The following is a 110781-nucleotide window of genomic DNA, read 5'->3' as shown; positions in this document are numbered from 1 at the left end:
TGCGTGCGCACGTTGCGCCAGAAGCGGTCCAGGCCCTCGCCGGTCGCGGTGGAGCGGGCACCGGTGACCTCGAAGATGCGGTTCGAGACCTCCAGGGCGACATCGGTGGCGCGGGCCTTGACCGCCGCCACCCGCACCTCGAAGTCGCCGCGGGCCTGCGCGGTCACCGCGTCGGGGTCGTCGTGCAGCGTCTGCCCCTCCGCGGCGACCGCGTCGGCGAGGGCCTCCACGGCCCAGAGCTTGGCGGTGAGGTCGCCGTAGACGTCGATGACGTACGGCTCGTCGACCGCCCGTTCGTGGCCGCCGTGCAGCCAGGAACGGGACTTGGTGCGGGTGTAGGCGGCCGCCGTCTCCAGCGCTCCGGCCGCGATGCCCAGGTAGAAGTTGACGAAGACGAGCTGGATGGTCGGGACGTTGAGGGTGTTGTAGACGCGCGGCTGGAACACCTTGTCGACGTAGCCGGCCGCGGAGGACCACGGGGTGCGGACGCCGTCGAGGGTGACGCCGCCGCTCTCGGTCAGCCGCTGGCCGATGTTGTCCCAGTCGTCGTGGAAGGTCAGGCCCTCGCTGTCGGAGGGGACGATCGCGAACACGTGCTGTTCGGTGCCCTCCAGCACGCCTTCGAGGACGGTGACGTCGGAGACCTTGCTGCCGGTGGAGAAGGATTTGCGTCCGGTGAAGACGAGGTCGTCGCCGTCCTCGGTGACCACGACGTCCCTGTCCCGCGGGTTGACGGCGCCGCCGAAGAACCAGCGGCCCCGGGCGGCCTCGGCCTCGACGTGCTCCCACTGCTCACGGGTGCCGACGAGCCGGGCGGCCCAGTTCCACAGGTAGTGGTAGCCGAGGAGCTGGCCGATGGACCCGTCGGCCTTGGCGATCTCACGGACGACGCGGTAGGCGGTGGGCCACGGCTGGCCCCCGCCGCCGTGCTCGACCGGGCCGAGCAGGGTGACCAGGCCGGCGTCCTTCAGCAACTGGACCTCGGCGTACGGGGTGGCGCCGGCGCGGTCGCGTGCGGCGGCGTCGGTGGCGAGGACGGCGGCGACCTCGGCGGCGCGGCCGATCCATTCCTCGGGGGTCTGCGGGGCGGGCTGGGTCTGCCAGTCGGGGTGCGTGGCGGTGCTCATACTCGTCGACCTCTTTCGCGGTGCGGTGCGGAAGGTGGGGGGCGGTCAGGCGCGGACCGGGACGGCGGCGGACCCGGCCTCGGCGTCGGTCTCGGTGGTTTCGTTCTCGTTGTTCGTCTCGTTCCCGTTGTCCGTTTCGCTCTCGTTCTCGGTATCGGGGAGTTGTGCCTCCAGCTCGCGGACGAGGGGCAGCACGCGTCGGCCGAAGTACTCGACCTCCTCGTGGTAGTGGAGGAAGCCGAGGAGGAAGAGGTCGACGCCGAGCTTCTTGTAGGCGACGATCCGCTCGGCGATCTGCTCCGGAGTGCCGATGAGGCCGGTACGGAAGCCGTCGTTGTACTGGACGAGGTCCTCGAAGGTGGAGTCCTGCCACATGCCCTTGCCGTCGGCGGTGGACCGTCCCGCCTGCTTCACGGCGGCGCCGAAGCCCTCGACGGCCTCGCTGTCCGCCTTCGCGACGATCTCCCGGAGGGTCTCGCGCGCCTCGCCCTCGGTGTCCCGGGCGATGAGGAAACCGTTGAGGCCGAACTTCGGTGCCGTACGGCCGGCTTCGGCCGCGGACCGGCGTACGTCGGCGATCTGCTCGGTCACGCCGTCGAAGTCCTTGCCGTTGGAGAAGTACCAGTCGGAGACCCGGCCGGCCATCTGCCGCGCGGCGGTGGAGTTGCCGCCCTGGAAGATCTCCGGGTGCGGGCGTTCGGGGGTGTTGAGGGGCTTGGGCTTGAGGGAGAAGTCGCGCAGCCGGTAGAAGTCACCGGCGAGTTCGGCGTGGTCCTCGGTCCAGATCGAGCGCAGCGCGCGGATGAACTCCTCGGACCGGCGGTAGCGCTCGTCGTGCTCCAGCCAGGGTTCGCCGAGGGCGGTGAACTCGCCCTTGAACCAGCCGGAGACGACGTTGACGGCGAAGCGGCCGCCCGAGAGGTGGTCCGCGGTGGCGCCGAGCTTGGCGAGGACGCCGGGGTGCCACAGACCCGGATGGACGGCGGCGATGACCTTCAGCCGCTGGGTGGCGAGGAGCAGGGCGAGGCTGAAGCTGGTCGACTCGTGCTGGTACTCGGCGCCGTAGCTGGCCATGTAGCGGACCTGGCTGAGGGCGTAGTCGAAGCCGTTGTTCTCGGCGAGGACGGCGAGTTCCCGGTTGTAGTCGTATCCCCAGTCGGTGCGCTGCTCGATCGTGCTGGTGACGAGTCCCCCGCTGACGTTGGGGACCCAGTAGGCGAATTTGACGGGCGCTGCGGGCATGCGGAACTCCTGGCGCGAAACGGTGTCGGGCACGCCGAATTCAGGTGCGGAAACACGCTGTGAATCCATGTGCTGGATTCATGCGGTGCATCCCGAGCGGTGCATCCGTACGGTCTGTCCATGCGGTGCGTCGGGCGGTGAATTCAGGCGGTGAGGGGAGCCCGCACGGCACACGACCGCACGACCGGCGACGCGCCTGCGCGTGCGGGTACGGGGTACGGGGTGCGGGTACGGGTGCGGTGCGGGAGAGGGGCGGCGGATCGGGAAGGCGATCAGGCCGCGGCGCAACAGGAGGCGCTGGAGACGCGCGCGAGGTCGACGTGGCGTCGCCGCGTGAGGTCCAGTCGCATCTTCATGCCGTCGATCGTGGCAGCCGCCGACCGCAACGGTCAAGGCAAACCCGACCGGTCTCGTATCGCGGACCATTGAATTTCACGAAGGCGTGACAGGGAAACCCTTGAACGGGTGGTGAATGCGGCCGCATTCTTCCGGCGTGCGGACAGAACAGCTGGAATACATAGCGGCGGTCACCCGGCTCGGCTCGCTGCGCCGGGCCGCCGAGGAACTGCGCCTGTCGCAGCCCGCGTTGAGCGAGACCGTGCGCAACCTGGAGCGCGAGCTGGGCGTGGACCTGCTGGAGCGCAAGCGTTCCGGCGCCACGATGAGCACGTCGGGGCGTGAGCTGCTGCCCCACATCATCGGGGTGCTGGACGCGGTGGACCGGCTGCGCGCGGCGGCGGGCGAGCAGCACCGCATCAGCCGTATGGTGCGCGTCGGCACCGTGAACGCGGCGACCGTGCCGCTGCTCATCCCGGTGGTGCGGGAGTTCCGCGCCGCGCACCCCGTCACCCAGGTCGAGGTGGTGGCGGCCCAGCAGACCGACATCCACCGGACGCTGCTGGAGGGGGGCTTCGACCTGGGCCTGGTGAACCACTTGGAGGGCGACGACATGCCCGCGGAGTTCGAGTCGACCGAGCTGCTGCGGGGGCGGCCGGTGGTGTGCGTGCGGCCCGACAGCCCGCTGGCGGCCGGGCCGTCGGTGTCGGTGGACGACCTGCTCGGCGTGCCCCTGATCGGGATGCGCTCCGGCTATGTGATGCACCGTTATGTGCACCGGCTCCTCGACGGCCGCGCGCCCTCGTTCGCGTACTCCACCGACGGGGCGGAGATGGGCAAACTCATGGTGGCCGAGGGGCTGGGGGCGACGGTCCTGCCCGACTTCAGCGTCGCCGGCGACCCGCTGGAGCGGCGGGGCGCCCTCACCTACCGGCCGATCAGCGGGGAGACGCCCCGGGTGCTGCTGATGCTGCGCCGACGCCGCGCGGACTCCGTGCCGCAGGCCGCGCAGGACCTGCACGAGGTGTTCGTGCGGACGGCACGGGAACTGGGCACGGGCGGCCGCTGAGGGCACCGGCCCCACCACGGTCCGCACTCGGGCAGCACTGCCGGGCCGATGCCCCGGAGCCGGTAGGCGTCGTGCGCCGGCCGCAGCGCCACGCGGCCGGCCACGGCGCCCTCCACCTCGATCGTCGCGCCGGAGGACGTCAACCGGCGGGCGTTCTGGGCGTCATGTGTCGCTCGACGTGGATCTGGGTGAAGACCGCGACCTTGGCCCGCAGGGCCCAGGGGTCGAAGGGCTTGGTGATGTAGTCCACACCACCGACGAGGTACCCCTGACTGGCGTGGACCGGATCCGCGCCCATGGCGGTGAGGAAGATGATGGGGACGTCACGGTTGCGGTGGCGGCGTTTGATCTGGGCGGCCGTCTCGTAGCCGTCCATGTCGGGCATCTGTACGTCCATGATGATGACAGCGAAGTCGTCGTTGTCCAGGAGGGCTTTGAGCGCCTCCCGTCCGGACGAGACCGTGACGAGGTCCTGGTCCAGCGTGCCGAGGACAGCGGTGATGGCCAGCAGGTTGTCGGGCTGGTCGTCCACGACGAGGATCTTGGGCAGGCCGGCGTCCGGCACGGTCGGGAGCACCGTGGGACGTTCGAGAGCGTCGAGCTGACGCTCCAGCAGCCGGCAGCGCTCTTCGGCGGCGGCCCTCTCCTCCCGCGCGTTCTTCAGTTCCTCACCGAGCCTGGTGACCTGCTGTTGCAGCACGTCACGTTCCTCGAGCAGCTGGGTGACATCGGGGTGGGCGGCCGCCAGTTCGTCCGCACGGCCCCGCTCGGCCTTCCAGTCCGCCTCCAACTGCGAGAGCCGCACCTCCAGGTCGTGGATACGGTTCGTCCGCTCCAGCAGGGCGTCGCCCAGGACATCTCCCTGAACGCTGGAACGCCGGGACCGGCGGTCGGCGTCGGCCAGCTGCTCCTCGAGGACCTCCATCGCATGGTGCTGCGAGGAGCCGGCGTCGATCGCGGCCCGGTACAACTCCCGGACGAGCTCGACGGCCTCGGGCGTCACGGCCGTTCCCCGGTGCTCACCGAGGTCGGCCAGCAGCTCCCTCACGATCTTCCACGGAGGCAGCCGGGTTCCGTTGAGGTACCGGGACAGCGTGCCGGGGTCCCACTGCCGGCGCGTCGCGTACCGGCGTACCGAGACTCCCAGCCCCTCGAACAACTCCCTGAGGGCCTGGGCCAGAGCACGCGTCGCTTCGGGAAGGTCACTGCCGAGCGGCCTCAGCTCACCCACGTCCCTCTCCTTCCGACTCGTGGGACGCGCCGCCACGGGCCCCGTCGTTCACGATCAACCGGTCGAAGAACGAGGCGGCCAGTCCGGCCGCGGCAAGACCGGCGAGCACACTGCGGGAAGGTCCCTCACCCCCCGTCCAGGACAGTGCTGCCGCGACACCCCCGCTGAGCACCGCGAGCAGCAGGACGAGTGCTCCTCTGGTCGTCAACAACGGCTGTTCCATACGGTGTCCATCCACTCGGCCCCTGGCCGGGTGGCGAGGGGAGCCCATCACCCGCGCGGCGGATTGCCTTCGGGGTGACACACAGAATGGAGTGCCGGGAACCTGTTGCGTACCGCAATCGGCGATGCAACACCCGTACTGAGGTGTCGTACGGCGCCGGCATGACCGGGAGGCGCGACGTTTCCCGAGGTCACCTGATTCCTCTTGGACGGAGCGTTGCCAGTGTGTTGCGCGCAACGTGGGCTTCCGCGGGGACCGCCCGGAGGGCTCGCCGGCCCGGTGTTCACCGAGGCGTCGGGGACCGGTACCGATCACCGGGGGCGGGCACCGGGCCCGGCCGGGGCGGCCGGTGGATCGGACCCGTCGTCCGGGACAGGGGCAGGCCCGTGGCGTCGTTCGCGCGGGCGATGATCTCCGCCGTGATGGACACGGCGGTCTCCTGCGGCGTGCGGGCGCCCAGGTCCAGGCCGATGGGGGAGTGCAGCCGGGCCAGTTGTCCCCCGGACACTCCCGCCTCCCGGAGGAGGCGCAGGCGCTCCTCGTGCGTGCGTCGTGATCCCATGGCGCCGATGTAGCCGACGGGCAGGTCCAGCGCCAGACGCAGCAGGGGAACGTCGAACTTGGCGTCGTGCGTGAGGACACAGACGGCCGTGCGCTCGTCGACCTCCGTCCGCCGCAGGTAGCGGTGGGGCCAGTCGATCACGATCTCGTCCGCGTGGGGGAAGCGTGCCGGGGTGGCGAAGACGGGGCGGGCGTCGCAGACGGTGACCCGGTACCCGAGGAAGCGGCTCGTCTCGCTGAGGGCGGCGGCGAAGTCGACGGCGCCGAAGATCAGCATGCGGGGGCGGGGCGCGTGGACGTGGACGAAGACGGTGAGCGGCTCGGGGCAGCTCTCCGCGTCCCCTCCGACCGTGGCGCGTCCGCCGCGCCCCGCACGCAGCAGGGCCCGGGCCTCTTCCGCCACCGCTCGGCCCGCCGGCCCGTCGGCCAGGCCCGCGGAGGAGGCGTGGCCGTCACCGAGAACGCTCAGTGTCGAGCCGAGGAGGTGACCGGGCCCTTCCACGAGCTGTGCCACGGCGGCCGGCCGGCCCCCCGCCACCCCGGTGAGGGCGGCCGCCAGGTGGGCGTGGGCGGTGGGGTCGACGTACTGGACGAAGACGTCGAGCTCACCGCCGCAGGTCAGGCCGACGGCGAAGGCGTCATCGCCGGAGGGGCCGAACCGGGCCCGCCGCGGGAGGCCGGCTTCTCGCAGGACATGTCGGCACAGTTCGTACACGGCGCCCTCGACACAGCCGCCGGAGATGCTGCCGGCCGCGTTGCCGTCGTGGTCCACCGCGACCGACGTACCGACCGGCAGGGGTGTGCTTCCGGTGACGTCGACGACCGTGGCCAGGGCGAAGGGCCGTGCGGCCCGGCACCAGCGGGCCAGCGTGTCCGCGATGTTCAGCATGGGTCTTCCTCCAGGGGACGCCGTCCACGCCGCGGTGCCCGGCCCACCGCCGGCCGCGGCCTCCACCGCGGCCCGACCGGCGGGGACCCGGCCTCGGCGGCGGCCTTCACATCTGCTGGGCGCCGGCTCTGATCGCTTCACGGATACGGGGATAGGTGCCGCAGCGGCAGATGTTGCGGATGCCGTCCAGATCGGCGTCGGTGATCTCGCGTCCCTCGGCCGCCACGCGGCGGACGAGTGCGACGGCGGCCATGATCTGGCCGGGCTGGCAGTAGCCGCACTGGGCCACGTCCCGGTCGATCCAGGCCTGCTGCATCGGGTGCAGATCGGCCCCCACGGTGGCGGGGAGTCCTTCGACCGTGGTGATCTCGTCGGTCGGCCGGAGCGCTCCGACGGGCACCGTGCAGGGAGTGACGGCTCTGCCGTTGAGGTGGCTGGTGCACGCCTTGCAGACGCTGATGCCGCATCCGTATTTCGGCCCGGTGACGCCGAGGATGTCGCGCAAGACCCACAGGAGGCGCACGTCATCGGCGACGTCCACGGTCACCTGTTCGCCGTTGAGGCGGAATGTGTGCTCGGGCATGGGTGCTCCAGGTTCTCAGCGGACGTGGTCCAGGCCGTCGGTGGGCGACGCGGGGACGGGCGGCACGGTGGGCTTGGGCTCGAAGGAGAGCGTGCCGTGGTTGATCGGGAAGCTGGTCGGCATGGTTCCCGTGGCGCGGCCGTACGCGCAGGCGACGGCGGCCATCGAGGCGGCGACGCCCAGTTCGCCGGCCCCGCCGGGTTCCCCCGTGGTGGCCGGCATGACGACGATGTCCAGTTCGGGCGGTGTGTTCCACTGCCGGGTGTAGAAGTAGTTGTCCCAGCTGGCTTCCAGGAAGTACCCGTCGCGCAGGTGCAGGCTGGAGGTCAGGGCCAGGGCGATGCCGTCCATGACGCAGCCCATCATCTGCGCCTCCAGACCGCGTGGGTTGACGGCGAGGCCCACGTCCACGGCGAGGACCGCCTTGGTGACGCGGGGGCCGGTCACGCCGTCGCGGATCGGGCGGTCGACGGTCTCCGGGCGGCAGTCGATCTCGACGAGTACGGCGCTGGTGGAGTGGTACTCGGAGTGGAACGCGATCCCCTGCGCCATGCCGGCCGGCAGCGACCGCCCCCAGCGTCCGACCTCCGCGACCTTGTCCAGCACGGCCCGGGACCGCTCGTCCCGCAGGAAGTCGTGCCGGAACCGGAAGGGGTCCTTGCCCATCTTCCGCGCCAGCCGGTCGACGAGGAGTTCGCGGGCGCAGGTGGCGTCGGGGGAGTAGACGTTGCGCATGCTGCCCGTGTTGAAGCTCTTGTCGGTTTCGCTCAGAAGGCGGCTGTTGAGACCGAAGTCGTAGGGCATCGACTGGGAGAGCTGGAAGAACGTCTCCGAGAACCCGATGTCGCCGACGGGCAGCTGCGCGGCCAGGGCGGTGAGGATCTCGCCCAGTCCGTGACCGAGGTCGGTGGCCACGCTGGTGTGCCGCTGCTGGTAGCCGAGGACGGTGTCGCCGAGATACGCGATGCGTACGCGGGAGGTGGCCATGGGGTGGGTGCGGCCCTGCCGTGAGTCGTCGGCGCGGTGCCACAGCAGCTTGACCGGCTTGCCGAGCGTCCGGGAGATCTCCACGGCTTCGAGCGCGGCGTCGAAGAAGAGCTTCCGGCCGAAGGAGCCGCCGCCTTCGGTGACGTGCACCGTGACCGCGTCGAGCGGCAGCCCGAGCTTGGTGGCGATCGCCTCCTGCGCGACGATCGGTGCCTTCAGGCTCGACCAGACCTCGGCGCGGTCGGGCCGTACGTCGGCTGTCGCGCAGTTCGGTTCCAGCGCGCTGTTGCTGCGGAAGGCGAACGTGAACCTGCCCTCCACGCTCGGTGTCAGGGGTGGCGGGCCGAGGGGGATCTCAGCCGCCTCCAGCTCTTCGAGCACGGACGCGTCGGACTTGCCTTCCGCGCTGCCCGGCTTCCAGGACACGCGCAGGGCACGGACGGCGTCGATGCACTGGCCGAAGGTCTCGCCGCGTACCGCCACGCCGGTGGAGACGGTGGCGACGTCCGTGATGCCGGGCATGCCGCGGACCTCGGCCAGGTTGGCCACCGAGCCCACCGTGCCGTTGATGGTCGGCGGGCGGCACACCATGGTCGGCAGGGCGTCCGGCACGGCCAGGTCCAGGGTGAACCGCTTGCGTCCGGTGACGGCGGCGAGGGCGTCGACGCGGGTGCGCGGTGTGCCGATGACGGTGAAGCGGTCCCGCGGTTTGAGGTCGACGGCCACCTGCCGCGTCCGTACGCTCGCGGCCTTCTCGGACAGGGCGCCGATGCCGATGCTCTCGCCGGCCGGGCCGGTGACCACTCCGGCCTTCAGGGTGAGGTCGGTGACGGCCGTGCCGAGCTCGTCCGCCGCGGCCAGCAGCAGCCGGCCGCGGGCGACGGCGGCGGCGACCCGCACCGGGGTGAAGGTGGAGACGGTCGTGTTCGAGGCACCGGTGAGCTGGTTGAACAGCAACTCCGGTCGCGCGTCGGCAAGGGTGACCCGCACCCGTTCCAGGGGGACGTCCATCTCCTCGGCGATCAGCATGGCCGTCGACGTGGTGATGCCCTGGCCCACCTCGGCGCGCGGCAGCGCGAAGGACACGATGCCGTCCGTGCCGACCTCGACCGTGATCAGGCCGGAGGTCGGCAGGGCGGCCGCGGTCATCACGTCGTTGAGATCGACCAGTTCCGTGATCTCGGGGGAGGGGATGCCGGCTCGGGCCGTCGGCGCGGCAGCCAGTTCGGCGGCGGCCACGAGGGTCGGAGCCGCCAGCACGAACCCGAGGAACCGGCGCCTGCCCAGTCCGGCCGTACCGGGCTCCGGCCGGGGTTCACGGTCGGTGTCGCTCATCGACGGTCCCTCCTCGTGTTCGTCGTTCCGTACTGTTCGGTCTCTTCGACGTCGACGATCCGTGCGCCGGACCGCGGGGTTCCGCCAGGGGGCGCGGATCCCCGCGGTGCGGCGTCGGGGTGCGTCAGGACGGGCGGTTCACGTCCGGGATCTCGAGCTCGATGCCCTTGCCCTCGGCCAGGAAGAGCAGGACGAACTTGCGGATGGCCTCCTCCACGGTCCAGGCGGCTGCCGGAACCAGCGGCAGGGGGATCAGGCCCTCGCGGAAGGCGACGAGCAGCGGCCAGGCGGCGCTGATCAGCGGCTGCCAGAACGGCTCCTCGTCCAGTCCGATCAGGTCCCCGGTCCGGTCGCCGACCGTGTACCTGGAGAAGGCGTTGATCAGGGGGCGGGTCAGGCCGGCGTCGAGTTCGGCGACGATGTCGAGGAGCACGTCGGTCAGCTCGTTGCCCTCGGGGGTGGCAGCCAGGATGGGGTCGAGGACCTGCCGGGACTGGGCGTCGGCCTCGTCCCAGGAGGCGGGGATGTACTCGTCCAGGATGCCCATCATGTGCGCGGTCACCTGCCACACGTGCAGGAAGCCGTCCGATTCGGCGGCGGAGATCGGCACCCTCCAGTCCTTCAGCTTGTGCATGACGAACGTGGGCAGGCTGTGCCAGGTGACCATCATGTCCGCCTGGCTGATGGGGATGGTCTGGCCGCCGCTGGTACGGGACCAGCCCGGGGACTGCGGCAGCAGGTGCCGCACAGCCGCGTGCACCAGCCGGGTCTTCACCGCGGTGACGATCATCGTGCCCTGCGGCTGGTAGGCGTCCAGGTCCCCGACGTCGTACCCGAGCTTGGCGGTCTTGGCGATGCGGTCCTTCATGTCCGCCCCGCCCTTGGAGTAGTAGACGGCGCGCGCCTCCCGCGGGATGGCGGTGCTCATCAGGCCGCTGCCCAGCCCGTACAGGGCACCGGTGTAGATGCCCTTGTTCTTGGTGAACCGGACCGCGGCCTCGAGTTTGCCCGAGTCGGCCCAGGACGGCATCCGGCGTGCCTTCTCCATGAAGTCCCGCAGGTCCGCGGGCAGTCCGTCCGGCAGCGGCTGGTCGTTGCGGGTCCACTGGCGCAGCAGCTCGTTGACCTGGGGCACGTCACCCCGGTCGATCACCGCGGCGAGCACGGGATCGGCCTCGTCGTCCCACACCCACTCCGGGTCGAGTCCGGCGCCCGTTCCCGCCACCGAACCGCTCGGCGCCCACGTCCACGGGGGACGCGCCTGGGCGGGCGTGGCCGCGCCGAGCGCGCCCAGCGCTCCCAACGCCCCGCCGGCGATGAGCATTCTCCGCCTGCTGAGTCCGTCCATGCTCTGAACTCCTCCTCGAGTTCTGTCGGTGAGTACCGCGATGCGAGGGGATGAGGTCCGCCCCTCGGTGCCCTGTGACGCCGGGCTTCGCACGTGTGCGGACGGGCCCCGTTGCCGGTGCGGCCCTCCCGCGTTCCGGTACGGCCCCCGTGCGGGGCCCGCATGACGAGGCCACGGCAAGGGGGGGGCGACCGCTCGGCCGGGCACCACGCGGTGGCCGTCTCCCGTCCGGATGGTGAGGGGGGAGCGTCGCGCCACCGCGGGCGCCGATGTGCTTCAGGCCGGGCGGTTGGTGTCGGGGATCTCGATGCGCGTGCCCTGACCCTTGGTCAGGTGGAACAGGATGTACTGCCGGGCCGCCTCGTCGATCGTCCAGGCCAGCGGCGGTACGAGCGGCAGCGGGATCAGCTTCTCGCGGAAGGCCACCAGCTTCGGCCAGGCGGTCGCGATCGCCTTCTCCCAGAACGGCTCGTGGGGGATGCCGTCCCAGTCGGCGACCTGATCGCCGACCAGGTACCGGGCGAGCGCGTTGACGAGCGGACGGTCGATGCCGCCGGGGCTGGTCTGCTCGGCGAGCTGGCCCAGCAGGATGTCGGTCAGTTCGACGCCTTCGGGTGTGGGGGCCAGGATGGGGTCGAGGACCTGCTGGGACTGGGCGTCGGCCTCGTCCCAGGTGGCGGGGATGTACTCGTCCCGGATGCCGAGCATGTGCGCGGTCACCTGCCACACGTGCAGATAGCCCGCCGACTCGGCCGGTGTGACGGGCACCTTCCACTCGCGCAGCTTCCGCATCGTGTAGGTGGGCAGGCTGTGCCAGGTGACCAGCATGTCCGCCTGGCTGATGGGGATGGTCTGGCCGCCGCTGGTGCGCGACCAGCCCGGGGACTGCGGCAGCAGGTGCCGCACGGCGGCGTGCACCAGCCGGGTCTTGACGGCTTCCACGATGACCTTGCCGTCGGGCCGGTAGGCGTTCAGGTCCCCGACGGCGAAGCCCAGCAGGCTCGTCTTGGCGACCCGGTCCTCCATGTCGGCGCCGCCCTTGGAGTAGTACACGGAGCGCGCCTCCCGGGGGATGGCGGTGCTCAGCATCCCGCCGCCCACGCCGTTGAGCAGATTGAGGTAGATGCCCCGGGACTCGTTGAACTCGGCCGCCGTCTCCAGCTTGGCCCGATCCGCCCACGAAGGCAGCTGACGTGCGCTTTCCATGAACTCGCGCAGGTCCGCGGGCAGTCCGTCCGGCAGCGGCTGGTCGTTGCGGGTCCACTGGCGCAGCAGCTCGTTGACCCGAGGCACGTCGCCCCGGTCGATCACGGTGGCGACGAGCCGGTCGACCTCCTCGTCCCACACCCAGTCCGGGTCGAGTCCGGCGCCCGCTCCCGCGACCGAACCGCTCGGCGACCACGTCCACAGGGACCGCGCGCGGGCCGGCGACGCCATGCTCAGCGCGCCGAAGGCTCCCAACGTCCCACCTGTGATCAACATCTTGCGCCTGCTGAGTCCGTCCATTGCTGCGAACTCCTCCTGGAATCCGATGTGTTGCGCGGACCTGTGGTCCCGCGGCTCCCGTTTGATACGGTGAAACAGATGCAGACTCTCTGTATCTTCAGGGGAGCACAACCGAGGCGGGAACGCCAGAGGCTGCACAGGATCAGGGAGGAACCCGTGGAACCCGCGCACGCACCCCCCAGGGGCCCTGCCGACCTCGCGGCGCTGCTCGACATCGCGTTCGCCGATGCCGTCGGAGGCGCCGGCCAGGGCGACGAGACGGACACGCGTCTGCTCGATGCCGCGTACGAGCAGTTCTGTCGTATGGGGATCAAGCGGTCCGCCATCTCGGACGTGGCACGACGCGCGGGAGTCTCCCGGATCACCGTCTACCGGCGGTTCGCCACCAAGGACCTGCTCGTCGAGCACGTCGTACGGCGTGAGTTCCGGCGCTACTTCGATCAGTTCATCGTCGACATCCGGGACGCCGGGACCGTGGCCGACCGGGTCGTCGTGGGCTTCGTGAGCTCCATGCGGGCCATCCGCGACAACCCCCTGATCGGAGGACTGATGATCGCCGAACCGGAATCCGTCGTACCGTCCATGACCAACGACGGGGGCCGCACGCTGAGCACGGTCCAGCGGTTCCTGGCGGGGAGGCTCCGCGAGGAGCAGCGCACGGGTCACGTCTCCGCCGAGGTGGAGGTGGGTCTCGTGGCGGAGATGATGGTCCGCATCTCCGCGTCGCTGCTCGTCATCCCCAGCCACGTCATCGACCTCGGCGACGAGGCGCAGTTGAGGAAGGTGGCCCTGGAATTCCTCGTCCCGATGCTGGAACCGCCACCGCCACCGCCACCGCCACCGCCACCGCCTCGCCCGTAGTGTTCCGCCTCTCACCGCCGGCGGGCGCCTTGAACCCGAGGGGCCGGACCGGCCACACCTGTTGACAGTCAGTCAGCAGAACTTCACTGTGAGGTCCGCTCATGGACCTCACGCACGGCTCGCGATGGAGGGAGCCCGCCGTGGCCACGGCACAGCAACTGCACGAGTCCGTCGAAGGACAGACCATCACCGGGCTGCTGCGCCGCAACGCCCGGCGGTTCGCCGACCTTCCCGCCCTCACCACCGGCGTCGGACCGGACGCGGCGACACTGTCCTGGTCGCAGCTGCGTGCGGAGGTCGCCGCCCTTGCGCGCGGTCTCGTCGCGCTCGGCCTGGAACAGGGCGACCGGATGCTCGTCGCCCTGTCCGGGCGGGCGCAGCACTGGATCGCCGACCTCGCCGCAGTGCACGTCGGCGCCCTGCCCTGCGGCATCCACGACACACTGAGCACGGAGCGGATCATCGCCACGGCCCGGCACAGCGCCGCCACCGTCCTCGTCCTGGAGGGCGAGGAACAGCTACGGCAGTGGCGGCCGGCCCTGGCGGAACTGCCGCACCTGCGCGCTGTCGTCGTCCTCGACCGGTACGCCGCTCCGGCGGACGACCCGCGCGTCGTCAGCTACCCGGCCGTACGCAACGCCGTACCGCCCGACGACGCCGCGTTCGAGGCGCTCACGGACGCTGTCACGGCAGATCGGCCGTTGGCCCTTGTGTACACCTCGGGCACCACCGGAGACCCCGAGGGCGTGGTCCTCACCCACCGCAATGTCGTCCACGCGTCCCTGATGTTCCACCGACTCGCCTGCGCCCCCGAGCATCCGCGGTCGGTGCTCTGCACATGGACGGCGCACGTCACGGAGCGGGTCCTGGGCATCTACGGGCCGATCTGCGACGCCGGCCACACCACGCTCTGTCCCGCCCCTGAGCAGCTCGTGCCCACCCTGCGCACGGTGCGCCCGCACGGGTTCTTCGGGACCCCCAGGGTGTGGGGCGAGCTCATCGCCGTCCTGCGGGCGGAACTCGACACCTTCACCGAGGACCGGACGGCGGTCGTGACACAGGCCAGGAGAACGGCCCTCGAAGCGTTCCGCCTGCGGACCGCGGGCAAGGAGCTGCCGGCGGACGTCGTCGAGCCGCTGGAGCTGCTCGACGCGCAGGTGCTGCGGCCCGTCCGCGCCGCCGTCGGGTTCGACGACTGCCGCCGGGCCTTCTGCGGGGCGGCACCGCTCACCGTCGCCGACCTGGAATTCCTGGCCGGCGTGGGCCTTCCGGTCCACGAGGTGTGGGGTTCGAGCGAGACCACCGGGGCGGCGGCGGTCGGCACCCCCGAGGCCTTCGCCCTCGGCTCGGTCGGACGCCCGGGGCCGGGCGTCGAGGTCAAGGAGGCCCACGACGGCGAGCTGCTCGTCCGCGGTGCGGTGGTGGCCGCCGGTCACCTGCGCACCGACGGCCGTATCGAACCCGCGACCGATGCGGAGGGCTGGCTGCCCACCGGTGACGTCGGGACCGTGGACTCCCGGGGCATCGTCACCGTCACCGGCCGCAAGAAGGAGATCATCGTCACCGACGACGGCACCCACATCGCTCCGACCAGGATCGAGTCACTGCTGAGAACACACCCTCTGGTCGCCCACGGCGTCGCCGTCGGCGACCGGCGCCGGTCCGTCACGGCCTTGCTGGTCCTGGACGAGGTGGCAGCCCCGCTCTGGGCCCGCACCAACGGAATCGACACCGCCGACCTCGAGGAGCTGTCCCGTCACCCCGCGGTGCTCGCGGCCCTGGAGACGGCCGTCGCGGCGGCGAATACGGTCCTCTCGACCGAGGAGCGGGTGACGAGGCACCGCGTCCTGCCGGGCCCCTGGACCGTGGAGACGGGCGAGCTGACACCGACGCTGGGCCTGCGGCGCCGTGCCATCGACGCACTGCACGCCCACACGATCGAGTCGATGTACTCATAGCACCCGGCACACCAGGGAGCGTCACGAAGGAGCCGACCACATGGGCGTTCAGCGTCAGGTCCCACGACGCAGATTGGCGCCGGATGCCCGGCGTGCCGAGATCCTCGCCGTCGCGCGCGGGCTCTTCGGGGCCCACGGCTACACCAAGGTGTCCCTCTCGGACATCGCCGCCGAAGCAGGCGTGGCCCGCGCGCTGATCAACCATTACTTCGGCGGCAAACGTCAGCTCTACCTCGCGGTGGTACGGCAGACCATGGTCGTCCCGGCCTCCGTCCTGGAGATGCTGCCCCCGAGCGGCCCTGAGGAACGCCTGTCGATATGCGTCGACCGGTGGCTCGACGTCGTGGCGCGCAACCGGGAGATGTGGTTGTCCGCGATCAGTCTGGAAGCCCTCGGCAACGACCCTGAGATCGACCAGATCATGCTCGAAGCGGACGAGATCGCCACCGACTGCATCCTGGAGGCCGCGATGCTGTCCGACGTCACCGACGGACAGCCGAAGCTGCGGGCGATGATCCGCGCCCACAGCGGCATGCTCAAGGCCGCCTCCCGCGAATGGCTGGTACGCGGCACGCTCAGCCACAGGGATCTGCACGTGATGCTGACACGCACGGTGCTCCACCTGATCGACACGGTCTTCCCCACCGTACGGCACGACTGACGGCCCGTCCCCCGACGGCCCCCTGGGGACGCGCAGTCGTGACCGCGCCCCCTGCGGCGCCCATGACACCGCTACCCCCGATCTGGCCGGTCTCCGGCCGCACGTGCGGAACACTCCGCCCGAACGGGGCCGGCCCACCGCACCACCCGGCGGCCGGCCCAGGCCCGTCCATCCCGGCCACGCGCCACCCGCCGTGTTCTGCCACCGGTGCACCACCCGCCCGACGGGTCACAGCGGTACGGCACCCGATGCGGCCGGCACGGTGGTGATCAGCCGAGGAACGTCCGCAGGTGGGCCAGGAGGGCGTCGGGACGTTCCTCGGGGATGAAGTGGCCGCATTCGGGGATCTCGGCGGCGGTGACGTCGTCGGCGTACTGACGCCAGATGTCCAGGCTGGGCAGCCGGGCGGGCAGGCCGGCCGAGCCCCACAGGGCCAGAACGGGCATGGTCAGACGGCGGCCCGCGGTGGCGTCCTCGTCGTCGAGGGCGAGGTCGCGCTCCTGGGCGCGGTAGTCGTCGAAGCCGGCGCGCAGCGCGCCGGGGCGGGACGCGGCGCGGACGTAGGCGTCGACGGCGTCCGGTGCCAGACCGTGGCGGTTGTAGGTCCAGCGTTCGAAGAAGTACTCCAGGTAGGCGCGGACGTTGCTCCCGACCAGCAGCTCGGGGAGATCGGGCTGAAGGTGGAACAGCCAGTGCCAGTAGCCGGCGGCCACCGAGGCGTCGAGGCGGCGGAACATCTCGCGGGTGGGGACCACGTCGAGCACGGTGAGCCGTTCGACCTGGTCGGGACGGTCCAGGGCCCAGCGGTGCGCGACCCGGGCACCGCGGTCGTGGCCGACCACTGCCGCCCGCTCGAACCCGAGGTGCCGTACCAGTTCGGCGATGTCCGAGGCCATCTGCCGCTTGTCGTACCCGGTGGCGGGCTTGTCGCTGAGGCCGTAACCGCGCAGGTCGGGGGCGACGACGGTGTGGGTGGCGGCGAGTTCGCCGAGCACCGGGCGCCAGCACAGGCTGGTCTGCGGCCACCCGTGCAGCAGCACCAGCAGCGGCCCCGAGCCCGCGCGTGTGTAGTGCAGGCGGATCCCGTTGACCTGGGCCACACCCGTGGTCACCGTTGCCGTGGCCATGATCGTTCCCTCCCTGCCTTCGGTAACTAACCGTCTCAGGAGGTTAGTCGCAGGCGGGTCCGTGGACAATGGGCTCATGGCGGCGGACGACGAGTGGCTCCGGTACGGCGGGCGGGTGTGCCTGGACTTCGTCAACACCCTGCGCGATCGGTGGAAGGAGCCCCGGGAGACACTCTGCGAGCCGGACGACGTGGTGCGCTGGCTGCGCGAGGCCGCCCTGCTCCCGGACCGGCCCCGCACCGGTGACGTGCCCGAGTCCGCGCTGCGTTGCGCGGTCGCGCTGCGGAAGGCGATCGACCACGCGGTGCTGCGCGTGGCCGGCGGTGAACTGCCGGCGCCCGCCGACATCGCCGTGATCAACGAGGCGTCGGCGGCAGCTCCCCGCCCCGCACCCCGTCTGGTGCTCAGGGGCGGCCGGTTGGAGTCGAGCAGCACGCCGCGGGTCGCCGGGGACGCGAGCGCCGGCCTCGGCCTCGTGGCCCAGGACGCGATCGAACTGCTCCTCTCCCCGGAGATCCGGCGCGTCCGTATCTGCGCCGCTGAGCAGTGCGCCCTGCGCTTCGTGGACCGCTCGCCGGCCCGCAACCGCCGCTGGTGCTCGATGACCCGCTGCGGAAACCGCACCAAGGTCCGGCTCCACCAGGCCCGCTCCCGCACGAGCGGCTGATCGGGCAGGGGTTTTCTGCCCGTGCCGGGGAGCCGGGCGCGGCCGACCGGTCGTCCAGGGCGAGGGCGCTGGGAGGCACTCCGGCCCTGACGCACCCGGCCCGGGCCGTTACCGGACGAGGTGGCTCTCGATGTGGTCGATGACTGCTGACACGGCCTGCCGGTAGGCGGTGCTCGACCGGCGGACCTGGGACAGCAGCATGCCGCCCTGGATGGCGGCCAGCAGAGCGGTGGCGAGCGCGGCCGTGTCGGCGCTCTCGCTCAGCTCGCCGCGCTCCTGCATGCGCGCGAGTCCCGACCTGATGGGCGCTTCCCACCGGTCGAAGGCGGCGACGAGGCCGGTCCGCGCCGACTGATCACTGTCGGCGAGTTCGCTGGCGAGCGAGCCGATCTCGCAGCCGCCTTCACATCCCATGGCGTCCTGCCGGTCCCCTGCCTCGTCGCACCACTCGCGCAGGGCCTCGATGCTGTCCAGGCTGTCCAGCAGCGGACGCTGCCGGGCGAGCTTGGCGTCCGTCTGGTGGTCGATGACCGCCAGGACCAGGCCCTGCTTGTCGCCGAAGTAGTGGTAGATCTGCGACGCGCTGACCCCGGCGGCCGCCTGGATGTCCGGGATGCTCGTGCCGGCCGCGCCGCGGTGGAACATCAGCTCCGCGGCGGTCTCGACGATGCGCGCCCGGGTCCTGCGGCCGGCCTCGGTGAGCCGACGCTTCTCCGGCTCTTCGGTCTTCCCTGGTGTGCTCACACGCCCACGCTACCAAAGGTTGGAATTGACATTCCAGCGATGCGCCTCGGATATTGGAGAAGTCATTCCAGCCCGGGGTGGCCGTCTCTCCAGACAGGTGTGCATCATGTCCCTCGACCCCGAGATCGAGATCCTGCTCAAGCAGTTGGCCGTGGAAGGCGGACCGGCCCCCGAGAGCCGGACGGTGGCGGAGAACCGTGCCGCCGGACGCGCCTTCGCCGCCCTGGCCGGCGATCCCGAACCGGTCGCCGACGTCCGGGACACCACTGCCCCTGCCGACGACCGCGACATCCCCGTCCGTATCTACCGGCCCGTCACCGGGACGGACGCCGGGCCGCTGCCCGTGACCCTCTTCTTCCACGGCGGAGGGTGGGTCTTCGGCGACCTGGACACCCAGGACCACATCGCCCGCACCGTGGCCGGCCGCTCCGGCACGATCGTGGTCTCCGTCGACTACCGGCTGGCCCCCGAACACCGCTTCCCGGCCGCGATCGACGACGCCTACGCCGCGCTGACCTGGGTCGCGGACAACGCCGCCGCCTTCGGGGGCGACGCAGGGCGCATCGCCGTGTTCGGCGAGAGCGCCGGCGGCAACCTGGCCGCGGCGCTCGCCCAGGAGTCCCTGCGCCGCGGGGGCCCTCGCATCACGCTCCAGGTACTCGCCTACCCGCCGGTCGACCGGTTCGACGACAGCCCCTCGATGTACGAGAACGCGACGGGACCGGTCCTCTCCCGTTCCTACCTGGAGTGGTTCTGGGGCGCCTACCTCAGCACCCCCGACCAGGGCGCCGACCCGCGGGTCTCACCGGGGCGCTCCGAGGAACTGGCCGGACTCCCTCCCGCCGTCATCGCCACCGCCGAGCACGACCCCCTGCGCGACCAGGGGGACCGCTATGCCCGCGAGCTGGCCGACGCCGGCGTGCCGGTCCAGCACCTCCCGGTCGAGGGCGCCGTCCACGGGTTCCTCTCGTTCACCGGCTCGGTACGACTCTCCCGCGATGTCCTCAACCAGCTCGCGGACGCCGTGGCAACGGCCTTCGCCTCCTGACGTGGCCCGCGCAGCACCACCACTCGCCGGACCCCTGCCGCGCGCAAGCAGGACCAGGGCCTCGGGTCCTGGGGCGTGACAGGTGCTCCGGAGTGATGGCTCATGCCGCCACCGTAGGGCGGGGCGCGCCGACGATCCGGCGTCCTTCTCGGACGGGTGGCCACGCCGGCCCGTCTCGCAGCGCGGTGAACGAACTCGCCGTAGTGCCGATCAGCCCCGGGAACCGTCCGCCCGGGGCGACGCGGGCTCCAGACGGACCACGATCTCCTTGTACGTCGGCTGGTTGCTCTTCTCCGCCACGCTCTCCAGGGGCACCAGCAGGTTGGTCTCGGGGTAGTACGCGGCGGCGCACCCCCGTGCCGTCGGGTACGGGACCACGCGGAAGTCTTCGACGCGGCGCTGGACATCGTCGGTCCATACGCTGACCAGGTCGACGTTCTGTCCGGCGGTCAGGCCGAGTTCGGCCACGTCGTCCGGGTGGACGAGCACCACCCGGCGGCTTCCGAGGATGCCCCGGTAGCGGTCGTCGGACGTGTAGGGGACGGTGTTCCACTGGTCGTGGGAGCGCAGGGTCTGCAACAGCAGGTGCCCCTCGGGCGCGCGCAGCACCTCCGCGGCGTTGCGGGTGAACAGCGCCCTGCCGACGGCGTTGGAGTACACGCCCTCGTTGACCGGGTTCGCCAGCTGGATACCACCGGGGCGGGCCACACGCCGGTTGTAGTCGTGCAGCCCGGGGACGACGCGGGCGATGCGGTCGCGGATCGTTCCGTAGTCGGCCTCGAACCGCTCCCAGGGGATGTCGGCCGTTCCGTCGAGGGTGCGGCGGGCCAGCCGGCTCAGGATGGCGACCTCGCTGAGCAGCAGCGCGGAGGCCGGCCGCAGCCGCCCGCGGGAGGTGTGCACCTCGCTCATCGAGTTCTCCACGGTCACGAACTGCTCCCCGCTCGCCTGCACGTCCCGCTCGGTACGGCCCAGGGTGGGCAGGATGAGCGCGGTCTCGCCGCACACGGTGTGGGACCGGTTGAGCTTGGTGGAGATGTGGGCGGTCAGCCGGCAGGTGCGCACCGCCTCCTCGGTGACCGTGCTGTCCGGAGCGGCCCGGACGAAATTGCCGGCCAGGCCGAGGAAGAACCTGACGCGGCCCTCGCGCATCGCCTTGATCGCGTTCACCGAGTCCAGCCCGTGGGCGCGCGGCGGGTCGAAGCCGAACTCCTGCCGCAGGGCGTCGAGGAAGGAGTCCGGCATCTGCTCCCAGATGCCCATCGTGCGGTCGCCCTGCACATTGCTGTGCCCGCGCACCGGGCAGGCTCCGGTGCCCGCCCTGCCGACGTTCCCGCGCAGCAGCAGGAAGTTGACGATCTCCCGGATGGTGGGGACGGCGTGCTTGTGCTGGGTGATCCCCATGGCCCAGCAGACGACGACGCGTTCGCTGCGCAGCACCTCGTCACGGACGTGCTCGATCTCCTCGCGGGTCAGGCCGGTCGCGGCGAGGATGTCGCTCCAGCCGACGCCGCGGACGTGCTCGGCGAACTCTTCGAAGCCCGTGGTGTCGGTGCGGATGAAGTCATGGTCCAGCACCTCGCCCGGCCGGGCGTCCTCGGCCTCCAGCAGCAGCCGGTTGATCCCCTGGAACAGGGCCAGGTCGCCACCGTTCCGGATGTGCAGGAACCGGTCGGCGATCTGGATGCCCTGCCCGATCACACCACGGGGCTTCTGCGGGTTCTTGAAGCGCCGCAGCCCGGCCTCCGGCAGCGGGTTGACGGCGATGATGCGGGCGCCGTTCAGCTTGGCCTGCTCCAGCGCGGACAGCTGCCGCGGGTGGTTGGACCCGGGGTTCTGCCCCACCAGGAAGATCAGGTCGGCGTGGTGCAGGTCGTGGAGGCTGACCGTCCCCTTGCCCGTGCCCAGCGTCTCGTGCAGGGCGTAGCCGCTGGACTCGTGACACATGTTGCTGCAGTCGGGCAGGTTGTTGGTGCCCAGCGCCCGGGCGAACAGTTGCAGTACGAACGCGGCCTCGTTGCCGGCCCTGCCCGAGGTGTAGAAGACGGCCTCGTCGGGGGAGTCGAGCGAGGTCAGCTCCTCGGCCATCAGGCCGAAGGCGTCGTTCCAGCTGATCGGCTCGTAGAAGTCCGAGCCCGGCCGCTTGACCATCGGCTCGGTCAGCCGGCCCTGCTGGTTCAGCCACCCGTCGGACCGCCGGGCCAGGTCGGAGACCGGGTGCGTGCGGAAGAAGTCGGCGGTGACGCGCCGCGACGTGGCCTCGTCGTTGATGTGCTTGGCGCCGTTCTCGCAGTACTCGTTGCGGTGCCGGCGGCCCGGGGCGGGATCCGCCCACGCACAGCCGGGGCAGTCGATGCCGTCCACCTGGTTCATGGTCAGCAGCGTCTCCCCTGCCCGCCGGGCGGACGTCTCGTCCAGGGAGTACTCCAGCGCGTGCACCACTGCGGGCACGCCCGCGGCCCACTCCTTGGGCGGAGTCACGGTCAGAGCCTCGTTCGGCTCCTCGCCGGGCGCCTTCTTCATCGGATCGCCTCTCGCTCACGCTGTTCCCGGGGACTCAGCCGACGGGCCAGCAGGGAACTCCGCTCACCTGCCGCTCCGCTGCCGTACGCCGCAGGCGGCCGTTGCGGATGGTGCCCCTCCAGGCCCCGCTCTCTTCCCCCAGCCCCTCGATGTACTCCTTGAAGTGCCGCAGCTCTCCGCGTACGACCCGACCGGCCAGCTTCGGGGCGCCGGCCAGCAGGCCGGTGGCGCCGCGCGGTGCGATGTCCATCCGTACGGTGACCGCCGTGCGGCCTTCCGCCGTGGGCGCGAACGACACCTCACCCCGGTGGGCGGGGCGCTGACCGAGACTGCGCCAGACCAGGTGGGAGTCGGGCACCTGCTCCACGATCTCGGCCTCGAACTCGCCCCGCAACGGTCCGACGGCGATGGTCCACGAGGTGAGGGTCGGTTTGATCTGGTCGACCTTCTTCACCGTGGTCATGAACCGGGGGAAGCTCTTGAACTGCGTCCACTGGTTGTACGCGGTGCGCACCGGGAGCGCGACCTCGATCGTTTCCTCAACGCTGTGCATGACCCACCCGTCATCAGGTGCCGCTCGCTCCAGTCTCGCCGCACGTCCGGCGACCCGCCACACGTCCGACAACCCGCCACACGGGACGGCGTGCGCCGCATGGCCGGCCCCCGGCAAGGGATACCGACTACCCCTCATCCAACGCCTCAACCCGGGCATGCTTCGCTGCGGTATGATTGATCTTGAGCTGGTCGACGCGACTTCCGTCGACTGGTGCTGCGTTGGTGGTCCAAGGAAAGACGTCCCGCTTCCTGCGGGGAGATGCAGGTGCAAGGCCTGCCCGGCGCTCGATCATGGAGCCCGGCCGTGGAGTGCACGGCCGGGCTCTTATGTGTGCAGCCCCGGTGGCCCTGACGCGATCGCCCGGCGACTGCGGGAGGGGCCGTCCCCGAGCAGGGGGAGAGCACGGGCCGACGGCGGCGGGGGCGAGCCCGGCTGCCGAGACGAGGTTCAGCACGTGACGTCGCCGTGACCGTTCAGCTGCCGGGGCCTGCTGCCGCGCCGTCTGCCTGCTGTGACTCCACCGCCCTTCCCGGTACCAGGACGGCAAGGGTGCTGCGCGCTTCGTGGCGCAGCGTGCGGCGCGAAGCGAAGGTCGCGGTGAGAGCGAGGATCGAGACCGTACCCCCGTAGAACACGGCGGCGATCGTGGAGAGGAGCCCGACCGTCATCGGGCACGCACCTTTCTTCCCCCGTTCGGCCCGCCCGGCTCACAGCCCGGGGCGGGCGTTGATGCGTTTCGCCTTCACCATACGCGCGCCGTCAACTCCCTTGCGCAGCATGGCCGCATCCGTGGGCTCGCTCTATTGCTGAGCATGCTCGGGCTCGGTGAATGCCTGCCGGCTGTGCGCGAGCAACCGGCGCACGGACGGGTTGGGCGTGCTCTTCCAGATCAGGGCGAGCGATGCCGGTGTGTCGACGTCGTCGATGGTGCGGGCGGTGAGCCGGTCCCGGTGGTTCGCGGCCATCGAGGTGCTCAGGACGGCGACGCCGAGCCCGCGGGCGGCAAGGTCGGCAATGGCGTCCGCGGCACTGGCTTGCAGTGTCATCGAGGGCTGGACGCCCTGTGCGGTGCAGGCGCGGTCGAATACCGTGCGGAGGCCCGTGCCGGGCGGCATGCACACGATGGGGTAGGGGATCAGGTCCCGCAGCGTGACCCGCCGCTGTTCCGCCAAGGGGTGTCCGGCCGGAACCGCCGCGACGAGTCGCTCGCTGATGATCGTCAGGGCGTCCAGCCCGTCGGGGGCGGCGGTTGCGGTCCCGACGAGAGCCAGGTCGACGGCGCCGGCGCGTACCCCCTCGACGAGCCGGTCGGAGGTGTCCTCCAGCAGGGAGATCTCCACACCGGGATGTGCCCGGTGGAACGCCGCGAGGGCGTCGAAGAGGGGGGTGAGGGTGCAGCCGATGACCATGCCGACCGTGAGCCGGCCCCGGATCAGGTCGGTCACCTCGTCCACTGCCTGGCCGACCGCCTCGGCTGCGGCGAGTGCGGCGCGCGCGTGTTCGAGCGCGGCTTCTCCGGCGACGGTGAGGGTGGCGGTGCGCGCCGACCGGTCGAACAGCTCGGTACCGAGTTCCCGTTCCAGCTGGCGGATCTGCGCGCTGACGCCGGACTGGCTGATGCGCACTCGTTCGGCCGCCCGGGTGAAGTTCCGCTCCTCGGCGACCGCGACGAAGTATGCGAGCTGCCTGAGTTCCATGACTGTTGATTCTAGCTTTCAGAACATCCATCTGTTGGACTTCTGATCGGCGGGAGCACAGGCTGGGAAGCCCCGAAGCACGACGTCAGGAGGAATCCCATGCCGGAGTACGAGAAGGCCATGCGGCCCGAGGACATCACTCGTCTGTTCGTCGAGCGGTCCAACGCCGGTGACGCGGCCGGCGTCGCCGCGCTCTACGAGGAGGAGGCGGTGGTGGCCTATCCTCCCGGCGCGCTGACGGCAGGGCGGGAGGCGATCCGTGCGCTCTGGGAGAAGGTGCTGGCCAACCGTCCCCGCTTCGAGCCGGAACAGCCGCTGCCGACGCTGATCAGCGGCGACATCGCCCTGACCTCGACCCCGCCGAAGGACGGGGCCGGCGCCCGCGCGCAGGTCGTCCGGCGCCAGCCCGACGGGAGCTGGCTGCGGCTGCTCGACCAGCCCGAGTTCGTCCCGCCCACCCGCTGACCTCCCCGGCTCCCGCGCGTCCGTGACGAGCGGGAGCTGCCGGGCGGGCCTCGCCGCCGTGCCGCTCATGGAAACTCGGCGTTCGCCGCGCTCGCCGTGGTCAGCGCCGGGTGGTGCCTGCTGTGGCTGTACGTCGGGTGCGACGGGCCCTTCGACGTCGAGTCCGTTCCCCCCGCTGGACGCCGGACGGCACCCCCGGGATGAGGTCCCTACTGCTCAACGGGACGGTCGCGGGCGGCATGTGCGCCGCCTTCGGCTCGCTGCTCCTGCTGGTGCCCTCCCCGGTCGACCTGTCGAGGGCCCGCGGAGTGTCGGGCCACCGGGCGGGCGGCGTACCGCAAGGGGGTCGCCGTGCTCGTGGCCGGCGCGGCGATGGCGCTCATCCCTTCGCGCCCTCGCGACCCCTCCATGTCGCCCTGGCCGTGGTGGCGTTCGGCGTGCACGCCGTCGCGCTGCCGCTGCACTACGTGACGACCGCCGAAGTGGTCCCCGCCGACCGCCGGCGCGCCGTGTTCGGGGTCGTGGCCGCGACGGGCACCCTGCCGGGCCTGTTCGTGCCGTACTTGGCCGGCCGGCTGATCGACGGGCCGTCCGGCGAGACGGCCGGGTACACGGCCGTCTTCCCGCTGACCGCGCTGGTGATGGCGGCCTCGGCCTGCGGGCTGTACGCGGCCCCGGCCGTCCGCCCCGAGGCCGACGCGGCCCGCCTGGGCACGGCCGCGGTGAAGGACGAGGCTCAGACGGGGGAGTCGAAGCCGGTGGCCCAGTAGCGGCCGCGCAGCGCGAGATCGAGCAGCATGCGGACGACGTCCTCCGCGGGCGTCGGGGCGGTGCCCTGCTCGACCCACCACTGCAGCACGGCGATCTGCTCGCCCACCCAGACCCGGGCCAGCAGGGCCGGGTCGATGCGCGGCTTGACGTCGTTGCGCTCGGTGCGGCTGCGGAACTCCTCCCGCGCCACCTCCGTGCAGGCCTCCGCGAACATGCGGAGCGGCTTGCCGTCGCCCTCCCCGCGCAGCACGATCCGGTAGAGGTCGCGCTCCTCGCGGGCGTGCCGCAGCATCTCCAGCACCGGCCTGCCGGTGAAACCGACGGCGTTCTCCTCCATCGCCGGGCGCAGCCGGGTGCCGAGGTCGGCCAGCATATCGGCGGTGACCCGGGCGAACAGCTCGTCCTTGTCGCGGAAGTGGCTGTAGAAGGTCACCCGCGCCACGTCCGCGCGCTGGATGATGTCCCCCACGCTCAGCGCCGTGAACCCGCGTTCCAGGACGAGCGCGACCAGCGCGTCGCGCAGCGCCGCGCGTGTCTTGCGGATCCGTCGGTCCTCGGCCATCGCTGCCCTCGCCCCGCCGCCCGTCCACGCGCACGGCAACCCCTGGCCGCACGACGAGCCGGGTCGGAGGCGTGCGTGGCGTGGTGGACCAGGCCGACGTCACCGTCGGACGCGTCCCCGTGATCGCCCCCGCCGGCTTCCTCGCACACGCGGCCGACGAGAACGTCATGACGGGCCCCGCGATGGCCCGCCGCTCCAGCCACATGTACGGTGCCGTCCTGCCCAAGGGACCCGCGGGCCGGATCGGCTGGGGCCTCGGCCAGACCACCTCCCTCGGCACGGTCGGACTGATCGCGCCCACCGTCGACGTCACCGGAACCGGCCAGACGCTCACCGTCGACGGCATCCGTCGCGTCTTCCAGCTGACACCGGGAACCGAGGCCCCGGAGGAGATGAACGTCTGCCTGCCCGACCGGCGCGTGCTGTGCGTCGCGGAGAACGCCTGCGTCGCCGCGCAGCGGGGTGAGTGCCCTGTTGGACAGCAGGAGGGGCCAGGTCTCGTCCGGCTCGGAGAACTCCCAGCGCAGGAGGAGCCGGCCCGCTCGGGCCGCCCGAGGTCCATTGATCCGTACGGCCATGGAGCGGAAGACCTGTTCGAGGGTGAGGGCGGCCTGGAGGTCCTCGGCGCGGCGGTTGGGGGAGACGCGGACTCCTCCCCGCAGACGCTGCGTCTGACGCGTGCGGCACTCGACGCCGTCCTCACGGGCACCGCGACGTTCGCCGGCCAGATCCACGCCGGGCGCACGCGCTGACCGGTGATCCGCACATCCTGCGGACCTTCGCGGACCTCACGGACCGGCCCGATCCGGCTTTCGCCATCGTCACGCCGTAGCGCCGGGCCTAGGCCAGCGGCGGCTCGCCGGCCGCTGATCCCCACGTCCGCTGCTGCCGCCGCCGACACGCCCCACCGGCCCCGCTCCCCTGGTGGGGCCCTCTCCCCTGGTGGGGGCGGATCGTGCGGGTGGCGGACGATGCCCCCTCCTTCCACCAATAGGTGTTTTCCTTATTGCAAGGGAATGGGAAGTCCCCAGTAAATGACGTTGGCCAAAACAGTTTCACCCAGGCGGGTAGGAGTTACGGTGGACTCGTGGCCCCAGATTCGGCCGGGCCGGCCGACTCGACCGGCACCGCCATCGACTCCGTCAGCGTCCTGAGTGACGATTCGCGGCGGCGCATGTTCGCCTTCATCCGGCGTACCCGCCGCCCCGTCACCCGTGAGGAGGCCGCCGCCAGCGTCGGCATCTCACGCAAACTCGCAGCCTTCCACCTCGACAAACTCGTCGATGCGGGGTTGCTGCAGACGCATTACGAGACGCCCGGCGGGATCCGCAAGGTCGGCCGGCGGCCGAAAGTGTACGAAGCCGCCGATGTGCAGATCACGGTCCGCATCCCCGACCGGCGTCACGAACTGCTGGCGGACATCCTGCTGGATGCCGTGCTGACCGAAAGCGCCGGCGAGAACGCCGCGCAAGCAGCGGTGCGCTCCGCCGGGCAGCGGGGCCGCCGGCTGGGCGAGGCCGCGCGGGCAGAGACCCGGCCGGGGCGGCTGGGCCCCGAGCGCGGGCTGACCGCATGCGAGCAACTGCTGGACCGCTACGGCTACGAGCCCGTCCGGGAGACGCCCACTTCGCTCCGACTGCGCAACTGTCCCTTTCATCCGCTGGCTGCGAAGGCCCCCGACCTGGTGTGCGGCATGAACCAGGCGTTCCTGAGCGGCTACCTGGGCGGCCTGCGGGTCAGCGGGGTCCGAGCCGTCCTGGCACCGGAACCCGGGGAATGCTGTGTGCGGCTGAGCCCGAGCGACACCGATCGTGATGACCAGATGGTGCGGGACCGCTGACGCGACGCCGGTCGCCCGCCCCCGCGCGCCACCGTCCGGACGCACGACGCTGCCCGCGGCGAAAGCATCGTCTGAGCCGGCGCACTGACGGCAACGCTGCGGGCTTTCCCGCCACTGGTGCTCGGCATCTGCACCTGCATCTCGCCGAGTCGGGGGAAACACCCGTTCTGACATTTCAACCGGATCATTGCCATGTCGACCAAGCGCATATTGAACCGTCCTGGTGGTTCTGGTTCCACACAAGCGGCAGCGCATCCGGCCACTGCTTACGCGGTGACCGCTGCCGACTGCGGTTTGCTGCTCATCAGGCTGACCTTCGGCCTGCTGATGGCCGCCCACGGCGCCCAGAAAGTCTTCGGGCTCTTCGGGGGCCCCGGCCTGACAGCGACCGGCGAGGGCTTTGCGGCCCTGGGCTATCACCCCGGCAAACTCTTCGCCACGATCGGGGGCCTGTCCGAGCTGCTCGGCGGCATCGGTCTGGCCATCGGGCTGCTGACACCGCTCGCGGCCGCTGCCCTGATCGGCGTCATGATCAATGCGATGGCGACGGTCACGGGAGCCCACGGCCTGTGGGCGACGGACGGCGGCGTGGAATACACCGTCTGCATCTCCGTCGTCGCCCTGGCCGTCGCTGCCATCGGGCCGGGCCGACTGGCGGTCGACCGCTTGTTCCCCTGGGGTGCCGGCGGCTGGAAAGAGGCTGCCTTCGCCCTCGGTCTCGGCGGCGTCGCCGCCGCGATCACGCTCAGTCTCTGAACGAAACACCCACACGCTCCGCTCTCCCGAGGCCGTGCCGTGCGACGCAGCGGGCTCCCATGGCCTCGGGAGCGCGGCAGACACCGAGAACGCTCGGAGCCCACGACGGGGAGGGCGCTGGTGATCGAGCCTCCCGGGGCGGCACCGGCCTCACCGCCGAGGAGAGGCCAGGGGGCCCAGGCGGGAGAAATACGTTGTCGTGCCGGCACTGCGGTCGGCATGCTCCCTTCCGTGTCCACTGAAGACGATTCCACCGACGCCACCCTCATCGTGCCCGTCAGCGTGCGGGATCTACTGCCCCGGGATCTGCCGGCGTGCACCTGGTCAGGATCGGCCACCCACCTGCGCCACGTGGAGCGAGAGCTGACGCGCGCCGAGGCGGGCGAGGTGGACTACCTCGCCGTATGCACTCCGGCGGATCTGCCGGTGGCGATCGGCGGCATCGACTACCAGGCCTCCGCGCAAGCCGGGACCCTGTGGCAGCTCGCCGTGTTCCCCGCGTTGCGGTCCCGCGGTCTGGGAACGCTGCTCGTCCGAGCCGCCGAACAACGGATCAGGAACCGCGGGCTGCGCAGGGCCGAACTCGCTGTGGAGGAGAACAACCCCCGGGCTCGCGACCTGTACGAGCGCCTGGGCTATGCCGCGTACGGCCGTGAACCGGACGCCTGGGACGAGGAAGGACCCGACGGGGCGATCCGTCGCCACGAGACGATGTGCGTTCTGATGCGAAGGGACCTCTGAGCTCCGCCCAGTGGCACGTGGCACATGCCCCACGGGGACCGCCGGGCGGCCGCTCCTGCCCGGCTGAGGCCGTGATCCGGACGGGCCGCGCCCAAGACGCACACCGCACTCAAGGCGCGGCAGTAGGTTGTTCCGATGACCGATTCCATGCCGCCCGGTGGTGCTGTCCTCGACGCCGACGAACTGGCTGCCCGGTGGGCGGATTCCTGGCGGCCGGAACAGGTCGCGGAGCGGTTGGGCGGGATCGGTGCGCCCTGGTGCGTCGTGGCAGGGTGGGCGCTGGATCTGTTCCGTGGAGGTCCGTCGCGGCCCCATGGCGATCTGGAGATCGCGGTGCCCGCGGCAGGCTTCGCGGAGATCCGGGAGCGCTTCCCCGAGTACGTGTTCGACGCGGTGGGCTCGGGACGGGTCTGGGCGAGTGCGGGAACCGAGGCGCTCGCGGCCACCTATCAGACCTGGCTGCGGGATCCGGCGAGCGGTCGGTTCCTGTTCGATGTCTTCCGCGAGCCGCACGAGGGCGGGATGTGGATCTGCCGGCGGGACGAGGGACTCCGGCTGCCGTACGACGCGATCATCGAGCGGACGTCGGACGGCATTCCCTATCTGGTGCCGGAGCTGGTGCTGCTGTTCAAGGCGAAGGCGGCACGGCCCAAGGACCACGCGGACTTCGACGGGGTGCTGCCGCTGCTGAGCCAGGCGCGACGCGACGTTCTTGTCGGGTGGCTGACGCGCGTGCATCCCGGACATCCCTGGCTGGCGAAACTGGCGAGCGACGACGTCGGCCCGGTCCGCTGAACGCCACGGACGAACCGGCGGTGTGCCCATGACAGCGCGTGCAGCGGGAGCCAAGCCGGCGCGCAAGGGGAGCGAAACCGGCGCGCGAAGCGGTCAAGGGCTCCGGCTCCTCCTCGTCGTCGGTATGCTCGGCACGCTGCTCGGCGGGGCCGTGACCGCCACCCACGCCGACGCCCAGGCCGTGAATGCCCACATCGTCAACATCAAGACCGGCGGAAGTCTGCTGCCGCACAACTGGGGCGACGGTTTCCAGGACGGCTGGGTGCACTACATCTACGACCGCAGCGCGACCTTCGGGGCCGACCAGTGGGAGTTCGAGCGTGTCTCCGGCTTCGTCTACATCATCCGCAACACCAAGACCGGCATGTGCCTCAAGCCCGGCGCTCCCTGGGCGAACAAGCCGCGGGCGACCGAAGGAACCTGCGGAACCGGCCTGGAATTCCAGTGGGAGCTGATCCAACGCCCCCTCGACGGCGCGTACAAGATCTTCAGCCGTTCCGCGCGCCAGATCTTGACGCCGTACTACGGCAACGCCCTGGGGGAAGTCGTCGTCCTCGAACCGAACAGCAACGTCGAGAAGGTCTGGTGGTCCATCGACGACCTGTGACCCAGCGGCCCCGCCGCCGCAGCGTCCGGAATGCTGATCGTCAACGGCCGGACGTATATCCCAGAAAGGAATCCGTCACCATGACCCGCGTGCTCGTCACCGGATTCGATCCGTTCCAGCAGGACACCTACAACCCCTCCTGGGCCGCGGCCCAACTGCTCGAGGAAAAGCCCCCGGAAGAGCTGGACGTCACCGCGGTCCGGCTCCCCTGTGTCTTCGGCAAGTCCATCCAGGTGCTGCGCGCGGCCGTACTGGAAACCGACGCCGACCTCGTACTGTGCCTGGGGCTGTCTCCCCGACGCGGCATCTCCATCGAGCGCGTCGCCGTCAACGTCGACGACAGCCCCGGACTCGACAACGACGGCCGGCAACCTGTCGACGAGCCCATCGTGCCCGACGGACCCGCCGCATACTTCTCCACCCTCCCCGTCAAGCGCTGCGCCGCAGCCGTCCAGCAAGCCGGGATCTACTCCGAGGTCTCCCTGACCGCCGGCACCTTCGTGTGCAACCACGTCTTCTACGGGCTGATGCACCTGCTCGCGACTGAGGGCAAACAGCGGCGCGGGGGCTTCATCCACGTCCCCCACACCCCCGAGATGCCCGCAGTCTCGGCGTACGGCGTGCCGTCCATGACCGTGGACACCGTGACCGAAGGCCTCCGTGTCGTGCTGACCACAGCCGCCGCACACGACACCGACATCAAGGTTCCCTGGGGCACCACCAGCTGACACCGCTGTCGCGACCGGATGCCGAGCGCGAAGGTGGCGCCGTCCCACGCGGCGGGTGAGATCAACTGCCGCGTGGGACGCGGGCGGCGTGCGAGACCGACGCCGACATCGTGGCTTGTGTCACAGCAGCCCTGACAGCGGCAGGACGCGCTCGGTGAGCCGTCCGCGCAGCCTTCCTCGGGCGGTGTCGGTTTCCGTGAGCCAGTCGGCGGCGACCAGCAGTCCGGTGTGCTCGGCGACCTGTTCAGGGGTCAGGGTGCAGAACGCGGCCACCTGGTCCAGGGGCAGCCCGTCGTCCTCAAGGCGTCCGAGGTGCCCGTCGGGGCGGGTGTGGGCGGCGGTGTACAGGGCCAGCAGCCGGGTTGCGGCACCCGCCTTCTTCTTGCGGATCTTCCGGTCGCCCACGACTTTCTGGGCCCAGCCGGAGATCCTCGCGCGGGTGGTCTTGCCGAAGTCGAACGGGCGGGGCTGTTCGGGCAGCAGCGCGGGGACGGTGATGGCGGCGGGGTCTTCGGGCCGGGACGCCAGCACCTCGGCCACGGTGGTGGGCAGGCGCAGCCAGTCGGACGCGAGCAGATGCTGAAGCACCCGCTCGGCATCGTCCTGGAGCCAGCCGGTGAGGTCCTGGCCGGTGACGTTCGCGATGCCGGCGCGCGCGGCCCGCAGGGTGAGCATGAACACCGCCAGGCGCACCTCGGCGTCGGGGTGCGGGGCGTGGGCGGCGGCGTGGTCCAGCACGGTACGGGCGTGCTCGGCCTGGTGCCGGGTCAGCAGCCGTTCCACCACCGGATGGTCGCCGCCCGCCGTGTCCCCGACGGGCAGGCCACCACGGTTGGCGTGCATCTCCAGGGTGGTCTGTACGGCGGCCTCCGCGCGCTGTGCCTCGTGGTGCAGGGAGCCGTCGCCGCTCACGTCGGCCCACAGGCGGAAGGCGCGGGCCTTGCGCTCGTGGAGCTCGGCCAGAAGGACGAGGTCGGGCTCGGCGCGCTGCTGGTAGGCGCGGAACGCGTCCCCGAGTTCGATGAGCTCGACCCGCAGGACGTCGGGCTCCAGGTCGTGCGGCACGAGCCGCTGCGCGATCTTCCCCGACCGCTTCGCCGCCCGCGACGTCCTGGCCGGTGAGGCGGCGCGGGCACGAGGAACCGACGCCGGTGTGGCGGCCGCGGAAGACGAGACGCCGGCCGTGGGGGAGGGGCCGTGGTCGGAGAACACCGCCGCCACGCCATCCGCCGCCACGCCGTCCGTGGCCACGCCGCCCGCCGGCTCCCGCTCCGCGGCAGCCGACTTCGCCGCCGCCTGGCCCGCCTCGGCCGGGGCGGTGTCCAGGACACGGCAGTCCGGAGTGGCGGCCGCGCACCGTGCGCACGTCTCCGCGATCCGCCACAGCCTTCCGGCACGGTCCGCGTACACCGTCAGGACCACCGGACCGCCGCACCGCACCGCCCCCGGCAACGGCCGCGCCCCGCCGCGCGGTCCGGCGACGGCGGCGGGGGTGTGCCACACGCAGTCGGCGGCTCGGCACGCGCACCACGCCTCGCCGCGCGGCCCGCCGCCCGCACGGATGCGCGCCAGGTGCAGGTTGATGTGTTCGACCGCGGCTCTGCGTCCCGCGCCGGCGCCGCCGGGAAAGCGCTGATCGGCGCAGACCGCGCGGGAGCAGGAGAGCCGCACCGATCCGGCGGAGGGGCGGCCCTGGGGATCCAGGCGCACTGTCCACACCCGCCCCGCGACGCGCTCCTGCTGCGTACCGGCTTTCACCACCATGTTGCGTCCTCACCACGTTGCTTGACCCGTTGCCCCGGGCGGTTCCCATCATGGGGGATGATGGCCGATCAATCCGGAAAACAGCACTACAGCCCGGCTTGCCCGTGTCGACCGCGCGCAGTTCGACGGCGGTGGCGCTACGGCGGCGGCGCCCCGTACTCGGGATGGGTGCCGAAGCCCTCGGGCTTCCGAGCGGCACGGCGGCCGGGCAGCGACTGTCCGTCAGCGCCTACCCGGCGGCCGACCGGGTGGCCGTACTCACGGTGCACGGACGTTCCGGAACCGTGGCAGCGCGGTCCGCTGCGCAAGGAGACGGGCCCGCTGCGCAGCTTCGCCGAGCGGCCCGGGACCCCTCTGGCGCCTTGTTTCCTCGACGGCGAGGGCCATTTCCTGCTGGCCGCCAACGGCACTGTGCAGACGTACGACGGCCCGACCGGTCTGCCCGGCCGCTGAGGACTTCCTCTCCCTACGTCGGGCGCACAGGCGGCCTCCGTCAGGCCAGGAGCGCGGTGGCGAGGGCGCCGGCGAGGTAGGCGGTGCCCAGCCCGGCGACGAGGCTGACGACCGCGTTGGCCGCGGCGAAGTACTTCGCGCCGGTCTCGGCCAGGTGCAGGCTCTCGAAGGAGAAGGTGGAGTAGGTGCTGAGCGTCGCGCACAGGCCGGGTCCGACCAGGTGCTGGAGCGCCTGGGGGACGGTGGCGGCGGTCGCGGCGCCGGTGAGGAAGCCGAGGCCGGCGCAGGCGGCGATGTTGACGCTGAAGGTGCCCCAGGGGAAGACGGTGTCATGGCGCGCCTGGACGGCTCGGTCGGTGAGGTAGCGCAGCGGGGCGCCGACGAGCGCCCCGGCGATCACCATCAGCCAGTTCACGACCGCCCCCGCTCCGCGGTCGCGTGCGGGCGGACGGCGAGCCGGGTGAGGGCGGCGGTGGCCCAGACCGCGGCGAAGGCGGCCAGCAGCGTGGCGGCCGCGTACAGCAGCCCGGTACCGGGACGGCCTGCGTCGAGGAGACGCTGGGTGTCGAGGGTGGCGGTGGAGAAGGTGGTGTAGCCGCCCAGGACTCCGGTGCCCAGGAAGGGACGGGTCAGGGGGTGGGCGGTGAAGCGTTCGGTGATCAGGACCATCAGGATGCCCATGGCGGCGCAGCCGGTGACGTTGATCCAGAACGTCGTCCAGGGGAAGGCCGTGGGGGCGGTCGGCCAGATCAGGCTGGCGCCGTAGCGGGCGCAGGCGCCGATGACGCCGCCGGCCGCGATGGCGGCGAGGACCTCGGCCTGGCGGCGCTTCGGGCCGGGTGCCTTCTCGGGCGGCCACGAGTCGACGGCGGTGTCCGGATCGGCGGGTTCGGCCTGCCGGTCGGTGGCGCGGGCGGTGTGTTCGGGGTGATCGGGCTGATCGGGGTGCACGCGTTCAGGCTCCTACCTGATCGTATCGGTCCGTGCGCGGGCGCGCGGAAGGGTCAGGTAGGGACCGTTGACGACCGGCGTGGTCGCGGTTGGGTACGGCGGGCCCCACCGCCGTGCAGCCGCCCGCACGGGTGGACACAGGGCCAGGCTACCGGTCGAGGTCGCGCGCCTGGTGGGTGAGGTGGCCGGGGATCGCCCCGGCCGGCGATCCCCGGGCCATTGCGGCCCGGCTGCCCGCCCGTGACCATGACCACGCCGAGGACGACGGCGGGCCGCAACCACGGCGGCGGGATCGCGGGTGCAGGCCCGCTCGGCGCGGGCGCTGCCGGGAACGCGAAGCTCCGCGACGGCGGTACCCATCACCAGTGCGGCCGCGGTCACGGCCGAAGGGTCAGGTGCGGGGCAGCGACGTATGGGGTGTGGCGTCTGGCGACGGCCGCCCGTCCGGTCCGCACGCCGTTGAAGGACGCGCGGGAGGATGGCCGGGGGCGGGCGAGGCGGCCGGGCTCGGCTGGGCTTTCCGAGCCTCACCGGAGGGGCGTGGTCAGGCGTCTTCGAGACGGGCGATCCTCGTGATGATGGCGTCGGCGATGCTTTCCTCGGGCCAGGGGAAAACGCGACTGACGGCCTGCTGCTGCGCGAGTCCGTGCAGGCAGAGCCAGAGGGTGACGGCGTCGAGCTGAGGGCTGGTGACCGATGACTGGCCTGCGGCGGCGCAGTCCGCGAGGGCGTCTGTGAGGATCTGCAGGGCCGTTGTGCCGAGACGGGTGAGGTCGTCCTCGGTCAGGGAGTTGTCACCCAGGGTCGGCATCCAGAGACCGCCGAACATCGTGCGGTAGCGCTCGGGATGGCTTTGCGCGTAGCCGAGGTAGGCGCGGCAGACGGCGTACAGCCTGTCCCGTGGGTCGTCCCCTGCTTCCTGGGCGACGGCGCGCAGGTGGGCTCCCAGTGCCGCGAACTCCCGCTGGACGACGGCCAGCATGATGGCCGGCTGGTCGGGGAAGTGCGGATAGATCGAAGGGGCCGCGATCCCGACCCTGCGGGCGACCGACCGCAGGGTGATCGCGCGCTCGTCGCCGGTCTCGTCCAGCAGTGCCGCGGCGGCGGAGACGATGTCCTCCCGCAGGCGGCCGCCTTCGCCGCGCCGGTTGCGCACGCGTGCCCGTGTCGGTGCGGCCGAGCTCGTTCCGTCGGTTTCGTTCATATACGTAACCTTACACAAGCAAGTTTATGAGCGTATCCCCGTGGCGCCCTTGCCGAACCGGAGCCAACACGCTTAACCTTACGGCTGTAAGTAGACGTCCGTAAGCATCGAGAGTTTCGTCAGGGGCACGCCATGACCAGCACTGCCAGCACCTCCGTCACCGAGATCGTCCTGCCCGGCAAGGTCGAGCCGGAGGGCCTGGAGCTGCGGATCCGCGATCTGCCGGCCCCCGCCGAGGACCAGGTCGTCCTGCGGATGGAGGCGACCGGTGTGTCGTTCGCCGAGCAGCAGATGCGCCGCGGTAAGTACTACGACCAGCCGCCGTTCCCCTTCGTGCTCGGCTACGACGTGGTCGGCACCGTGACGGCGGTCGGCCCGGCGGTGGACGCCGCACTCGTCGGACGCCGGTTCGCCTCGGTGACCAAGACCGGCGCGTGGGCCAGCCATCTCGTCGTCGACGCCGAGGACCTGATGCCCGTACCGGACGGAGTGGACGCGGCCGCCGCGGAGACCGTGGTCGTCAACGGCATCACCGCATGGCAGATGCTGCACCGCGTCGCCAGGGTCCCTACCGGCGGGACGATCGTGGTGCTGGGCGCCAACGGCGGTGTCGGCTCCACCCTCGTCCAACTGGCCCGCCACGCAGGGATCACCGTGATCGGCACCGCGTCACCGCGCCACCACGGCACCGTGCGCGAACTGGGCGCGGCCCCGGTCGACTACCGGGACCCGGACATGTACGACCGCGTCCGTGAACTCGCGCCGGACGGTGTGGACGCGGTGTTCGACCACGTCGGCGGCGAAGCGGTGGAGCAGTCGTGGCAGCTGCTGCGCCGGGGCGGAACGCTGGTCTCCTACGGCACGGCGGCCACCAAGGACGAGGAAGGCAGCTCACAGCTGCCGGTGCTGAAGCTGTTCGCGCGGCTCGCCGCCTGGAACGCCCTGCCCAACGGCAGGAGCGCGCACTTCTACAACTTCTGGGCCGGCAGGCGCCGTTGCCGGACCTCCTGGCAGCGGCGGATGACCGAGGACCTCACCCAGGTACTGCGCCTGGTGGCCGACGGCGTTCTCAGTCCGCAGATCGCCGCGAGGTTCCCGCTGACCGAAGCCGCCTCGGCCCTGGAACTCGCCGAGTCCCGCACCGTCGCCGGCAAGGTCGTCATCGTCCCGGAAGTGTGACACCGCGGGCGCGACCACGGACCGCCGCCACTACGACCGGCGAGTACGGGTACGGCCCGCCGGACACCGCCTCGCTCGCGCCGGCCCGGGTCCGGTTCTGCCCGGGCCGAGCAGTTCGCTGGGACGGCCGCCGAACTCGCATTGATCCGCCCGGGGGCATGAGCAGCACCCCGGCCGAGGCAGTGGACGCCACGTTCCTGATGTGCCACCGCCCGCGCGGCAACGTCAGGTGGCCAGGCCGTGGCGGTAGGCGTAGACGACGGCCTGGACGCGGTCTCGGAGCTGGAGCTTGGTGAGGATGCGGGAGACGAAGGTCTTGACGGTCTCCTGGCTGATGACGAGGGCCGCGGCGATCTCGCTGTTGGAGAGGCCGTCCGCGATGAGGCGGAGGACCTCCAGTTCGCGGGGGGTCAGCGGGATGTCGCGGGAGGTCTTCTCGGTGGGGCGGATACGGGCGGCGTAGCGGCCGACGAGCCGGCGTGTCACGTCGGGGTCGAGGAGGGCCGCGCCGGTGGCCACGGTCCGGATGCCGTGGAGCAGCCGGTCCGGGGGTGCGTCCTTGAGGAGGAAGCCGCTGGCACCGGCGCGCAGCGCCTCGTAGACGTATTCGTCCAGGTTGAACGTGGTCACCACGAGGACTTTGACGGGGTGCGGCACTCCGGCGCCGGCCAGCAGGCGGGTCGCTTCGAGGCCGTCGAGGACCGGCATACGGATGTCCATCACGACGACGTCCGGCTGTACCTTGTGGGCGAGTTCGACCCCGGTCTGCCCGTCTCCGCATTCGCCCGCCACCTCCATGTCGGGCTGGGCGTCGATGATGGTGACCAGGCCGGTGCGGACCAGCATCTGGTCGTCGCAGACCAGGACCCGGATCGGTGCGCTCACGAGGTGCTGCCGGCGGGGATGCGTGCCCGTACGGTGAAGCCGCCGTCCGTGCTGCTGCCGGCGCTGAAGTCGCCGCCCAGGACGTCGACACGTTCGCGCAGGCCGGCCAGGCCCCGCCCGCTGCCGACGGCAGCGGCGGTGCGTGAGCCGGTTCCGTCCGTACTGACCTCCACGGTGATCTCCCCTTCGCCGTGCCGTACCTCGACGGAAGTCCGGCTGCCGTGAGCGTACTTGAGGGCGTTGGTCAGTGCTTCCTGCACCACCCGGTAGGCGACGAGGTCGGCGCTGCCGGTCGATGCCGGTGGTGTGCCCTGCTCGGTGAAGTCCACCGGCTGTCCGGCCCGGCGGGTCTGCTCGACGAGGGTGAGGACCCGGCCGACGGCCGGTGTCCTGAGCTCCTTGGCCTCCGCCGTGCCGGTGCCGGTGCTCGTGCTGGTGCCGTGGTCGGGGTTGAGAAGGTCGAGCAGGTGGCGCAGGTCGGTGATGGCGCGGCGGCCGGTGTCGCTGACCGCGGTCAGGGACTGCTCGAGCCGCTCGGGTGCTGCGGTCAGGTAGCGGGCGGCTTCGGCCTGTACGACCATCGCGGTCACGTGGTGGGTCACCACGTCGTGCAGTTCCCGGGCGATCCGGGTGCGTTCGGCGGTACGGGTCTCCGCCGCGACGCGCTCGCGCCGTTCGGCCTCCGCGATACGGGTGGAACGCAGCCACGCCCCGGCTCCCCAGGCCAGGGCCAGCACCAGGTAGAACGTCACGAACTCCGCCGGTGTCTCGTCCCCCGAACCGAGCAGGGAGAGCGCGATCGCCAGCGGCACGTACGCCACGGAGAGAAGGACCACGATGGTGCGCCGGCGGTGTTCCAGATGGGACCCCGCGCTGATCAGCACGATGGGCAGTGCGGTGCCGGCGGCCGAGTGGTAGCCGCGCAGCTGGTCGAGGGCGAAGCCGCACGTCACCAGGGCGAGACTGACGACCGGCCACCGCCGGCGCACCGCGAGCGGAAGGCTTTCGAGCGCGAGGGCCACGACGGCCAGCGCGTCGAAGGGGCGGGTCGGCAGGTCCCCGACCTCCGTCCCGTGGCCGCGCAGTCCCGGCAGGAACGACGCGGCCAGGAACAGGATCCCGAGCGGAAGGTCGCGGACGGTGACGTCGAGCCGGCGCCACACCTGGCCCGCCCTCTGAAGGCTCATCACCGGGTGAGTGTAGCGAGGGCGTTGACCCGCTCGGCACGCCGCCGGGGAACGATGGTGCCGCGCCGGCGGGCCAGCCACAGGAAGGCGACCGTCAGCAGCGCACCGAACAGCATCGAGTACACACTGGCCTCCGGGCCGAACTCGCCGCCCGTGATCAGCTTGGCGCCCGACGTCGAGGCGTCCAGCAGTCCGTGCGTGTCGCCGTTGCCCGAGACCTCGGTGCCGAAGATGCCGGACTCCGCGAAGTTCCAGCCGAAGTGCAGGCCGATCGGCAGCCACAGGGAGCGGGTGGCGGCGTACGCGGCGGCGAGCATGCCGCCGGCCTCGATCGCGATGGCGACGGCACCCAGCAGGGTGGCGTCCTTGTTGAACAGATGGGCCGCGCCGAACACCACACCGGACAGCGCCAGCGCGATGTACGTGCCCAGACCTCGCTCCACGAGCCGGAAGAGCAGGCCACGGAACATCAGTTCCTCCGTGACGGCGGCGCCGGCCATGAAGCCGACCAGCCCGATCGCTCCGGTCAGCGAGCCGAAGCCGTGGACCTCGTAGTCCCCGAGGAAGTAGAGGTTCGCGATGACGCACCCGAACATCGCGACACCGATGACCAGGCCTCGGAAGAGCGACTCCTGCGCTCCCTCCCGGGCCAGCTCCGTGACCGGACGCCGCTCGGTGCGCCCCACGACCCACCGGTAGACGAACACCGAGAGCACGACCGTCAGGCCGCCCAGGAGGAGCGAGAGCCACGGGTTGCCCTGCACCGCGGTGACGCTCTGCCCGCCGACCGCGGCGACCGCGACCACGGCCAGGATCTGCCACACGATTTTCATGACGACTCTTTTCTTCGGTTCCGTTTCCGGTTCCTCGTCCGGTCCGCGGCAGGGGCGCCGCGGCTGAACCGAACGCTATGGAAACGGCGATCAGGAATCGTCACCTCACAGTGGACACCTGCACGTAGCTCTCACGGGGGACAGGCCCCCGCGCCCCCGGCCCCAGGACCAGAAGCCACCCCGCTTCGAGATGCCGAGTACCGAAGTGCGGGAGTTACCGTCATGGGGGATCGAGTTCGGGTCCGCGCAACCCACTTCGATACCCCGACGTCCAACTCCATGACGGACGGCAGCTGATCACCGGGAAAGCACATGCTGAAGAGAAACCAGACGACGGACGCGGCGAGGGAGAAGGACCGCGAGAAGTGGATGGCGCGTTTCCAGGTACGGCTGGCGATGCAGCCGGGTGTGGACCGGGCAGTCGTGCTCCAGGCGGTCAAGGAGGTCACGGCGCACTGCGCGGATACGGGAGAGCACCCGCAGACCGCCTTCGGCGACCCGGACGGCTACGCCGTGCAGGCCGCCGCGCGGCTGGTCCCGACGGACCGGGCGGAGCGCGCGAGGCGGCACAACGCCGTGGTGGACGCGCTCGACTCCGTACTGAAGAAGGCCGGGGACGTAGCCGGCCTGTGACCGGTCGAAGCGACTTCCGTCACGGCCTGGCACACGGGCCGTGACATGGCTTCTGTCTCCGCCGGCATTGCTGGACAGCTCAGCGACTGGCGGACCGACGGAGCCGGTGACACCGATCCTCCTTTGCTCGCTGCTGGTGACAGACAGCGCGCCGCCCCGGTGACGGCGATCGGGCCACCATGGTCGTCTGCCTCCTTCGTGGAGCTGCTCCAGCCGACTGCGGGAAAGCTCCTGCCGGAAGGATGGAGGGTTGACCCGGCGTCAAGGTCAAGCCCGCTCCGACTACGGCATCCAGAGCGCTGGCGTCGGCGCCGCGATGTCTTCGGTGCGATGGGTGGTTGCGGGGCTGAACCGGGCCTCGCGTGCGAGGTTCTCCTGGGTGAGGGCGCCGTCGGAATGCAGGCGTTCGCCGACCGGCAGGCGGGCCATGGTTCACGGGGCTTGGTGGCCGTCTTGGCGGTCTTGGTGCCGGGCCCGACAGCGACCTTTTCGTCGGTGCGGCGGGCTTGGAGAAGGGCGACGAGCCGCAGGGTTGCATCGACGAAAACCGGCCTGTGCGTGGCGGTTGGAAGACCCATTGCTGGACCGGTTGATGGCCCGGCCGGCCAGACATCTGGTCAACCTTGCCCGCCGTCCCCCGCGGTGGGCATACCCGAGGCGGCTCCTGGGCAGCCGCATGCCTCCCGTGGGGAGCCGGGAGGCGCGGCGGGCCCTGCCGTCCGGGGGAAGACGGCAGGGCCCGGCAACGGGCGCCGCCTGGGGGGGAGAGGGGCGGCCCGTGCGCACCACCATGCACCACAATCCAGCCACAGGAAAGATCACGGCCGGAATTGGCTGCTGTCAGTGCCGCCGTGGACTGAGGCTGGGCGCGGCGGCTGGAGTGTGGTTCTAGGTGTCCTTCGCCTCAGCCGTCTCACGGAAAGCGACGATCTCCGCGCCGTTGGATCTCGCCCACTCGGTCAGCCTCGTGATGGGCTCCTCGAGGGTGCGCCCGAGCTCGGTCAGGCTGTATTCCACGCGTGGTGGCGCTTCGGCGTAAACGCGCCGTTCGACGAGGCCGTTGTCCTGGAGGGCGCGCAACGTCTGCGTCAGCACTTTGCGCGAGACGCCTCCGATCAGCTCGACCAGCTCGCCGTGCCGCAAGGGACCGTCGCTCAGCGCGAAGAGCGTGACCACGGCCCACTTGCCGGAAATGATGTCGATGGCCAGGCGGGCGGGGCAGTCGGCGAGGAAGACGGTTCCGGGACGGAGGCTCACGCGCCGAAGGGTACCTTCAGGTACCTGTCGGCTGCCTAATGTTGAAGACATGCAGCGCACCGTCCCGACGGCCGCCGAGACCGAACTCGGCGTCCTCTCCCTCAGCGTCACAGTCCCGGGTGGCACCGGCTCGCGACGAGTCCTGGAGACGTACGTGTCCGACGTCGCACCCGCCCTGTGGAGCGAGTCCGGCTGAGCCGTCGGCCCGGCCGTCACCGTATTCGGGTGGTTCGTCCACCGTCCGTCCCGCACTCGCGTGCAGGCTCGGACGTGCGTCCGCGTGCCTGCCCCTTTCCCTTACCGCAGATCCACTCTCACCAAGAGGAAGCATCCATGTCCCACCCGACCACGTACGTCCTCGTCCACGGCGCCTGGCACGACGGGCAGTGCTGGAACCGCGTCGCCCCGCTGCTCACCGCTCGGGGCCACCGTGTCCTCGCGCCGTCCCTCACCGGCCACGGCGACAAGGCCCACCTGCTCGGCCCCGAGGTCGGACTCACCACCCACGTCGACGACATCGTCGGCCTCGTCCTCGACAATGGCCTGAGGGACGTCGTCCTCGTCGGCCACAGCTATGCCGGGATGGTCATCTCCAGCGTGGCGAACCGCATTCCCGAGCGCATCTCGCGCCTGGTGTACCTCGACGCCATGGTGCCGACGCACGGCGAGAACGCCATCGATGTCGTGCCGCTCACCCAGGCCCTGATCGACGGTGCCGCCGACACCGCCGAGCCGTGGCGCATTCCGCCGCTGCCGGAGCTCCCCGCGCCACTCGGCCTGTTCGGCGTCACCGACCCCCAGGACATCGCCTGGCTCCGGACCACGCTCGGGGATGAGTCGGCCCTCTGCTTCCAGCAGCCGGCCGAGATGGACAACCCCGCCCAGGCCGCGATCCCCCGGGTCCACATTCTCTGCGTCGGCAGCGAGCCGGAAGGTGTCACCCGGCGGCCCCTGCCGAAGACTCAGCCCAACGGCGAACCGTCCCGTGTCCACGAGCTGAAGACCGGCCACGACTCCATGATCACCATGCCCGTGGAGCTCAGCGCCCTGCTGCTCGACCTCGCCTGACCCGAGCCGCGCGGCACACGACCATCTTGCAAGCGCACAGGTGAAGGCCGACGGGCGCACACCCGGCAGCCGTCCTCGCGACGGTCGTCCTGCTGCCGTCGGCCCGGGTCAGGCCGGCGGGTAGCCGACGATGCTGTGGGTGGTGGCCGCGCTGTCGTCGGTCGTGTAGTAGTGGCTCGCCCGGCCGTCGAAACGGGCGCTGTCCCCGGCGCGCAGATCGTACGGCACCTCGTCGACGACGAGCGTCACCCGGCCGGCGACCACCATGACGTGCTCGACGGAGCCCGTGCCGTGCGAGCTGACCTGGCTCTGGGCGTGCGGGTGGAGCCGGGAGCGGTACACCTCGAAGCGGCTGTGGCCGTGCCCCTCGAAGAGCAGGTTGACGGCGGTCTCCCCGTCGGGTTCGACGAGTTCGTCGGCGCGCAGGATCTCGGGCTCCCGCAGCGAGCGGCGCAGCAGGTCGACAGGGTCGGTGTCGAGCACGGCGGCGATGCGCGACACGACGTCCAGGGTCGGGTTGGCCTCGCCGCGTTCGATCTGCGACAGCAGGGCCTTGCTGACGCCGGTCGCGGCGGACAGGTCGCGCAGGCTCCAACTACGCAGGAGCCGACGGCGGTTGATGTTCACCGACAGGGCGTCCCGCACCGGGTCGCCGACCGGTGCGGGACGGGTGGCGTCGCCCGCGGCCCGCCGCAGCGGCCGCGGGGCCGGCTGTGACGAGGCGGGTGTTGTCTCGTCCGGCTGGGTGGGAACGGCGGGGGTGAGCGGCACCTGTCCTCCTCGGCGGCTCCTGGTGGATCTGCGTCAGTCTAGGTGGTCGGGGCAGGGGTGTCGGGTGTGATGGGCAGGACCGGTCCGTCCGCCACGGGGGTGGCCGCGGCCCGCGTCGGATCGGGGAGCGAGTCCAGCATGCGACGGGTCCACGCGTGGCCGGGCCGGTCCAGCACGCGGGACACGGAGCCCTGTTCCACCAGCTCGCCGCGGTACATCACCGCGACCTCGTCGGCGATCTGCCGTACCACGCCCAGGTCGTGGGTGATGAAGAGCACCGCGAAGCCCTCGGCCCGCTGAAGTTCGGTGAGCAGGTTGAGCAGTTGGGCCTGCACCGACACGTCCAGCGCGGCCACGGCCTCGTCGCAGACCAGCAGCCGGGGCCGTACGGCCAACGCCCTGGCGATGGCGACGCGCTGGCGTTCGCCGCCGGACAGGCCCGCGGGCCGCCGGCGGGCGTGGGCGGTGGGCAGGCCGACCTGCGTCAGCAGTTCCTCGACCCGTGCGCGCAGACGCAGGCGGCGTTCCCGGCGCCTGCCGTCCGGGAGGCGGCCGGCCGCGGTGAGCGCCTCGGCGAGCGTGGCGCCCACGGTGCGCAGGGGATCGAGCGAGGAGAAGGGGTCCTGGAAGACGATCTGCGCGCGGGAGGCGAGCCGGGTGCGCCGTGCGCCGGCGGGCAGGCGGCCCGCGCTCAGGGACACGTCGCCGACGTCGACCTGCCCGGCGTCGAAGCTCTCCAGGCCCACGGCGATGCGGGCCAGCGTCGTCTTGCCCGACCCCGACTCCCCGACCAGCGCGGTGATCCTGCCGTCCGGCACGGTCAAGGTGACGTCGCGGACCGCCGGGTGCGGTTCACCGCTGCCTTGGAAGGTGCGGTGCACCCCGGTCATGCGCAGGGCGGGCGGGGCCTCGGGGGACGCCGTGGGTGGCGCGGGCGGGGTGTCGTGTGGCTCGGTTCGCAGAGCGTCGGGCTGGTCGGCGGCCGTCGCTGCGGCGGCCGCCTCCGCGCGGGCCCTCCCGGGCGTGCCGGTGGCGGCCGGCAGCAGGTGCTCGCCGAGCGCGGCGAGGCGCACGCAGGCGGACAGGCGCTGTTCCCCCTCGGCCTCACGGTCCGGCCGCGCGCGGGGCGGAACCCGCAGGCGCAGCGGTTCGGTACGGCACTCCGGTGCCGCGTGCGGGCAGCGGTCGGCGAACGGACAGCCCGCGCCGCGGCTGCCCGGCGGGGGTACGGAGCCGGGGAGCGCGGGCAGTCGTTCGTGGCGGGTGTGCACGGACGGCTCGGCGGCCAGGAGAGCCGCCGTGTACGGGTGCCGGGGCGCGCGCCGCAGGTCGGCCGCCGCTCCCTGTTCCAGTACCGATCCGGCGTACAGCACGTAGACGCGGTCGCAGGTGGAGAAGGCGACCGAGAGGTCGTGGGTGATGAGCAGCAGTCCCATGCCGCGCCGCCGCTGCAAGCCGCGCAGCAGGTCCAGCAGGGCCCGCTGGTTGGCCGCGTCGAGCGCGGTGGTCGGCTCGTCGGCGACCAGCAGGTCCGGGTCGCCCGCCAGGGCCGCTGCGGCGGCGACGCGCTGCCGCATGCCGCCCGACAGTTCGTGCGGATACCGGTCGGCGACCGCCGGTTCCAGTCCTACTTCGGCGAGCCGGCGTACCACTTCGGCGCGCCGGGTGGCCTGCCGAGCGCGGCGGCCGCGGGCGGCGGTGAGGGCGGGGTGGTCGTCGCGCAGTCCGTCGGCGATCTGGCGGCCGCAGGTCAACTGCGGGTGAAGCATGGTGAACGGGTCCTGAAGGAGCAGGGTGAGCCGACGGCCGCGCAGCGCGTGCCGTTCGCCGTCCGCCAGACCCAGGGCTTCCCGGCCGGCCAGCCGGACGCTGCCGCCGGTGACGGCGACGCCCTCGGGCAGCAGGCCGGCGACGGCGCGTACCAGGAGGGACTTGCCGCTGCCCGACTCTCCCACCACGCCGACACATTCACCCGGCGCCACGCGCAGGCCGACACCGTCGACGACCGTCGCGGACGCGGCGGCCCCGGTCGCGGTGATCCGCAGCCCGGTGACCTCCAGCAGGGGCAGCATGTCCGCGGCGGTGCCGGGGGCGGGGGCGGGAGTCGCGGTGCCGGAGGCGGTGCGGGGTGTGTCGGTCATCGGGACCTCCGGTCGGAGAAGACCTCGAACAGCCGGTCGCCGAGCAGGTTCAGCACCACCGCGGACACGATGACCGCGAGGGCGGGGGCGAGGGCGGCCGACGGGTTGTCGTAGAGCAGCGTGCGGTTCTCGGCGAGCATCCGCCCCCAGTCGGGGGCGCCGGGCGGCACGCCCAGGCCGAGGAAGGACAGCGAGGACAGCGCGACGATGGCGCCGGCGAAGTTGAGCATGGTGTTGGCCACGACGACCGGCAGCACGTTGGGCCAGACGTGCCGCACCATGACGGTCGCCGGCCGCAGGCCCAGACCGCGGGCGGCCTCGACGTAGCCGCGGTGGCGCTGTTCGAGGACAGCCGAGCGGACCAGCCGGATGTCACCCGGCGAGGTGAGGACCACGAGCACGCCGACGGCGAGGGCGTACCCGCCGCCGCCGATGCCCGCCACCACGATGGTCACCAGCAGGGCCGGCAGGGCGAGCAGCAGGTCGGCCAGGCGGCGGACCACGGTGTCGGTGAGGCCGCCGAGATAGCCGGCTGCCACTCCCAGGACGTTGCCGATCAGCATGGACCCGAGGGCGACGAGAGCGGCGCCGGCCAGGGTGCTGCGCGCGCCGGCCACCAGCATCCGCAGGACGTCCCGCCCGAGTTCGTCGGTGCCGAGCGGATGGCCGGCCCCGGGCATCGCGGCGGTCGACAGCAGGTCCTGCCGGTCCCAGTCGGGGAACACCCACTGGCCCGCGACGGCCGCTACCAGCAGCAGCGCACCGATCGCCGCGCAGACCGCGTTCAGGACGCCGGCGCCGCGCCGCCTCCGGGTTCCGCGCGGCGGTACGGGCGTCCGGGATGTGTCGGTGGTCATGCCTGCCCCTTCGCTGTGCCGGCCGGAGCCGCGGAGGCGCGGGCACGCCGGGGGAGGGCCGTGCGCAGCCTGGGGTCGGTCAGGGGGTGCGTGAGGTCGGTGACCAGGCCGGCCAGACAGATCAGCCCCGCGATCAGCAGCGCCTCCGCCTGCACGACGGGGACGTCCTTGAAGGTGACCGACTGCACGAGGAGCTGCCCCAGCCCGGGCAGGGCGAAGACCTGCTCGACCATCACGGTGCCGGCCAGCAGGTAGGCCAGGACCAGGCCGATGCCGGTGGTGACCGGCACGGCGGTGCCCCGCAACACGTACCGGCGCAGCACGGTGCGCCGGGGAACACCTCGGGCCAGGGCGAAGGTGACGTGCTCGCGGGCGAGTTCGCGCACCACGGCGGCACGCGTCAGTTTGATCAGCACCGCGGTCACGGCCAGGCCGAGGGTGAGGCCGGGCAGCACCAGGTGCAGCAGCCGGTCGCCGCCGCCGGTGCCGGGCCCGTAGGCGGGAAGCCAGCCCAGCATCAGGGAGAAGACGTAGATGAGCAGCAGGCCGCCGGCGAAGGCGGGGGTGGACAGGGCCAGTACGCCGAGGCTCTGGACGGCGCGGTCGAGCGCGCCGCGTGCCCGCAGTCCGGCCAGGACGCCCAGCGGGACCCCGAGGAGCAGCGCCACCGCGAAGCCGGTCAGGACGAGTTGGCAGGTGAGCGCCAGCCGGCCGCCCAGGGCCGCGGAGACCGCCTCGCCGGTCCGGATGGAGGTGCCGAGGTCGCCTCGGCAGGCGTCGGCCAGCCACCGGACGTACTGCAGGGCGAGGGGATCGTCGAGGTGGTGGGCGGCGCGTACCGAGGCCAGGGCGTCGGGTGTGGCGCCGCGGGTGCCGAGGAGGGTGCGTGCGGGGTCTCCGGGGGCGAGCCGCAGCAGCGCGAACACGGCGACGGAGAGCACGAGCAGCAGCCCGGCGGTGCCGGCCAGGCGGCGCAGTACGTAGCGGGCGGGCAGGGCGGTGCGCAGTCGGGTGTGCCACGCCGGCGGTGGCGGCACGGCGCCCTGATGCGGGCTCGGGTCGGTCACGGTGCTTCCTTCGGGGTGGAGGCGCCCGGCTGCGGGGGATCGGTGTGGGGGTGGTCGTCCGGTTCTTCGGTTGGGGTGGAGGCGCCCGGCTGCGGGGGACCGGTGTGGGGGTGGTCGTCCGGTTCTTCGGTTGGGGTGGAGGCGCCCGGCTGCGGGGGACCGGTGAGGGGGCGGTCGTCCGGTTCTTCGGTTGGGGTGGAGGCGCCCGGTCGCGGGGGATCGGTGGGCGGGCGGTCGTCCGGTTCTTCGGTGGCGTACGTCCGCGCCGCCTCGGGGGTGACGTGCCGGGTGAGCCATGCCGCGGCGCGGGTGGCGGCGTCCAGCAGGTGGTCCGGACGGGTGAACTCGTGGCCCTCGCCCGGGTACAGGTGCAGCTCCACCGGCGCCGTCGCGCGCCGGGCCAGGGCCCGGTACAGCTCCTGCGCCTGGCCGGCCGGGGTGACGCGGTCCTGCTCGCCGTGCAGGACGAGGGTGGGGGTGCCGGTGCCGCCGTCGGCGAAGACGGGGGAGCGCGCGAGCAGGGCGGCGCGGCCCTCGGCGGTGGCGGCGTCGCCGATGCCGTAGGTCCGCTCGTAGCCGCCTCCGATCACGGAGGTGTGGGTGAAGCTGAGCCAGTCGGTGGGCGCGGAGACCACGACCGCGGCACGGAAGGCGTCGGTGCGGGCGGCGGCGAGAGCGGCGAGGAAGCCGCCGTAGCTGTGGCCGAGGACCGCGGCACGGCCGGGCAGGGCCGCGCCGTGCGCGGTGAGGTGGGCGACGCCGGTGAGGACGTCGTCGAGGTCGCCCCCTCCTACGTCGCCGACCACGGCGCGGGCGTGGTCCAGGCCGTAGCCGCTGCTGCCGCGGGGGTTGGGCAGCAGGACGAGCCATCCGGCGGCGGCCAGCGCGGGACCCAGCCCGAGCACGTCGGCGGGCGCGTGGGCGGCGGACCACTGCCAGGAGGGGCCGCCGTGCAGCACCACGGCCAACGGGCGTGGACGCGGTGGGAGTGGCGGTGGCGGTGGCGGTGGCGGTGGCGGTGGCGGTGGCGTCGGAGCCTCGCGGTCCTCGGAGCGCGGGCCGCAGGGGGAGGGCACATCGGGTGCGGGTACGGCGGGTGCGGGTACGGCGGGTGCGGGCACGGTGGGGGCGTCGAGCAGCAGGCCGTGGACGGTGCGGCCGTCGGACGCGGTCCACGAGGTGGGGCGGGTGCGGACGCCCGCGAGGTCGAGGTGGCCGCCGTGTGCGCGGGGCGCGGCGGCCGGGTCGGGGGCGGTGACCGGGCGCCAGGCCCAGGCGTGCGGCCCGTGGGTGGGCGCGACCACGGCCTGCGGTGGCTCCCCGGGCGCCTCCCGGACGGTCGCGGCGGTCCGGCCGTCCGCGCTCAGGGTGAGAGCCGGCTGGAACCCGGCGCCGGTGAGGACCGCCTGCTCCTCGCGGAGTACGGTGACCTCGGCGCCGCCGGGTGCGGTCCGGTCGAGGCGGACGGCGGCGAGCCGGCTCCCGGTGCCGCTCCAGCCGGCGGTGAGCAGCCGGGCCGGATCCCGTGGGTCGGGCAGCAGCCAGGTGACGTCCTCGACCGCGCTCGTGGTGGTCACGGTGCCGTCCGCGAGGTCCACGGCGACCGGACGGCCGGCCACGATGGAGATGCCCTCGGCGACGACGGCCCTGCGCCCGTCCGGGGCGAGCGCCGGTGCGGCGAGCTGCCCTTCTGGCCGGTGGAGCACCCTGGTGCTCCCGTCGGTGAGGTCGACGCGGGCCAGCCACGCGGTGTAGTAACCAGCGGGTAGCGGATCCTCGGAGACGGTGGCCACGGCGGTCCGGCCGCCGCGCCAGGCCGCGTTCCAGACCGTCAGGTTCGGCGGTCCGGCGTCGCGCAGGGCGACCGGTCCGGCGGGCCGGGGCCCGGCCGGTGTCCCGGCAGGCGGGAGCAGCGCGTGCAGCAGGCGGCGCCGGCCGGTGCCGGGGCGGTGGGAGTCGGGGTCGGGCGCCGCGCCCAGCCGGACGGGCAGCCCCAGGTTCATGCCGTCGCGTTCGGCCCCGTCGTCCGCCACCAGCAGCAGGATCTCCGAGCCGTCGGCGGCGACGAGCACGTCCTCCACGGCGCCCGGGACGGACGCCAGGTCGCGGCGGACACCGGTGCGCGTGTCCCAGGCGGTCAGCACCGGGAGGCCGGCGCCGTCCGGTTCCCCCGCGTCCCTCATCTCCTCCGTCTCCCTTATGAGCAGGAGCGTTCGGGAGTCCGGCAGCCAGCGCGGCGTGTGGCAGGCGCCGGTGACGGCGGGTATGGCCACCGCCGGGCCGTGCGCCGGGGCGAGGACGACGTCGGTGCCGTGCGGTCCGGTCACGGTGACCGCCACCTGGCGTCCGTCGGGGCTGATCCGGGCCTCCAGCGGCGCCGTCAGGTCGGACATGGCCCGCCTGACCCGGCGGACCGCCGCGACCGGATCCCGGCCGGGGCCGGGCGACGGGGTGGGACTGGGCATGCTGATTCCGTTCGTGCTGAGGCCGGGCCCGGCCCGGGCCGGCGCGCGTGGGCTGTGGGCCGGCGAGGTGGGGCTGACCGGGACCGGTCGGGGCCGGCCGTCGGGGCGGAGGCTGCCGGGGCCGGGACTGTCGGTGGGGGGGCGTGCCGGGGGCGGGACTGCGGGTGGGGGCGTGCTGGGGCGGGGACTGCGGGTGGGGAGTGCGTGCCGGGCGATCGGGGGAAGTACGCCCGGCACGCGGTCCTGAGGTGGCGGCCGTCGCGCTTCAGGCCGGGGCCTGATCGGTCGTGACCACGGCCGGCCCGCTCGAGACGGCGGCGGCCTTCCCGATCCTGGTCACGCTCTTCCCGATCCTGGTCACGGCCTACTCGATCCTGGCCACGGCCTGCCGGCTTCAGCCGGTGGCGGCCTTCTTGATCCTGGCCGCCCAGGGGCCGATCAGGGCGAAGGGGCCGGGTTCCTCCAGTACGAGGTCCTTCGACAGGGCGGTCGCGGTCTGCGCCCACCACAGCGGCAGGTAGGGCAGGTCGGCGGCGGCCGTCTCGACGGCGGTCATCAGGTGCCTGCCCCGCTCCGCCCGGTCGGTGGTCCGGCGGGCGGCGGCCAGGGCGGTGTTCACCGTGGTGTCGTCGTAACGCGGCAGGTTGGTCGCGGTGGCGGAGGCGTCCAGGTAGGCGTTGGTGAGCTCCGCGGGATCGCCGGTGACGGGGAAGTACCACAGGAACTGCAAGGGCTTCCGGCCGGGTACGAGGTCGGCGATCCACTGCTCCAGCGTGACCTCCTTGACGTCGAGCGTGATGCCGAGCTTCTTCAGCGAGGAGGCCAGGGCCAGCGCGGCCTTGCCCAGTTGGGGGCCGCTGCTCGGGTAGCTGAGGTCGAGGGTGAAGCCGTCGCCGTGGGCGGACTTCGCCAGCTCGGCCTTGGCCCGGTCGAGGTCGAAGTCCCAGGCGGGCAGGGCCTTGTAGGCGTCGGCCACCTCGTCGGCGGTGAGCAGGTCCCCCCACATGTCGGGCGAGACCAGGGTGGCGGCCACCTCCGCCTTGCCGTGCAGGATGCCGCTGGTCATGCCGGCCCGGTCGGCGGCGTGGGCGAACGCCTTGCGGACGTGGACGTCGTCGAAGGGCGCCCGGGAGGTGTCGAACGCGAGGGCGACCACGGAGCGGTCTCCGGTGTAGGTGACCGAGGCGGTCGACTCCCAGGTGCGTGCCTCGTCGGAGGGCAGGTCCAACGCGCCGTCGACGGAGCCGGACTTCATGGCCACGAGGCGTGTGCCGGCGTCGGGGATGAAGGACAGCTTCAACGTCTTCAGCGACGGCTTGCCGCCCCACCAGGCGTCGTTGCGCTCCAGGCCGACGTGGTCGTCGGCGGCGAAGGACGTCACCTTGTAGGGTCCGGACCCCAGCAGCAGGGTCTTGGGCGTGCCCACGCTGCCCTTGTTCCGGGTGAGGAACGCCCTGCTGCTGATGAGCAGGGTGCCGGGGGTCGGCGTCCAGGCGAAGGCGGCGTCGGGTTCGGCGAGGCGGATGGTGATCTCCCGCGCGCCCGTGGCCTTGACCGAGGTGACACCGGCCCAGGCGTAGGCGAGAGCGCTGGAGTCGTCCCGGGCGGCCTGGATGGACGCGAGCACGTCGTCGGTGGTGACCGTGGTGCCGTCGGAGAACCGGGCGTCGCGGCGCAGGGTGTACACGTACGTCTTGGCGTCGGGCTGCTTCCAGGACTCGGCCAGGCCGGGCTTCAGTTCGCCGGCGGGGCCGACCGAGAGCAGGGACTCCTGCACCAGGGCCGCGACGACGTAGTTGAGGATGCCCGACTCGCGGCTGACGTCCAGGGTCGAGATGGAGGAGGGCAGGGCCAGCGTCAGTGTGTCGATGGGCGTGTCCGTGCCCCGCGTGGCCGTCCCGTCCTCGGAGCCGGCGTCCGCTTCCCGGCGCGGGGGCGAACACGCCGAGAGGATCGCCGAGGCGGCGAGCACGCCGATGCCCGCTCCCGCCGTGCGCAGCATGACGCGCCGCCCGATCTGTCCGTCCGGCTCCGAAAGCACGGGAACCACCTATCTGTTCACCAGGGCGTCCACCAGGAATGCCCAACTGGGCACGGACGGTATACGTATGTGTTTGAGAGTGTCAAAGGATTCCTGTGGGGCGAGGCCGACCGGACGGGGTGGCGGAGGGTGGTGGGGGCGCGGGCGATCCGGCCCCCGGGCGTTCCCGCGGCCGGCTCGGGGCATCCACTTCCCGCGGTCCCGCCCCTGCCGCATGTGCTCCGCACACGCCGCGAGCCCGCTGCGCGGACGCCTTCGCGCTGTCTCTAGTCCTGCTTGAGGAAAGGAAGCGGCTCTCCTGCATCGGATTCGTCGGAGAGTTCGGAGAGTTCGGAGAGTTCGGATAGTCCGGAGAGTTCGGAGGGCCCGGAACTGCCGGTGGATGTGCCGCTGCGAGCCCGCGAATCCACCGCCACTCGTGCGGAAGCGCGACCGCGAGGTATCGGTGCCAGGCACATGGCGATCATTCCGGCGAGGATCAGCGCGCAGCCGGCCCACGCCGAGGGCGAGAGGTGTTCGTGGAGGAGGAGCACGCCGATCAAGGCCGCAGCCACGGGCTCGGCGAGGCTGAGCGTCCCGGCCGTGGTCGCCCGCACTCGGCTGAGCCCCAGGGTGAACAGCCAGTACGCGGCGGCGGTGGTGACGATGCCCAGCCAGCCGATCAGGGCGAGGGTGGTGGCGTCACCCACAGGGGCGGCATCCTTGATCATCCAGGGCAACAGCGGGAGGGAGCCCACCAGCAGGGAGAGGGCGGAGAGCGCGGGTAGGTGGGCGGAGGGAGTGACGGCGGCCAGTTTCTTGGCGAAGACGGTGTACAGGCCGTAGCAGGTACCGGCGGCCACGGCCAGGAGCAGACCGAACGGATCCACGCCGGTGCTTCCAGGCGCCAGCAGGAGGGCGCAGCCGGCGACGGCAGCGCCCGTGCTGACCATCCAGGCGGTTCCCATCCGTTCACCGATCACCCACCGGGCACACAGACCGGTCGCGGCGGGGGCGGTGCCCAGGGCGATCACCGTGGCCAGAGCCGCGCCGGTCCGCGCCACCGAGGACAGAAAGGCCGCCTGGTAGATGCCCGTCGAGAAGGCGCAGATCAGCAGTGGGTGCATGACGTCGCGCGCAGCCAGCGCCCGGACTGCTCGCGCACGAAGGGTGAACGCACCGAGGATCAGGCCGCCCGCGAGCAGTCGCCAGCCGCCCAGGGCCGCGGACGTCATGGGGCCGGCCGCCAGCACCTGGGCCGGGCCGACAGTGCCCCACAGCACTGCCGCCGACAGCACCAGGACCGCGCCGGCCGCCGTGCTGTTCTTTCGTATGTCCATGGCCGGCGAGACTAGGCAGACGTGCGACCGGAGTATCTGCCCTCCGCATCTCATTCGGCATATAGTCGTTTCTGTGGAACTTGATGCGCTGGATCGGGCCCTGCTGCGAGAGTTGCAGAACGATGCACGGCAGACCAACCGCGACCTCGCCGGCAAGGCCGGGGTCTCGCCTTCCACGTCGCTGGAGCGGGTGAGACTGCTTCGCGAGCGCGGTGTGATCACCGGGTACCACGCTGCCCTGGACCTCGATGCGGCCGGCCGCCCCGTCCAAGCGCTCATCTCGGTGCGCATCCGGCCTCCGGCACGCGCCGTCATCGAGGGGTTCCGGGAATGGGCGGCGCGGCTGCCCGAGGTGATCGGCTTGTTCGTCACCTCGGGCACGCACGACTTCCTCATCCACGTGGCCGTCCCCGATGTGGACGGCGTGTACGCCTTCGTCATCGACCGCCTCACCGAACGCCGTGAAGTCGTCGACGTGCAGACCACGATGGTGTACGAGCACGTCCAGCTCCGCTGTGTCGAGCCCGCCGGCCCGGATCGGCCCCGCTCCGCACGCACCGTCCGCTGACCGACCTCCACGCGGCGACCACCGGAAGTCACCCAAGGCCACCGGAGGCGGTGTCCAGGATGCCGACGAGCAGTGATGGCGATGCCCCGCCGGTAGGTGTTCCGGCGACGTGCCAATGGACGTCGCCCGACTGGAATTTGCTCTGCTGTCCGACCTGTCGGCAGCGCCTCCTGGCCCGGATGCTCAGGGTATGGAATTCGCCGTCTTCATGACCTTGCCCGGACTGGTCATCCTGCTGACCGCCGTGGCCTTCGTGGATCAGTTGCTTCTCCGTGCCGGGCGGGCCGGACTGCTGCCATGGCGGAACAGCGTCCGGCAGGGCCAGATATCGGCGACCGGGTGCGAGCAGCTCCATGCGAGCTTTTCGGCGTCGCTTTCTTCCGCGTCTCAGTCCCGCGGCGGGCCGAGTACGCGGTGCAGGCCCGGCGCGATGTCCGGGGCGCTGATCGCGCCGTAGCCGAAGACGAAGCCCGGGCGTGCGGAGCGGTTGGCGGCGACCTCCGACAGGGTGTACACCGCCACGCCGGCTGCCCGGGCCCGGCCGGCCCGGTCCGCGAGGGCGTCGGGGTCGGCGAGACGGCCTCGGGTGAAGGTGGTCACGTGCAGGCCCGCGGCGGACGGCACCAGCTCGGCGAGGCCCGCGAACCGGTCGGTGAGCACGCGGGTGAGGGCCCGGTGCCGGGCCGCGTACGTGTGCTGCATCCGGCGGATGTGCCGGGCGAGCAGCCCGTCGTCGACGAAGTGGGCGAGCGCCGCCTGGGTGGGGACCGCTGTGTGCCAGTCGGCGGTGTACTTGGCGGTGCGCAGGGCTGTGCGCAGCGGGGCGGGCGCCACCAGGAAGCCGACGCGCAGGGAGGGCAGCATCACCTTGGAGAACGACCCCACGTAGATGACGTGTCCGTCCCGGTCCAGACTCCGCAGCGTCTCGACCGGCCGCCCGCCGAACCGGAATTCGCTGTCGTAGTCGTCCTCGATCACCGCCGCGCCGTGCCGCCGCGCCCACCGCAGCAGCGCCGTCCTGCGCCGCAGGGACATCGGCATGCCGAGCGGGAACTGGTGGGCTGGGGTGACGTAGACGGCGCGGGTGTCCGGCGGGAGGGCGTCCACCAGCAGGCCCTCGGCGTCCACCGGTACGCCCGTGACCTCGGCGCCCTGCGCCAGGAACGCCAGCCGGGCCGGTGGGTATCCGGGTTCTTCGACGGCCACCCGGTCGCCCGGTTCGAGCAGCACCCGTCCGATGAGGTCCAGGGCCTGCTGCGTGCAGGTGGTGACCAGTACGTCGTCCGGCCCGGTCCGCACACCGCGGGAGAGTCCGAGGTGCCGGGCGAGTGCGGTCCGCAGCCCGGTGTGGCCGGCCGGATCGCCGTATCCGACCGCCCCGGCCGCCGAGAGGCGCAGTTCCCGGGCGATCAGGGGACGCCAGGCGTGGTACGGGAAGAGCCGGGCGTCCGGCAGGCCGACCCGGAAGTCGTGGGCCGCCGCGGTCGGTCCCGTGTTCTCCGGTGCCGCCCACGGGGACAGACCCACCCACAGGGCGCGCGGGCGCAGTCCGGAGCCGGCGGTGCCGGCGGCGGTCTCGGCCCCCTGCGTGGGCAGGCCCGTCGAACGCACGTAGGTCCCGGAGCCGACTCTGCTGTCCGCGTAGCCCTCGGCGACGAGCCGTTCGTAGGCCACACCGACGGTGTTGCGGGCCACCGAGAGGCGGCGGCTCAGCTCCCGTGTCGGGGGCAGCGGATCGCCGGGCCGCAGCAGTCCCTCGTGGATCGCGGTGCGCAGCCGGCGGTAGATCTGGCCGGACAGGTCGCGCCGCCCGTCGAGCCTGACGTACACGTCCATCTCGGCCTTCCGCTTCCAGCTCGGCAGTCGCTCGCTTGGAGTCCGGCAATTGGCTCAACCAAGTGGGAGCTTATTGGCTCTGTAACCGAACCACTGCGTGATTTTACGCTCCGGCCATGGACATACGACGACTGGACCGCCAGGCGCTGCTGCTGACCGGGGAGGTGGTCTCCCAGGTGAAGACCGACCAGTTGAGAGGGGCGACGCCGTGCGCGGACTGGACCCTGCACGGCCTGCTCCGGCATCTGATCAGCCAGAACCAGGGGTTCGCCGCCTCCGCCCGCGGCGCGGGTGAGCCGTGGGCCGTATGGCGCGCCGGCGACCTCGGCGACGACCCGGCCGGAGCGTACGAGGCGTCGGTGGGCGAGGTCACCGCCGCGTTCGCGGAAGACGAGGTGCTGGAGCGGCCGTTCGCGCTGCCGGAGGTGGGGGAGGGATTCGCTGTCCCCGGACGGACGGCGATCGGCTTCCACCTGCTCGACTACGTGGTGCACGCCTGGGACGTCGCGGTGACGATCGGCGCCCCGTGGGAGCCCGCCGCCGAACTCACCGCTGCCGCGCTGCGCGTCGCCGCCCTGGTCCCGGACGAGGGCCGCGGGGCCGGTGCCGCGTTCCGCCGACGGATCGCGGTCCCCGACGACGCCCCGCCGGGCGACCGGTTGCTCGCCCTGCTCGGCCGCGACCCGTCCTGGACACCGGGACCATGCTGAGGAGCTGCCGGTACCGGGGCCCGGCCGGGCACTTCCCCTGGCGACCGCGCCGCGGCGAACGGCGGCCGGCAGCGGCGTGCGCGGTCGCCCGCGCGGCCCGCTGATCGCCGGCGTCACCGACTGCACCGGCGAACTCGACCTGTGGTGCGGCGTGTTCTGTCGTCCGGACCAGCCGGTCAGTGGGATGCGGGCCTGCTCGGGTCCCGTTCGCCGGCCCGTGCCGTCGGTGCGGGCCGGCCGTTGCCGAAGGCGGACTCCACGAAGCACTGGCGGTAGGCCGCTTGTGCGCCCTGGTCCAGGGCACGTCGCAGTGCCGCGGGGACCGGCGGAACCCGCCGGGACCATCCGTCGTGGAGGAGGGACACGACGAACCCGGCGAGGAAGGCGTCTCCGCAGCCCATCGTGTCGGACATGGCGCCGGGGTCCGCGGCGCGGGTCGGTGCGGCGGCGGTGACACGGCCGTCGTGCGCGATCGCCCCGTCGAGGCCACGGGTGGCCAGCGCCATGCCCGCGCCCCGCCGAATCGCCTCGGCGAGCAGCGCGCCCGTGGCGGCCTCGTCCAGGTGGGAGCAGGAGAACAGGGCCAGGTCCACATGGGGGCAGACGCGGTCGAGGTACGCGGGTGTGCGGTACTCCTCCTCGTCGGAGAAGTCGAAACTGACGAGCGGTCCGGCCGTGGCGAGCCGGGGGAGTTCGGCCTCGGTGCCGGAGTAGACGCTGGAGTGCACGAGCGTGAACGACGCCGCGTAGGCCAGCAGGCCGGGGTCGAGGACGAGTGGTTCGCGGACGGCGTCGCCGCCGGGGTCGTAGCCGAGGAAGACCCGGTCGCCGTCCTGCACGTGCAGGGTGGAGACCGAGGTCGCGCCGCGGCGCACGACGCAGCGGTCCACGGCGACGCCCTGCGCGGCCACGGCCGCGCGCAGGAAGGCGGCGAGGCCGTCGTCGCCGAACACCCCCAGATAGGCGGCGTCCAGGCCGAGCCGGCGGGCGTAGACGGCGACGTTGACACAGTTGCCGCCCGGGTAGTCGGTGCCGCGGTCCACGAAGCGGTCGATGGTGTTGTCGCCGAAGCCGAGGACGTTCATCAGGGTCTCCCGAGGCGCGGACGCGGCGCGCGGGGGAGCGCGGCGCCCGCCATGGGCGCGCCGGTGCCGGGGCACCGGCGCGCGGGGTGGATGGACGAGGGGAACCGGCCGGGCGGGTCAGTAGTCCATGACGCGGTAGTAGCGGCGCAGGTCGAGGGAGTGGTCACGGACCCGCTCCAGGTGCTTGCTGACCCGGTCCATCACGGTGTCCAGCACCAGCGGGGCGAGGAGCCCGCGGAACTGGGGGCTGATGCCCTCCAGGGGGTAGTCGCGGGTGTCGAAGACGGTGACGTTCTTGGAGACGCGCTGGGCGAAGGCCTCTGCCCGGTCGGTCAGGGCCCGGGTCTCGTCCTCCCCCTGGAAGACGATCACGCTGGTGTCCTCCTCCAGGAGTTCCAGCGAGCCGTGGAAGAACTCCGCGCTGTGCACCCGGGTGGTGCGCAGCCACTGCATCTCCTCCAGGATGCACATGGAGTACAGGTAGGTGAATCCCCACAGGTTTCCGCCGCCGATGAGGAAGTGGTAGTCGTCGTCCTTGTGGGCCTCCGCGAAGGCCGCCGCCACCGGCTCGGCCTGCCGGGCGACGTCCACCAGGACGCGGGGCAGGCCCGCGAGTTCGTCGGCGAGGCGCTCGTAGCCCTCGAACTCACCCCGCCGGGAGAGCAGTCGGCCCATGAACAGGAGCATCTGGACGTCGAACGGCCAGGCCTTGGGCTCGGAGATCAGCGCGGTGTCGACGGCCTGGGCGACGGGGGAGTCGGGGATGCCGGTGAAGCCGATCGTGTGGGCGCCGAGGGACTTGCAGTATTCGATGGCGCGGAGACTGTCCTCGGTGGTGCCGGAGACGGAGGTGAAGACGGCGGCGGTGCGCTCGCCGAGGCGGGCGTCGCCGGAGACGACCAGCTCGGCGGCGACGGCGGCCCGCACCGGCAGCAGCGAGGTGCGGCGGGCGAGGTGCTCGTAGGGCCACATCTGCGCGTACGTCCCGCCCGCGCCGACGAGGAGGACGTTGTCGTACCCGTCGTCGATCAAGCGGTCGACGAGCTCTTCGATCCGGGGGCGCAGCGTTACGAGGCTTTTCGTCTGGGAGACGAACTCGGCTTCGTTGAACTTGAGCACGGTGATCTTTCCTTTGGAGGTTGTTCCGTACCGGCCGGCGGGCGCCGGTGAGCCGGTGTCCGAGAGGCGCGGTGGACCGGACCGGTCAGACCGCGCGGCGCCGGGAGAACAGGACGTTCGCTCCGGCGATGATCAGGCCGCCGACGAAGATCAGCGTCCCCATGACGTTGACCTGCGGGGGCACGCCGGTACGGCTGGCGCTGTAGACCCACAGCGGGAAGGTGACCGTACGGCCGGCGTTGAAGCTCGTGATGACGTAGTCGTCGATCGACAGGGCGAAGCACAGCAGGGCGCCGGAGGCCACGCCGGGCAGCAGGACCGGCAGGGTGACCAGCCGGAACGCCGTCCAGGGACCCGCCCCCAGATCGCGGGCGGCCTCCTCCAGCGTCGGGTCGTGGCCCGCCATGCGCGCCCGGACGGTGATCGCGACGTACGGGATGCAGAACGCCACGTGCGCGACGACGACCGTCCAGTAGCCGCGGGGCACGCCCGTGACGATGAACAGCGACAGCAGGGCGGCGCCGAGCGCGATCTCCGGTGCCGCGATGGCGGCGAACATCAGCAGGTCCACCGATCCCCGGCCGCGGAAGCGGTAGCGGCCGAGCGCCAGCCCGATCGGGGTGCCCAGGAGGGTGGCGACCACGGCGACGACCAGGGCGATGGTGAGGCTGTTGACCAGCGCGGCGGTCAGGTTGGGGATGGCGAACAGATGCCGGTACCAGTCCAGGGTGAAGCCCTGCCAGGTGAAGTTCACCTTGCTGCCGGTGTCGTTGAAACCGAACAGGACCATCACGGCGATCGGCAGCATCAGCCAGCCCAGCACCAGCCCGGTGTACACGGCCAGCGTGGGGCGGCGGCGCACCCGCAGGCCGGGACGTGACCGCGGCGCGGCGGGCGTGCCGGCCGCGGGGGCGGCGGTGTGCGTGGTCATCGCGCGGCCACCTCCAGGACCTCGTCGGTGCCCAGGGCGCGGGCGTAGGTGAACACGGCGAGCAGCAGCGCGCCCATGAGGACGAAGGACAGAGCGGCGGCGCCGGGGTAGTCGAGGTTGGTGAAGTACTCCGTCTGGATGATGTTGCCGATCATCGTCGTGGAGGGGCCGCCGAGGATGCCGGCGTTGACGTAGTCGGCGCAGGCGGGCACGAAGGTCAGCAGCACTCCGGCGAAGACGCCGGGCAGCGACAGCGGCAGCACCACGCGCAGGAAGGTCGCCGCCCGGGAGGCGTACAGGTCGGTCGAGGCCTCGATCACCTTGGGGTCCACCCGTTCCAGGGCCACGTAGACGGGCAGCACCATGAACGGCAGGAAGTTGTAGGTCAGTCCGCCGATCACCGCGTAGGGCGTGGCCAGCAGGTGGAAGTCGTCGGAGAGCAGGCCGACGTCCTTCAGCGGTCCGAGCAGGACGCCGTGGTCGGCGAGCACCACGTTCCATGACTGGGTGCGGATGACGAAGGAGACGAAGAACGGCAGCAGGAGCAGGAAGAGGAACGCCGACTTGTGCCGGCCGGCCCGGAAGGCGATCCAGTAGGCGACCGGGTAGCCGATGAGGGCGCAGGAGACGGTGGCCGCGGCGCCGTAGACCAGGGACCGCACCAGCTGCACATGGTAGGTGCGCACCACGTCGGCGTAGGTCTGGAAGTGGAAGGTCTGGCGGAAGCCGTCGATGAAGTCGCCGGTCTGCAAGGACAGGGACACCATCACGATCACGGGGGTGACGAAGAAGGCCGCCAGCCACAGCCAGCCCGGCAGGATCATCCAGTAGGGGGCCAGCGCGGCCGCGGGACGCCCGCGGCGGCGCCGGGTCAGGCCTGGTAGATCGGTTCGAACAGCGCGTTCCACTGCTTCTCCTCCTCTTCGTCGAGCACCCGCAGGTGGCGCAGCCTGGCTTCGTCGGCCTCGGTCGGGAAGACCAGGGGGCTGGTGCTCAGGGCCTCGAGCACGGTGCGCCGCTCGCCGGTGGCGGCGGCCGCGTCGCGGGCGACGACCGCTTGCGCGTCGGGGACGGGGCAGACGAACTGCACGGTCTCGCTGATCCGCGCGGCGACCTCGGGCCGGTAGGCGTAGTCCATGTAGGTCAGGGCGTCGACGGGGTGCGCGGCCGTCGACGGGATGCAGAGGTTGTCGGTCCACAGCAGACCGCCTTCCTCCGGGATGACGAACTCCAGCGCCGAGCCGCTCTGGTTGGCCTGGAAGACGTCGCCCGAGTAGACGAGCGAGGCAGCCAGGTCGCCGCGCTGGAGCGAGGACTGGTAGGTGGCGGTGCTGTAGGAGCGGACCATGCCGGCGTCGCGCTGCCCGCGCAGCCAGGCCGCCGCCTTGCGCCAGTCGGCGGGGGTGGAGGTCTCCGGGTCGACACCGACGGCCAGCAGGGCGATGTTGCCCATCTGCACCGCGTCGTTCCACATGCCGACCCTGCCGCGCAGTTTGGGGTCGAGCAGGTCCTGCCAGCTGGTGATCTCCCGGCCGACCTGGGCCGGGTCGTAGCCGATGCCGGTCATGCCGGACTGCCAGGGGACGGTGTAGACGTTGCCGGGGTCGAAGGAGCTGTTCTTGAACGCGGCCCCGCCGTACTCGGCGAAGTGCGGCAGCCGGCTGTGGTCGAGGGGGGCGAGGTAGCCGAGCTGGATGTACTTGGTGAGGTAGCTGTCGCCGCCGACGACCATCAGGTCGTAGCCGATGCCCTGGCCGGAGGCGAACTCGGGCTGGATCCTGCCGAACCAGGAGGCGCTGTCGTCGATCAGCTCGCTGTAGGCGACCTCGATGCCGCTGGCGCGGGTGAAGGCGTCGAGGGTGGGATGTCTGCTCTGGTCGGCGGGGTCGACGTCGATGTACTGCGTGTAGTTGACGAAGTCCAGCTTTCCGGACTCCTTCTTCCCGGTCCAGAAGTCGCTGACGGCCGCGGCGATCTCCGCCTCGCCGGTGGGGACGTGGACGCGGGCGCCGGGAACGCTGCACGCGGTGAGCGGGGCCAGCGCGGCGGCGCCGAGCGCGGCGCGCAGCAGACCGCGCCGGGTACAGCCGTGCGGGGCCGGTCCGCGCCGCCGGGGCGCGAAGGGTGTGGAGTGCTCGGGCATGGTGGTCTGCCTGTCGTCAGCGCGAGGTGAGGGAAGCCGGGTCCGCGGCGGTCGCGGCGGGTGCGGGTGCGGTGGTGAGCAGGTAGGAGTGGTCGACGGCCCAGGAGAGCCAGACGGTGTCGCCGCGGGCGGGGCTGACGGAGGCGGTGCCGTCGTTGGGCTGGAAGACCGTCATCTCCGCGCCCGCGGCGGTGTCCACCGTGTAGCTGGTGGAGGTACCGAGGTAGACCACCTCCCGGACGGTGCCGCGGACACGGCTGGCGGTGTCGGCCGGCCCGGCGGTCAGCGTGATCTTCTCCGGCCGCACCGTGAGCTCGACGGCCGATCCGGTGGCGTGGGAGCCGCGCAAGGGGACGGTGACGCGCTGGCCGTCGCCGAGGTCGAGCACCCCGGTCTCCGCTTCCACGGAGGTCAGCCGTCCGCCGATCAGGTTGGACGTGCCGATGAAACCGGCGACGAACGCGGTGGCGGGCCGTTCGTACATCTCCCGGGGAGGGGCTACCTGCTCGACCAGGCCGTGGTTCATCACCGCGATCCGGTCGGACATGGTCAGGGCCTCGGCCTGGTCGTGCGTGACGTAGATGAAGGTGATGCCGACCTCGCGCTGGATCCGCTTGAGTTCCAGCTGCATGGACTGGCGGAGCTTCAGGTCGAGGGCGCCGAGGGGCTCGTCCAGCAGCAGCGCGCGGGGGCGGTTGACCAGGGCGCGGGCGAGTGCGACGCGTTGCTGCTGGCCGCCGGAGAGCCGGCTGGGGCGGCGGTCGGCCTTGTCGGCGAGTTCGACGGTACGCAGGATCTTCTGGACCCGGTCGCGGACCTCGTCCTTGGGCACGCGCTTGCGGCGCAGCCCGAACGCCACGTTGTCGGCGACGCTGAGGTGCGGGAAGAGGGCGTAGGACTGGAAGACCATGTTGACGTCGCGCTTGTCGGCCGGCACACCGACCATGTCGTGGCCATGCAGCAGGATCTGTCCGCGGGTCGGTTCCTCGAAGCCGGCGATCATCCTCAGCGTGGTGGTCTTGCCGCAGCCGGAGGGGCCCAGCAGCGAGAAGAACTCCCCTTCGCCGATGGAGAGGTCGGCGCCGCGGACGGCCGCCGCGTTCCGGGTGCCGCCGAAGTCCTTGGCCACGTCGATGAGCGCGATGGCCGGTCCTGCGGCCGGTGGCGGCGAAAGGGTGTCGGTTGCCATCCGTGAGACCTCCGGTGTTCGGGGCGTGGAATCGGAGCCGCCAGGGGCAGGGGGGTGCTGTGGTCGGCCCAGGGGGAAAAAGCGGGCGAACGGGTGCCGGTGAGGGTTGATAACGTTACCAACGGACCCGTACCTTACCCACCGGCAGCCGCCGTCCGTCAATGGTTGAATGGCGCCGGATTTCACCGACCCGTTCCTCAGCGTCCACCGAGCCGCCCCTCACGAAGAGACCGCCCATGCCGAACACTCCACGGCCGCCGCGCCGCGTCACCATCCCCGACGTCGCCCGGCACGCCGGCGTCGGACAGGCCACCGCCGCACGCGTCCTGGGCGGGTACGGCTCGGCGAGCCCGGCCACCAGGGAACGGGTGCTCGCCGCCGCCGCCGAACTGGGCTACAGCACCAACGCGGTGGCCCGGAGCATGATCAGCGGACGCACCCACACGCTGGGCGTGGTCGTCGCCGACATCGAGAACGCCTACTTCGCCCGTGCCGTGCGCGGGGTCACCGACGTCGCGGCCAAGGCCGGCCTTCAGGTCGTCCTCGCCAACAGCGACGAGAACGGCGAGACGGAGAAGGCCGCGGTGCAGATGTTCATCGAGCGGCGCGTGGACGGCCTGGTCGTGGCACCCGCGGCCGCCGATCACGACCACCTCGACAAGGCCGTCGCCTCGGGCGTCCCGGTGGTCCTTCTGGACCGTGTGGTCAGCGGCGCCGCGCTCGACACGGTGGTGGTGGACAACCGCGGTGCCGCCCAGGCCGCGGTGGCCAGGTTCACGGATGCCGGGCACACCCGCATCGCGGTGATCACCTCGGCGTCTCCCGACGAGAACGCCGCGCTGCTCGCGCCGGGCGCGGACATCTGGACCACGACCGAACGACTCACCGGCTACCGGAGAGCGCTCCGTGCCGCCGGTATCCCGCGCGGGGCGGAGCTCATCAGGCACACCGGATACGACCGGACCTGGGCATGCTCCGCCGTGCTGGAGCTGATGAGTTCACCCGACCGGCCCACCGCGCTGTTCACCACCGACAACGTGGCCACCCTCGGGACCCTCGACGCCCTGCTCGACCTCGGCGCCCGCATCCCCGACGACGTCTCCGTCATCGGCTTCGACGACGCCGAGTGGGCCACCCTCGTCCGGCCCCGGCTGAGCGTGGTCAGCCAACCGGTCCAGGACTTGGGCGGACTCGCGGCCGACATCCTGGTCCGCCGCATCAACGGCTCCACGGCCCGGCCCCGCCGCCACACCCTCCACACCACCTATGTCCCGCGCGAGTCGACCGGCCCCGCTCCCGCCCGGGTACGGAGGTTCCGGATGCCGGGGGAGTGACGCCGAGCGGCGCACTCCGCCGTCCCCGCGGGCCCCGCCCGCGGCCCGGAGCGCGCCCGGTCGGCTTTGCTCCCGCCCCGTCCGCGTGGCGGCTCGGCCGACGCCCGGCCGGTCTGCTTCCACCCCGTCCGTGTGGCGGCCCGGAGTGCGTCCGGTCGGTCTGCTTCCACCCCGTCCGTGTGGCGGCTCGGCCGACGCCCGGCCGGTCTGCTTCCACCCCGTCCGTGTGGCGGCCCGGAGTGCGTCCGGCCGGTCTGCTTCCACCCCGTCCGTGTGGCGGCCCGGAGCGCGTCCGGCCGGTCTGCTCCCGCCCCGTCCGCGTGGCGGCTCGGCCCATGCCCGGCCGGTCTGCTCCCGCCCCGTCCGCGTGATGGCCGCGACGGCGTCGGCGTCGGGCTGAACGGGACTGCGTCCTGCCTCGCCGAAGTCTGCCTCACCGAGGCCTGCCTCACCGGAGCCCGCTTCGCCGAGGCCTGCCCTGCCGGAGTCCGCCTTGCCGGAGTCCGCCTCACCGGAGCCCGCCTTGCCGGAGCCCGCCTCACCGGAGCCTGCCTCACCGGAGCCCGCCTTGCCGGAGCCCGCCTCACCGGAGCCCGCCCCACCGAAGCCCGCCTCGTCCGCCGCCACGGCGTACCCCGCCCGATGCGAGCCCGACCGAGCCCTACGAGGGTGCTCCCGTCCGCAGGCCGGCCATGACGAGGTCCAGGAGGCGGGTGACCCGCGGCTGCCACTCGCCGCCCGGATCGATCATCCAGAGGCCGGCGATGAGCAGGAGGAAGTCCTCGCCGGTCACTCCCGGGCGGATGGTGCCGGCTTCCTCGCCGGCCCGCAGCAGGGCCTCGGCCGCGTCGGCCACGGGGGTCGGGGACGGTTTCTCCGGGCTCCCCGGGGTGCTGGTGACCTGGCGGATGGCGTCCGCGAGGCCGGCCTTGGCCATGGCGAACCGGGCGAGGTGGTCCATCCACTCCCGCAGGGCGCGGTCCGGCTCCCGGGTCTGGAGCAGCTGGGCCGCGGAGTCGGCGACCTGCTGCATCTCGTGGCGGTAGATCTCCAGGACCAGGGCCTCGCGGTTGGGGAAGTTGCGGTAGAACGTGCCCTGTCCGACGCCCGCCTTCTTGGCTATCAGGCTCAACGGGGCGTCCGCGCAACGCGTCAGTTCGGCCAGGGCCACTTCCAGGATGCGCTCGCGGTTGCGCTGCGCATCCGAGCGCAGAGGCGCGTCCTTGTTCTGCCGCACTCGTCCTCCTCGTCGGCCCGGTTCCGGGAACCGGCCTTGCTGAGCGGACAGTTGTCCGCTACGTTTCTCATTAACGGACAACTGTCCGCTTGAGTCCAGTCCAGGGGCGGACACGATCCGGGCCGGACGGCCGCCCCGGGGTTCCTTCCCCGTGTCCGCATGATGACAAGCCGGCACCGCCCCGTACAGCGCCACCCCGCCCGGATCCACGCCCGCCGGACCGTCCCGCCGACGCGCTCCGGACATGCGAAAGAAGGCTGATCATGGCCCCGCCCACCACATCGACGTACAGCGCCGTCACCCTGAACGTCAACGGCGAGAAGCACGCGCTCTCCGTCGACCACCGCACCACCCTGCTCGACGCGCTGCGCGAGCGCCTCGACCTGACCGGCACCAAGAAGGGCTGCGACCAGGGACAGTGCGGCGCCTGCACCGTACTGATCGACGGCCGCCGGGCCGTCTCCTGTTTACAGCTCGCGGTGGCGGCCGAGGGCCGGGAGATCACCACCATCGAAGGGGTCGTCGACGGCGACCGGCTGCACCCCGTGCAGCAGACGTTCCTCGACCTGGACGGCTACCAGTGCGGCTACTGCACACCGGGCCAGATCTGTTCGGCCATCGCCGTGATCGAGGAGCACGCCGCGGGCTGGCCGAGCGCCGCCACCGACGACGTCCGCCCCGAGGCCGGGCCGCCACCGCTGACCGACGACGAGATCCGCGAGCGGATGAGCGGCAACCTGTGCCGCTGCGGCGCGTACGTGTCGATCGTCCGGGCGGTCGCCCGGGCGGCCGCGGCCGACGAGCGCGTCACGGCTGACGAGCGCGTCGCGGCCGGTGAGGAGAGCGCGGCATGAGGGAGTTCGGCTACCAGCGCGCGTACGACGTCGCCGGCGCGGTGGCGCTGCTCGACGCCGATCCGGACGCGCGGTACGTCGGCGGCGGCACCAACCTCGTCGACCTGATGAAGACCGGCGTGGAGCGGCCCGGCCGCCTCGTCGACATCCGCGAACTGCCGCTGGACGACATCGAGCCGGCGCGGGACGGCGGGCTGCGCATCGGCGCGACCGTCACCAACAGCGACCTCGCCGCCCACCCCGAGGTCCGGCGCCGCTACCCGGCGCTGGCGCAGGCCGTGCTCGCCGGTGCCTCCGGGCAGCTGCGCAACATGGCCACGGTCGGCGGGAACCTGCTCCAGCGCACCCGCTGCGGCTACTTCACCGACACCACCAAGCCGTGCAACAAGCGCGTCCCCGGCAGCGGCTGCCCCGCCGTCAGGGGTGAGCACCACAACCACGCCGTCCTGGGCGCCTCCGAGCACTGCGTGGCCGTGCACCCCTCGGACCTGGGCGTGGCACTGACCGCCTTCGACGCCGTCGTCTCCTACGAGACCGTCGACGGGCCCGGCGAGACGCCGATCGGCGCGTTCTACCTGCCCGTGGGCGACACCCCGCACCGGGAGACCGCCCTGCCGCCGGGGGCGCTGATCACCGGCGTGACGCTGCCGCCCGCCCCCGTGGCCGCGCACTCGCGCTACCGCAAGGTGCGCGAGCGCGCCAGTTACGCGTTCGCCATCGGCTCGGTCGCCGCCGCGCTCGACGTCCGGGACGGCGTCGTACGGGAGGCGCGCCTGGCCCTCGGGGCGGTCGCGTCCCGGCCCTGGCGCGCCACGGCCGCCGAGCGCGTGCTCACCGGCGCACCGGCCGACGCCGCGACCTTCGCCGCCGCCGCGGACGCCGAACTGGCCGCCGCCCGGCCGCTGCCCCACAACGCGTACAAGGTGACCCTGATGCGCAACCTCGTGGTCGCCGTGCTCAGCGAACTCACCGAGGAGGCCGCCCGATGACCACCACCACCGCGGCCACGACCGCGCACCCTGCCGTCGGCACCGCGCACACCCGGGTGGAGGGCCGGGACAAGGTCACCGGAGCCGCCCGCTACGCGGGCGAGATCCCCTTCGCCGGGCTCGCCCACGGCTGGCTGGTGCTCTCCACCGTCGCCCGCGGCCGGATCCGCTCCGTGGAGGACGGACCCGTCCTGCGCATGCCCGGGGTCCTCACCGTCCTGCACCACGGCAACGCCCCCCGCGTCGACATCGACTTCGTCAGCATGCTGGGGACCCGGCCGGACCCCACCGCCGCCCTCTTCCAGCACGACCGCGTGCCGCACGCGGGCTGGCCGGTGGCCCTGGTCGTCGCGGAGACGCCCGAACAGGCCAGGGAGGCGGCGGAGACGCTGGTCGTGCACTACGAACAGCAGCCGCACGACGTCGCCTTCACCGGGGATCACCCGGACGCCTACCCGGTGGACGGTCACATGCCGGCGGTGACGGAGAAGGGGGACCTGGCGGCCCGGCTCGCCGCGTCCGCCGTCGTCCTGGACGCCGAGTACACCACGCCGGAGGAACACCACAACCCGATGGAGCCGCACGGGGCGACCGCCCTGTGGGACGGCGGCCGGCTCGAGGTCGTCGACTCCAACCAGGGCACCACCTGGGTCCAGAGCGAGCTGGCTCAGATGTTCTCGCTCGACCCCTCCTCGGTGCGGGTGCGCTCCGAGCACGTCGGCGGCGGCTTCGGCAGCAAGGGCGTGCGCGCGCACCAGGTGGGCGCGGTGATGGCCGCGACCGTCCTGCGGCGCCCGGTCCGGCTCGTCATGACGCGCCGCCAGATGTTCTCCCTGGCCGGCTACCGCAGCCCCACCGTGCAGCGGGTCAGGCTGGGCGCCGACGCGGACGGACGGCTGCGCGCCCTGGAGCACACCTCGCTCAGCGTCACCTCCACGGTGCACGAGTTCGTCGAGCCGAGCGCCGGGGTGGCCCGGGTGATGTACGACGCCGACGCCCACCACACCGCCAACCGGGTCGTACGCCTCGACGTGCCGACCCCCACGTGGATGCGCGCGCCGGGCGAGGCGCCGGGTTCGTACGCGCTGGAGGCCGCGCTCGACGAACTCGCCGAGAAGTGCGGCGTCGACCCGATCGAACTGCGCCTGCGCAACGAGCCCGACAAGGGCCCCGTCTCCGGACTGCCGTTCGGCAGCCGCAACCTGGTCGCCTGCTTCCGGGAGGGCGCCCGCCGCTTCGGCTGGGCGGGCCGGGACCCGCGCCCCGGCCTGCGCCGGGACGGACGCTGGCTGCTCGGCACCGGTACCGCGGCGGCCTCCTTCGGCGCGGGGGCCGCACCCTCCACGGCGGCCGTGACCGCCGAGGCCGACGGCACCTTCACCGTGCGGATCGCCGCCGCGGACATCGGCACCGGCGCGCGCACCGCGCTCACCCTGGTCGCGGCCGATGCCCTGGCCACCACACGGGACCGCGTCCGGGTGCGGATCGGCGACAGCGACTTCGGCCCGGCGATGATCGCGGGCGGCTCCATGGGCACCCGCTCCTGGGCCTGGGCGGTCGACGCCGCCGCACGCGACCTGCGGGAGCGGCTCGCCCCGGGCGGCACCATACCGCCCGAGGGCATCACGGCGCGCTCGGACACCTCCGCCGCCGTCGGCGCGCTGCCGCCCGTGGAGCGGCACTCCTACGGGGCGCAGTTCGCCGAGGTCGCCGTGGACGTCACGACCGGCGAGGTGCGCGTACGGCGCATGCTCGGCATCTTCGCGGCCGGACGCATCGTCAACCCGCTCACGGCACGCAACCAGCTCGTCGGCGGCATGATCTGGGGCATCTCCATGGCCCTGCACGAGGAGGCCGTCCGCGACCGCGACCTGGGTGCCCACGTCGGCGCCGACCTCGCCGGCTACCACTTCGCCGCGCACGCCGACGTGACCCGCGTCGAGGCCGACTGGGTGGACGACGTCGACCCGGACGACCCGGTCGGCATCAAGGGCGTCGGCGAGATCGGCGTCGTGGGCGCCGCGGCCGCCGTCGCCAACGCCGTCTGGCACGCGACCGGCATCCGCCACCGGAACCTGCCCATCCGGCCCGACCGCGTCCTGCGGCCCGACCGCGTCCTGCGGGCCGCCGGCGGAGCGCCGGATGCTTGACCTCGCCGAGGAACTGGAACGCTGGGTCGCTCAGGGCAGGGACTTCGCGGTGGCCACCGTCGTCACCGTCGACGGCAGCGCGCCGCGCGGCCCCGGCGCCGCCCTCGCCGTCGACGGCGACGGCACGGTGATCGGCTCGGTCTCCGGCGGCTGCGTGGAGGGAGCGGTGTACGACCTCTGCCGCCAGGCGCTGGAGGACGGCCGCACGGTGACCGAACGGTTCGGCTACAGCGACGAGGACGCCTTCGCGGTCGGGCTGACCTGCGGCGGGACCGTCGAGGTGATGGTCACCCCGGTTGCCGCGCAGGCACCCGTCAGAGCGGTGTTCGCCGCGGCGCTGGCGTCCGCCGCCCGAGGCCGGCCGGCGGCCCTGGCCCGGGTGGTCCGGGGCCCGGCCGGCCTCCTGGGCCGCGCCCTGCTCGTGCGCCCCGACGGCTCGTACGAGGGCGCGCTGGGCGGCCACCCGCACCTGGACCGCACCGCGGCGGCCGAGGCGCACGCCCTGCTGGAGGCGGGCCGCACCGGCACGGTCGGCCTCTCGGAGGACGGATCGCACTGCCCCGGCGGTGTCACCCTGTTCGTCGAGTCGAGCGTGCCGCCGCCGCGCATGATCGTGTTCGGCGCGGTGGACTTCGCCGCGGCGCTCGTCCGCGCGGGGAAGTTCCTGGGATACCGGGTGACCGTGTGCGACGCCCGGCCGGTCTTCGCCACCCCGGCCCGCTTCCCCGAGGCGGACGACGTCGTGGTCGACTGGCCGCACCGCTACCTGCGGAGCACGCCGACCGACGCGCGCACCGTGCTGTGCGTGCTCACCCACGACGCCAAGTTCGACGTGCCCCTGCTGGAGACGGCCCTGCGGCTGCCGGTGGCGTTCGTCGGCGCGATGGGTTCGCGCCGCACGCACGCGGACCGCGACCGGCGGCTGCGCGAAGTGGGCCTGACCGAGACGGAGCTGGCCCGACTGCACTCGCCGATCGGGCTCGACCTCGGCGCCCGCACGCCGGAGGAGACGGCCCTGTCCATCGCGGCGGAGATCGTCGCGGCCCGACGGGGCGGCACGGGGCTGCCACTGACCGGATCGGGCACGCCGATCCACCGGGACGGGGCGGAGCGGACGGCGGTGGCGGCGGCCTGAGACCCGAACTCCGTGGTGGCTCTGCCCGGAACCGTCCCTGCCCCGCTCCGGGCAGGTCGGGCAACCGGCCAGGTTCGTCGTTCTCCGAGGAGATCGCCCCCGCCGTGCGCCACGCCGCGCCTACCATCTTGGAGGGCTGCGGCGGGCGACGGCGGGGCGCACCGGGATGCGTCAGAGCGCGGTCATGACGTGCTTGATCCGGGTGTAGTCCTCGAAGCCGTAGGCGGAGAGGTCCTTGCCGTAGCCGGACTTCTTGTAGCCGCCGTGCGGCATCTCCGAGACCAGCGTCATGTGGGTGTTGATCCACACGCACCCGAAGTCCAGGGCCCGCGACATCCGCATGGCGCGGGCGTGGTCGCGGGTCCAGACGGAGGAGGCCAGCGCGTACTCCACGCCGTTGGCGCAGGCGAGGGCCTCCTCCTCGTCGGTGAAGGACTGCACGGTGACGACGGGGCCGAACACCTCGTTCTGGACGATCTCGTCGTCCTGGCGCACCCCGGTCACCACGGTCGGGGCGTAGAAGTAGCCGCGCCCGCCCACCCGGCGGCCGCCGGTCGCGACGGTGGCGTGCTCGGGCAGCCGCTCGACGAACCCGGCCACCCGGGCCAGCTGGTCCGCGTTGTTCAGCGGACCGAAGAACATGTCCTCGTCGTCCGTGCCGCCCCCGGTGCGCAGGGCCTCGGCGGCCTTGGTCAGCTCGGTGACGAACGCGTCGTGCACCGAGGCGTGCACCAGCACCCGGGTCGCGGCGGTGCAGTCCTGGCCGGCGTTGAAGTAGCCTCCCGCGGCGATGCCCTCGGCGGCCGCGGTGAGGTCGGCGTCCGCGAAGACCAGCGCCGGCGCCTTGCCGCCCAGCTCCAGGTGGACCCGCTTGACGTCCCGGGCCGCCGAGGCGGCGACCTCCATGCCGGCCCGCACCGAGCCGGTGATCGCGGCCATGGCGGGCACCGGGTGCTCCACCATCAGACGGCCGGTGTCCCGGTCGCCGCACACCACGTTGAACACCCCGGCCGGCAGGTCCAGCTCGCGCAGCACCTCGCCGACGATCCCGGCCAGCAGCACGGTGGAGGCGGGGGTGGTGTCGGACGGCTTCAGCACCACGGTGTTGCCGGCCGCGATCGCCGGGGCGAACTTCCACACCGCCATCATCAGCGGGTAGTTCCACGGCGCCACCTGCGCGCACACCCCGACCGGCTCCCGCCGGACGATCGAGGTCATGCCCTCGGTGTACTCGCCGGCCGAGCGGCCCTCCAGCATCCGGGCCGCGCCCGCGAAGAACCGGATGGTGTCGACGGCCGGGGCGATCTCCTCGGTGAGGGTCAGCGCGCGCGGTTTGCCGGTGTCGCGGCACTCGGCGTCGGCGAGGTCGCCGGCCCGGGCCTCCACCGCGTCGGCGATCCGCAGCAGCAGCCGCTGCCGGGTCGCGGGGGTGGCGTCCCGCCAGACGGGGAAGGCGCGTGCCGCCGCGGCCATCGCCGCGTCCACGTCCGCCGCGCCGGACAGCGACGCCCGGGCGTACACCTCGCCGGTGACCGGGTCGACCACGTCGAGACGGCGGCCGTCGGCCGCGTCCACGTACGCGCCGTCGATGTGGTTGCGCAGCGCAAGAAGCTCGCTCATGACCTGTTTCCTCTTTCGTCCGCCGCCGGCGGGTGACACGGCCGGTGCGGGGTGTTCCTTCGCCCCGGCCCTGGGGGTGCGGGGGCCGGGGTGGTGGGGGTGTTCCTTGCTCGCGGTGCGCCGGGGCCTTAGGGCCTGTCGTTCGGATCACGCCGCAGACGCGGGGTCCGGCACGCGCATCTGCGGCGTTGTCGTCGGTTGCCGATGCTCCGCATCGACGCCCTCCTCCGCCTTGCAGCTGCACGCACCAGACCCCGCTCACCGGCGCTCACAGGGCGCTGTCAGGTCCCTGCGACCTGATCCGAACGACAGGCCCTGGGCGCCGGATGGCGTCAGGCCGCCGCGGCGGGCGACAGATGCTCGTGGACGGCCAGCCAGTGGCCCTGCCCGGCGCGGCGGAAGACGATCGTCTCGCGCTCGGAGAGGGACTCGGTGCCGGCCGTGGTGCTCACCGTGGTCGCCACGTCGTGGCTGAAGACGGCGGTGTCGCCGAAGCACTGGACGACCTGGCCGGAGGAGACGCAGTCCACGATCCGGAAACCGTCCTCGGCGACCCACCGCTCCCACAGCGCGCGGTAGTCGGCCGTGGAGGCGATCCGCTCCGGGGTGGTGTGGAAGACGAAGGTGGCGTCCGGGTCGAAGGCGGCGAAGTAGTCGTCCAGCCGGCCCTCGGCGAAGGCGGCCACCAGTTCGTCGGCGGCGCGCAGGACCTCTTCGGTCATGGGGGGCTCCTTTGCCCGGTGTCGTACACGTGTGAGGACCCCGGCGGCGGGGCGGCGGGCGCTCCCGCCGCCGGGGAATCGGGTCAGACCGATGCCCGTGCGGCGACCGGGCCCGACGGGTCGCCGCCGGTGATCGGCGGGACGGGGGTGTCGGAGCTGCGCACCAGGCGCGGCCCGTCCGGCCCGTAGACGGCCCGGGGCTCCGGGAACAGCAGCAGCAGCGCCAGGTAGAGCACGGCGGCCAGCACCAGGCCGACCGGCAGGGAGACGTCGACGCCGCCGGCCACGTCGCCGAGCGGGCCGACGAACTGGCCCGGCAGGTTGACGAAGAGCAGGGCGAGGGTCGCCGAGGCGAACCAGGTGCCCATGCCGCGCCAGTTCCAGCCGTGGGCGAACCAGTAGCGGCCGCCGCGCTGGCGCCGGTTGAACACCTGGAGGGAGTCGGCGTCGTACCAGCCGCGACGGGTCAGCCAGCCCAGCATCATGATCACCATCCAGGGCGCGGTGCAGGTGATGATCAGCGTGGCGAAGGTGGAGATCGACTGCGTCAGGTTCATCGCGAACCGGCCGAGGAAGATGAACGCGATCGACAGCACACCGATGAACACGGTCGCCTGCACCCGGCTGAACCGGGTGAACACGCTGGAGAAGTCCAGACCGGTGCCGTACAGGGCGGTGGTGCCGGTGGCCATGCCGCCGATCAGCGCCAGCAGGCAGACCGGCAGGAAGTACCAGGTGGGGGCGGTGGCGAGCAGGCCGCCGACGTAGTTGGGCGCCGCCGGGTCCATGTAGGCGGCCGCCTTGGTGGCGATGATCGACGCGGTGACCAGGCCGAACAGGAACGGCAGCAGCGTCGCGATCTGCGAGGCGAACGCCGCGCCGACCACCCGCACCCGCGGCGTCTCGGCCGGGATGTAGCGTGCCCAGTCGCCCAGGAAGGCGCCGAAGGACACCGGGTTGGACAGCACGATCAGCGCCGAGCCGATGAACGAGGGCCAGAACCCCGGCGTCGACACCGACGGGAAAGCGCCCTGGTAACCGAAGTCGAAGTCGCCGGCGAAGGCGATGAACCCCAGCACGAACAGCGCCGAGGCCGCGATCACCGCGATCTTGTTCACGAACAGCATGAACCGGAAGCCGTACACGCACACGACCAGCACCAGCACCGCGAAGACGCCGTAGGCCAGGGCGAAGGTGACGTCGTTCTGCGGCAGGTGGACCAGCCGGTGGGCGCCGCCCACCAGCGCGTCGCCCGAGGACCACACCGAGATCGAGAAGAACGCGACCGCGGTCAGCAGCGACAGGAACGAGCCGACGATACGGCCGTGCACGCCGAGGTGAGCGGAGGAGGACACCGCGTTGTTGACGCCGTTGCGCGGGCCGAACACGGCCAGCGGCGCCAGGATCAGCGAGCCGACCACCAGGCCCAGCACGGTCGCCACCAGGGCCTGCCGGAACGACAGTCCGAACAGGATCGGGAAGGCGCCCAGGACACAGGTGGCGAAGGTGTTGGCGCCGCCGAACGCCAGCCGGAACAGGTCCAGGGGCCTGGCCGTGCGGTCGGCGTCGGGGATGCGCTCGATGCCGAACTGCTCGACCTCGTTCAGCGCGGGGGCCTTGCCGCTCATCCGGAGGCCTCCAGCGCCAGCAGGCTGACCAGGTCGTAGGCCACGTGCGAGGCGGCCACCGCGGTGATCTCGGCGTGGTCGTAGGCCGGGGCGACCTCCACCACGTCGGCGCCGACCAGGTTGCAGCCGGCCAGGCCCCGCAGGATCTCCAGCAGCTCGCGGGAGGTCATGCCGCCCGCCTCGGGGGTGCCGGTGCCGGGCGCGTGCGCCGGGTCCAGGCAGTCGATGTCGATGGAGACGTACAGCGGGCGGTCGCCGATGCGCTGGCGGAGCTGGTCGGCGACCTCGTCGGCGCCGCGCCGGTAGACGTCGGCGGAGGTGACGATGCCGAAGCCCAGCTTCTCGTCCTCGGTCAGGTCCTGCTTGCCGTACAGCGGGCCGCGGGTGCCGACGTGGGAGAGCGCGGAGGTGTCGAGGATGCCCTCCTCGACCGCCCGGCGGAACGGGGTGCCGTGCGTGTACTCGGCCCCGAAGTAGGTGTCCCAGGTGTCCAGGTGCGCGTCGAAGTGGAGCACCGCGACCGGGCCGTGCCGCTCGGCGACGGCGCGCAGCAGCGGCAGCGCGACGGTGTGGTCGCCGCCGAGGGTGACCAGCCGGGTGCCGTCGGCCTGGAGGGAGGAGGCCGCCTCCTGGATGGTCTCGATCGCCTCGTCGATGTTGAACGGGTTGCAGGCGATGTCGCCGGCGTCCGCGACCTGCTGGGTGGCGAACGGCGACACGTCCAGCGCAGGGTTGTAAGGGCGCAGCAGACGGCTGGCCTCACGGACGGCGGTGGCGCCGAAGCGGGCGCCCGGCCGGTAGGAGACTCCGGCGTCGAAGGGGATCCCGACGACGGCCACGTCGGCCCGCTCGACCTCGTCCAGGCGCGGCAGCCGGGCGAAGGTCGCCGGTCCCGCGAAACGCGGCACCCGGGAGGAGTCGACGGGTCCGCGGGGAGTGAGGGGCCCACGGGGGTCGGTCATGGCCTGCTGCCTTCCTGCTCGCTGCGCTCGACTGCGCCGGGACCTGATCCGGCGGAGCGCGCCGGGTCACCGGCAGGGCCGAGTCTGGGCGCGGCCCCCCTCGGGAGACAATCGTGACAGGCACAAAGAGCTGAGGTGAACTTGTGGAAGGCGACAAACGACGTCCGGAAGGCGACAAGAAGCGCGGGGTGAGCGTCCGGGAAGTGCTGTCCTACCCGGCGCTCCAGCTGCGGCTGCTGGCCGGCGGCGCGGGCCTGGACCGGTCCGTGTCCTGGGCCCACGCGAGCGAACTGGAGGACCCCACCCCCTGGCTGCTCGGCGCCGAAATGATCATGACTACGGGACTCGCCCTGCCCCGGTCGGCCGCCGCGCAGCGCGCCTATCTGGAACGGCTGGACGACGCCGGGGTGTCGGCGCTCGCGGTCTCCGTGCAGCTGCACATGCCGCCGCTGCGGCGCGCCTTCTTCGACACCGCCGAGGAGCGCGGCATGCCGGTCCTGGAGGTGCCGCTCGCCGTGCCGTTCATCGTGGTCGCGCAGGAGGTCGCGGCCGCGGTGCAGGAGGACGCCCGGCACCGGCTGGGCGCCCAGCTCCAGGTGTTCGGCGCGCTGCGCTGGCTCGCCGCCGAGCAACTGGACACCGCGACGCTCTTCCGCCGCCTGGAGAACCTCTCCGGGTACGACATCCGGTTGTGCAGCCCGCAGGGCCGGCCCTTGCTACCGGGCGTGCCGGTGCCCGCCCCGGCCCTGGTCCCCGCCTCGCCGGACGCCCCGCCCACCATCCCGGGCGGTTTCGTGCTGCCGGTGCCCTCGCCGGTCGGCGCGGCCGGTTTCCTGATCGCCCTGGAGCGCGACGGCGCCCGCCCGGCCGGCCTCGCCGTGGTCCAGCACATCGCCACGGTGGCCGCGCTCCAGCTCGCGGTGATCCGCACCGAACGCGAGACCCTGCGCCGCGAGGGCACCGAGATCCTCGCCGAGATGCTCCAGGGCACCCTGGACCAGGAGGCCGCCGCCCGCCGGCTGGTCCGGCACTCCCTGACGGGCACCGTCGAGCTCACCGTGGTCCGGAGCGTCACCGAACAGGACCTGCTGCGCGCCCTGGACGACGAGCCCTTCCTGCTGCTCAACCGCGGCGAGGACCGGTATCTGCTCGGCGCGCCCGGCGTGGCCGAGACGGTCGCCGGCCTGCCCGGCGTGGCCGCCGGCACCAGCCGGCCGCTGCCCTGCGGGGCGTCACTGCGGATCGCGCGGCGCGAGGCCCTCTGGGCGGCCTCGCACGCCGCCGCCTCGGGCCGGCCCCTGGTCCGCTACGGCAGCGACCCGGTCGGCCGCTGGCTCCCCGACGACCCGGCCGCGCTGGACGCCCTGGTCGAGCAGACGATCGGCGCGGCCCTGCGCTACGACGCCGAGCACGACGCCCGGCTGGTGCAGTCGGTGCGCACCTGGATGGAGCGCGACCGGCGCACCGACGAGGCGGCCGCCGCCCTGCACATCCACCCCAACACCCTCACCTACCGGCTGCGCCGCTTCAGCGCCCTGACCGGCCGCGACCTGCTCTCGACCGGGGCGTTCACCGAGGTGTGGATGGCACTGCGCTCGGCCTGGGAGCTGGGGCTGCTGGACTGAACACCTGTGGATCGGGCGGCTGGGTCGGACGCTTGTGGTTGGGACCCCGGACACCTGCGGTTCGGACCGCTGGACCGGACGCCTCCCGCTCGGCCGCGGGCGTATCTGCCCGCCCCGTCCGTACCGGCGGCCGCACGGCGGCGGAGGGTGCCGCGAGAGGTGCCGGCCGGTGCCCGCCCGCCCCCGTCGGCGGGCCACCGCGGTCAGCCGGGCGGCGCCCGCAGGGAACCGCAGCGTCGTCCGTCTCGGCGGCCTGCCGTCCGGCCCATCGCTGCCGTCGCCGCCTTTGCCGCCGTCGCCCTCAGACGGTCCCGCGGTCCGCCAGGCCGGGCAGCGCGGGGAGTCGGCGTCGGTCCGGGCTTCAGCAGGTGGACGCCGACACCCTCCACCTCGGCCGCCCGGCACACCGCTTCGGGCACCAGCACCACATGAGGGTGCCGAGGCCCAGCCCGTCCAGCGGCTCGGCCAGGCAGGTGCAGGTCCAGCCTTGCGCGGCCTCTTACTCATCCAGGCGGGCGTCATACGCGGCGCGGGCGGCGTCGATGTGTGTCAGGTGCATGGTGCTCCACTCCAGCAGGGGCGCGGTGGCTTGGCGAAGGGTTTTGCCCATCGGAGTGAGTTCATAGCTGACGTGCGGCGGCATGACGTTGCGGACAGTCCGCGTGAGGATTCCGTCGCGTTCCAGGCTGCGCAGGGTGACGGTGAGCATGCGCTGGCTGATTCCGTCGACGGCTCGCTTGAGTTCGGTGAAGCGGCGCGGTCCCTGGCTGAGGTTGCGTACAACCAGCAGTGACCATTTGTCACCGACGATGTCAAGCACTTCGCGGGTCCGGCACGGGTCCTCCTGCCGTGCCAGCCGCGACTCGCCGCCGACTGCGTTCATGGTTACCTCCAGGGAACCGGGGCACCGAAATGTGCCTTATTGCCCGTGGTGCGGCAGGTGCACCACGATGACTTCGGTTCTCAAAGAGTACCGAAGCACGAAACGGAACCATGAGGTTTCCGCGCCCCCCTTCCCCGAACAGGAAGACCGTTTCCCTCATGTCAACATTCCTGCTGGTACACGGCGCTTGGCACAGTGGCCGGTGCTGGGAGCGGGTGGTCCCGCTGCTGGAGTCGGCCGGACACCGCGTGTACACGCCTTCGCTGACCGGCTACGGAGACAGGACGCACTTGCTCAGTCCCGAGGTGGGGCTCGACACGCACGTCGAGGACGTCGTCAAGCTCATCCACGAGGAGGACCTGACCGAGGTGGCGCTCGTGGGTCACAGCTACGCGGGACTGGTCATCTCGTCCGTGGCCAACGACGTCCCCGAACGCATCGCGCACATGGTGTACTTGGATGCGATGGTCCCGGAGCACGGCGAGGCGGCCATCGACGTCCAGCCCATGACTCAGAATCTGATCGACCAGGCCGAGGTGTCCGACAGTGGCTGGCGCATCCCACCACTGCCCGAAATGCCTCTGCCCTTCGGTCTGTTCGGGGTCACCGACCCGGCGGACGTCGCGTGGCTGCGTGCGATGCTCACTGACCAGCCGGTGCGCTGCCTGCAGCAACCGGTCCGGCTGGACAACCCGGCCGTGGACGTGATTCCACGCACGCACATCCACTGCACCGTGAAGCCGGAAGGCATCACGCGGCGACCGGTCCCCGCCCTACAGCCCAATGGTTCTCCGGCACGGGTGTGGGAACTGCCGACCGGGCACGACTGCATGATCACCATGCCGACAGAGCTGAGCGAACTGCTGCTGCAGCTCGACCTTTAGCAGCGTCCGGCCGTCGAACAGCAGGCACGACCGGGGATCTGCCGGAACCGACGTTTGTCGTACTCGGACACCGGCCGGACGGAGAGCGGGCCGGGTCCGGTGTCCGTCCGGCGGTCGACGTCCTGATATGAGGGCGAGTTCGGGCCAGGTGGGGCACGGACATGACCCGGTGGTGTCTGCCGCGGGCGGGGCGCGGACGTCGGGGACGTCGGATCACGGACCGGAGATCACGGCGGAGATGTTCCTGAAGGCCTCCAACACCGTGGGCGGAGACAGCAGCGCGGCCGGCACCGCGGCGGCGGACTACGCGACCCAGCGCAGCTGGCGCACCTCGCAGACCGCGCAGGTATCGACCGCCGTGTCGCCTTGATCGCGGCGCAGGCCGGGACACCCGACGGGACGGGCGTCTTCGGCTTCGAGCATGAGGATCCGCGGATTGCCGGGTCCGTGGAGGTCGCCCTGAGGTGGAGCGACACCTTCACAGGCGGCATCCAGAGCTTCGCGAACAGCGTGCCCACCCCCAGCGGTGGGTCGCACATGGCGGGCTTCCGAGAGGGAGTGGCGGCAGCGGTCAACACCTTCGCACGGGAGAGACAGCTGCTGACGGAGAAGGACACCGATCTCATGGTTGGCGGAGGACCCTCAGATGGCCTCAGCTGTCGTCAGCCGGGTCGGGACCGATACGTGGCCGGCTGAGGCCTGAGCCCAGGTGGTGGCTCGGTCTCGGGGAGTTCAGGTCCAGCGAGCGCCGGCGAGTGGTCAGCCACCGTGGAGACCCCACTCGTCGAGGCCGCCGCTTCGAGGCGTTGAGATGCCGCAAGGTCAACGGCCTCGTCTCGGTAGAGGGAGATCCCGGCCCACGGAACGGCAGATGCTGTTCATGGCCTCCTTCGGGGAGGGCGGTGTGACGTTCCACAGGCGCACCGTGCCGTCGACGCTGCCCGCGGCGAGCGTCGACCGGTCAGGACCGAACGCCAGACTGTTCACGGTCGATCCGGTGTGATCGTCCAGCTCGCCCTGCGGCCGGTCGGGGGTGTCGACGCAGCCCGGTCGCCAGCAGGGCGTCGGTCACGGTCCGATGCGGCCTTGCTCTCCGACCCCGGCGTCACGTCCCGGCGGCGATGTCCGGGTATCACCCGTCCGAGTTAAATGCCTGGACTGGTGACTGCTGGTGAAGGGAAGCTTGCGAGTCCCGACCTCCGGGAGTGTGATGGGGCAGAGAGACGTACTGGGGACGACGCCGGGCAGGGGCGCGGTCGTGCTCGCCCTGCGCCGCTACGGCCGGGAACTGTTCCGACTACGACGGCTGGCCCTGCCCGCGCTGCTGCTGCCGGCCGTGGGCAACACCGGCATCCGTTATGTCGCGCCTCTGCTGGTCGCCAAGCTGGCGGGACAGGCCGCCGACGGCGGCGGGCTCACCCTTGCCTCGGCGCTGCCGTACGTGCTGGGCTTCGGTGTGGTGCTGCTGCTCGCCGAGACCGTGTGGCGGATCGGGCAGCACTGCCTGAACCGTGTGGACGCCCTCGGTATGGAGCACCTGTACGTCATCGGCATGGACGAACTCTTCGCCCGGGACGCGGCGTTCTTCCACGACAACTTCGCCGGTTCCCTGACCAAACGGGTGCTGAGCTTCGGCAGGCGCTTCGAGGATTTCGTCGACACGGTGACGTACCGGATCGTGGGCAGCCTCGTGCCCCTGGTGTTCGGTGCCGTGGTGCTGTGGCGCTACGAACCGCTGCTCGTCGTCGGCCTGCTCCTGATGATCACGCTGACCGTGGTGGCCACGACACCCCTGATCCGGCGCCGTCAGGCGCTCGTCAACGACCGTGAGGCGGCGATCGCCCGGGTCTCCGGCCACGTCGCCGACAGCCTCACGAACATGGAGACCATCCGGGCGTTCGCGGCCGAGCCGCGGGAGGCCGACGAGCACCGCCGCCGTGTCGCGGACTCCCGGCGCCTGACGCTGAGGTCGTGGGACTACGGCAACCTGCGCGTCGACACCGTGGTCGCCCCCATGTCCGTGCTGACCAACGTGCTGGGCCTGCTGATCGCCGTCGCCTTCGGCGGCCCGGGCCTGGGGGTGGAGGGAATCGTGGTCGCCTTCACCTACTACTCCAACGCCACCCAGATCATGTTCGAGTTCAATCAGATCTACCGGCGCCTGGAAAGCTCCATGACCGAGGCCGCGCAGTTCACGGAGCTGCTGCTGGAGCCGGCCACCGTGCTCGACGCGGCCCGGCCCGAACCGCTCGCGCCGCGGGACACCGGTGTCCGCTTCGAGGCGGTCACTTTCGCCCACGCCGGTACGAAGCCGATCTTCCAGGGCCTCGACCTGGACGTGCCCGGCGGCGCACGGTTCGGTCTGATCGGAAGGTCGGGCGGCGGCAAGACCACGCTCACCCGGCTTCTGCTGCGGATGGCGGACATCGACGGCGGACGCATCCTGATCGGCGGCCAGGACATCAGCGGGCTGCGCCAGGCCGACCTGCGCTCACTGATCGCCTACGTCCCGCAGGAGCCCGCCATGTTCCACCGCAGCCTGCGGGACAACATCGCCTTCGCCCGGCCCGGCGCCACTGACGAGGAGATCCACGCCGCGGCCGAGGCCGCGCACGTCACCGAGTTCGCCGACCAGCTCCCCGAAGGCTTCGCCACTCTGGTGGGGGAGCGGGGAGTGAAACTGTCGGGAGGCCAGCGCCAACGGGTCGCCCTCGCCCGGGCGCTGCTGCGTGACGCGCCGATCCTGCTGCTGGACGAGGCGACCAGCGCGCTGGACTCGGAGAGCGAGCTCCTCGTCCAGGACGCCCTGTGGCGGCTGATGGAGGGACGCACGGCTCTCGTGGTCGCCCACCGGCTGAGCACCGTGGCCGGCATGGACCGTCTCGTCGTCCTCGACCGGGGAAGCATCGTCGAGCAGGGCACCCACGCGGAGCTGCTCGCCGCGGACGGCGCCTACGCCCGGCTGTGGCAGCACCAGTCGGGCGGCTTCCTCGGCGGGACCGCCGAACCGGCCCCCGGCAACGGCATCCCGGGAGCCGGCCCGACCGGACTGCCCGAACCGGCGTCGCCCGGTCAGAGCCGGCCCGCTGCCACGGGCACGTGACCACACGTCACACTTCTCCGGTCTCCAGCAGACGGACGGCGACCGGCGGCCCTGGTCAACCGCCGAGAAAATGAGGTACTCGGCGGCGGGGGATCGCTGATGGGTCCACTCGTCTTCAGCCCCGATGGCCGTGCGAGCGCCACGCCGTGTCGGCCGGGGCGGGTGGCGTGTACGCGGAGCCGGCGCCGGCCGCCGCACGCATGCCGACATGTCGCTGTGCTCCTCACTGGTCCGCAAATGGCGCTGACCTTCGACAGGGCGAGCGTCGAAGGCGTCCTGTCCGCCTCCGTCTCCCACCACGCCGTCGACTCCATCAGCTCCGCGGAGTACACGGAACTCGGCCACGTCACCAACACCGTCCGGCCGGTCGTCAACAACGGCGTCCTCGTCACACTGACCGGCGGTTCGGCATGGACGGTGACCGGCACGTCGTATCTGAGCGTCCTGTCGCTCGACGCGGACTCCACGGTGACGGCCCCGGCCGGGAGCACGGTGGCGATGACGGTGGACGACGAGCCGACCGCCCTCACCCCGGGCCGGACCTACACCGGCGCGATCACGCTGACCCTGCGGTAACCACCACACCCCCCCCCCGCGCATCTGCGGCACAGCGCCTTTCACCTTTCCACGCTCATGAAAGAGCTTCGCTCATCCCCAGACAAAGGACGGCCCTCCCGGCATGAACGATCGGACGAAGCGCAGGCACAGCCGCATCACGGTGCTCGCCACCGTCGGGGCCCTGGCCTGCAGCGCGAGCGTTGCGGCGTCGACCTCGGCCTCGGCGACCGGATCTCGCGCGGCGAGGCCCGCCCACTGCTCGTGCGACGTCGTCTTCACCAAGTCGGACACCCCCGCCCAGGTCGGCGACAACCCCCGGCACGTGGTGACCGGCGACCTCGACGGAGACGGGAACACCGATGTCGTCGCGGCCGACAACGACGCCGACTCCCTGTCCGTACTGCTCGGCAACGGCGACGGCACCTTCGGCACGCCCACCGCGTACGCGGTGGGCGACAAGCCGTACCAGTCCGTCATCGCGGACTTCGACGACGACGGCAACCCGGACATCGCCACCGCCGACTTCGACGGCGGCACCGTCAGTGTCCTGCTCGGGACCGGCGGCGGTGCCTTCGGGACAGCCACCCGGTACACCGTCGGCGCGGGCGCGCGCTCGCTGGCCGCCGATGACCTCGACGCCGACGGCGACCTGGATCTGGCGGTGGCCGAGGAGGCGGGCGGCGGCGTCAGCCTGCTCATGGGCGACGGTACCGGCTCGTTCGCCGTCGAGATCGAGGCGGTGACCGTGGCCAGGCCGCACGGCTTGGTCCTCGCCGACTTCGACGACGACGGCGACCTGGACATCGCCACCGCCGGCGGTGTCAGCGTGGCGCTCGGCAACGGTGATGGCACCTTCGGCGGTGTCACCGAGTACACCAGCGTCGCCCGTCTGTACTCCATCACCCAGGGTGACTTCGACGGCGACGGCCGAACCGATCTGGCGACCGTCAGCAACGGCTCCCACACCTTGGAGGTCTACGCGGGCCAGGGCGACGGCACGTTCGCCTCCGCCGTCGACTACACCACGTCCGCTCTCCCGATGCCATGCCCCGCTCGCCCTGTGGGTGCTGCCCACCAGCGCGCCGGCCATCACCCAGGTCCGCCACCCGCAGGCCGTAGGCCGTGGCCAGGGTGCGGAAAGCCGCCGATGGGCGTGCCCGGCCGCTCACCGGACCGCTGGTCCGACGGCGCCGGCGCCGGTGCTCGTGCCCCGGCTACCGGCCCGGTCGCTCGGAGGCGGTCTTGTGGGCGGCCTTCATGGTCTCGTCGAACTCGTCCGTGCCGAGGGCGCGGTGGGGCAGCGGGGTGGGCCGGTCCCGGTCGCGGCGAAGGCCGTCCATGAGGACGGTGAGGTAGCGCTTCCACAGGTCGGGGGCGACGGTCCGGCTGTGCTCGGTGACGGCTCCGAGCATGATCTGGAACAGCGGGAAGTCGGTGGGTTCGATGTCGTCACGGAGCATGCCGGCCTGCTGGGCCCGCTTGATGACGGCGCCGACGACGGGGGTGAGGCGTTCCCGGGTGGCGGTTCCCCGGGAGTTTCCGTGCGCACCTTCCAGCAGGATTTCCCTCAGTCCGCGGTTGTCGGCGAACTGCTGAGCGGTGGTCACGAGGCACTGGACGAATCCGTCCCAGGGGTCTTCGTGGGCGAGGGCCTGTTCCGCCAGTGCGGTGATGCGCTGTAGCTCGCTCTCGAAGACGGCCTCGATGAGTTCCTCGCGGTTGGCGAAGCGGCGGTAGGCGGTGCCGACTCCGACGCCGGCGTGCCGGGCGATGTCGTCGACGGTGACGTCGAGCCCGCGTTCGGCGAAGACCGCCTGAGCGGCGGCGATGATGCGCAGCCGGTTGCGTTCGGCGTCGGCCCGCAGCGGGCGCGCCGGGGTCTCTCGCGGCGGGGCGGGATCGGTTCTGCGGCTCATGGCGACCATGCTACCGAACATCCGGAGATGGTGTCTCCGCTTGCGTGCTACGGTGGAGCCGGCAACTGGAGACGAGTTCTCCACTTACTGCTCGTGCGACCCGGAGAGATCTGTGAGCACCGTTACCGACGAAGCAAGCCCACCGCCCGCCGGGCAGGCCCACGACCGGCATCACGGCCGGCGCTGGCTGATCCTCGCGGTCATCGCGCCGGCGCAGCTGATGGTGGTCCTGGACGCCACGATCGTGAACATCGCGCTGCCGTCGGCCCAGGCGGACCTGGGCTTCTCCAACGACAGCCGGCAGTGGATCATCACCGCCTACTCCCTGGCCTTCGGCGGCCTGCTGCTGATCGGCGGACGCATCGCCGATCTCGTCGGCCGCAAGCTGACCCTCACTATCGGACTGGCTGGCTTCGCCGGCGCCTCCGCACTGGCCGGCGCCGCGGGCGACTTCGAGATCCTGGTGACCGGGCGGGCCCTGCAAGGCGTCTTCGGCGCGCTGCTGGCCCCGACGGCGCTGGCGCTGCTGAACACCACGTTCACCAACGCCAAGGAACGGGCGACCACGTTCGGCATCTACGGCGCGGTCGCCGGCGCGGGCGGCGGCGTCGGCCTGCTGCTGGGCGGCCTGCTCACCGAGCACCTCGACTGGCGCTGGTGCCTGTACGTGAACCTCCTCTTCGCCGCCGTCTCGCTGATCGGCGCACTGGTGCTGCTGCCGCGCCACCGCCGGGACAAGGCCGTGAAGATCGACGTGCCCGGCACCGTCGTGGTGACGGCCGGCCTGTTCGCGCTGGTCTACGGGTTCGCCCACGCCGAGACCGACGGCTGGGGCTCCGTGGGCACCTGGGGCTTCCTGGCCGCCGGAGGAGTGCTGATCGCGGTGTTCGCCCGGTTGCAGACCCGCGTCGCGCATCCGCTGCTGCCCCTGCGGATCCTGCTGGACCGCGACCGCGGCGCCTCCTCCGTCGCGATCTTCATCTCGGCGGCGGGCATGTTCGGCGTCACCCTGTTCCTGACCTACTACCTCCAGCAGACGCTGCACTACTCGCCGGTCAAGACCGGCCTGGCGTTCCTGCCGATGATCGCCGCCGTCATGGTCATGTCCGCCCTGTCCACCACCGTGCTCACCCCGCGCCTGGGGCCCAAGCCGATCGTGCCGGTGGGCATGGCCCTGTCCGCCGCAGGACTCGCCTGGCTCACCCAGCTCGACGCCCACTCCACCTACGCCGCCCACATCCTGCCGCCGCTGCTCGTCTTCGCCCTCGGCCTGGGCCTGATCATGGCCCCGTCCATGAGCACCGCCACCGCGGGCATCGACGCCGCCGACGCCGGAGTCGGCTCCGCGAGCGTCAACACCATGCAGCAGGTCGGCGGCTCCATCGGCACCGCGCTGCTCAGCTCACTGGCCGCCAGCGCCGCCACCGACTACCTCGCCGGCCGGCAGCCCACCCCCGAGGCCATCGGCCGGTCCGCGCTGGAGAGCTACTCCACCGCCTACTGGTGGTCGGCCGCGTTCTTCGCCGCCGGAATGATCATCTGCGGTCTGCTCTTCCGCCGCGGAAAGCCCGCCCACGACCCGGACGCCACCCCCGCCGTCCACATGTGACCCCGCGCACGATCCGGACGCCACCCCCGCCGTCCACATGTGACCCCGCACGTTCCCTCCCCGCACACCCCCCCCACACCGAAGGAGACAAGGACCCCTATGAGCAAGCCACGCGCCCTGATCGTGGGCATGGGGATCGCCGGACTGGCCTCGGCCATGCGCCTGCACGAGATCGGCTGGGAGCCGGTGCTCGTCGAACGTGCCCCCGACCGCCGCTCCGCCGGCTACTTCATCGGGCTGTTCGAAACCGGCCGCGCCACCGCACGGCGCATGGGCGTCCTCGACGCCATCGGCGACCGCACCGACCCCGCCAGCGTGACCTACGACGTCGACCGGGCGGGCCGCCGCCGCCCCGCCATGGGCTACGGCGACCTGCCCGGAGGACCCCGGCTCATCCTCCGAGGAGACATCGAGGCCGCCCTGTACGACACGGTCGCGCCGCGCACCGAGATCCGCTACGGCACCACCCCCACCGCCCTCGCCGAGCACCCCGACGGCGTGGACGTCACCCTGCGCACCACCACGGATGCGGACACCACCGGGACCACGGAACGCTTCGACCTCGTCGTGGGAGCCGACGGACTGCGCTCGACCGTCCGCAGCCTGGCCTTCGGCCCCCACACGCAGTACCTGCGGCCCCTCCACCACATCATCGGCGCCGCGATCCTCGAAGAAGCCCCGCCCGGCTTCGCACCCAACGACGGCCTCGTCCTGGCCGAACCGGGCCGCTCCGTATGGATCTTCCCCTTCGCCGACCACCAGCCGGGCGTGCTGTTCAGCTACCGCACCGACGACGAGGACGCCGAGTTCCGCCGCCCGCCCATCGAGTCGCTGCGCCGCGCCTACGGCCCCGAACCCACCGGCCCGGTCCTGGAGCATCTCCTCACCCAGTTCGAGCACGCCGACGACTCCCTCTTCGACTCCACCCACCAGGTCGAGATGCCCACCTGGCACACGGACCGCGTCGTCCTCGTCGGCGACTCCGCCTGGTGCCTGACCCTCTACTCGGGCATGGGCGCCTCCACCGGCCTGGCCGGCGCCGACCTGCTCGGCACCAGCCTGCAACGCAATCCCGGCCATCCCGCCCGAGCCCTGCGCGAATGGGAACAGCGTCTGCGGCCCTTCATCACCACCCAGCAGGAACTCGGCCGTACGGAGGGCCTGATGATGTTCGTGCCCCAGACCCGCCGGGACATCGCCCTGCGCGCCCTGGTCCAGAAGGTGACCGGCAACCCGGTCGGCAAACGCGCGATGAACGCCCTGATCGCAGGCAAGTTCAAGTCCAAGTCCCACGACATCGCCGCCCCCTGAGCACCCCGGCATCCGTCGGCCGGCCCGCCGTCGGGCCGGCCGGATGCAGAAGGTCGCCGGCCTCACCCGTCCGCACCGGCAAGGCCGGTGGCATCGCGAGACGGCTTCCACGCCTACGACGGCTGCATCCCGATCGTGGCGACCACGCTGGGGCTGGTGCGCGAACCCGTCCCGGCCGGGCCCGCGTTCTGGTGCTCCGGCGCGACCACCGCGAGCCCCTGCTGTCCGCGGTCGGCACCCCCGGCCGGGACGCCCCCCTCGCGCCCCGCCGCCAAGCCGAACGCGAGCGCCGGGAGCGGGAGCGCCTCCGCCAGGAGGCGGAAGCCGAGCAGGCCGCGCGGAAGGTCGGTGACTGGCTCGGACGCCGGCGCATTCAGGACCTGTCTCCCTGACCCGTGCACAATTGGTTCGCGCGGTTCGACTGCTCGGTGGCAGGGTGCGGTCATGGATCACGCGGAGGCGTTGCTCATCGGAGGTCGTGCCGGCGTAGGCAAGACGACGGTGGGGTGGGAGGTCTCGGCGCTTCTGCGTGCTGAGATGGTTGCTCACTGTGTGATCGAAGGTGACTTCATGGGGCAGGTCCATCCCGCTCCGAAGGGAGACCCTCGCCGCAGGAAGATCGCCGAGCGTAATCTGACGGCGCTCTGGTCGAACTACGCCGAACTCGGGTACCGCCGCTTGATCTACACGCACACGGTGAGCGTTCTGGCCGAGAACGAGGGCATGTTCCGGCGCGCCATGGGAGCGGATGTCAGAATCGTACGGGTGGTGCTCACCGCATCCGATGCCACCGCTCGTGAGCGGCTGACCGGCCGGGAACGGGGCTCGGAACTGGAGCACGAGGTGCAGAGCAGTGCCCGCAAGGCGCGGATTCTGGATGAGCAGATGCCCTTGGACGCGGTGCGCGTGGCGACCGACAGGCGTTCCGTGGTCGACATAGCGCGCGAAGTGGTGGGCGCCACCAGCTGGCTGCCGAGCGTCTCCGGGTAGATTCCTCGCCGCTCAGCGTCGGTGCCGGATGAGGATGGCGGAGAGGTGGAGTGCGCGCCGAAGCGACACGCACAGCTCCTACGGGTCAGGCGACCTCCTGGAGCACCGACCACGTCCCGTCCGACCTCGTCCTGGGCATCGGCCGCCACGAGGAAGCACTCTGCATGCTCGATCGAGAACGTGCACCACGGAGACACACCCGACCGACCTCATTGACCCCGGAAACCCCCTTGGCCCCTGGCGCACAGCATCAGCCGACACTCCACGGCGGGGCTCTCCGCTTCGCCCAGCCGGACCGGAGGCGGGACCACGGCGACGGGACCGCGTCATTCGCCCGGCCACGGCAGGTCGTGGGACGCGTTCACGTCACCCCGGACTTCTGGGCGGAATTGCGCTGAATACAACGTGGGAGGGTTGGGCCAGGCAGCAGCGGACCAGGTGCCTGGACCATTGAGTCGGTCGGCCCTCCCCTGTTCGTTTCCGCGCGCCGTTCCTCTACGCTCTAGGAGGTCATCAACCACCGCATGACATCTGCCCGGCGACGGAGTCGGCGTGGGGTGCGCGTCCCCGCTCCACGTCACCACTGGACGGCTTTCAGGCGCAGCCACGGGTCGGCACATCCGGACGCCGACGACCCCGTGTGGCGCGTCCCGCCGGGCGGCGAAAGGGATGCGTCGTGCCTTCGGCTTCGGCGAACTACCGCACCCTGCTGCGCACTTCGGGTGCGGCGGCCTTCTTTCTTCCCGCCGCTGTCGGGCGTCTGGGCATCGCCATGACAGGGATCGGCATCGTCTGGCTGGTGCACGCGCGCACCGGGTCGTATGCCGCCGCGGGCCTCGTCACCGGCGGATTCGCTGTCGCGGACGCCGTCGCCGGGCCCCAGATCGGACGCCTGGTCGACCGGTTCGGGCAGACGCGGGTGCTTCCCTGCGCGCTGGGTGCACATGCCGGGGCCGTGGCACTGCTGCTCATCGGCACCGTTCCGGACCTCGTCGCCGGAGTACTCGTCGGGGCAACGCTGCCCCAGCTCGGTGCCCTGTCCGCCGCTCGCTGGTCCGCCCTGCTGTCCGGCGAACGGGCTGCCGCGCTGCCCACCGCCTTCGCCCTGGAGGCCCTCGCCAACGGCGTGTCCTACCTGGCCGGCCCGGCCCTGGTGAGCGTCCTCGGTGCGGCAGGCCGTCCGGGCGCCGGGGTACTGCTCGCCGCCGCGCTCGTCGTCGGCGGCGGCCTCGCCCTCGCCCTCCAGCGCCGCACCACGCCGCCCCTCACCGGCCGCGCCGAACGCCGGCACGCCGGACGCGCCCTGCTGCGCTCCGCATTCCTGCGGCAGGTCGCGCTCGGCCTCACGCTCGGGGTGTTCTTCGGCGCGATGCAGGTGTCCGTCACCGCATACGCCGTCGGACGCGGCACGCCGGACGCGGCAGCACCGCTCTACTCCGCCTCCAACTGCACCAATCTTGTGGGTGGCTGGTCCTACGGAGCATGGCGCCACGGCGGCTCACTCCGGCGCCACCAGGCCACAGCCGCCGCCTGCCTCACCCTCGCGAGCCTCCCGCTGACCCTCCTCGACGCGCCCCTCGCGGTCGGCGCCACCCTCGCTCTGACCGGACTCGCCGTGCCGGTCCTCCTGATCCTCACCTCCGTCCTCACAGAGTCGGCGGTTCCGCGCGCCGTCCTCACCCAGGCGTTCACCTGGGGCAACTCCGCCAGCGCGGCAGGCATGGCGGGCGCCGCGGCGGTCGCGGGGCGGGTGGTGGACGCGGGCGGTGCCCACGGCGGCTTCGGCGTGGCGGCGGGAGCCGCGGCGGTGATGACAGTCCTGGCGCTCAGCGGACTGCGGGACTCATCACCGGGCGTACCGAAGCCGTCCGCACCCACGGAAACCACGGCAACGAACCCGCCGGCCACACAGCAGGATGCGCCCACGAACCACAAGGCACCCTGAACTCCATACCCCGCAACGGGCGCCCCGCCTCCGCCGTACATGAAGCACCTGCCGAGCGAACCGTCTGACAACTTCATGGCCGCCACCGGCCTGTCCCTCGGCACACCGAGGGCAACGTCATCGGTTCGGCCGGTAGTAGGCGTCGATGGGGGCGCGCGCCTCCTCGAACAGGGCCGGGCCGTCCTGGACCACCGTCGGCCAGTCGCCCGACTGCGGGTTGAGTTCCACGAGTTGTGCGGTGGAGAGCGCGTAGACGACCCGGCCGATGCCGGAGCGGACGATGCCGCCGGCGCACATGGTGCAGGGCTGGCAACTGGTGTACAGGGTGGTGCGGGCGGCCGCGGCCGGGTCGAGTTCGCGAGCCGCCCAGCGGGCGAGCTTCAACTCCGGGTGGGCGACGATGTCGTTGTCGCGCCGTACCGTGTTGTGGGCTTCGGCCAGGATCGCGCCGTCCGGGTCGGCCAGCAGGGAGCCGTACGGTGCGTCCCCTGCGGCGACCGCGCGGGCCGCGATGCCGATGGCGCGCCGCAGGAGGGCTTCGTCGGCAAGGGTGATCACGATGGGGTCCTCCAGTGTGTGGCCACGGCGGCGAGCGCCTGCCAGGCCGCGCGCGGCCGACGGGTCTCCTCCGGATCTCCGTGGTAGGGGTCGAGTACGACGGTGTCCGCGCCGAGCAGACGGAGCTGGTCGAGATCGTCGAGGATCTGCTCGAGGGTGCCGACACCGGCGGGCCGCTCGCGGTCGTCGACCGGTGTGCCGGTCATCCGCAGGGCGATCCAGGGCGCGAACGCCGGCAGCGAATGGTTCGCCAGGACCGAGCGCATCAGGGGGAGGGGGAGCCGCAGCGGGTGCCAGGCGTCGCCGAACCTGACCGTGCGTCGGATCGCCGCCTCGCTGTGGCCGCCGACCCAGACGGGGATCGAGGCGGCGCCCTCCCCGGTCTCCGTGCGCCAGGCGTCTCGCAGGGCACCCAGGTACTCGTCGGCCAGTCGGCCGCGCGCGGCGAACGGTACGCCGAGCGCCTCGAACTCCTGACGCGCCCAGCCGACACCTACCCCGAGGACGAACCGGCCGCTGCTGAGTCGGCTGAGGCCGGCAGCCATCCGAGCCACCAGCAGCGGGTGCCGGTAGGGCAGGACGAGCACCGTCGTGCCCAGCCGCAGCCTCGTGGTGAGGCCGGCCAGCCAGGACAGGGTGGTGAACGGTTCGTAGAACGGTTCCGGGTACCGCTCGGCCACGTCCGGGGTGACGGCCACGTGGTCCGACACCATGAGGAGGTCGAAGCCGAGCCCCTCGACGATCCGCGCCCATTCGCGCAGCACGCCGGGATCGGTTCCCGGCCCGAAGTTCGGTACGTTGACGCCAAGTCGCATGAGGCGAAGCTATCCCGGCGATCACGAGATGTGGAACCGAATCTTCCCGGCGATGGCGGCACTCCTCCGTGGTTCTGCCGGTAGAGTCGCGAGATGGCCGTGAATCTTGACGACATCGACTGGGCGATCATCGAGCAGCTCCAACGGGAGGCTCGCATCTCCCTCAGCGAGTTGGGACGGCGCGTGAACCTCAGCCCGTCGGCCACCACGGAACGGGTCCGGAACCTGGAGTCCCTGGGCGTCATCACCGGCTACCACGCCGTGGTCGACCTGGCCAAGGTCGGTTATCCCGTGCTCGCCGTCGTCCGGCTGAAGTACCCCGGCAACCGCCACCAGCCGCTGCGTCGGCTGCTCGCCGAGCGGCGGGAGATCCTGGAGTGCCTGCGCACCACCGGCGACGACTGCTACACCCTGAAGGTGGCCGCCTCCTCCATGGAGCATCTGGAGACGCTCGTGGACGAGCTGGCCGGCTTCGGCAGCACGACCACGAGCGTCGTCTACAGCCAGACGCTGCCCTACCGCGCACCCGACCGGCCCTGACCGACGGCCTGGTACGTGGCACCGGGCACGGACGCGCCGTGATGCAATGGCTACTGATCACCAGTCATAGAGGGGGAGAGATGACGGCAGACGCGGAGCGGTTCCGTCAGGATGGGCACCGGATCGAGAAGTGGTCGATCGGGTGGATGCTGTTGTCACTGGCGATGTGGGCGTGGTTCGGCTACCGGTTCCTGCTGGACGACAACCGGGGATTTTACGCACGCGCCGAAGACAGCCGCGCCCTGGTGGGCATACTCGCGCTGGCGATCATCCCGACGATCCTCACGGCGGCGACCCTCGTGTACGCCCGGGTCCTGTTCCGCCTGGCTCGCCGGACCGGGGCGGAGGCCGGGTGAGGGATCCCGGGGGCGACATAGGTTCCACCGGGGCGGCGAACACACGCGCTCGACCCCGGCCAGGCCTGGGCCGACGGCCGGGCCGTGGACCGGGATGCCTTCGACGAGCTCGTCGACGAAAAGTGCTGAACGGCACCTCATCCGCCGGCGGAAGTGTGCACCGGCTATGACCGCGCGGCACCGGTCAGTGCTTCCTGAGCGGATCGCTGCACGCCGAAGCGGTCCAGCTTGCCCGAGTCGTTGTAGGGGAGGCGCGGCAGGAGCAGGTACTTGTCAGGGCACATGACCGCGGGAAGCAGCCGCTTCGCCCGCGCACGCAGTACGTCGGTCAGGCCGTCCGCCGAGCCGTCGCGCGGCACCACGCAGGCGACGAGGAACTCCGCGGCGCCTGCCGCGCACAGGCAGACGACCACGTCCTCCACGGTGGTCTCCTCCCGCAGGACTTGTTCGATCTCCTCCACCTCGATGCGGAAGCCACGCCGTTTGATCTGCTGGTCCATGCGTCCGAGGTACTCGAACCCGCCGTCGGGCAGGCGCCGGCCCAGATCGCCGGTCCGGTAGAAGCGTTGTCCGTCACGGGTCGGGAACCGCTCTTGCGTGAGGTCCGCGCGGCCCAGGTATCCGTGGCCGACCGTCGCGCCGCCGATCGTGATCTCCCCCGCCTCGCCGTCCGGGAGCCGCCGGCCCGACCCGTCCGTGATCATCAGCTCGGCGTTGAGCAGTGCGGCGCCTATCGGTGAACGGGGTCCGTTCTCGGTGTCCTTCTTCGTGACGACCTTGGCGCTGGCGAAGACCGTGGTCTCCGTCGGACCGTACATGTTGGCGGTGGTCACCGCGGAGAACTCGGGGAGGGAGAGGAAGTCCCGGACGAGGTCCAGCCGGATGGCCTCGCCGACGAAGAAGAGGTGCCGCAGGCCGGTGGGACGGGTCCGCGACTTCTTGCAGGCGTCCAGGACGAACTTGAAGTAGGAGGTGACCAGGGACACCACCGTCACTTCCGCCGACGTGACCAGCTCGACGAATCTCACCGGGTCGGCGATCACCTCCGACGGCACCAGACAGGCCGTCGCTCCCGTCGCCAGGGCGCCCCAGAGCTCCCAGACGGAGGCGTCGAAGCTCAGGGAGTGGACGACGGTCCAGCGGTCGGTGCCGGACAGGTCGAAGAGGGGCAGCGTTCCGCTCAGAAAGGCCAGTACGTTGTCGTGGGTGATGACGCACCCCTTGGGGCGTCCGGTCGAGCCTGACGTGTAGGCGACGTAGGCGACCCGGACCGCGCCGGTGTCCGCTCCGGCGGCCCGGTCGGTCTCGTCGAGTGCGGTGAGCACCGCGTCGCCGGGGCCCGAGGCGTCCAGCAGCAGCCGGGCCCCGGAATCCTCCAGCATGAAGCGGAGCCGCTCCGCCGGGTAGGTGGGGTCGAGCGGCACGTAGGCGGCCCCGGCACGGAGGATGCCGAGGATCGAGGCGACGGTCTCGATGTTCCTGCCGACGCGCAGTCCGATGAGCGTGTTCTCCGTGGCCCCGCCGACGACGAGCTTCTCGGCGATCTCCAGCGAGCGCCGCCCGAGTTCCCGATAGGTGACGGAGCCGTCGGCGTCGGTCACGGCCGGTGCGTGGGGGTTCCGGTCCGTCACACCGTCGAAGAGTTCCACCAGCGACGTGTGTTCGACGATCTCTTCCGCACTCAAAGTCCTTGCCCTTCCGTGAGAAACGGCCGCAGAGCACTGCCGCCGCGGTGGGTCGCCCCGGGGCCCGGGCGGATCAACCGGCCGTGCCGACGGTGATCGCCTCGGCCAGCTTGCGGGGCGTCGGATGGTCGACGACCTGCTCCGGGGTGAGGCACAGGCCGGCTTCCTCCGCCTGGAAGACCATCTGCATGAGGAGCAGGGAGTAGCCGCCCAGCTCGAAGAAGTCGTCGTCCGGACTCACCTGGACGGCGAGCAGGTCGCTCCAGAGCGCGCAGATCGTCTCCACGGTGGATTCCACACTCATGTCACTGCCTCCGTGCGTTCGGGTTCCTCGCATGCGCTCCTGACCGGAAGTCCGATCTCGTCGACGCCGGTCCAGGGATCGGCCTCCCCCAGAGCGGCTTTCACCACGATCCGCTGGATCGCTCTGAGCGCCGCCTCGATCTCCGCGGGCGCGAAGTACCGCGTGTCCGCCAGCAGACTCATCCCGTCGGGCGGCTCGATGTTCACGAAGAGAGCCACGTCCTCGTCCTCGCGCCGGTCCAGGACCCGGTAGCGGCTGCTGTTCTCCAGTTCGGCCAGGTACGCGGCCGGTTGTCCGGACGGCCCGGGGACGGCGGCGAAGTCCCCGGGGACGACGTTGAGGGTGGTGTCGAGCTGGAGGTGCCGGCCACGGGACGCCTCGTCCGCCAGCAGATCGCCGAGTTCCTGAGGTGGATAGCAGCCGTTCCAGTAGGCCGTGACGGCGGAGCGATGCACCCGGGCGACGCGCTCGGGGAAGTCGGCACCGGACAGGTCGATCGTGAAGGGCGCCTTCTGCGACAGATGTCCGACGGCGTCGGCGGTTCCCGGCTGGAACCGGTTGGCGGTGCGGATCACGAAGGACAGGTGCGGACTGCCGAGCCGGTGGGACAGCATGGAACAGAACGCCGTCAGGATGACGCTGGGGACTGTCGCGCGCTGCGCGGCGGCAACGATCGAGGCGGCCACCGGGAGCGCGGGCGCCGTGAGATGACCGTGCCAGAACCGTGGACGGGCAGAGGCGGTCGCGGTCCCCAGGAACATCGACGGGGGAAACCGCCTCAGGCTCCGGCGCCAGTGGTCGACGGCTCTGGTCCGGATCCTGGCAGCCGCCTCGTCGCCGAGTTCGAAAGCCGCCTGGTCGAGCGGCTGCCGCCCCGGCGACAGTGCCACCCCGTCCGATCCGGCACCGCCGGACAGCAGGGCGGTGAGGTCGCGCTCGATGACGTGGAGTCCGCGGCCGTCCGCCACCATGTGGGACATCGCCATGACGACGTGGGCCGGAGCGCCCTCCCGGGTCACGACTCCGATGCGCACGGGTGGTTCACGGGTGAGGTCGAAGCGTCGCCCGGTCAGGGCGCGCACGAGTGGTCCGGCCGGCGCGGCCGACGAGGGGTCCGGCTCGCCGGCCGCTTCCCGTAGCTCCACCGGCAGTGTTCCGGATTGCACCAGGATCTGACGCGGGCTCCCGTCGCTCGCCACCGCGTACCGTGTCCGCAAGGACTCATGGGTCTCGATGAGCCGGGCCAGGGCCTCGCGAACTCCCTCGACGTCCACGCCTTCCGGAACCGGGACGACGACGTCGAGGTTCAGGTGTTCGTCCCGGGGCGCCAGGCGCATGATGATGTCCCAGATGAACCGCTGTCCCCAGGTGAGCTGCGCCTCCCCGCCGCGGTGGCCGTGGAAGACGATCGAGAGATCACCGTGCACTGGCATGGAGCCGGCCCTTCATGTCGCGTCCTCGGGGTTGCATGGCACTGCCTCCGTTCGGCGTCCGCGGCCCGCGCGGGGGCGCGGCTGCGACAGCGCGGTGCCGAGGCCCAACACCCCTCCGGCCAGCGTCACGGCGTAGCCCGCGTGACCGTTCTGCCAGTCCGCCGCGTGACCGGCGAGGACCTGTCCGGCGGCGTTCCCGGTGATCAACGCGGAGCTGGCCCAGCCGAGGGACGTGGTGAGGAGTCCTGGCGCACTCAGTTTCTCCACGAGCGTCATGGCCAGGATGATCGTCGGTGCGACCGCCAGTCCGGCGGTCAGACCGAACGCGAGCCGCAGCGCCGGGACCTGGACGAACAGCAGGGGCACCACCGTGACGGAGAGCACGGCGAGGGAGACGTTGAGCAGGCGCTCCGCCGTGTACGTCTCCTTGAGGGAGCCGATCACGCCTCCGCCGACGGTCGAACCGATGGCGTATGCGGCGAGCGTCCACCCCGCCCACTGCTGCTGCCCGGCATCGAGCGCGACAGCGACCGTGGCCACGTCGAAAGACCCCAGGTGCACACCCACGAAGAGGAGCAGCAGCAGGACGGCCCAGATGTTCGGCGGGATGAAGCCGCTGCCGCGGGTTCGGCCGGCTTCCGGTGCCGATACGGCCGGTTCGGTCCCTCGTTGCACCGCCAGCAGCCAGGCACTCGCCGTCGCCGTCAGCGCCGCGATCAGCAAGGTCGCCGCCGGGAACAGGAAGGCCGCCAGGAACGTCGCCAACGGTGCGCCCATCGCGATGACGACGGCGTCGATCATCGACTCCATGGCGAAGGCGGTCCGCAGCAGGGGATTGCCGTGGTACAGCGCCGACCAGCGTGCGCGGACCATCGCCGACACCATGGGGTTGGTGGCGCCCGCCAGCAGGCCGAAGCAGACGGATGCCCACAGGGGTGCGCCGGACATCACCGTCGCGATCAGCCCCAGGGCGGCGCACAGGTACACGGCTCCCAGGACGAGCAGCACGCCGTGCTGTCCACGGCGGTCGGCCGTGCCGGATATCTGCGGCGCGCATATCGCGCCGGCAAGGAAGAAGGCGCCGGTCAGTACCGTCGCGTCGACCAGGGAGCCGCCGTACCCGTTCACCATCAGGATGATCCCCAGCGGGGTCATCGACATGTCGAACCGGTACAGCACACCCGTGGCGACGAATGTCTTCGCACCTTGCCGGCGCAGGACTGTCACATACGGGCTTTCTGTGTGCTGCACTTCGCTGGCGGGCCCAGCTGTTCTCTCGGGCAAGGCGGCTCCTCGGTGGTCGGGACGTGTGGCGAAGGCGCTGCTACTCGCCCCAGTCCTCCTCCACTTCCGGAGCGAGCGCCACGAGCAGCGGTTCGACGCTGACCACTTCCAGTTCGCTCCGGCACTCACCGCATTCGATGATTTCGTTGACCACGAGGTCATCTTCGTGCTTGATGACGCCTTCGCACGCCGGACAGTCGATTTTCAGGGAGTTCGATCCGGTCATCGTTTCCGCTGTCATGGTTTCTGTCGCCTCACTTTTCTGTGTCGTCCTGCGCTCATACAGCCGCTGGTAGTAGGGGAGGTGGAATCGGAGGTATTCGGCGAGCAAGGGGTGGTTGTCGACCGTGTGCTCGTAGCGCGTGGCCAGATCGGTGAAACCCGTGGTACGGCCGGTGTGTTCGTGCCAGCGGCTGGTGCGTTGCCAATCCGGCAGCATCCGGGGGTCCCAGGAGACGGCTTCCGGTACGAAGGGCAGGCCGACCGCGTCGCAGTACGCCCGTACCGTGGCCGCCGGGGCCGTGACGAGGTCGGCCGAATCGATCACCACGGGGTCGGTCCCGGTTGCCGTGTGGACCGCATCGTAGATTTCCGCCAGCCGGGCGAAGCCGATCTCGTCCCGCTGCAGATTCGGGTTGAGCGCGAAATGCGAGGCGATGGCTTCGGCCGGATGGCGCAGAATGAAGGTGTGGGTGGCGTCCCGCAAGAAGGCGGTATCCGCGAGGAGTTCACCGTACCAGAAGTCGGTGGTGTCCTTGAAGAAGACCGCTCCTTTCTCGGATTCCTCCCGGATCGCCGCGATGAGCGCGGACTCGCTGTGCACCTCCCTGCCGGCCACCTCGGTGGTGCCGAAATCGAGAAGCTGGGAGAAAGGCTCGTGGAGTACGGTGCGGTCTCCGCGTTCCGCCATCATCCGCAGGAACGCGGTGGAACGTGACCGGGGAGCGCTCCAGAGCGCCAGAATGCGCGGAACCTGTGTCAACGATGCCCCAGGGAGAGGAAGAGTTCGTCGAGCGCGTCGGACAGCACGGCGATCGACCGGAGGTATTCGGAGAGGACGATGTGCTCGTCCGCGCTGTGGTCCAGCGCGCTGTCACCGGGACCGTAGGTGGCCATGGGGACGTCCCAGTGCTCGGCGAGGGTGTTCATGTCCGACGTGGCGGTCTTGACCTTGGCGCGCGGCGAGAGCCGCTGCCCGCGGATCGCTCGTGTCAGGGCCTTGACCACCGGGTCCGTCCGCCGCACCCGGCACGCCGGCACGCTGTGCACGACCGTGACGTCACCCGGGGACACCCGCCGCCGCAGTTCCTCCGTGAAGGCGTTCTCGTCGAAGTCCGGCGATGTCCGGACGGTCAGCCGTGCCGAGGCGGTCTCGAGGTCCCCGCTCAGCGCGGTGAGTGTGGCGCCCGGCCGGTCGAAGGCGTGGTGGGAGGTGGGTCCGAGGACGTCCAGCAGGGTGTGCCATGCCCGCACGGTCAGTTCGGTGGCGTGCGGCTGCGGGTTCGTGGGGTGCGTCGAGGCACAGCGGACGTCGTACTGGAGGTCCAGTCTTCCCTTGTAGCCGAGCACCACGGCGTCGACGCCGCTGGGCTCGCCCACGATCACGGCGTCCGGGCGGTCGCCCTGCCGCACGATCTCGGTGGCCCCACGCGAGTGGGGGGTCTCCTCCTCCACCGCCCCGACCACGCGCAGCCGTCCGCGGAACGTCCGCGCGTTGGCGGCGGCACAGAGCATCGCCGCCAACGGGCCCTTGGCGTCCACCGTGCCCCGCCCGTGGAGTCGGCCGTCGGCCAGTCTGACCTCGGGCCGGCCGGCGCTGGTGTCCATGTGTCCCAGCAGCAGCACGGACGGGCCGGGGCCCCGGTCGATCTCGCCCACGACGTTGCCGACGCGATCCAGTGACGCGGTGAAACCCCAGCTCTCCAGCACCTTGAGCAAGTAGTGCGCGAGGCGGGACTCCTCGTAGGACTCCGACGGGATCTCGACCATGCCGCGGAGCAGTCCGACCGCGTCGTGCGAGGTGACCGCGGGGCGCGTGCTCATCGCCGCACCTCCGCCGTGCCGGGCGCGACCGTCAGGATCGTGCCGCCGCCCTCCTCCGCCGCCCGGACCGGGTGCGGCCGCCGTCCGTCGGCCACGATCACCCGGGACACGCCCTCGCGCAGGGCCTGCTCCGCGGCGAACACCTTCACGGCCATGCCACCGGCCAGTTCCGCCTCCGCGGAGCGCCCTCCCACTTCGTACACCGCCATCAAGGACTCCTCGTCGTCGGGATCCCGCAGTACGCCAGGCGCACCGGTCAGCATGATCAGGGTGCTCGCCGACAGGGCCGCGGCGACGGCGGCGGCCAGCCGGTCGGCGTCGACGTTGACCGTCGCACCGTCCTCGGTGATCGCCGGTGGTGACAGCACCGGCACCACACCGGACCGCAGCAGCACGTGGAGGAGTTCGGTGTTCACGTGGTCGACGACACCGGCGTGGTTGTCGCGGACCAGAACCGTCCGGCCGTCGACGACCGCGCGGGTGGCGCCCTTGCGCCGGGCGACGGCCAGCCGGCCGTCGAGCCCGGTCAGTCCGACGGCCGGCACCGACAGTCTGCTCAGCTCGCCGACGAACCGGGGCTTGACGACACCGGCGAGGGCCAGCTGCACCACGTCCAGCGTCGGCGCGTCGGTGTGCCGGGCCACCGTCCCGTTCGGGGCGAGGAGGTGCCGCCTCGGGACGCCGAGCCGGTCGGCCAGTCGGTCGATCTCGACCGAGCCTCCGTGGACCAGTACCACGGGGCGTCCCGCCGAGCGCATCCGGGCCACGTCCCGGCACACCTCCCGCGGATCGACCACCGCGTTTCCACTGCACTTCACCACCGTGACGTCCGTCATCGTCGGCTCCTCAACTCGGGTGCAGGCCGGGGAACTCAAGGCCCAGGGACTCGGGCCAGCCCAGACGCAGGTTCATGCACTGCACGGCGTTGCCCGCGCCGCCCTTCATCAAGTTGTCCAGCGCCCCCACGGCGACCGCCGCGGTGGGTGCGGCGCCGGATGCGGTCCCCGTGGCGAAGCCGACGTCGCAGTAGTTGGACCCGGCCAGGATCTTCGGCTCGGGGAGCCGGTAGTTGCCCCGCCGGGCCGCCACCACCCGGACGAACCGCTCGTCCCGGTAGTGCTGCCGGTAGAGCCCGCGCAGGACGACGTCGTCCACTCCGTCGCGGAGGGTCACGTGGCACACCACCTGGACTCCGCGCACCGCTTCGACGCCGGTCGCGGTCATGCTCACCGGCCGGCCGATCGCCTGGCCGATCTCCGCCTCGTGGCGGTGACCGACGGGCGCGAACACCCGTAGTGCCCCGCTGCGTTCGGCATGGAGGTTCGTCTGCCCGGCCGCCGCGCCGGCGCCGCTCGATCCGGTTCTGGCGTCCACCACGACCCGGCCGGTGATCGCGTCCCCGGCGGCCAGGGGGTGCAGTGCCAGGATGGCCGCGGCCGCCATGCATCCGGGTACGGCGATCCGGTCGGCGCCGCGCAGCTCGCCGCGGTGCAGCTCCGGCAACCCGTACACGAAGGAGTCCAGTTCCCCGGGCGCGGCATGCTCGACTCCGTAGTGGCTGCGGAAGACGGCGGGATCGCGCAGCCGGAAGTCGGCGGACAGGTCGATCAGCAGTCCGGCCCGTGACGTGTACTGGGCGAGGCCGGTCATCGTCTCCCCGTGCGGAGTGGCCAGGAAGACCACGTCGTACTCGTCGTCCAGGTCCGCCGGGGAGGTGAACCGCAGGTCCGTCAGGCCGCGCAGGTTCGGGTGGCATCCGTCGACCCGGCGCCCGGCCCGTCGCACGGAGGTGACCGCCACGAGGTCCACGCGGGGGTGGAGCAGGAGGAGACGGAGCAGCTCTCCACCGATGTATCCGGCCGCCCCGACCACGGCCGCGCGCACGCTCATCGCACCTCCCGGAGGATGTGGTCGACCAGCCGCGAGGCGATGTCCACCCGGTCGGCCGCGGCGGCCTGCAGGCCCATGAACTCGACCCGGTGGTTCACCTCCAGGACGTGGACGCCGTCGGCCGTCTCGATCAGGTCCACCCCCGCGATGCCGGCGCCGACCGCCGCTGCCGCCGCCACCGCGAGCTTCGCCGGCTCCGCCTCCGGTGCGCAGTACTCACCGGTGCCGCCCAGGGCGACGTTGCCGCGCCAGTCCTCGCTGCGCCGCCACATCGCCGCCACCGGCTCACCGCCGGCGACCAGCACCCGCATCTCACGGCCGCCCCCGAGGTACGGCTGCACGCACACCATGCGGGCCTGGGGGTGGGGAAGGGCCGCGACGTAACCGGCCAGGCTCTGGCCGGTCCGCGCGTCCGGCACCAGCGACACCATCCGGCCCCACGACCCGACCAGCGGCTTCATCACCGCCGGGTAGCCGACGGCGTCCAGCGCGCCGCTCACCGCACCAGGGCTCAGCGCCAGCACGGTGCGCGGCGTGGGCAGACCGGCCCGCTCCAGGGCGAGGGCAGAACGCCACTTGTCGCCGCAGACCTCCGTGGCCTCGGCGGAGTTGACGACCCGCACCCCCCGCGCCTGAAGGGAGCGGGCCGCCTGCACCGCACGGTGGTAGCCGATCTCCCGGTTGAGCGCGAACCGCCAGGGACAGCCGTCCGCCCACGCGTCGAAGCAGAGGTCCTCCGTGTCGACCTGGGCCACGGGGATGCCGCGGCGTCGCAGTTCCAGCAGGAGACGTTTCTCCTCGCGGCCCACCCGTGAGGCGAGCAGGGCGAGGGCGGGCTCGGCCGGCCGAGCGCTCATGACACCTCCACCAGGTCTTCGGCGTGCAGGCTGCGCCGCACCCGTGCCGCGATACCGGACACCGACAGTCCGGCGGCGTCGAGCAACTGCTCCTGCGTACCCGGTGCCGTCACGAACGCGTCGGGGAATCCGAGCCGCAGCACGGGCGGGGGGCCGGACCTCTCCGCGAGCGCCTCCGCGACGGCCGAGCCGAGCCCGCCCACCCGCCAGTGCTCCTCGACCGTGACGACCAGCCGGGTCCGGGCACACCGGCGCAGCAGCGTGGTGGTGTCGAAGGGCTTGAGCGTGTGGGCCTGGAGCACGGCGACGCGGATCCCGCCGTGCCGGAGCTGCTCCGCCGCGGCCAGCGCGCGTAACACCGGTAAGGGACCCGTGGCCACGATGACGGCGTCGGCCGTCCCCCCGGCGGGGTGCATCTCCTGGAGCCGCCCGATGTCCGGCTGGTCCGTGGGGGGCAGGGGAGGGGTCGGCTTGCGGCCGAGGCGGACGTAGACCGGGCCCGGACACTGCTCCGCCTGCCCGAGCAGGCTGACGGCGGACCAGGCGTCGCCGGGTACCACCACGGTCATGTGGGGCAGGCTCCGCATGACCGCCAGATCCTCCAGCGCGTGGTGGGTCGGGCCGAAGTGGCCGGCGGCCACGCCTCCGTGGGTGGCCACGATGCGCACCGGCAGCCGGTTGTAGGCGATGTCGAGCTTCACCGCCTCGGCGGCACGGCTCGCCGCGAAGGCGGCCATGGTGGTGACGTACGGTCGCCGGCCCGAGGCGGCGAGTCCGGCGGCGACCCCCATGGCGTTCTGCTCGGCTATGCCCAGGTTCACATAGCGTTCGGCGGCGTCACCGAAGTCGGTCGCCTTGAAGATTCCGGTGTCGGTGTCCACACAGACGACCGCGGGGTCCCTGCGCATGAGCTCGGTCAGGTGGTCGCGGAACGCGATGCGCTGGGCGTCGTTCGGATTCATGTCTTCCTGCCCCTTCGTGCCACGCTCTCCAGGATCCGATGGGCGCGGTTCCGGCTTTCAGCGGTCAGTAGGGCGTAGTGGCTGGACGGCTTCCCCGCCACAGCGGGGAGGCCGTGTCCCTTGACCGTGCGCGCGATGACGACGCTCGGCCTTCCGGGTGACCACGGGGCGCGGGTCAGCGCCTCCGACAGCTCTTCGTGGTCGTGGCCGTCGACCTCCCGCACACTCCAGCCGAAGCTGCGCCAGCGCTCCGCGAGCGGCTCCAGCGGACAGATCCGCTCGGTGGCGTCGGTGAGCTGGAGGCCGTTCGCGTCGACGACGGCCACGAGGTTGTCGACGCCGAGTGCGGCGGCGGCCATGACCGCCTCCCAGCACGAGCCTTCCTGCAGTTCGCCGTCGCCCAGCAGCACGAAGGTGCGGCGCCGGCTCCCCGCCCAGCGTGCGGCCAGGGAGAATCCCACCCCCAGGGGCAGGCCGTGTCCGAGTGAGCCGGTCGGCATCTCGACGCCGGGGACGGCGGTCACCGGATGTCCGGTCAGCCGCCCCGGCGCGACACCGAACGTCGCCAGTTCCGCAGGCGGCAGAAACCCGCGCTCCGCCAGTACGGCGTACAGGGCGACGGCCGCGTGGCCCTTGCTGAGCAGGAAGACGTCCCGGTCCGGATGGCGGGGGAGGTCCGGGTCGACGCGCAGCACGGAGAAGTACAGGACGGTCAGGATGTCCGCCGCCGACAGGGAGCCGCCGAGATGGCCGCCCTCGGGGGTGGCGCACATGTCCACGATGTGGTGCCGGACGCGGTGCGACACGGTGCGGAGGTCCGCGAGGGACGCGGCAGGGGGTTCGGGCAGGGGGCCGCTGGGCGGCGGGACCTCCTCTTCGGCCGGTGTCATGTCAGTGCCCTCGCCATCGACCGGACGGTCGGCAGCTGGTCCCAGACCTTCTCGAACCCGTCGGCGTACTGCTCCAGCGCGTCGCCGGCGTCGGGGTGCAGATGGCGCCGCTGGAGGGTGAGGGAGTCGTCGACGACGGCGGTCGCCACCGGGTGGGGTGCCCGCGGAGGAGGTGCGGAGCGCGCCCAGGGGTGGCCGTGGCTGTCACCGGCCCGGTCGGTGAACACCTTCTGCTCGGGCAGCGGCATCACCTGGTACCGGGACACCGGCACACCCTCGGCGCGCAGCAGGCGGTGCACGGCGCGCCGGAACCCGGCGGGTGTCACCCCGGTCAGGCCGGCGGCCTCGGGGTCGAACCTGAAGCGGAGGATGTGCCACGTGTGGGTGCAACCGGGCTGGACCGTGGGGACGGTGATGCCCGGCAGTCCGGCGATCCTGGACAGGAACGGCGGGACGTTCCGCTGCCGGGCCGCCTCGTAGTCGGCGAACCGGTCGAGCTGGGAGAGCGCGAAGGCCGCCTGCACCGGGTTCATCTTGTGGTTCCAGCCCAGGATGTGGCTGATGTAGTCCCGGCTCCGGCCGGCGGTCATCTCCTCACCGAACTGCCGGGCTAGCGTGGCGCGTTCCGCCACGGCGGCGGTGGCGGTGGTGAGCAGGCCGCCCTCGCCGCACGTGGGCAGGTTCTTGGTGGCCTGCAGACTGAACGCCGCGGCGTCACCGAGCGAGCCGACCGGCTTTCCGCGCCAGGTCGCGCCGTGTGCCTGCGCCGCGTCCTCGATCACCGCCAGACCGTGCCGTGCCGCCAGCGCGTCGACCGCGTCCATGTCCGCCGGATGCCCGTGCAGGTGGACCGGGATGATCGCCGCGGTGCGTTCGGTGATCAGGTCGGCGGCGGAGCGCGGATCGATGTTCATCGTGACCGGATCGATGTCCGCGAACACGGGGATCGCCGACTGGTGCAGCGGCGCCAGCCCGGTGGCGATGAAGCTGAGCGCCGGCACGATGACCTCGTCGCCCGCCCCGACGCCGAGCGCGTGGAGCGCCGTGGTGAGCGCGGTCGTGCCGTTGGAGGTGGCGACGCAGTGGGACGTCCCGCAGAACGCCGCCCACCGCTCTTCGAGTTCGCTCACCCTGGTCGGCCCGTCGGCGTTCGACACCAGGTGGTCGCCGTCCAGCACCGCCAGCACGGCCGCGCGGTCGGCGTCCTCGATCACCGGCCAGGGCAGGTCGCGGGCGCGTGGCGACACGGCGGGGCTGCCACCGAACGCGGCCAGCTTGGCGTGCCTGCTCACGGTGGTGCCCCTGTCACCAGCGGTTGGGCTCACAGATCCTCCAGTGCGTCGGCGACCGCGGCCAAGGCGTCGTCGTACGCCTGGACGAGCCGGTCGATGTGGCGGACGAGCCGTTCCGGGCGCTCCCCCGGGCCGTGGGGCGATGTGCTGCGGTGCGCGGTGTCCACGCGTACCGCTGTCCACCGGTGCGCGACCTGCTCCACGCGCCGTCCGGCCTCCGAGAGGCGGGGCAACCGCCAGCGCGCTCCGGTGCGGCGCAGCAGCTCTCCGTGGAGTGCGGCCTGCGCCTGCTGGCTCCACCCGAAGGTGTAGGTCTCGCCGATGGTCGCCACGTCCGCGGTGTGTACGGCGTGGACGAGTAGGTCCCGGTAGCGGTGCAGACCGGGTGTACCGGTCCAGTGTCCCGCCGGCCCGGTGCCGTCGCGGGTGAAGTCCCGCAGGTTGCGCCGCAGTACGGCGCGCAGTCGCCCTCTGGTCAGCGGCGGCTCCGCGGCACCGAGCCGGACGTCGAGCCAGCGGGCGTCGGCGGAGCCGCCGCTGAAGAACCGGTCCTGGTGGTCGACCGGCAGGTCGGAGCCGGCGGCCCGCAGCAGCTCCTCCAGCCGAAGGGTGCCCTTGAAGGCGGGCGGCATGGCGTCCGACACCCGTACCGTTCCCGCGTCCGGCTGCACGTCGAAGAGCACCAGCAGGTGCGCCGCGTGCACGTCCCGGTACGCGGGTCGGAACGGCAGGTGGTAGTTGTCGACGGCGATGACGGGCAGCCGTCCGGCCTCCAGCGTCTCCCGCCAGTGGGTGACGGAGTCCGGCCCCAGGGCGTGCCACCGGGAGGTCACCTCGGTGTGCGGCAGCACGCTCGCCGCGAGGTCGCCCGGGACGCGGCACGGCCAGTAGTACTCCTGCGGTCGCACGTCTCCGGGCACATGGCGGAACTCCCAGCCCGAACCCAGCGCCGCCAGCGGGTCCCGGCCCGCGTGGATCAGCACCGCGGCCAGCGTCGACTGGAGGCAGCTCACCGGATCCCGGTACCAGTGGGCCACGTCGGCGACCGTGGCGGGCGCGTCACCCGGCATCGCTCGGCCCTCGATCCGACCCGCACAGGGTCATGGCGACCACGTGGACCGCGATGTTCTCCGGGAAGCGGACGGCGTGCAGGGCGCACCTGCGGACGACGGGGACCCGCTGGCACCAGATCGTCCCCGGCACGTCCGGCTGCACATGGTGCGGATAGTGCATGACCGTGGTGGTGAGGGCGGCGGTCTCGCCGAAGACGGGGGGCGCCACCCAGTAGTCGGACACCCGCAGCGGCTCGAAGTCCACCGCGGTGTCGGCGAAATGCAGCGCCATCTCGTCCTCCACCCTTCGCTCACCGGCACACAGCAGGTAGATCCAGTCGAATCGACCGGTCGGGACCGCCAGCACCTGGCCCTCGCACCGCACATTGTCGAAACGGCCACCGTCGGCCGGCGGGAGGTCGAAAGGGACGTCCTCGACGGTGATCCGTCCCCCGTCCGGCAGCTCGTCCGCCGGCAGGGAGTTGCGCCATACGTTGAACGCGCCCTCGCGCGTGTTCGACTCCGTCGTCCAGGCGACGTTGTTCAAGTGGGCGCCCAGGTCGACACAGGTGTAAGCCGCTGCCATGTGCACCGCCCGTTCCTAGAAAGGAGTTCCGCAGTACGGCGCGTCGGTCGTGGAGAAGAGCTCGTCGGCCGCCTCGACGGAACCGGGAACCAGTTCCACCGCCAGGCCGGCCCGCACCAGGTGCCGCCACCTCGCTCCGCCGAGGTACACCCGCGCCAGGGCCCCCACGTCGGCGGCGATACCCGCCGGCCGCTGCGTGCGGGCCGCGCCGGCACCGCTGACCTCGTAGCGGCCGCTGTTGGCGGGCAGCAGAGGATCGCAGACGTCGATGACGACGGTGTGTCCGGGCCGGTACACACGGGAACTGAGCGCCGCCGGCACGTCGACGAGACGGATCCAGAGTTCGTCGTGCAGCTGCCTGTCACGCACCGCCCTGAGGTCGGTGAACAGGGTGGGCAGCAGATCGTCCGGAGGCAGTGAGACGAACTCCAGGACGTCGACGAGATCGAGGGACAGCAGATGGCGCAGGAGTCCCGCGTGGGCGGCGGGCGTGTGCGCGACGAAGTCGTCCACGACCACGGTCCGTTCGTGTCCGTGCAGCCACTCGGCCGGATGGGTGGGCCGGTAGTCGACGAAGCCCTCCTCGGCTCCGGGAGGACCGTAGACCGCCCGGTACGGTTTGATCGGCTGGGCCTGCTGGACGAGGTGGCACAGCAGCCACCAGCCGTCCGGCCGCTTGATGGAGCCGGTCCAGCCGGCGGTGTCGTAGATGCGGGACAGCACGTCCCGTGCGTCGTACTGGTCGACCAGCCGGATGCGGTCGTCGGCCTGCACTTCGTCACGGAGCCGGGCCACCGACCGGTGCACCCGTGCCGTGGCGTGTGTCGTCGCCGGCCCGAATCCGAATCGTCCGTACAGCACCGCCTCGGACGGGCAGAGCGTGGCGACGGCTTCCCCGCGGCGGGCGAAGTCCGCCAGCTGGTCCGTGATCAGGGTGCGCATGATGCCGCGCCGGGTGTGCGTGGGCAGCACACCGACATGGGTGACGGCCGCGGCGGAGACGCGCTTGCCACCGGGGACGGTGAGCCAGCTCGTGTACGAGTCCGAGCCACCGACGATCCGGCCGTCCGCGAAGGCACCGACGAAGCGGCCGGGCTCCAGGCCGGGCACGGGGTCGATGTCTCCCAGCGGAGGCAGACCGACCATGGTGCGCCAGAACACCCGGCACGCCTCGCTGAGTTCCGCGCGGTCGTACAGCGTCCGGTACTCGATGCCCGTCATCGGACCGTCCCGGCGTCGGCCTGCCGCTGCTCGGGCAGCAGGCGGATCATCGTCCAGGAAGCCGGCGGCAGTTGTGCTCGCAGCTGACCCTGGCCGATCTCGTGCCCGGCGCTGGGCCGCGGTGTCACCCGGTCCGGGGCCGCCTCCGTGTTGATCAGGTCGAGCCGGTCACCGCCGAGTTCGACGTGTTCGACGACGGCCATCCGCGGCAGGGCCCGCAGTTCCACCTCGAGTGTGGCCGCTTCGTCCCCGCGGTTCACCGCGAACAGGGCGAGGCCGCCGCTCTCCTGGTCATGGGTCGCCAGTACGTCCACGGCCGGTACGCCGCCGTAGGTGGCCGAGTGCACCTTCTCCACCTTCGGCTCGATGCGCAGGACCTCGCCGCGGGCGTGCCGCGCCATCAGCGCGAAGGGGTGGAAGGTGGTCTGGCGCCATGCCTCGCTGCCCGACTCGGCGCGGATCGGCGCGATGACGTTGACCAGCTCCGACATGCACGCGGAGGCGACCCGGTCGCTGCGCCTGATCAGGCTCATCAGCAGGCCGGCGAACGCGATGGCGTCCTCGGTGGTGTAGGCGTCCTCGATGAGCCGGGGTGCGATCTCCCATGTGTGGTTGCGCCTGGCGTAGAGCTCGTCCAGGTCGAACCGGCTCTCGTACCAGATGTTCCACTCGTCGAAGGCCACGCCCAGCTTCTTCTTGGAGCCCTGCTTGGCACCGATGTGGTCGGAGGTGGCCACCGCGGCGTCGATGATGTCCTCGACGACCAGGCCGGAGGCGAGGTATCCGGCCCGGTCGCCGTCGATGGGTTCGAAGTACCCGTGCAGCGACACGTGGTCGACGTACTCGTAGCAGTGCTCCAGTACCGTGGCCTGCCAGGTGTTCGGGCTGGGCAGGAAGCGCCACGCGCTGGCACAGGAGATGATCTCGATGGTGGGGTCGATGCGTTTCATCGCCTTGGCCGCCTCGGCCGCCTCGAGCCCGTACTGGACGGCCGACTTCTGCGCGATCTGCCAGGGGCCGTCCTGTTCGTTGCCCAGGCACCACAGCTTGATGTCGTACGGTTCGCGTACGCCGTGGGAGATGCGCAGGTCCGAGTACTTCGTCCCGCCGGGGAAGTTGGTGTACTCGATCAGGTTGCACGCGTCGGCGATGTCCCGGGTGCCGAAGTTGGTGACCATCATGGGCTCGACGTTCGCCAGGCGCGCCCACGCCATGAACTCGTTGAGCCCGAACGTGTTCGGCTCGATCTGCCGCCACGCCAGTTCGAGCCGGGACGGACGCTCCGCGACGGGGCCGACGCTGTCCTCCCAGTCGAAGCTGGCGACGAAGTTGCCGCCCGGGTAGCGGGCCATGGTGACGCCGAGTTCCCGCGTCAGCTCCAGCACGTCCTGCCGGTACCCGGCGGCGTCGGACTTCGCGTGGCCGGGTTCGTAGATGCCGCCGTAGATACAGCGTCCCATGTGCTCCACCAGCGTCCCGAACATATGGCGCGGGACGGACGCGATCGTGAAACTCGGTTCGATGACTACACCGCAGACAGTCATGCGTGGGTTTCTCCCGGGTCGAGGTGCTTGGCCAGGTCGGTTCCGATGTCCCGAACCACGGATACGAGTTCGGCGATGTCTTCCGAGCGTGTGCCGTAATGCAGGACACACGCCCGCAGTACCACCCGTCCCTGCAATCGGGTACTGGTGAGAAAAACACGTCCGTCCGTCTGCACCGCCGCCTCGATGGCACGGTTGAGGTCGTCCAGCCAGCCCGCTTCAGGGGCTGTTCCACTGGGCACGTACCGGAAGGCCACGATGGAGAGACCGACCGGTGCGGCCAGGTGCAGAAGCGGATCGTGTGCGATCAGGGAAGCCAGTTCCCGCGCGAGCGTCAGATGATTCTCGATCAGGGCGCGCAAACCGCTCCGGCCCATCTGCCGCATGACGGCCCAGAGTTTCAGCGCCCGGAAGCTGCGGGTCTGCTGAAAACCGAACTCGGCGAAGTCGGGACCTCCGATCCCGACCCCTTCCTCGGTCTGGAGATAGGGCGGTACGTACGCGAACGTCCTGCGCAGCAGTTCACCGTCCCTGACCATCGCGCACCCGCACTCGATGGGCACCGACATCCATTTGTGGGGGTCCATGCTCAGGGAGTCCGCGCGCTCCAGTCCGTCGAACTTCGGCGCGGTCCGGGGAGTGGCTTTCGCGATGGCTCCGTACGCGCCGTCGACGTGCAGCCACAGCCGGTGGCGCCGGCAGATGTCCGCGATCGCGTCGAGTGGGTCGACCGCTCCGGTGTTGACGGTTCCGGCGGTGGCGACGACGCAGAAGGGTCGCTCTCCGGCTTCGATGTCGTGCTCGATCCGGCGTA

106 protein-coding genes and 2 pseudogenes (2 of these 108 only partly in view) are annotated in these 110781 nt (G+C 71.9%); 41 read left to right on the top strand and 67 right to left on the bottom strand.

Features of this window, described 5'->3' with window-relative positions:
• From ACFYWQ_RS21740 to ACFYWQ_RS21730, 3 genes are all read right to left on the bottom strand, one after another.
• Positions 1–1127 carry the 5' portion of an acyl-CoA dehydrogenase family protein gene (locus ACFYWQ_RS21740; RefSeq protein ID WP_389518502.1) on the bottom strand. 91 nt of this gene lie to the left of the window's left edge, so only the first 1127 of its 1218 coding nucleotides appear in the window; the start codon lies at positions 1125–1127; its stop codon lies beyond the left edge, outside the window.
• A 45-nt stretch (positions 1128–1172) separates the two neighbouring features.
• The gene (gene sfnG, locus ACFYWQ_RS21735) at positions 1173–2369 is read right to left on the bottom strand and encodes a dimethylsulfone monooxygenase SfnG (protein ID WP_389518501.1); all 1197 of its coding nucleotides are present in this window, start codon (positions 2367–2369) and stop codon (positions 1173–1175) included.
• A 272-nt stretch (positions 2370–2641) separates the two neighbouring features.
• Entirely contained in the window at positions 2642–2719 is a 78-nt protein-coding gene (locus tag ACFYWQ_RS21730) for a putative leader peptide (RefSeq protein WP_350786652.1), read from the bottom strand.
• A gap of 143 nt (positions 2720–2862) precedes the next feature.
• On the opposite strand from ACFYWQ_RS21730, the gene ACFYWQ_RS21725 reads away from it, so the two are divergent.
• Positions 2863–3774 carry a LysR family transcriptional regulator gene (locus tag ACFYWQ_RS21725; protein WP_389518500.1) on the top strand — a complete coding sequence of 304 codons (912 nt, stop codon included), beginning with the start codon at positions 2863–2865 and terminating at the stop codon, positions 3772–3774.
• Positions 3775–3913: 139 nt separating this feature from the next.
• Here ACFYWQ_RS21725 and ACFYWQ_RS21720 read toward each other — a convergent pair whose 3' ends face one another.
• From ACFYWQ_RS21720 to ACFYWQ_RS21690, 7 genes are all read right to left on the bottom strand, one after another.
• Positions 3914–5005, bottom strand: coding sequence for a response regulator (locus ACFYWQ_RS21720; protein WP_389518499.1), 1092 nt, complete (start codon positions 5003–5005; stop codon positions 3914–3916).
• The gene (locus ACFYWQ_RS21715) at positions 4998–5213 is read right to left on the bottom strand and encodes a hypothetical protein (protein ID WP_389518498.1); all 216 of its coding nucleotides are present in this window, start codon (positions 5211–5213) and stop codon (positions 4998–5000) included. Before ACFYWQ_RS21715 ends, ACFYWQ_RS21720 begins: the two co-directional genes overlap by 8 nt.
• 298 nt (positions 5214–5511) lie before the next feature.
• Positions 5512–6678 carry an XdhC family protein gene (locus ACFYWQ_RS21710; RefSeq protein ID WP_389518497.1) on the bottom strand — a complete coding sequence of 389 codons (1167 nt, stop codon included), beginning with the start codon at positions 6676–6678 and terminating at the stop codon, positions 5512–5514.
• A gap of 106 nt (positions 6679–6784) precedes the next feature.
• Positions 6785–7261 carry a (2Fe-2S)-binding protein gene (locus tag ACFYWQ_RS21705; RefSeq protein ID WP_389518496.1) on the bottom strand — a complete coding sequence of 159 codons (477 nt, stop codon included), beginning with the start codon at positions 7259–7261 and terminating at the stop codon, positions 6785–6787.
• Between the two features lie 15 nt (positions 7262–7276).
• Positions 7277–9583 (bottom strand): molybdopterin cofactor-binding domain-containing protein, encoded by a 2307-nt coding sequence (locus ACFYWQ_RS21700; RefSeq protein WP_389518495.1) that lies wholly within the window; start codon positions 9581–9583, stop codon positions 7277–7279.
• A gap of 124 nt (positions 9584–9707) precedes the next feature.
• Entirely contained in the window at positions 9708–10931 is a 1224-nt protein-coding gene (locus ACFYWQ_RS21695; protein WP_389518494.1) for an oxygenase MpaB family protein, read from the bottom strand.
• Positions 10932–11207: 276 nt separating this feature from the next.
• Entirely contained in the window at positions 11208–12437 is a 1230-nt protein-coding gene (locus ACFYWQ_RS21690; RefSeq protein ID WP_389518493.1) for an oxygenase MpaB family protein, read from the bottom strand.
• 156 nt (positions 12438–12593) lie between these two features.
• On the opposite strand from ACFYWQ_RS21690, the gene ACFYWQ_RS21685 reads away from it, so the two are divergent.
• The 3 genes from ACFYWQ_RS21685 to ACFYWQ_RS21675 all read left to right on the top strand — a co-directional run bounded on the left by ACFYWQ_RS21685 (position 12594) and on the right by ACFYWQ_RS21675 (position 15917).
• The gene (locus ACFYWQ_RS21685; RefSeq protein WP_389518492.1) at positions 12594–13298 is read left to right on the top strand and encodes a TetR/AcrR family transcriptional regulator; all 705 of its coding nucleotides are present in this window, start codon (positions 12594–12596) and stop codon (positions 13296–13298) included.
• 140 nt (positions 13299–13438) lie between these two features.
• The gene (locus ACFYWQ_RS21680) at positions 13439–15256 is read left to right on the top strand and encodes an AMP-dependent synthetase/ligase (protein ID WP_389518491.1); all 1818 of its coding nucleotides are present in this window, start codon (positions 13439–13441) and stop codon (positions 15254–15256) included.
• A 40-nt stretch (positions 15257–15296) separates the two neighbouring features.
• Positions 15297–15917 carry a TetR/AcrR family transcriptional regulator gene (locus tag ACFYWQ_RS21675; protein ID WP_389518490.1) on the top strand — a complete coding sequence of 207 codons (621 nt, stop codon included), beginning with the start codon at positions 15297–15299 and terminating at the stop codon, positions 15915–15917.
• A 269-nt stretch (positions 15918–16186) separates the two neighbouring features.
• On the opposite strand, the gene ACFYWQ_RS21670 is transcribed toward ACFYWQ_RS21675, so the two are convergent.
• Positions 16187–17044, bottom strand: coding sequence for an alpha/beta fold hydrolase (locus ACFYWQ_RS21670; protein WP_389518489.1), 858 nt, complete (start codon positions 17042–17044; stop codon positions 16187–16189).
• 76 nt (positions 17045–17120) lie between these two features.
• Between ACFYWQ_RS21670 and ACFYWQ_RS21665 the strand changes: the two genes are divergently transcribed.
• Positions 17121–17711, top strand: coding sequence for a CGNR zinc finger domain-containing protein (locus tag ACFYWQ_RS21665; protein WP_389518488.1), 591 nt, complete (start codon positions 17121–17123; stop codon positions 17709–17711).
• Between the two features lie 108 nt (positions 17712–17819).
• Here the strand turns inward: ACFYWQ_RS21665 and ACFYWQ_RS21660 are convergent, their stop codons facing one another.
• Positions 17820–18455, bottom strand: a complete 636-nt coding sequence (locus ACFYWQ_RS21660; RefSeq protein ID WP_389518487.1) for a TetR/AcrR family transcriptional regulator — start codon at positions 18453–18455, stop codon at positions 17820–17822.
• 106 nt (positions 18456–18561) lie between these two features.
• On the opposite strand from ACFYWQ_RS21660, the gene ACFYWQ_RS21655 reads away from it, so the two are divergent.
• Positions 18562–19503 (top strand): alpha/beta hydrolase, encoded by a 942-nt coding sequence (locus ACFYWQ_RS21655; protein WP_389518486.1) that lies wholly within the window; start codon positions 18562–18564, stop codon positions 19501–19503.
• Positions 19504–19713: 210 nt separating this feature from the next.
• Here ACFYWQ_RS21655 and ACFYWQ_RS21650 read toward each other — a convergent pair whose 3' ends face one another.
• From ACFYWQ_RS21650 to ACFYWQ_RS21635, 4 genes are all read right to left on the bottom strand, one after another.
• Positions 19714–22026 carry an FdhF/YdeP family oxidoreductase gene (locus ACFYWQ_RS21650; RefSeq protein WP_389518485.1) on the bottom strand — a complete coding sequence of 771 codons (2313 nt, stop codon included), beginning with the start codon at positions 22024–22026 and terminating at the stop codon, positions 19714–19716.
• A 34-nt stretch (positions 22027–22060) separates the two neighbouring features.
• Complete coding sequence (locus ACFYWQ_RS21645) at positions 22061–22579, bottom strand: SRPBCC family protein (protein ID WP_389518484.1); 519 nt, start codon at positions 22577–22579, stop codon at positions 22061–22063.
• A gap of 476 nt (positions 22580–23055) precedes the next feature.
• Complete coding sequence (locus tag ACFYWQ_RS21640; RefSeq protein ID WP_389518483.1) at positions 23056–23250, bottom strand: hypothetical protein; 195 nt, start codon at positions 23248–23250, stop codon at positions 23056–23058.
• 132 nt (positions 23251–23382) lie between these two features.
• Positions 23383–24279: a LysR family transcriptional regulator gene (locus ACFYWQ_RS21635; RefSeq protein ID WP_389518482.1), complete on the bottom strand. Its 897-nt coding sequence runs from the start codon at positions 24277–24279 to the stop codon at positions 23383–23385.
• A 99-nt stretch (positions 24280–24378) separates the two neighbouring features.
• Between ACFYWQ_RS21635 and ACFYWQ_RS21630 the strand changes: the two genes are divergently transcribed.
• Entirely contained in the window at positions 24379–24744 is a 366-nt protein-coding gene (locus ACFYWQ_RS21630; RefSeq protein WP_389518481.1) for a YybH family protein, read from the top strand.
• Positions 24745–24944: 200 nt separating this feature from the next.
• A complete protein-coding gene (locus tag ACFYWQ_RS21625; protein ID WP_389518480.1) occupies positions 24945–25514 on the top strand; it encodes a hypothetical protein in 570 nt (189 codons plus the stop codon).
• Here ACFYWQ_RS21625 and ACFYWQ_RS21620 read toward each other — a convergent pair.
• Positions 25481–26077 (bottom strand): TetR/AcrR family transcriptional regulator, encoded by a 597-nt coding sequence (locus tag ACFYWQ_RS21620; protein ID WP_389518479.1) that lies wholly within the window; start codon positions 26075–26077, stop codon positions 25481–25483. The genes ACFYWQ_RS21625 and ACFYWQ_RS21620 overlap by 34 nt on opposite strands.
• Positions 25987–26655, bottom strand: a complete 669-nt coding sequence (locus ACFYWQ_RS21615; RefSeq protein WP_389518478.1) for a hypothetical protein — start codon at positions 26653–26655, stop codon at positions 25987–25989. Before ACFYWQ_RS21615 ends, ACFYWQ_RS21620 begins: the two co-directional genes overlap by 91 nt.
• 509 nt (positions 26656–27164) lie before the next feature.
• On the opposite strand from ACFYWQ_RS21615, the gene ACFYWQ_RS21610 reads away from it, so the two are divergent.
• From ACFYWQ_RS21610 to pcp, 6 genes are all read left to right on the top strand, one after another.
• Positions 27165–27917, top strand: a complete 753-nt coding sequence (locus ACFYWQ_RS21610; protein ID WP_389518477.1) for a helix-turn-helix transcriptional regulator — start codon at positions 27165–27167, stop codon at positions 27915–27917.
• A gap of 192 nt (positions 27918–28109) precedes the next feature.
• Positions 28110–28673, top strand: a complete 564-nt coding sequence (locus ACFYWQ_RS21605; RefSeq protein WP_389518476.1) for a DoxX family protein — start codon at positions 28110–28112, stop codon at positions 28671–28673.
• Between the two features lie 219 nt (positions 28674–28892).
• On the top strand, positions 28893–29414 hold the full coding sequence (locus tag ACFYWQ_RS21600; RefSeq protein WP_389518475.1) for a GNAT family N-acetyltransferase: 522 nt from the start codon (positions 28893–28895) through the stop codon (positions 29412–29414).
• A 135-nt stretch (positions 29415–29549) separates the two neighbouring features.
• On the top strand, positions 29550–30209 hold the full coding sequence (locus tag ACFYWQ_RS21595) for a nucleotidyltransferase domain-containing protein (protein ID WP_389518474.1): 660 nt from the start codon (positions 29550–29552) through the stop codon (positions 30207–30209).
• A 28-nt stretch (positions 30210–30237) separates the two neighbouring features.
• The gene (locus ACFYWQ_RS21590; RefSeq protein WP_389518473.1) at positions 30238–30816 is read left to right on the top strand and encodes an RICIN domain-containing protein; all 579 of its coding nucleotides are present in this window, start codon (positions 30238–30240) and stop codon (positions 30814–30816) included.
• Between the two features lie 80 nt (positions 30817–30896).
• On the top strand, positions 30897–31544 hold the full coding sequence (pcp, locus tag ACFYWQ_RS21585) for a pyroglutamyl-peptidase I (protein WP_389518472.1): 648 nt from the start codon (positions 30897–30899) through the stop codon (positions 31542–31544).
• Between the two features lie 120 nt (positions 31545–31664).
• Here the strand turns inward: pcp and ACFYWQ_RS21580 are convergent, their stop codons facing one another.
• The 4 genes from ACFYWQ_RS21580 to ACFYWQ_RS21565 all read right to left on the bottom strand — a co-directional run bounded on the left by ACFYWQ_RS21580 (position 31665) and on the right by ACFYWQ_RS21565 (position 35916).
• A complete protein-coding gene (locus tag ACFYWQ_RS21580; RefSeq protein ID WP_389518471.1) occupies positions 31665–33308 on the bottom strand; it encodes a hypothetical protein in 1644 nt (547 codons plus the stop codon).
• Positions 33309–33801: 493 nt separating this feature from the next.
• Positions 33802–34176 carry a fluoride efflux transporter FluC gene (locus ACFYWQ_RS21575; protein ID WP_389518470.1) on the bottom strand — a complete coding sequence of 125 codons (375 nt, stop codon included), beginning with the start codon at positions 34174–34176 and terminating at the stop codon, positions 33802–33804.
• Positions 34173–34712, bottom strand: a complete 540-nt coding sequence (locus tag ACFYWQ_RS21570) for a fluoride efflux transporter FluC (RefSeq protein ID WP_389518469.1) — start codon at positions 34710–34712, stop codon at positions 34173–34175. Before ACFYWQ_RS21570 ends, ACFYWQ_RS21575 begins: the two co-directional genes overlap by 4 nt.
• A 544-nt stretch (positions 34713–35256) precedes the next feature.
• Positions 35257–35916 carry a TetR/AcrR family transcriptional regulator gene (locus tag ACFYWQ_RS21565; RefSeq protein ID WP_389518468.1) on the bottom strand — a complete coding sequence of 220 codons (660 nt, stop codon included), beginning with the start codon at positions 35914–35916 and terminating at the stop codon, positions 35257–35259.
• Positions 35917–36048: 132 nt separating this feature from the next.
• Here ACFYWQ_RS21565 and ACFYWQ_RS21560 point away from each other — a divergent pair, with 132 nt between their 5' ends.
• Entirely contained in the window at positions 36049–37095 is a 1047-nt protein-coding gene (locus tag ACFYWQ_RS21560; protein WP_389518467.1) for a medium chain dehydrogenase/reductase family protein, read from the top strand.
• 225 nt (positions 37096–37320) lie between these two features.
• On the opposite strand, the gene ACFYWQ_RS21555 is transcribed toward ACFYWQ_RS21560, so the two are convergent.
• The 3 genes from ACFYWQ_RS21555 to ACFYWQ_RS21545 are packed head-to-tail and all read right to left on the bottom strand — an operon-like array spanning position 37321 to position 40000.
• Positions 37321–37980 carry a response regulator gene (locus ACFYWQ_RS21555; protein WP_389518466.1) on the bottom strand — a complete coding sequence of 220 codons (660 nt, stop codon included), beginning with the start codon at positions 37978–37980 and terminating at the stop codon, positions 37321–37323.
• Positions 37977–39170 carry a sensor histidine kinase gene (locus tag ACFYWQ_RS21550; protein ID WP_389518465.1) on the bottom strand — a complete coding sequence of 398 codons (1194 nt, stop codon included), beginning with the start codon at positions 39168–39170 and terminating at the stop codon, positions 37977–37979. The genes ACFYWQ_RS21555 and ACFYWQ_RS21550 overlap by 4 nt, the downstream gene beginning before the upstream one ends.
• On the bottom strand, positions 39167–40000 hold the full coding sequence (locus ACFYWQ_RS21545) for a CPBP family intramembrane glutamic endopeptidase (RefSeq protein ID WP_389518464.1): 834 nt from the start codon (positions 39998–40000) through the stop codon (positions 39167–39169). The genes ACFYWQ_RS21550 and ACFYWQ_RS21545 overlap by 4 nt, the downstream gene beginning before the upstream one ends.
• A gap of 312 nt (positions 40001–40312) precedes the next feature.
• Between ACFYWQ_RS21545 and ACFYWQ_RS21540 the strand changes: the two genes are divergently transcribed.
• A complete protein-coding gene (locus tag ACFYWQ_RS21540; RefSeq protein ID WP_389518463.1) occupies positions 40313–40633 on the top strand; it encodes a hypothetical protein in 321 nt (106 codons plus the stop codon).
• A gap of 888 nt (positions 40634–41521) precedes the next feature.
• Here the strand turns inward: ACFYWQ_RS21540 and ACFYWQ_RS21535 are convergent.
• The gene (locus ACFYWQ_RS21535; protein WP_389518462.1) at positions 41522–41941 is read right to left on the bottom strand and encodes a winged helix-turn-helix transcriptional regulator; all 420 of its coding nucleotides are present in this window, start codon (positions 41939–41941) and stop codon (positions 41522–41524) included.
• On the opposite strand from ACFYWQ_RS21535, the gene ACFYWQ_RS21530 reads away from it, so the two are divergent.
• Both ACFYWQ_RS21530 and ACFYWQ_RS21525 read left to right on the top strand, forming a co-directional pair.
• Positions 41940–42086 (top strand): hypothetical protein, encoded by a 147-nt coding sequence (locus ACFYWQ_RS21530; protein WP_389518461.1) that lies wholly within the window; start codon positions 41940–41942, stop codon positions 42084–42086. The two genes, ACFYWQ_RS21535 and ACFYWQ_RS21530, sit on opposite strands and share 2 nt — an antisense overlap.
• Positions 42087–42223: 137 nt before the next feature.
• Entirely contained in the window at positions 42224–42958 is a 735-nt protein-coding gene (locus ACFYWQ_RS21525) for an alpha/beta fold hydrolase (protein ID WP_389518460.1), read from the top strand.
• Positions 42959–43066: 108 nt separating this feature from the next.
• Here ACFYWQ_RS21525 and ACFYWQ_RS21520 read toward each other — a convergent pair whose 3' ends face one another.
• The 7 genes from ACFYWQ_RS21520 to ACFYWQ_RS21490 form a co-directional block, all read right to left on the bottom strand.
• Positions 43067–43729, bottom strand: coding sequence for a helix-turn-helix domain-containing protein (locus ACFYWQ_RS21520; RefSeq protein WP_389518459.1), 663 nt, complete (start codon positions 43727–43729; stop codon positions 43067–43069).
• Positions 43730–43767: 38 nt separating this feature from the next.
• Complete coding sequence (locus ACFYWQ_RS21515; RefSeq protein WP_389518458.1) at positions 43768–45870, bottom strand: ABC transporter ATP-binding protein; 2103 nt, start codon at positions 45868–45870, stop codon at positions 43768–43770.
• Positions 45867–46727 carry an ABC transporter permease gene (locus ACFYWQ_RS21510; RefSeq protein ID WP_389518457.1) on the bottom strand — a complete coding sequence of 287 codons (861 nt, stop codon included), beginning with the start codon at positions 46725–46727 and terminating at the stop codon, positions 45867–45869. Before ACFYWQ_RS21510 ends, ACFYWQ_RS21515 begins: the two co-directional genes overlap by 4 nt.
• Positions 46724–47794, bottom strand: coding sequence for an ABC transporter permease (locus ACFYWQ_RS21505; protein WP_389518456.1), 1071 nt, complete (start codon positions 47792–47794; stop codon positions 46724–46726). The genes ACFYWQ_RS21510 and ACFYWQ_RS21505 overlap by 4 nt, the downstream gene beginning before the upstream one ends.
• A complete protein-coding gene (locus tag ACFYWQ_RS21500) occupies positions 47791–50259 on the bottom strand; it encodes an alpha/beta fold hydrolase (RefSeq protein ID WP_389518455.1) in 2469 nt (822 codons plus the stop codon). The genes ACFYWQ_RS21505 and ACFYWQ_RS21500 overlap by 4 nt, the downstream gene beginning before the upstream one ends.
• A gap of 394 nt (positions 50260–50653) precedes the next feature.
• Positions 50654–52300 carry an ABC transporter substrate-binding protein gene (locus ACFYWQ_RS21495; RefSeq protein WP_389518454.1) on the bottom strand — a complete coding sequence of 549 codons (1647 nt, stop codon included), beginning with the start codon at positions 52298–52300 and terminating at the stop codon, positions 50654–50656.
• Positions 52301–52566: 266 nt separating this feature from the next.
• On the bottom strand, positions 52567–53619 hold the full coding sequence (locus ACFYWQ_RS21490) for a DMT family transporter (protein ID WP_389518453.1): 1053 nt from the start codon (positions 53617–53619) through the stop codon (positions 52567–52569).
• Here ACFYWQ_RS21490 and ACFYWQ_RS21485 point away from each other — a divergent pair.
• Together ACFYWQ_RS21485 and ACFYWQ_RS21480 are read left to right on the top strand one after the other, a co-directional pair.
• On the top strand, positions 53618–54187 hold the full coding sequence (locus tag ACFYWQ_RS21485) for an Lrp/AsnC family transcriptional regulator (RefSeq protein WP_389518452.1): 570 nt from the start codon (positions 53618–53620) through the stop codon (positions 54185–54187). The two genes, ACFYWQ_RS21490 and ACFYWQ_RS21485, sit on opposite strands and share 2 nt — an antisense overlap.
• A 190-nt stretch (positions 54188–54377) precedes the next feature.
• Positions 54378–54584 (top strand): annotated as a pseudogene (locus ACFYWQ_RS21480) (hypothetical protein); the annotation flags it as partial.
• On the opposite strand, the gene ACFYWQ_RS21475 reads toward ACFYWQ_RS21480, so the two are convergent.
• Positions 54575–56023: a PLP-dependent aminotransferase family protein gene (locus ACFYWQ_RS21475; protein ID WP_389518451.1), complete on the bottom strand. Its 1449-nt coding sequence runs from the start codon at positions 56021–56023 to the stop codon at positions 54575–54577. The pseudogene ACFYWQ_RS21480 and the gene ACFYWQ_RS21475 overlap by 10 nt on opposite strands.
• Before the next feature lie 116 nt (positions 56024–56139).
• On the opposite strand from ACFYWQ_RS21475, the gene ACFYWQ_RS21470 reads away from it, so the two are divergent.
• Positions 56140–56733, top strand: a complete 594-nt coding sequence (locus ACFYWQ_RS21470; RefSeq protein ID WP_389518450.1) for a TIGR03086 family metal-binding protein — start codon at positions 56140–56142, stop codon at positions 56731–56733.
• Positions 56734–56909: 176 nt separating this feature from the next.
• Here the strand turns inward: ACFYWQ_RS21470 and ACFYWQ_RS21465 are convergent, their stop codons facing one another.
• The 6 genes from ACFYWQ_RS21465 to ACFYWQ_RS21440 form a co-directional block, all read right to left on the bottom strand.
• Positions 56910–57818 (bottom strand): PfkB family carbohydrate kinase, encoded by a 909-nt coding sequence (locus tag ACFYWQ_RS21465; protein WP_389518449.1) that lies wholly within the window; start codon positions 57816–57818, stop codon positions 56910–56912.
• Positions 57819–57935: 117 nt separating this feature from the next.
• Positions 57936–58937, bottom strand: coding sequence for an SIS domain-containing protein (locus ACFYWQ_RS21460; protein WP_389518448.1), 1002 nt, complete (start codon positions 58935–58937; stop codon positions 57936–57938).
• Between the two features lie 85 nt (positions 58938–59022).
• Positions 59023–59868 carry an ABC transporter permease gene (locus ACFYWQ_RS21455; protein ID WP_389518447.1) on the bottom strand — a complete coding sequence of 282 codons (846 nt, stop codon included), beginning with the start codon at positions 59866–59868 and terminating at the stop codon, positions 59023–59025.
• A complete protein-coding gene (locus ACFYWQ_RS21450) occupies positions 59865–60776 on the bottom strand; it encodes an ABC transporter permease (protein WP_389518446.1) in 912 nt (303 codons plus the stop codon). Before ACFYWQ_RS21450 ends, ACFYWQ_RS21455 begins: the two co-directional genes overlap by 4 nt.
• Positions 60740–62011, bottom strand: coding sequence for a spermidine/putrescine ABC transporter substrate-binding protein (locus tag ACFYWQ_RS21445; protein ID WP_389518445.1), 1272 nt, complete (start codon positions 62009–62011; stop codon positions 60740–60742). Before ACFYWQ_RS21445 ends, ACFYWQ_RS21450 begins: the two co-directional genes overlap by 37 nt.
• Positions 62012–62027: 16 nt before the next feature.
• On the bottom strand, positions 62028–63200 hold the full coding sequence (locus ACFYWQ_RS21440) for an ABC transporter ATP-binding protein (RefSeq protein ID WP_389518444.1): 1173 nt from the start codon (positions 63198–63200) through the stop codon (positions 62028–62030).
• A 236-nt stretch (positions 63201–63436) separates the two neighbouring features.
• Here ACFYWQ_RS21440 and ACFYWQ_RS21435 point away from each other — a divergent pair, with 236 nt between their 5' ends.
• Together ACFYWQ_RS21435 and ACFYWQ_RS21430 are read left to right on the top strand one after the other, a co-directional pair.
• Positions 63437–64534 (top strand): LacI family DNA-binding transcriptional regulator, encoded by a 1098-nt coding sequence (locus ACFYWQ_RS21435; RefSeq protein ID WP_389518443.1) that lies wholly within the window; start codon positions 63437–63439, stop codon positions 64532–64534.
• A gap of 132 nt (positions 64535–64666) precedes the next feature.
• Entirely contained in the window at positions 64667–65230 is a 564-nt protein-coding gene (locus ACFYWQ_RS21430; RefSeq protein ID WP_389518442.1) for a pentapeptide repeat-containing protein, read from the top strand.
• On the opposite strand, the gene ACFYWQ_RS21425 is transcribed toward ACFYWQ_RS21430, so the two are convergent.
• Positions 65196–65771 carry a TetR/AcrR family transcriptional regulator gene (locus ACFYWQ_RS21425; protein ID WP_389518441.1) on the bottom strand — a complete coding sequence of 192 codons (576 nt, stop codon included), beginning with the start codon at positions 65769–65771 and terminating at the stop codon, positions 65196–65198. The genes ACFYWQ_RS21430 and ACFYWQ_RS21425 overlap by 35 nt on opposite strands.
• A 263-nt stretch (positions 65772–66034) precedes the next feature.
• Between ACFYWQ_RS21425 and ACFYWQ_RS21420 the strand changes: the two genes are divergently transcribed.
• Genes ACFYWQ_RS21420 through ACFYWQ_RS21405 form a run of 4 tightly spaced genes read left to right on the top strand, consistent with a single transcriptional unit; the run spans position 66035 to position 70899 of the window.
• Positions 66035–66625 (top strand): 2Fe-2S iron-sulfur cluster-binding protein, encoded by a 591-nt coding sequence (locus tag ACFYWQ_RS21420; RefSeq protein ID WP_389518440.1) that lies wholly within the window; start codon positions 66035–66037, stop codon positions 66623–66625.
• Positions 66622–67614: an FAD binding domain-containing protein gene (locus tag ACFYWQ_RS21415; protein ID WP_389518439.1), complete on the top strand. Its 993-nt coding sequence runs from the start codon at positions 66622–66624 to the stop codon at positions 67612–67614. Before ACFYWQ_RS21420 ends, ACFYWQ_RS21415 begins: the two co-directional genes overlap by 4 nt.
• Entirely contained in the window at positions 67611–69764 is a 2154-nt protein-coding gene (locus ACFYWQ_RS21410; protein ID WP_389518438.1) for a xanthine dehydrogenase family protein molybdopterin-binding subunit, read from the top strand. The genes ACFYWQ_RS21415 and ACFYWQ_RS21410 overlap by 4 nt, the downstream gene beginning before the upstream one ends.
• On the top strand, positions 69757–70899 hold the full coding sequence (locus ACFYWQ_RS21405) for an XdhC family protein (RefSeq protein ID WP_389518437.1): 1143 nt from the start codon (positions 69757–69759) through the stop codon (positions 70897–70899). Before ACFYWQ_RS21410 ends, ACFYWQ_RS21405 begins: the two co-directional genes overlap by 8 nt.
• 171 nt (positions 70900–71070) lie before the next feature.
• Here the strand turns inward: ACFYWQ_RS21405 and ACFYWQ_RS21400 are convergent, their stop codons facing one another.
• The 4 genes from ACFYWQ_RS21400 to speB form a co-directional block, all read right to left on the bottom strand.
• Positions 71071–72519 carry a gamma-aminobutyraldehyde dehydrogenase gene (locus ACFYWQ_RS21400; RefSeq protein WP_389518436.1) on the bottom strand — a complete coding sequence of 483 codons (1449 nt, stop codon included), beginning with the start codon at positions 72517–72519 and terminating at the stop codon, positions 71071–71073.
• A gap of 332 nt (positions 72520–72851) precedes the next feature.
• On the bottom strand, positions 72852–73241 hold the full coding sequence (locus tag ACFYWQ_RS21395) for a YybH family protein (protein ID WP_389518435.1): 390 nt from the start codon (positions 73239–73241) through the stop codon (positions 72852–72854).
• 83 nt (positions 73242–73324) lie between these two features.
• A complete protein-coding gene (locus tag ACFYWQ_RS21390; protein WP_389518434.1) occupies positions 73325–74869 on the bottom strand; it encodes a purine-cytosine permease family protein in 1545 nt (514 codons plus the stop codon).
• A complete protein-coding gene (speB, locus tag ACFYWQ_RS21385; protein ID WP_389518433.1) occupies positions 74866–75831 on the bottom strand; it encodes an agmatinase in 966 nt (321 codons plus the stop codon). Before speB ends, ACFYWQ_RS21390 begins: the two co-directional genes overlap by 4 nt.
• 188 nt (positions 75832–76019) lie before the next feature.
• On the opposite strand from speB, the gene ACFYWQ_RS21380 reads away from it, so the two are divergent.
• Entirely contained in the window at positions 76020–77456 is a 1437-nt protein-coding gene (locus ACFYWQ_RS21380; RefSeq protein WP_389518432.1) for a PucR family transcriptional regulator, read from the top strand.
• A 499-nt stretch (positions 77457–77955) separates the two neighbouring features.
• Here ACFYWQ_RS21380 and ACFYWQ_RS21375 read toward each other — a convergent pair whose 3' ends face one another.
• On the bottom strand, positions 77956–78339 hold the full coding sequence (locus ACFYWQ_RS21375; protein WP_389518431.1) for a winged helix-turn-helix transcriptional regulator: 384 nt from the start codon (positions 78337–78339) through the stop codon (positions 77956–77958).
• 158 nt (positions 78340–78497) lie between these two features.
• On the opposite strand from ACFYWQ_RS21375, the gene ACFYWQ_RS21370 reads away from it, so the two are divergent.
• The 3 genes from ACFYWQ_RS21370 to ACFYWQ_RS21360 all read left to right on the top strand — a co-directional run bounded on the left by ACFYWQ_RS21370 (position 78498) and on the right by ACFYWQ_RS21360 (position 79919).
• Positions 78498–79223, top strand: a complete 726-nt coding sequence (locus ACFYWQ_RS21370) for an alpha/beta fold hydrolase (RefSeq protein WP_389518430.1) — start codon at positions 78498–78500, stop codon at positions 79221–79223.
• Between the two features lie 169 nt (positions 79224–79392).
• The gene (locus ACFYWQ_RS21365) at positions 79393–79593 is read left to right on the top strand and encodes a hypothetical protein (RefSeq protein WP_389518429.1); all 201 of its coding nucleotides are present in this window, start codon (positions 79393–79395) and stop codon (positions 79591–79593) included.
• On the top strand, positions 79590–79919 hold the full coding sequence (locus ACFYWQ_RS21360) for a hypothetical protein (RefSeq protein WP_389518428.1): 330 nt from the start codon (positions 79590–79592) through the stop codon (positions 79917–79919). The genes ACFYWQ_RS21365 and ACFYWQ_RS21360 overlap by 4 nt, the downstream gene beginning before the upstream one ends.
• 126 nt (positions 79920–80045) lie before the next feature.
• Here the strand turns inward: ACFYWQ_RS21360 and ACFYWQ_RS21355 are convergent, their stop codons facing one another.
• Positions 80046–80210, bottom strand: coding sequence for a hypothetical protein (locus tag ACFYWQ_RS21355; RefSeq protein WP_389518427.1), 165 nt, complete (start codon positions 80208–80210; stop codon positions 80046–80048).
• A gap of 223 nt (positions 80211–80433) precedes the next feature.
• Here ACFYWQ_RS21355 and ACFYWQ_RS21350 point away from each other — a divergent pair, with 223 nt between their 5' ends.
• The 3 genes and pseudogenes from ACFYWQ_RS21350 to ACFYWQ_RS21340 form a co-directional block, all read left to right on the top strand.
• On the top strand, positions 80434–82326 hold the full coding sequence (locus tag ACFYWQ_RS21350; RefSeq protein ID WP_389518426.1) for an ABC transporter ATP-binding protein: 1893 nt from the start codon (positions 80434–80436) through the stop codon (positions 82324–82326).
• A gap of 237 nt (positions 82327–82563) precedes the next feature.
• Entirely contained in the window at positions 82564–82902 is a 339-nt protein-coding gene (locus ACFYWQ_RS21345; protein ID WP_389518425.1) for a hypothetical protein, read from the top strand.
• A 103-nt stretch (positions 82903–83005) separates the two neighbouring features.
• A pseudogene (locus ACFYWQ_RS21340) lies at positions 83006–83902 on the top strand (FG-GAP repeat domain-containing protein); the annotation flags it as partial.
• A 196-nt stretch (positions 83903–84098) separates the two neighbouring features.
• Here the strand turns inward: ACFYWQ_RS21340 and ACFYWQ_RS21335 are convergent.
• Positions 84099–84800, bottom strand: a complete 702-nt coding sequence (locus ACFYWQ_RS21335; RefSeq protein WP_389518424.1) for a TetR/AcrR family transcriptional regulator — start codon at positions 84798–84800, stop codon at positions 84099–84101.
• A 112-nt stretch (positions 84801–84912) separates the two neighbouring features.
• Between ACFYWQ_RS21335 and ACFYWQ_RS21330 the strand changes: the two genes are divergently transcribed.
• The 5 genes from ACFYWQ_RS21330 (at position 84913) to ACFYWQ_RS21310 (ending at position 90655) form a co-directional block, all read left to right on the top strand.
• Positions 84913–86409 carry a DHA2 family efflux MFS transporter permease subunit gene (locus tag ACFYWQ_RS21330; protein ID WP_389518423.1) on the top strand — a complete coding sequence of 499 codons (1497 nt, stop codon included), beginning with the start codon at positions 84913–84915 and terminating at the stop codon, positions 86407–86409.
• A 99-nt stretch (positions 86410–86508) separates the two neighbouring features.
• Complete coding sequence (locus tag ACFYWQ_RS21325) at positions 86509–87720, top strand: FAD-dependent monooxygenase (RefSeq protein ID WP_389518422.1); 1212 nt, start codon at positions 86509–86511, stop codon at positions 87718–87720.
• 191 nt (positions 87721–87911) lie between these two features.
• Positions 87912–88112 carry a hypothetical protein gene (locus tag ACFYWQ_RS21320; protein WP_389518421.1) on the top strand — a complete coding sequence of 67 codons (201 nt, stop codon included), beginning with the start codon at positions 87912–87914 and terminating at the stop codon, positions 88110–88112.
• Positions 88113–88164: 52 nt separating this feature from the next.
• On the top strand, positions 88165–88710 hold the full coding sequence (locus tag ACFYWQ_RS21315) for an AAA family ATPase (RefSeq protein WP_389518420.1): 546 nt from the start codon (positions 88165–88167) through the stop codon (positions 88708–88710).
• A 676-nt stretch (positions 88711–89386) separates the two neighbouring features.
• Complete coding sequence (locus ACFYWQ_RS21310) at positions 89387–90655, top strand: MFS transporter (protein ID WP_389518419.1); 1269 nt, start codon at positions 89387–89389, stop codon at positions 90653–90655.
• A gap of 117 nt (positions 90656–90772) precedes the next feature.
• On the opposite strand, the gene ACFYWQ_RS21305 is transcribed toward ACFYWQ_RS21310, so the two are convergent.
• Positions 90773–91213, bottom strand: coding sequence for a nucleoside deaminase (locus tag ACFYWQ_RS21305; protein WP_389518418.1), 441 nt, complete (start codon positions 91211–91213; stop codon positions 90773–90775).
• Positions 91210–92028 (bottom strand): LLM class flavin-dependent oxidoreductase, encoded by an 819-nt coding sequence (locus ACFYWQ_RS21300; RefSeq protein WP_389518417.1) that lies wholly within the window; start codon positions 92026–92028, stop codon positions 91210–91212. The genes ACFYWQ_RS21305 and ACFYWQ_RS21300 overlap by 4 nt, the downstream gene beginning before the upstream one ends.
• A 93-nt stretch (positions 92029–92121) precedes the next feature.
• Here ACFYWQ_RS21300 and ACFYWQ_RS21295 point away from each other — a divergent pair, with 93 nt between their 5' ends.
• Complete coding sequence (locus tag ACFYWQ_RS21295) at positions 92122–92568, top strand: Lrp/AsnC family transcriptional regulator (protein ID WP_389518416.1); 447 nt, start codon at positions 92122–92124, stop codon at positions 92566–92568.
• A gap of 80 nt (positions 92569–92648) precedes the next feature.
• Positions 92649–92924, top strand: coding sequence for a hypothetical protein (locus tag ACFYWQ_RS21290; protein WP_389518415.1), 276 nt, complete (start codon positions 92649–92651; stop codon positions 92922–92924).
• A 164-nt stretch (positions 92925–93088) separates the two neighbouring features.
• On the opposite strand, the gene ACFYWQ_RS21285 is transcribed toward ACFYWQ_RS21290, so the two are convergent.
• The 17 genes from ACFYWQ_RS21285 to ACFYWQ_RS21205 all read right to left on the bottom strand — a co-directional run.
• Positions 93089–94609 carry an amino acid adenylation domain-containing protein gene (locus ACFYWQ_RS21285; RefSeq protein WP_389518414.1) on the bottom strand — a complete coding sequence of 507 codons (1521 nt, stop codon included), beginning with the start codon at positions 94607–94609 and terminating at the stop codon, positions 93089–93091.
• Between the two features lie 73 nt (positions 94610–94682).
• Positions 94683–94913: a phosphopantetheine-binding protein gene (locus ACFYWQ_RS21280; RefSeq protein ID WP_389518413.1), complete on the bottom strand. Its 231-nt coding sequence runs from the start codon at positions 94911–94913 to the stop codon at positions 94683–94685.
• Positions 94910–96346: a condensation domain-containing protein gene (locus ACFYWQ_RS21275; RefSeq protein ID WP_389518412.1), complete on the bottom strand. Its 1437-nt coding sequence runs from the start codon at positions 96344–96346 to the stop codon at positions 94910–94912. Before ACFYWQ_RS21275 ends, ACFYWQ_RS21280 begins: the two co-directional genes overlap by 4 nt.
• Positions 96347–96358: 12 nt before the next feature.
• The gene (locus ACFYWQ_RS21270) at positions 96359–97573 is read right to left on the bottom strand and encodes a hypothetical protein (RefSeq protein WP_389518411.1); all 1215 of its coding nucleotides are present in this window, start codon (positions 97571–97573) and stop codon (positions 96359–96361) included.
• 97 nt (positions 97574–97670) lie between these two features.
• Complete coding sequence (locus ACFYWQ_RS21265; protein WP_389518410.1) at positions 97671–98612, bottom strand: sulfotransferase family protein; 942 nt, start codon at positions 98610–98612, stop codon at positions 97671–97673.
• On the bottom strand, positions 98609–99673 hold the full coding sequence (locus ACFYWQ_RS21260) for a M20/M25/M40 family metallo-hydrolase (RefSeq protein ID WP_389518409.1): 1065 nt from the start codon (positions 99671–99673) through the stop codon (positions 98609–98611). The genes ACFYWQ_RS21265 and ACFYWQ_RS21260 overlap by 4 nt, the downstream gene beginning before the upstream one ends.
• Entirely contained in the window at positions 99670–100509 is an 840-nt protein-coding gene (locus ACFYWQ_RS21255; RefSeq protein ID WP_389518408.1) for a [LysW]-aminoadipate kinase, read from the bottom strand. The genes ACFYWQ_RS21260 and ACFYWQ_RS21255 overlap by 4 nt, the downstream gene beginning before the upstream one ends.
• Before the next feature lie 10 nt (positions 100510–100519).
• Entirely contained in the window at positions 100520–101563 is a 1044-nt protein-coding gene (argC, locus tag ACFYWQ_RS21250) for an N-acetyl-gamma-glutamyl-phosphate reductase (RefSeq protein ID WP_389518407.1), read from the bottom strand.
• Positions 101560–102420: a RimK family alpha-L-glutamate ligase gene (locus ACFYWQ_RS21245; protein ID WP_389518406.1), complete on the bottom strand. Its 861-nt coding sequence runs from the start codon at positions 102418–102420 to the stop codon at positions 101560–101562. The genes argC and ACFYWQ_RS21245 overlap by 4 nt, the downstream gene beginning before the upstream one ends.
• Positions 102417–103382, bottom strand: a complete 966-nt coding sequence (locus tag ACFYWQ_RS21240) for a transketolase family protein (RefSeq protein WP_389518405.1) — start codon at positions 103380–103382, stop codon at positions 102417–102419. Before ACFYWQ_RS21240 ends, ACFYWQ_RS21245 begins: the two co-directional genes overlap by 4 nt.
• Positions 103379–104272 carry a transketolase gene (locus ACFYWQ_RS21235; RefSeq protein ID WP_389518404.1) on the bottom strand — a complete coding sequence of 298 codons (894 nt, stop codon included), beginning with the start codon at positions 104270–104272 and terminating at the stop codon, positions 103379–103381. Before ACFYWQ_RS21235 ends, ACFYWQ_RS21240 begins: the two co-directional genes overlap by 4 nt.
• Positions 104269–105564, bottom strand: coding sequence for a DegT/DnrJ/EryC1/StrS family aminotransferase (locus ACFYWQ_RS21230; RefSeq protein WP_389518403.1), 1296 nt, complete (start codon positions 105562–105564; stop codon positions 104269–104271). Before ACFYWQ_RS21230 ends, ACFYWQ_RS21235 begins: the two co-directional genes overlap by 4 nt.
• Positions 105565–105593: 29 nt before the next feature.
• The gene (locus ACFYWQ_RS21225; protein WP_389518402.1) at positions 105594–106634 is read right to left on the bottom strand and encodes a BtrH N-terminal domain-containing protein; all 1041 of its coding nucleotides are present in this window, start codon (positions 106632–106634) and stop codon (positions 105594–105596) included.
• Complete coding sequence (locus tag ACFYWQ_RS21220) at positions 106624–107202, bottom strand: hypothetical protein (RefSeq protein WP_389518401.1); 579 nt, start codon at positions 107200–107202, stop codon at positions 106624–106626. Before ACFYWQ_RS21220 ends, ACFYWQ_RS21225 begins: the two co-directional genes overlap by 11 nt.
• Before the next feature lie 15 nt (positions 107203–107217).
• Positions 107218–108423: a GNAT family N-acetyltransferase gene (locus ACFYWQ_RS21215; protein ID WP_389518400.1), complete on the bottom strand. Its 1206-nt coding sequence runs from the start codon at positions 108421–108423 to the stop codon at positions 107218–107220.
• A complete protein-coding gene (locus tag ACFYWQ_RS21210; RefSeq protein ID WP_389518399.1) occupies positions 108420–109967 on the bottom strand; it encodes an alpha-N-arabinofuranosidase in 1548 nt (515 codons plus the stop codon). Before ACFYWQ_RS21210 ends, ACFYWQ_RS21215 begins: the two co-directional genes overlap by 4 nt.
• Positions 109964–110781: the 3' portion of a pyridoxal phosphate-dependent decarboxylase family protein gene (locus ACFYWQ_RS21205; RefSeq protein WP_389518398.1), read on the bottom strand. The gene runs 673 nt beyond the window's last position; the window shows 818 of its 1491 coding nt (coding positions 674–1491); the start codon falls outside the window, past its right edge; its stop codon occupies positions 109964–109966. Before ACFYWQ_RS21205 ends, ACFYWQ_RS21210 begins: the two co-directional genes overlap by 4 nt.

The sequence above is a fragment of the Streptomyces sp. NPDC003247 genome (assembly GCF_042888135.1).
Lineage (GTDB): Bacteria > Actinomycetota > Actinomycetes > Streptomycetales > Streptomycetaceae > Streptomyces.
This window is presented reverse-complemented; position numbering and strand designations above follow the sequence as displayed.

Bases quoted from the DNA above. Each gene is read 5' to 3' on its own strand.
- sfnG (WP_389518501.1), bottom strand. From the start codon at position 2,369: ATGCCCGCAGCGCCCGTCAAATTCGCCTACTGGGTCCCCAACGTCAGC.
- ACFYWQ_RS21730 (WP_350786652.1), bottom strand. From the start codon at position 2,719: ATGCGACTGGACCTCACGCGGCGACGCCACGTCGACCTCGCGCGCGTC.
- ACFYWQ_RS21710 (WP_389518497.1), bottom strand. From the start codon at position 6,678: ATGCTGAACATCGCGGACACGCTGGCCCGCTGGTGCCGGGCCGCACGG.
- ACFYWQ_RS21705 (WP_389518496.1), bottom strand. From the start codon at position 7,261: ATGCCCGAGCACACATTCCGCCTCAACGGCGAACAGGTGACCGTGGAC.
- ACFYWQ_RS21700 (WP_389518495.1), bottom strand. From the start codon at position 9,583: ATGAGCGACACCGACCGTGAACCCCGGCCGGAGCCCGGTACGGCCGGA.
- ACFYWQ_RS21695 (WP_389518494.1), bottom strand. From the start codon at position 10,931: ATGGACGGACTCAGCAGGCGGAGAATGCTCATCGCCGGCGGGGCGTTG.
- ACFYWQ_RS21690 (WP_389518493.1), bottom strand. From the start codon at position 12,437: ATGGACGGACTCAGCAGGCGCAAGATGTTGATCACAGGTGGGACGTTG.
- ACFYWQ_RS21675 (WP_389518490.1), top strand. From the start codon at position 15,297: ATGGGCGTTCAGCGTCAGGTCCCACGACGCAGATTGGCGCCGGATGCC.
- ACFYWQ_RS21670 (WP_389518489.1), bottom strand. From the start codon at position 17,044: ATGGCCACGGCAACGGTGACCACGGGTGTGGCCCAGGTCAACGGGATC.
- ACFYWQ_RS21665 (WP_389518488.1), top strand. From the start codon at position 17,121: ATGGCGGCGGACGACGAGTGGCTCCGGTACGGCGGGCGGGTGTGCCTG.
- ACFYWQ_RS21655 (WP_389518486.1), top strand. From the start codon at position 18,562: ATGTCCCTCGACCCCGAGATCGAGATCCTGCTCAAGCAGTTGGCCGTG.
- ACFYWQ_RS21650 (WP_389518485.1), bottom strand. From the start codon at position 22,026: ATGAAGAAGGCGCCCGGCGAGGAGCCGAACGAGGCTCTGACCGTGACT.
- ACFYWQ_RS21645 (WP_389518484.1), bottom strand. From the start codon at position 22,579: ATGCACAGCGTTGAGGAAACGATCGAGGTCGCGCTCCCGGTGCGCACC.
- ACFYWQ_RS21640 (WP_389518483.1), bottom strand. From the start codon at position 23,250: ATGACGGTCGGGCTCCTCTCCACGATCGCCGCCGTGTTCTACGGGGGT.
- ACFYWQ_RS21635 (WP_389518482.1), bottom strand. From the start codon at position 24,279: ATGGAACTCAGGCAGCTCGCATACTTCGTCGCGGTCGCCGAGGAGCGG.
- ACFYWQ_RS21630 (WP_389518481.1), top strand. From the start codon at position 24,379: ATGCCGGAGTACGAGAAGGCCATGCGGCCCGAGGACATCACTCGTCTG.
- ACFYWQ_RS21625 (WP_389518480.1), top strand. From the start codon at position 24,945: ATGAGGTCCCTACTGCTCAACGGGACGGTCGCGGGCGGCATGTGCGCC.
- ACFYWQ_RS21620 (WP_389518479.1), bottom strand. From the start codon at position 26,077: ATGGCCGAGGACCGACGGATCCGCAAGACACGCGCGGCGCTGCGCGAC.
- ACFYWQ_RS21615 (WP_389518478.1), bottom strand. From the start codon at position 26,655: ATGGCCGTACGGATCAATGGACCTCGGGCGGCCCGAGCGGGCCGGCTC.
- ACFYWQ_RS21605 (WP_389518476.1), top strand. From the start codon at position 28,110: ATGTCGACCAAGCGCATATTGAACCGTCCTGGTGGTTCTGGTTCCACA.
- ACFYWQ_RS21600 (WP_389518475.1), top strand. From the start codon at position 28,893: ATGCTCCCTTCCGTGTCCACTGAAGACGATTCCACCGACGCCACCCTC.
- ACFYWQ_RS21595 (WP_389518474.1), top strand. From the start codon at position 29,550: ATGACCGATTCCATGCCGCCCGGTGGTGCTGTCCTCGACGCCGACGAA.
- ACFYWQ_RS21590 (WP_389518473.1), top strand. From the start codon at position 30,238: ATGACAGCGCGTGCAGCGGGAGCCAAGCCGGCGCGCAAGGGGAGCGAA.
- pcp (WP_389518472.1), top strand. From the start codon at position 30,897: ATGACCCGCGTGCTCGTCACCGGATTCGATCCGTTCCAGCAGGACACC.
- ACFYWQ_RS21580 (WP_389518471.1), bottom strand. From the start codon at position 33,308: ATGGTGGTGAAAGCCGGTACGCAGCAGGAGCGCGTCGCGGGGCGGGTG.
- ACFYWQ_RS21565 (WP_389518468.1), bottom strand. From the start codon at position 35,916: ATGAACGAAACCGACGGAACGAGCTCGGCCGCACCGACACGGGCACGC.
- ACFYWQ_RS21560 (WP_389518467.1), top strand. From the start codon at position 36,049: ATGACCAGCACTGCCAGCACCTCCGTCACCGAGATCGTCCTGCCCGGC.
- ACFYWQ_RS21545 (WP_389518464.1), bottom strand. From the start codon at position 40,000: ATGAAAATCGTGTGGCAGATCCTGGCCGTGGTCGCGGTCGCCGCGGTC.
- ACFYWQ_RS21540 (WP_389518463.1), top strand. From the start codon at position 40,313: ATGCTGAAGAGAAACCAGACGACGGACGCGGCGAGGGAGAAGGACCGC.
- ACFYWQ_RS21530 (WP_389518461.1), top strand. From the start codon at position 41,940: ATGCAGCGCACCGTCCCGACGGCCGCCGAGACCGAACTCGGCGTCCTC.
- ACFYWQ_RS21535 (WP_389518462.1), bottom strand. From the start codon at position 41,941: ATGTCTTCAACATTAGGCAGCCGACAGGTACCTGAAGGTACCCTTCGG.
- ACFYWQ_RS21525 (WP_389518460.1), top strand. From the start codon at position 42,224: ATGTCCCACCCGACCACGTACGTCCTCGTCCACGGCGCCTGGCACGAC.
- ACFYWQ_RS21515 (WP_389518458.1), bottom strand. From the start codon at position 45,870: ATGACCGACACACCCCGCACCGCCTCCGGCACCGCGACTCCCGCCCCC.
- ACFYWQ_RS21510 (WP_389518457.1), bottom strand. From the start codon at position 46,727: ATGACCACCGACACATCCCGGACGCCCGTACCGCCGCGCGGAACCCGG.
- ACFYWQ_RS21500 (WP_389518455.1), bottom strand. From the start codon at position 50,259: ATGCCCAGTCCCACCCCGTCGCCCGGCCCCGGCCGGGATCCGGTCGCG.
- ACFYWQ_RS21485 (WP_389518452.1), top strand. From the start codon at position 53,618: ATGGCCGGCGAGACTAGGCAGACGTGCGACCGGAGTATCTGCCCTCCG.
- ACFYWQ_RS21490 (WP_389518453.1), bottom strand. From the start codon at position 53,619: ATGGACATACGAAAGAACAGCACGGCGGCCGGCGCGGTCCTGGTGCTG.
- ACFYWQ_RS21475 (WP_389518451.1), bottom strand. From the start codon at position 56,023: ATGGACGTGTACGTCAGGCTCGACGGGCGGCGCGACCTGTCCGGCCAG.
- ACFYWQ_RS21470 (WP_389518450.1), top strand. From the start codon at position 56,140: ATGGACATACGACGACTGGACCGCCAGGCGCTGCTGCTGACCGGGGAG.
- ACFYWQ_RS21465 (WP_389518449.1), bottom strand. From the start codon at position 57,818: ATGAACGTCCTCGGCTTCGGCGACAACACCATCGACCGCTTCGTGGAC.
- ACFYWQ_RS21455 (WP_389518447.1), bottom strand. From the start codon at position 59,868: ATGACCACGCACACCGCCGCCCCCGCGGCCGGCACGCCCGCCGCGCCG.
- ACFYWQ_RS21445 (WP_389518445.1), bottom strand. From the start codon at position 62,011: ATGCCCGAGCACTCCACACCCTTCGCGCCCCGGCGGCGCGGACCGGCC.
- ACFYWQ_RS21440 (WP_389518444.1), bottom strand. From the start codon at position 63,200: ATGGCAACCGACACCCTTTCGCCGCCACCGGCCGCAGGACCGGCCATC.
- ACFYWQ_RS21435 (WP_389518443.1), top strand. From the start codon at position 63,437: ATGCCGAACACTCCACGGCCGCCGCGCCGCGTCACCATCCCCGACGTC.
- ACFYWQ_RS21420 (WP_389518440.1), top strand. From the start codon at position 66,035: ATGGCCCCGCCCACCACATCGACGTACAGCGCCGTCACCCTGAACGTC.
- ACFYWQ_RS21415 (WP_389518439.1), top strand. From the start codon at position 66,622: ATGAGGGAGTTCGGCTACCAGCGCGCGTACGACGTCGCCGGCGCGGTG.
- ACFYWQ_RS21410 (WP_389518438.1), top strand. From the start codon at position 67,611: ATGACCACCACCACCGCGGCCACGACCGCGCACCCTGCCGTCGGCACC.
- ACFYWQ_RS21405 (WP_389518437.1), top strand. From the start codon at position 69,757: ATGCTTGACCTCGCCGAGGAACTGGAACGCTGGGTCGCTCAGGGCAGG.
- ACFYWQ_RS21400 (WP_389518436.1), bottom strand. From the start codon at position 72,519: ATGAGCGAGCTTCTTGCGCTGCGCAACCACATCGACGGCGCGTACGTG.
- ACFYWQ_RS21395 (WP_389518435.1), bottom strand. From the start codon at position 73,241: ATGACCGAAGAGGTCCTGCGCGCCGCCGACGAACTGGTGGCCGCCTTC.
- ACFYWQ_RS21390 (WP_389518434.1), bottom strand. From the start codon at position 74,869: ATGAGCGGCAAGGCCCCCGCGCTGAACGAGGTCGAGCAGTTCGGCATC.
- speB (WP_389518433.1), bottom strand. From the start codon at position 75,831: ATGACCGACCCCCGTGGGCCCCTCACTCCCCGCGGACCCGTCGACTCC.
- ACFYWQ_RS21375 (WP_389518431.1), bottom strand. From the start codon at position 78,339: ATGAACGCAGTCGGCGGCGAGTCGCGGCTGGCACGGCAGGAGGACCCG.
- ACFYWQ_RS21370 (WP_389518430.1), top strand. From the start codon at position 78,498: ATGTCAACATTCCTGCTGGTACACGGCGCTTGGCACAGTGGCCGGTGC.
- ACFYWQ_RS21350 (WP_389518426.1), top strand. From the start codon at position 80,434: ATGGGGCAGAGAGACGTACTGGGGACGACGCCGGGCAGGGGCGCGGTC.
- ACFYWQ_RS21345 (WP_389518425.1), top strand. From the start codon at position 82,564: ATGGCGCTGACCTTCGACAGGGCGAGCGTCGAAGGCGTCCTGTCCGCC.
- ACFYWQ_RS21335 (WP_389518424.1), bottom strand. From the start codon at position 84,800: ATGAGCCGCAGAACCGATCCCGCCCCGCCGCGAGAGACCCCGGCGCGC.
- ACFYWQ_RS21325 (WP_389518422.1), top strand. From the start codon at position 86,509: ATGAGCAAGCCACGCGCCCTGATCGTGGGCATGGGGATCGCCGGACTG.
- ACFYWQ_RS21315 (WP_389518420.1), top strand. From the start codon at position 88,165: ATGGATCACGCGGAGGCGTTGCTCATCGGAGGTCGTGCCGGCGTAGGC.
- ACFYWQ_RS21300 (WP_389518417.1), bottom strand. From the start codon at position 92,028: ATGCGACTTGGCGTCAACGTACCGAACTTCGGGCCGGGAACCGATCCC.
- ACFYWQ_RS21295 (WP_389518416.1), top strand. From the start codon at position 92,122: ATGGCCGTGAATCTTGACGACATCGACTGGGCGATCATCGAGCAGCTC.
- ACFYWQ_RS21290 (WP_389518415.1), top strand. From the start codon at position 92,649: ATGACGGCAGACGCGGAGCGGTTCCGTCAGGATGGGCACCGGATCGAG.
- ACFYWQ_RS21280 (WP_389518413.1), bottom strand. From the start codon at position 94,913: ATGAGTGTGGAATCCACCGTGGAGACGATCTGCGCGCTCTGGAGCGAC.
- ACFYWQ_RS21275 (WP_389518412.1), bottom strand. From the start codon at position 96,346: ATGCCAGTGCACGGTGATCTCTCGATCGTCTTCCACGGCCACCGCGGC.
- ACFYWQ_RS21260 (WP_389518409.1), bottom strand. From the start codon at position 99,673: ATGAGCACGCGCCCCGCGGTCACCTCGCACGACGCGGTCGGACTGCTC.
- ACFYWQ_RS21255 (WP_389518408.1), bottom strand. From the start codon at position 100,509: ATGACGGACGTCACGGTGGTGAAGTGCAGTGGAAACGCGGTGGTCGAT.
- argC (WP_389518407.1), bottom strand. From the start codon at position 101,563: ATGAGCGTGCGCGCGGCCGTGGTCGGGGCGGCCGGATACATCGGTGGA.
- ACFYWQ_RS21245 (WP_389518406.1), bottom strand. From the start codon at position 102,420: ATGAGCGCTCGGCCGGCCGAGCCCGCCCTCGCCCTGCTCGCCTCACGG.
- ACFYWQ_RS21240 (WP_389518405.1), bottom strand. From the start codon at position 103,382: ATGAATCCGAACGACGCCCAGCGCATCGCGTTCCGCGACCACCTGACC.
- ACFYWQ_RS21235 (WP_389518404.1), bottom strand. From the start codon at position 104,272: ATGACACCGGCCGAAGAGGAGGTCCCGCCGCCCAGCGGCCCCCTGCCC.
- ACFYWQ_RS21225 (WP_389518402.1), bottom strand. From the start codon at position 106,634: ATGCCGGGTGACGCGCCCGCCACGGTCGCCGACGTGGCCCACTGGTAC.
- ACFYWQ_RS21220 (WP_389518401.1), bottom strand. From the start codon at position 107,202: ATGGCAGCGGCTTACACCTGTGTCGACCTGGGCGCCCACTTGAACAAC.
- ACFYWQ_RS21215 (WP_389518400.1), bottom strand. From the start codon at position 108,423: ATGACGGGCATCGAGTACCGGACGCTGTACGACCGCGCGGAACTCAGC.
- ACFYWQ_RS21210 (WP_389518399.1), bottom strand. From the start codon at position 109,967: ATGACTGTCTGCGGTGTAGTCATCGAACCGAGTTTCACGATCGCGTCC.